The sequence below is a fragment of the Rhizobium sp. BT03 genome (assembly GCF_030053155.1).
Lineage (GTDB): Bacteria > Pseudomonadota > Alphaproteobacteria > Rhizobiales > Rhizobiaceae > Rhizobium.
On sequence record NZ_CP125640.1, the window covers coordinates 3855600 to 3966615 of the forward strand.

The 111016-nt window shown below is 61.7% G+C and carries 111 protein-coding genes and 1 pseudogene (2 of these 112 only partly in view); 56 read left to right on the plus strand and 56 right to left on the minus strand.

Going from position 1 to position 111016, the window contains the following annotated elements; translation table 11 throughout:
- The 6 genes in view from puuE to QMO80_RS18730 are tightly spaced (at most 4 nt apart) and all read left to right on the plus strand, a layout consistent with a single transcriptional unit that may run on beyond the window.
- Positions 1–415 carry the 3' end of an allantoinase PuuE gene (puuE, locus tag QMO80_RS18705; protein ID WP_283197847.1) on the plus strand. The gene continues 509 nt to the left of window position 1, outside the view, so the window shows 415 of its 924 coding nt (coding positions 510–924); the start codon falls outside the window, past its left edge; its stop codon occupies positions 413–415.
- Positions 415–915 carry a 2-oxo-4-hydroxy-4-carboxy-5-ureidoimidazoline decarboxylase gene (gene uraD / locus QMO80_RS18710; RefSeq protein ID WP_283197848.1) on the plus strand — a complete coding sequence of 167 codons (501 nt, stop codon included), beginning with the start codon at positions 415–417 and terminating at the stop codon, positions 913–915. The genes puuE and uraD overlap by 1 nt, the downstream gene beginning before the upstream one ends.
- Complete coding sequence (locus QMO80_RS18715; RefSeq protein WP_003592892.1) at positions 912–1274, plus strand: DUF86 domain-containing protein; 363 nt, start codon at positions 912–914, stop codon at positions 1272–1274. Before uraD ends, QMO80_RS18715 begins: the two co-directional genes overlap by 4 nt.
- Positions 1275–1278: 4 nt before the next feature.
- The gene (locus QMO80_RS18720; protein WP_283197849.1) at positions 1279–1779 is read left to right on the plus strand and encodes an ureidoglycolate lyase; all 501 of its coding nucleotides are present in this window, start codon (positions 1279–1281) and stop codon (positions 1777–1779) included.
- The gene (gene uraH, locus QMO80_RS18725; protein WP_097626531.1) at positions 1776–2132 is read left to right on the plus strand and encodes a hydroxyisourate hydrolase; all 357 of its coding nucleotides are present in this window, start codon (positions 1776–1778) and stop codon (positions 2130–2132) included. Before QMO80_RS18720 ends, uraH begins: the two co-directional genes overlap by 4 nt.
- Before the next feature lie 2 nt (positions 2133–2134).
- Positions 2135–2875, plus strand: coding sequence for a metallophosphoesterase (locus tag QMO80_RS18730; protein WP_283197850.1), 741 nt, complete (start codon positions 2135–2137; stop codon positions 2873–2875).
- Positions 2876–3076: 201 nt separating this feature from the next.
- Here the strand turns inward: QMO80_RS18730 and QMO80_RS18735 are convergent, their stop codons facing one another.
- The 4 genes from QMO80_RS18735 to QMO80_RS18750 all read right to left on the minus strand — a co-directional run bounded on the left by QMO80_RS18735 (position 3077) and on the right by QMO80_RS18750 (position 7438).
- Entirely contained in the window at positions 3077–4843 is a 1767-nt protein-coding gene (locus QMO80_RS18735; RefSeq protein ID WP_283197851.1) for a flotillin family protein, read from the minus strand.
- Positions 4840–5487, minus strand: a complete 648-nt coding sequence (locus QMO80_RS18740) for an OB-fold-containig protein (protein ID WP_283197852.1) — start codon at positions 5485–5487, stop codon at positions 4840–4842. Before QMO80_RS18740 ends, QMO80_RS18735 begins: the two co-directional genes overlap by 4 nt.
- Positions 5488–5492: 5 nt before the next feature.
- Positions 5493–6632 carry a PspA/IM30 family protein gene (locus QMO80_RS18745; protein WP_283197853.1) on the minus strand — a complete coding sequence of 380 codons (1140 nt, stop codon included), beginning with the start codon at positions 6630–6632 and terminating at the stop codon, positions 5493–5495.
- A 194-nt stretch (positions 6633–6826) separates the two neighbouring features.
- Positions 6827–7438, minus strand: a complete 612-nt coding sequence (locus tag QMO80_RS18750) for a CDP-alcohol phosphatidyltransferase family protein (RefSeq protein ID WP_283200226.1) — start codon at positions 7436–7438, stop codon at positions 6827–6829.
- A 199-nt stretch (positions 7439–7637) separates the two neighbouring features.
- Here QMO80_RS18750 and QMO80_RS18755 point away from each other — a divergent pair, with 199 nt between their 5' ends.
- The 3 genes from QMO80_RS18755 to QMO80_RS18765 are packed head-to-tail and all read left to right on the plus strand — an operon-like array spanning position 7638 to position 11198.
- Positions 7638–9422: a bifunctional alpha/beta hydrolase/class I SAM-dependent methyltransferase gene (locus QMO80_RS18755; RefSeq protein WP_283197854.1), complete on the plus strand. Its 1785-nt coding sequence runs from the start codon at positions 7638–7640 to the stop codon at positions 9420–9422.
- 10 nt (positions 9423–9432) lie between these two features.
- A complete protein-coding gene (locus QMO80_RS18760; RefSeq protein WP_283197855.1) occupies positions 9433–10761 on the plus strand; it encodes a phosphatase PAP2/dual specificity phosphatase family protein in 1329 nt (442 codons plus the stop codon).
- Complete coding sequence (locus QMO80_RS18765) at positions 10758–11198, plus strand: hypothetical protein (protein WP_283197856.1); 441 nt, start codon at positions 10758–10760, stop codon at positions 11196–11198. Before QMO80_RS18760 ends, QMO80_RS18765 begins: the two co-directional genes overlap by 4 nt.
- A gap of 71 nt (positions 11199–11269) precedes the next feature.
- Here the strand turns inward: QMO80_RS18765 and QMO80_RS18770 are convergent, their stop codons facing one another.
- The 5 genes from QMO80_RS18770 to puuD form a co-directional block, all read right to left on the minus strand.
- Positions 11270–12412 carry an alpha-hydroxy acid oxidase gene (locus tag QMO80_RS18770; protein ID WP_283197857.1) on the minus strand — a complete coding sequence of 381 codons (1143 nt, stop codon included), beginning with the start codon at positions 12410–12412 and terminating at the stop codon, positions 11270–11272.
- A gap of 196 nt (positions 12413–12608) precedes the next feature.
- Positions 12609–13025 carry a DUF1508 domain-containing protein gene (locus QMO80_RS18775; protein WP_283197858.1) on the minus strand — a complete coding sequence of 139 codons (417 nt, stop codon included), beginning with the start codon at positions 13023–13025 and terminating at the stop codon, positions 12609–12611.
- A 54-nt stretch (positions 13026–13079) separates the two neighbouring features.
- On the minus strand, positions 13080–13337 hold the full coding sequence (locus QMO80_RS18780) for a type II toxin-antitoxin system HigB family toxin (RefSeq protein ID WP_283197859.1): 258 nt from the start codon (positions 13335–13337) through the stop codon (positions 13080–13082).
- Between the two features lie 29 nt (positions 13338–13366).
- Positions 13367–14677, minus strand: coding sequence for a guanine deaminase (gene guaD, locus QMO80_RS18785; protein WP_283197860.1), 1311 nt, complete (start codon positions 14675–14677; stop codon positions 13367–13369).
- The gene (puuD, locus tag QMO80_RS18790; RefSeq protein ID WP_283197861.1) at positions 14674–15912 is read right to left on the minus strand and encodes a urate hydroxylase PuuD; all 1239 of its coding nucleotides are present in this window, start codon (positions 15910–15912) and stop codon (positions 14674–14676) included. The genes guaD and puuD overlap by 4 nt, the downstream gene beginning before the upstream one ends.
- 115 nt (positions 15913–16027) lie before the next feature.
- On the opposite strand from puuD, the gene QMO80_RS18795 reads away from it, so the two are divergent.
- Complete coding sequence (locus QMO80_RS18795) at positions 16028–16714, plus strand: Type 1 glutamine amidotransferase-like domain-containing protein (protein WP_283197862.1); 687 nt, start codon at positions 16028–16030, stop codon at positions 16712–16714.
- A 163-nt stretch (positions 16715–16877) separates the two neighbouring features.
- The gene (locus tag QMO80_RS18800) at positions 16878–17210 is read left to right on the plus strand and encodes a hypothetical protein (RefSeq protein WP_003565666.1); all 333 of its coding nucleotides are present in this window, start codon (positions 16878–16880) and stop codon (positions 17208–17210) included.
- 24 nt (positions 17211–17234) lie between these two features.
- Here the strand turns inward: QMO80_RS18800 and QMO80_RS18805 are convergent, their stop codons facing one another.
- Complete coding sequence (locus QMO80_RS18805; RefSeq protein WP_283197863.1) at positions 17235–18131, minus strand: LysR substrate-binding domain-containing protein; 897 nt, start codon at positions 18129–18131, stop codon at positions 17235–17237.
- A 101-nt stretch (positions 18132–18232) separates the two neighbouring features.
- Between QMO80_RS18805 and QMO80_RS18810 the strand changes: the two genes are divergently transcribed.
- Positions 18233–18427 (plus strand): hypothetical protein, encoded by a 195-nt coding sequence (locus QMO80_RS18810; protein WP_283197864.1) that lies wholly within the window; start codon positions 18233–18235, stop codon positions 18425–18427.
- Here QMO80_RS18810 and xdhC read toward each other — a convergent pair.
- From xdhC to QMO80_RS18835, 5 genes and pseudogenes are all read right to left on the minus strand, one after another.
- Complete coding sequence (gene xdhC, locus QMO80_RS18815; RefSeq protein ID WP_283197865.1) at positions 18403–19215, minus strand: xanthine dehydrogenase accessory protein XdhC; 813 nt, start codon at positions 19213–19215, stop codon at positions 18403–18405. The genes QMO80_RS18810 and xdhC overlap by 25 nt on opposite strands.
- Before the next feature lie 247 nt (positions 19216–19462).
- A pseudogene (locus tag QMO80_RS18820) lies at positions 19463–19882 on the minus strand (endonuclease domain-containing protein); the annotation flags it as partial.
- Positions 19883–19908: 26 nt separating this feature from the next.
- The gene (gene xdhB, locus QMO80_RS18825) at positions 19909–22248 is read right to left on the minus strand and encodes a xanthine dehydrogenase molybdopterin binding subunit (protein WP_283197866.1); all 2340 of its coding nucleotides are present in this window, start codon (positions 22246–22248) and stop codon (positions 19909–19911) included.
- A gap of 214 nt (positions 22249–22462) precedes the next feature.
- Complete coding sequence (xdhA, locus tag QMO80_RS18830; protein WP_283197867.1) at positions 22463–23929, minus strand: xanthine dehydrogenase small subunit; 1467 nt, start codon at positions 23927–23929, stop codon at positions 22463–22465.
- 28 nt (positions 23930–23957) lie between these two features.
- Positions 23958–24734 (minus strand): 3-hydroxybutyrate dehydrogenase, encoded by a 777-nt coding sequence (locus QMO80_RS18835; protein ID WP_283197868.1) that lies wholly within the window; start codon positions 24732–24734, stop codon positions 23958–23960.
- A gap of 157 nt (positions 24735–24891) precedes the next feature.
- Between QMO80_RS18835 and glpK the strand changes: the two genes are divergently transcribed.
- From glpK to sbmA, 9 genes are all read left to right on the plus strand, one after another.
- Positions 24892–26385 carry a glycerol kinase GlpK gene (glpK, locus tag QMO80_RS18840; protein ID WP_283197869.1) on the plus strand — a complete coding sequence of 498 codons (1494 nt, stop codon included), beginning with the start codon at positions 24892–24894 and terminating at the stop codon, positions 26383–26385.
- A 138-nt stretch (positions 26386–26523) separates the two neighbouring features.
- The gene (locus tag QMO80_RS18845; RefSeq protein ID WP_064840153.1) at positions 26524–26898 is read left to right on the plus strand and encodes a YciI family protein; all 375 of its coding nucleotides are present in this window, start codon (positions 26524–26526) and stop codon (positions 26896–26898) included.
- Positions 26895–28154: an RNA polymerase sigma factor gene (locus QMO80_RS18850; protein WP_283197870.1), complete on the plus strand. Its 1260-nt coding sequence runs from the start codon at positions 26895–26897 to the stop codon at positions 28152–28154. The genes QMO80_RS18845 and QMO80_RS18850 overlap by 4 nt, the downstream gene beginning before the upstream one ends.
- Before the next feature lie 99 nt (positions 28155–28253).
- The gene (locus tag QMO80_RS18855) at positions 28254–28721 is read left to right on the plus strand and encodes an SRPBCC family protein (protein ID WP_283197871.1); all 468 of its coding nucleotides are present in this window, start codon (positions 28254–28256) and stop codon (positions 28719–28721) included.
- A 180-nt stretch (positions 28722–28901) separates the two neighbouring features.
- On the plus strand, positions 28902–29192 hold the full coding sequence (locus tag QMO80_RS18860) for a GIY-YIG nuclease family protein (protein WP_283197872.1): 291 nt from the start codon (positions 28902–28904) through the stop codon (positions 29190–29192).
- Between the two features lie 335 nt (positions 29193–29527).
- The gene (locus QMO80_RS18865; protein WP_283197873.1) at positions 29528–30589 is read left to right on the plus strand and encodes an LLM class flavin-dependent oxidoreductase; all 1062 of its coding nucleotides are present in this window, start codon (positions 29528–29530) and stop codon (positions 30587–30589) included.
- A 43-nt stretch (positions 30590–30632) separates the two neighbouring features.
- Positions 30633–31391 carry a type I methionyl aminopeptidase gene (gene map, locus QMO80_RS18870; protein WP_064840145.1) on the plus strand — a complete coding sequence of 253 codons (759 nt, stop codon included), beginning with the start codon at positions 30633–30635 and terminating at the stop codon, positions 31389–31391.
- 277 nt (positions 31392–31668) lie between these two features.
- A complete protein-coding gene (locus QMO80_RS18875; RefSeq protein WP_283197874.1) occupies positions 31669–32853 on the plus strand; it encodes a YbfB/YjiJ family MFS transporter in 1185 nt (394 codons plus the stop codon).
- 125 nt (positions 32854–32978) lie between these two features.
- Positions 32979–34244 (plus strand): peptide antibiotic transporter SbmA, encoded by a 1266-nt coding sequence (sbmA, locus tag QMO80_RS18880; RefSeq protein ID WP_283197875.1) that lies wholly within the window; start codon positions 32979–32981, stop codon positions 34242–34244.
- A gap of 233 nt (positions 34245–34477) precedes the next feature.
- Here the strand turns inward: sbmA and QMO80_RS18885 are convergent, their stop codons facing one another.
- Entirely contained in the window at positions 34478–35467 is a 990-nt protein-coding gene (locus tag QMO80_RS18885) for a polysaccharide deacetylase (RefSeq protein WP_283197876.1), read from the minus strand.
- Positions 35468–35588: 121 nt separating this feature from the next.
- Between QMO80_RS18885 and QMO80_RS18890 the strand changes: the two genes are divergently transcribed.
- From QMO80_RS18890 to der, 3 genes are all read left to right on the plus strand, one after another.
- Positions 35589–36173, plus strand: coding sequence for an NnrU family protein (locus QMO80_RS18890; RefSeq protein WP_283197877.1), 585 nt, complete (start codon positions 35589–35591; stop codon positions 36171–36173).
- 101 nt (positions 36174–36274) lie between these two features.
- On the plus strand, positions 36275–36958 hold the full coding sequence (locus QMO80_RS18895; protein ID WP_283197878.1) for a tetratricopeptide repeat protein: 684 nt from the start codon (positions 36275–36277) through the stop codon (positions 36956–36958).
- Positions 36959–36974: 16 nt separating this feature from the next.
- On the plus strand, positions 36975–38396 hold the full coding sequence (der, locus tag QMO80_RS18900) for a ribosome biogenesis GTPase Der (RefSeq protein WP_283197879.1): 1422 nt from the start codon (positions 36975–36977) through the stop codon (positions 38394–38396).
- A 213-nt stretch (positions 38397–38609) separates the two neighbouring features.
- Here der and QMO80_RS18905 read toward each other — a convergent pair whose 3' ends face one another.
- Positions 38610–39047 carry a MarR family winged helix-turn-helix transcriptional regulator gene (locus QMO80_RS18905; RefSeq protein WP_283200227.1) on the minus strand — a complete coding sequence of 146 codons (438 nt, stop codon included), beginning with the start codon at positions 39045–39047 and terminating at the stop codon, positions 38610–38612.
- A 161-nt stretch (positions 39048–39208) separates the two neighbouring features.
- On the opposite strand from QMO80_RS18905, the gene QMO80_RS18910 reads away from it, so the two are divergent.
- The gene (locus QMO80_RS18910; RefSeq protein WP_283197880.1) at positions 39209–40222 is read left to right on the plus strand and encodes an alpha/beta hydrolase; all 1014 of its coding nucleotides are present in this window, start codon (positions 39209–39211) and stop codon (positions 40220–40222) included.
- A gap of 5 nt (positions 40223–40227) precedes the next feature.
- On the opposite strand, the gene QMO80_RS18915 is transcribed toward QMO80_RS18910, so the two are convergent.
- Positions 40228–41409: a glycosyltransferase family 1 protein gene (locus tag QMO80_RS18915; RefSeq protein WP_283197881.1), complete on the minus strand. Its 1182-nt coding sequence runs from the start codon at positions 41407–41409 to the stop codon at positions 40228–40230.
- 240 nt (positions 41410–41649) lie between these two features.
- Entirely contained in the window at positions 41650–42690 is a 1041-nt protein-coding gene (locus QMO80_RS18920; RefSeq protein WP_283197882.1) for a glutamine synthetase beta-grasp domain-containing protein, read from the minus strand.
- Between the two features lie 429 nt (positions 42691–43119).
- Between QMO80_RS18920 and gstI the strand changes: the two genes are divergently transcribed.
- Positions 43120–43311, plus strand: coding sequence for a glutamine synthetase translation inhibitor GstI (gene gstI / locus QMO80_RS18925; RefSeq protein ID WP_097626596.1), 192 nt, complete (start codon positions 43120–43122; stop codon positions 43309–43311).
- Between the two features lie 84 nt (positions 43312–43395).
- Here gstI and QMO80_RS18930 read toward each other — a convergent pair whose 3' ends face one another.
- The 7 genes from QMO80_RS18930 to QMO80_RS18960 all read right to left on the minus strand — a co-directional run bounded on the left by QMO80_RS18930 (position 43396) and on the right by QMO80_RS18960 (position 50584).
- Positions 43396–44316, minus strand: a complete 921-nt coding sequence (locus tag QMO80_RS18930; protein WP_097626598.1) for a sugar kinase — start codon at positions 44314–44316, stop codon at positions 43396–43398.
- Between the two features lie 140 nt (positions 44317–44456).
- The gene (locus tag QMO80_RS18935; RefSeq protein ID WP_283197883.1) at positions 44457–44798 is read right to left on the minus strand and encodes a hypothetical protein; all 342 of its coding nucleotides are present in this window, start codon (positions 44796–44798) and stop codon (positions 44457–44459) included.
- A gap of 337 nt (positions 44799–45135) precedes the next feature.
- Positions 45136–46122: an ABC transporter ATP-binding protein gene (locus tag QMO80_RS18940; protein ID WP_283197884.1), complete on the minus strand. Its 987-nt coding sequence runs from the start codon at positions 46120–46122 to the stop codon at positions 45136–45138.
- Positions 46115–47116: an ABC transporter ATP-binding protein gene (locus tag QMO80_RS18945; protein ID WP_283197885.1), complete on the minus strand. Its 1002-nt coding sequence runs from the start codon at positions 47114–47116 to the stop codon at positions 46115–46117. The genes QMO80_RS18940 and QMO80_RS18945 overlap by 8 nt, the downstream gene beginning before the upstream one ends.
- A 1-nt stretch (position 47117) precedes the next feature.
- Positions 47118–48035, minus strand: a complete 918-nt coding sequence (locus QMO80_RS18950; protein WP_283197886.1) for an ABC transporter permease — start codon at positions 48033–48035, stop codon at positions 47118–47120.
- The gene (locus QMO80_RS18955) at positions 48032–48955 is read right to left on the minus strand and encodes an ABC transporter permease subunit (RefSeq protein WP_049736129.1); all 924 of its coding nucleotides are present in this window, start codon (positions 48953–48955) and stop codon (positions 48032–48034) included. Before QMO80_RS18955 ends, QMO80_RS18950 begins: the two co-directional genes overlap by 4 nt.
- A 48-nt stretch (positions 48956–49003) precedes the next feature.
- Entirely contained in the window at positions 49004–50584 is a 1581-nt protein-coding gene (locus QMO80_RS18960; protein ID WP_283197887.1) for a peptide ABC transporter substrate-binding protein, read from the minus strand.
- 283 nt (positions 50585–50867) lie between these two features.
- Between QMO80_RS18960 and QMO80_RS18965 the strand changes: the two genes are divergently transcribed.
- From QMO80_RS18965 to QMO80_RS18975, 3 genes are read left to right on the plus strand one after another with little or no spacing between them, the layout of a single operon-like run.
- Positions 50868–52529: an alpha-glucosidase gene (locus QMO80_RS18965; protein WP_283197888.1), complete on the plus strand. Its 1662-nt coding sequence runs from the start codon at positions 50868–50870 to the stop codon at positions 52527–52529.
- A 31-nt stretch (positions 52530–52560) separates the two neighbouring features.
- Entirely contained in the window at positions 52561–52986 is a 426-nt protein-coding gene (locus QMO80_RS18970; RefSeq protein WP_283197889.1) for a putative toxin-antitoxin system toxin component, PIN family, read from the plus strand.
- A complete protein-coding gene (locus QMO80_RS18975; protein ID WP_283197890.1) occupies positions 52983–53243 on the plus strand; it encodes a toxin-antitoxin system HicB family antitoxin in 261 nt (86 codons plus the stop codon). Before QMO80_RS18970 ends, QMO80_RS18975 begins: the two co-directional genes overlap by 4 nt.
- Positions 53244–53284: 41 nt before the next feature.
- Here the strand turns inward: QMO80_RS18975 and ade are convergent, their stop codons facing one another.
- A complete protein-coding gene (ade, locus tag QMO80_RS18980; RefSeq protein WP_283197891.1) occupies positions 53285–54982 on the minus strand; it encodes an adenine deaminase in 1698 nt (565 codons plus the stop codon).
- Between the two features lie 140 nt (positions 54983–55122).
- On the opposite strand from ade, the gene QMO80_RS18985 reads away from it, so the two are divergent.
- Complete coding sequence (locus QMO80_RS18985) at positions 55123–55410, plus strand: TonB C-terminal domain-containing protein (protein ID WP_283197892.1); 288 nt, start codon at positions 55123–55125, stop codon at positions 55408–55410.
- 74 nt (positions 55411–55484) lie between these two features.
- On the opposite strand, the gene QMO80_RS18990 is transcribed toward QMO80_RS18985, so the two are convergent.
- Entirely contained in the window at positions 55485–56588 is a 1104-nt protein-coding gene (locus QMO80_RS18990; RefSeq protein ID WP_283197893.1) for a branched-chain amino acid ABC transporter substrate-binding protein, read from the minus strand.
- A gap of 465 nt (positions 56589–57053) precedes the next feature.
- On the opposite strand from QMO80_RS18990, the gene QMO80_RS18995 reads away from it, so the two are divergent.
- Positions 57054–57968, plus strand: a complete 915-nt coding sequence (locus tag QMO80_RS18995; RefSeq protein WP_283200228.1) for an HD-GYP domain-containing protein — start codon at positions 57054–57056, stop codon at positions 57966–57968.
- A gap of 82 nt (positions 57969–58050) precedes the next feature.
- Here QMO80_RS18995 and QMO80_RS19000 read toward each other — a convergent pair whose 3' ends face one another.
- The 6 genes from QMO80_RS19000 to QMO80_RS19025 form a co-directional block, all read right to left on the minus strand.
- Positions 58051–59376, minus strand: coding sequence for an aspartate aminotransferase family protein (locus QMO80_RS19000; protein ID WP_018243099.1), 1326 nt, complete (start codon positions 59374–59376; stop codon positions 58051–58053).
- 303 nt (positions 59377–59679) lie between these two features.
- Positions 59680–59997 carry a helix-turn-helix transcriptional regulator gene (locus QMO80_RS19005; protein WP_049736138.1) on the minus strand — a complete coding sequence of 106 codons (318 nt, stop codon included), beginning with the start codon at positions 59995–59997 and terminating at the stop codon, positions 59680–59682.
- Between the two features lie 116 nt (positions 59998–60113).
- Positions 60114–60863, minus strand: a complete 750-nt coding sequence (locus QMO80_RS19010) for a HugZ family protein (protein ID WP_283197894.1) — start codon at positions 60861–60863, stop codon at positions 60114–60116.
- Positions 60864–60894: 31 nt separating this feature from the next.
- Positions 60895–61947 carry a choline ABC transporter ATP-binding protein gene (gene choV, locus QMO80_RS19015; protein WP_283197895.1) on the minus strand — a complete coding sequence of 351 codons (1053 nt, stop codon included), beginning with the start codon at positions 61945–61947 and terminating at the stop codon, positions 60895–60897.
- A complete protein-coding gene (gene choW, locus QMO80_RS19020) occupies positions 61944–62789 on the minus strand; it encodes a choline ABC transporter permease subunit (protein WP_283197896.1) in 846 nt (281 codons plus the stop codon). The genes choV and choW overlap by 4 nt, the downstream gene beginning before the upstream one ends.
- Before the next feature lie 74 nt (positions 62790–62863).
- Entirely contained in the window at positions 62864–63820 is a 957-nt protein-coding gene (locus tag QMO80_RS19025) for a choline ABC transporter substrate-binding protein (RefSeq protein WP_283197897.1), read from the minus strand.
- A 236-nt stretch (positions 63821–64056) separates the two neighbouring features.
- Here QMO80_RS19025 and QMO80_RS19030 point away from each other — a divergent pair, with 236 nt between their 5' ends.
- From QMO80_RS19030 to QMO80_RS19040, 3 genes are all read left to right on the plus strand, one after another.
- The gene (locus QMO80_RS19030; protein ID WP_283197898.1) at positions 64057–64659 is read left to right on the plus strand and encodes a thymidine kinase; all 603 of its coding nucleotides are present in this window, start codon (positions 64057–64059) and stop codon (positions 64657–64659) included.
- A 136-nt stretch (positions 64660–64795) separates the two neighbouring features.
- Positions 64796–65869: a hypothetical protein gene (locus QMO80_RS19035; protein ID WP_283197899.1), complete on the plus strand. Its 1074-nt coding sequence runs from the start codon at positions 64796–64798 to the stop codon at positions 65867–65869.
- Between the two features lie 238 nt (positions 65870–66107).
- Positions 66108–67238: a DUF2333 family protein gene (locus tag QMO80_RS19040; protein WP_283197900.1), complete on the plus strand. Its 1131-nt coding sequence runs from the start codon at positions 66108–66110 to the stop codon at positions 67236–67238.
- 11 nt (positions 67239–67249) lie between these two features.
- On the opposite strand, the gene QMO80_RS19045 is transcribed toward QMO80_RS19040, so the two are convergent.
- Complete coding sequence (locus QMO80_RS19045; RefSeq protein ID WP_283197901.1) at positions 67250–67711, minus strand: PAS domain-containing protein; 462 nt, start codon at positions 67709–67711, stop codon at positions 67250–67252.
- 34 nt (positions 67712–67745) lie between these two features.
- Complete coding sequence (locus QMO80_RS19050) at positions 67746–68471, minus strand: LuxR C-terminal-related transcriptional regulator (RefSeq protein ID WP_283197902.1); 726 nt, start codon at positions 68469–68471, stop codon at positions 67746–67748.
- Between the two features lie 328 nt (positions 68472–68799).
- Here QMO80_RS19050 and QMO80_RS19055 point away from each other — a divergent pair, with 328 nt between their 5' ends.
- Positions 68800–70437 carry a hypothetical protein gene (locus QMO80_RS19055; protein ID WP_283197903.1) on the plus strand — a complete coding sequence of 546 codons (1638 nt, stop codon included), beginning with the start codon at positions 68800–68802 and terminating at the stop codon, positions 70435–70437.
- A gap of 62 nt (positions 70438–70499) precedes the next feature.
- Here the strand turns inward: QMO80_RS19055 and QMO80_RS19060 are convergent, their stop codons facing one another.
- The gene (locus tag QMO80_RS19060; protein WP_283197904.1) at positions 70500–71030 is read right to left on the minus strand and encodes a TIGR00645 family protein; all 531 of its coding nucleotides are present in this window, start codon (positions 71028–71030) and stop codon (positions 70500–70502) included.
- A 160-nt stretch (positions 71031–71190) separates the two neighbouring features.
- On the opposite strand from QMO80_RS19060, the gene QMO80_RS19065 reads away from it, so the two are divergent.
- Positions 71191–72870, plus strand: coding sequence for a formate--tetrahydrofolate ligase (locus QMO80_RS19065; protein WP_283197905.1), 1680 nt, complete (start codon positions 71191–71193; stop codon positions 72868–72870).
- Here QMO80_RS19065 and QMO80_RS19070 read toward each other — a convergent pair.
- The gene (locus QMO80_RS19070) at positions 72849–73076 is read right to left on the minus strand and encodes a hypothetical protein (RefSeq protein WP_283200229.1); all 228 of its coding nucleotides are present in this window, start codon (positions 73074–73076) and stop codon (positions 72849–72851) included. The two genes, QMO80_RS19065 and QMO80_RS19070, sit on opposite strands and share 22 nt — an antisense overlap.
- 86 nt (positions 73077–73162) lie before the next feature.
- Positions 73163–74155: an extensin family protein gene (locus QMO80_RS19075; protein WP_283200230.1), complete on the minus strand. Its 993-nt coding sequence runs from the start codon at positions 74153–74155 to the stop codon at positions 73163–73165.
- 253 nt (positions 74156–74408) lie between these two features.
- Here QMO80_RS19075 and QMO80_RS19080 point away from each other — a divergent pair, with 253 nt between their 5' ends.
- The 6 genes from QMO80_RS19080 to queF all read left to right on the plus strand — a co-directional run bounded on the left by QMO80_RS19080 (position 74409) and on the right by queF (position 81756).
- The gene (locus QMO80_RS19080) at positions 74409–76667 is read left to right on the plus strand and encodes a TonB-dependent hemoglobin/transferrin/lactoferrin family receptor (protein WP_283197906.1); all 2259 of its coding nucleotides are present in this window, start codon (positions 74409–74411) and stop codon (positions 76665–76667) included.
- Positions 76668–76935: 268 nt separating this feature from the next.
- The gene (locus tag QMO80_RS19085) at positions 76936–79125 is read left to right on the plus strand and encodes an anthranilate synthase (RefSeq protein ID WP_283197907.1); all 2190 of its coding nucleotides are present in this window, start codon (positions 76936–76938) and stop codon (positions 79123–79125) included.
- 118 nt (positions 79126–79243) lie between these two features.
- Complete coding sequence (locus tag QMO80_RS19090) at positions 79244–79483, plus strand: hypothetical protein (protein ID WP_283197908.1); 240 nt, start codon at positions 79244–79246, stop codon at positions 79481–79483.
- Positions 79484–79497: 14 nt separating this feature from the next.
- Positions 79498–80169, plus strand: a complete 672-nt coding sequence (locus QMO80_RS19095) for a DUF2161 domain-containing phosphodiesterase (RefSeq protein WP_283197909.1) — start codon at positions 79498–79500, stop codon at positions 80167–80169.
- Between the two features lie 208 nt (positions 80170–80377).
- The gene (gene emfA / locus QMO80_RS19100; protein ID WP_283197910.1) at positions 80378–81292 is read left to right on the plus strand and encodes a CDF family cation efflux transporter EmfA; all 915 of its coding nucleotides are present in this window, start codon (positions 80378–80380) and stop codon (positions 81290–81292) included.
- Complete coding sequence (gene queF, locus QMO80_RS19105) at positions 81292–81756, plus strand: preQ(1) synthase (RefSeq protein ID WP_049736156.1); 465 nt, start codon at positions 81292–81294, stop codon at positions 81754–81756. Before emfA ends, queF begins: the two co-directional genes overlap by 1 nt.
- A gap of 145 nt (positions 81757–81901) precedes the next feature.
- Here the strand turns inward: queF and QMO80_RS19110 are convergent, their stop codons facing one another.
- Positions 81902–82666 carry a DUF2076 domain-containing protein gene (locus QMO80_RS19110; RefSeq protein WP_283197911.1) on the minus strand — a complete coding sequence of 255 codons (765 nt, stop codon included), beginning with the start codon at positions 82664–82666 and terminating at the stop codon, positions 81902–81904.
- Positions 82667–82945: 279 nt separating this feature from the next.
- Between QMO80_RS19110 and QMO80_RS19115 the strand changes: the two genes are divergently transcribed.
- The 4 genes from QMO80_RS19115 (at position 82946) to leuA (ending at position 87021) form a co-directional block, all read left to right on the plus strand.
- The gene (locus tag QMO80_RS19115) at positions 82946–83530 is read left to right on the plus strand and encodes an ATP-dependent Clp protease proteolytic subunit (protein ID WP_049736158.1); all 585 of its coding nucleotides are present in this window, start codon (positions 82946–82948) and stop codon (positions 83528–83530) included.
- A gap of 193 nt (positions 83531–83723) precedes the next feature.
- Positions 83724–84923, plus strand: a complete 1200-nt coding sequence (locus tag QMO80_RS19120) for a benzoate/H(+) symporter BenE family transporter (protein ID WP_283197912.1) — start codon at positions 83724–83726, stop codon at positions 84921–84923.
- Positions 84924–85005: 82 nt separating this feature from the next.
- Positions 85006–85131: a hypothetical protein gene (locus tag QMO80_RS19125; RefSeq protein ID WP_283197913.1), complete on the plus strand. Its 126-nt coding sequence runs from the start codon at positions 85006–85008 to the stop codon at positions 85129–85131.
- A gap of 156 nt (positions 85132–85287) precedes the next feature.
- On the plus strand, positions 85288–87021 hold the full coding sequence (gene leuA / locus QMO80_RS19130; RefSeq protein WP_283200231.1) for a 2-isopropylmalate synthase: 1734 nt from the start codon (positions 85288–85290) through the stop codon (positions 87019–87021).
- A gap of 268 nt (positions 87022–87289) precedes the next feature.
- Here the strand turns inward: leuA and QMO80_RS19135 are convergent, their stop codons facing one another.
- The 4 genes from QMO80_RS19135 to QMO80_RS19150 all read right to left on the minus strand — a co-directional run bounded on the left by QMO80_RS19135 (position 87290) and on the right by QMO80_RS19150 (position 90459).
- The gene (locus QMO80_RS19135) at positions 87290–88132 is read right to left on the minus strand and encodes an anti-sigma factor (protein ID WP_283197914.1); all 843 of its coding nucleotides are present in this window, start codon (positions 88130–88132) and stop codon (positions 87290–87292) included.
- A gap of 1 nt (position 88133) precedes the next feature.
- Positions 88134–88643 (minus strand): RNA polymerase sigma factor, encoded by a 510-nt coding sequence (locus tag QMO80_RS19140; protein ID WP_184344658.1) that lies wholly within the window; start codon positions 88641–88643, stop codon positions 88134–88136.
- Positions 88644–88830: 187 nt separating this feature from the next.
- Positions 88831–89391 (minus strand): hypothetical protein, encoded by a 561-nt coding sequence (locus QMO80_RS19145; RefSeq protein ID WP_283197915.1) that lies wholly within the window; start codon positions 89389–89391, stop codon positions 88831–88833.
- Positions 89392–89550: 159 nt separating this feature from the next.
- Positions 89551–90459, minus strand: coding sequence for a metallophosphoesterase (locus QMO80_RS19150; RefSeq protein ID WP_283200232.1), 909 nt, complete (start codon positions 90457–90459; stop codon positions 89551–89553).
- A 70-nt stretch (positions 90460–90529) separates the two neighbouring features.
- On the opposite strand from QMO80_RS19150, the gene QMO80_RS19155 reads away from it, so the two are divergent.
- Positions 90530–91009: an NUDIX domain-containing protein gene (locus QMO80_RS19155; protein ID WP_283197916.1), complete on the plus strand. Its 480-nt coding sequence runs from the start codon at positions 90530–90532 to the stop codon at positions 91007–91009.
- Between the two features lie 42 nt (positions 91010–91051).
- Here the strand turns inward: QMO80_RS19155 and QMO80_RS19160 are convergent, their stop codons facing one another.
- Positions 91052–92062 (minus strand): glutathione S-transferase family protein, encoded by a 1011-nt coding sequence (locus QMO80_RS19160; protein WP_283197917.1) that lies wholly within the window; start codon positions 92060–92062, stop codon positions 91052–91054.
- Between the two features lie 227 nt (positions 92063–92289).
- On the opposite strand from QMO80_RS19160, the gene QMO80_RS19165 reads away from it, so the two are divergent.
- Positions 92290–92853 (plus strand): GNAT family N-acetyltransferase, encoded by a 564-nt coding sequence (locus tag QMO80_RS19165; protein WP_283197918.1) that lies wholly within the window; start codon positions 92290–92292, stop codon positions 92851–92853.
- Here the strand turns inward: QMO80_RS19165 and QMO80_RS19170 are convergent, their stop codons facing one another.
- From QMO80_RS19170 to QMO80_RS19190, 5 genes are read right to left on the minus strand one after another with little or no spacing between them, the layout of a single operon-like run.
- Positions 92854–93270 (minus strand): N-acetyltransferase, encoded by a 417-nt coding sequence (locus tag QMO80_RS19170; RefSeq protein WP_283197919.1) that lies wholly within the window; start codon positions 93268–93270, stop codon positions 92854–92856.
- 4 nt (positions 93271–93274) lie between these two features.
- Positions 93275–95344, minus strand: a complete 2070-nt coding sequence (locus tag QMO80_RS19175; protein WP_283197920.1) for a hypothetical protein — start codon at positions 95342–95344, stop codon at positions 93275–93277.
- A gap of 1 nt (position 95345) precedes the next feature.
- Complete coding sequence (locus QMO80_RS19180; RefSeq protein WP_283197921.1) at positions 95346–98159, minus strand: DUF4159 domain-containing protein; 2814 nt, start codon at positions 98157–98159, stop codon at positions 95346–95348.
- Positions 98156–99076 carry a DUF58 domain-containing protein gene (locus tag QMO80_RS19185; RefSeq protein ID WP_283197922.1) on the minus strand — a complete coding sequence of 307 codons (921 nt, stop codon included), beginning with the start codon at positions 99074–99076 and terminating at the stop codon, positions 98156–98158. The genes QMO80_RS19180 and QMO80_RS19185 overlap by 4 nt, the downstream gene beginning before the upstream one ends.
- 13 nt (positions 99077–99089) lie before the next feature.
- Complete coding sequence (locus QMO80_RS19190) at positions 99090–100100, minus strand: MoxR family ATPase (RefSeq protein ID WP_088936445.1); 1011 nt, start codon at positions 100098–100100, stop codon at positions 99090–99092.
- A gap of 158 nt (positions 100101–100258) precedes the next feature.
- On the opposite strand from QMO80_RS19190, the gene QMO80_RS19195 reads away from it, so the two are divergent.
- The 3 genes from QMO80_RS19195 to QMO80_RS19205 are packed head-to-tail and all read left to right on the plus strand — an operon-like array spanning position 100259 to position 102779.
- Positions 100259–100882 carry a DUF1285 domain-containing protein gene (locus QMO80_RS19195; RefSeq protein WP_283197923.1) on the plus strand — a complete coding sequence of 208 codons (624 nt, stop codon included), beginning with the start codon at positions 100259–100261 and terminating at the stop codon, positions 100880–100882.
- A complete protein-coding gene (locus QMO80_RS19200; RefSeq protein ID WP_283197924.1) occupies positions 100879–101529 on the plus strand; it encodes a CoA pyrophosphatase in 651 nt (216 codons plus the stop codon). Before QMO80_RS19195 ends, QMO80_RS19200 begins: the two co-directional genes overlap by 4 nt.
- The gene (locus QMO80_RS19205) at positions 101526–102779 is read left to right on the plus strand and encodes a CCA tRNA nucleotidyltransferase (protein ID WP_283197925.1); all 1254 of its coding nucleotides are present in this window, start codon (positions 101526–101528) and stop codon (positions 102777–102779) included. The genes QMO80_RS19200 and QMO80_RS19205 overlap by 4 nt, the downstream gene beginning before the upstream one ends.
- On the opposite strand, the gene QMO80_RS19210 is transcribed toward QMO80_RS19205, so the two are convergent.
- The 3 genes from QMO80_RS19210 to hemF all read right to left on the minus strand — a co-directional run bounded on the left by QMO80_RS19210 (position 102780) and on the right by hemF (position 104364).
- Positions 102780–102965, minus strand: a complete 186-nt coding sequence (locus QMO80_RS19210) for a DUF1059 domain-containing protein (RefSeq protein WP_003565542.1) — start codon at positions 102963–102965, stop codon at positions 102780–102782.
- 114 nt (positions 102966–103079) lie between these two features.
- Positions 103080–103349: a hypothetical protein gene (locus tag QMO80_RS19215; RefSeq protein WP_003565540.1), complete on the minus strand. Its 270-nt coding sequence runs from the start codon at positions 103347–103349 to the stop codon at positions 103080–103082.
- Between the two features lie 103 nt (positions 103350–103452).
- Positions 103453–104364: an oxygen-dependent coproporphyrinogen oxidase gene (gene hemF, locus QMO80_RS19220; RefSeq protein ID WP_283197926.1), complete on the minus strand. Its 912-nt coding sequence runs from the start codon at positions 104362–104364 to the stop codon at positions 103453–103455.
- Positions 104365–104542: 178 nt separating this feature from the next.
- On the opposite strand from hemF, the gene QMO80_RS19225 reads away from it, so the two are divergent.
- Complete coding sequence (locus QMO80_RS19225) at positions 104543–104803, plus strand: hypothetical protein (RefSeq protein ID WP_003565536.1); 261 nt, start codon at positions 104543–104545, stop codon at positions 104801–104803.
- A gap of 3 nt (positions 104804–104806) precedes the next feature.
- Here QMO80_RS19225 and QMO80_RS19230 read toward each other — a convergent pair whose 3' ends face one another.
- Both QMO80_RS19230 and QMO80_RS19235 read right to left on the minus strand, forming a co-directional pair.
- On the minus strand, positions 104807–106453 hold the full coding sequence (locus QMO80_RS19230; protein ID WP_283197927.1) for a Na/Pi cotransporter family protein: 1647 nt from the start codon (positions 106451–106453) through the stop codon (positions 104807–104809).
- Between the two features lie 214 nt (positions 106454–106667).
- Positions 106668–107129 carry a tRNA (cytidine(34)-2'-O)-methyltransferase gene (locus QMO80_RS19235; RefSeq protein WP_283197928.1) on the minus strand — a complete coding sequence of 154 codons (462 nt, stop codon included), beginning with the start codon at positions 107127–107129 and terminating at the stop codon, positions 106668–106670.
- Positions 107130–107516: 387 nt separating this feature from the next.
- On the opposite strand from QMO80_RS19235, the gene QMO80_RS19240 reads away from it, so the two are divergent.
- The 3 genes from QMO80_RS19240 (at position 107517) to QMO80_RS19250 (ending at position 110054) form a co-directional block, all read left to right on the plus strand.
- Positions 107517–109373 carry an ABC transporter ATP-binding protein gene (locus QMO80_RS19240; RefSeq protein WP_283197929.1) on the plus strand — a complete coding sequence of 619 codons (1857 nt, stop codon included), beginning with the start codon at positions 107517–107519 and terminating at the stop codon, positions 109371–109373.
- Positions 109374–109473: 100 nt separating this feature from the next.
- Positions 109474–109743, plus strand: a complete 270-nt coding sequence (locus QMO80_RS19245; RefSeq protein WP_283197930.1) for a ribbon-helix-helix domain-containing protein — start codon at positions 109474–109476, stop codon at positions 109741–109743.
- A complete protein-coding gene (locus tag QMO80_RS19250; protein ID WP_283197931.1) occupies positions 109740–110054 on the plus strand; it encodes a type II toxin-antitoxin system RelE/ParE family toxin in 315 nt (104 codons plus the stop codon). The genes QMO80_RS19245 and QMO80_RS19250 overlap by 4 nt, the downstream gene beginning before the upstream one ends.
- A 24-nt stretch (positions 110055–110078) precedes the next feature.
- Here the strand turns inward: QMO80_RS19250 and QMO80_RS19255 are convergent, their stop codons facing one another.
- A complete protein-coding gene (locus QMO80_RS19255) occupies positions 110079–110309 on the minus strand; it encodes a CopG family transcriptional regulator (RefSeq protein WP_283197932.1) in 231 nt (76 codons plus the stop codon).
- A 162-nt stretch (positions 110310–110471) separates the two neighbouring features.
- Here QMO80_RS19255 and QMO80_RS19260 point away from each other — a divergent pair, with 162 nt between their 5' ends.
- Positions 110472–111016, plus strand: partial view of an ABC transporter ATP-binding protein gene (locus QMO80_RS19260; RefSeq protein WP_283197933.1) — the 5' end (the start) only. It continues 1369 nt past the right edge of the window; 545 of the gene's 1914 nt are visible here — the first part of the coding sequence; it begins with the start codon at positions 110472–110474; its stop codon lies off the right edge, out of view.

Here is a 111016-nt window from a genome sequence, read left to right on the forward strand (position 1 = left end):
CGACAATACGCTGCGGCTGGTGCAGGAGGAGGGCGGCTTCCTCTATTCCTCCGATTCCTATGCCGACGACCTGCCTTTCTGGGTGAAGGGCGTCGACGGGAAACCTTTCCTGATCATTCCCTACACGCTCGAAACCAACGACATGCGTTTTGCGACGCCGCAGGGCTTCAACACCGGCGACCAGTTCTTCACCTATCTCAAGGATGCCTTCGATACGCTCTATGAGGAAGGCAAGGCGGGCAGCCCCAAGATGATGTCGGTCGGCCTGCATTGCCGTCTCGTCGGGCGCCCGGGCAGGGCGGCGGCGCTGAAGCGCTTCATCGAATATGTGCTGAAGCACGACAAGGTCTGGATCCCGCGCCGCATCGAGATCGCCGAGCATTGGCACAAGCACCATCTGCCGGACGCGCTCTGATGCTATCGCGCGAGGATTTCGTTTCCCGCTTCGGCGGCGTCTTCGAACATTCGCCTTTCATCGCCGAGCGTGCCTATGACGCCGGCAGCGTGACCGAGCCGCTGACGGCATCAGGCGTGCATGCGGCGCTTACCGCGGTCTTCCGCGCGGCAAGCCCGGAGGAACGTCTCGGTGTGCTCCGCGCCCATCCCGACCTTGCCGGGCGCCTCGCCATATCCGGCGAACTTACCGAAGACAGCCGCAGGGAGCAGGCCGGCGCCGGTCTCGACCGCCTGAGCCCTGCCGAGCACGCCCGCTTTACCGAACTCAATTCGGCCTATGTCGAAAAATATGGCTTTCCCTTCATCATCGCCGTCAAAGGACTCGGCAAGGAGGATATTCTGGAAGCTTTCGAAACACGGATCGGCAATGGCCGGGACGAAGAATTTGCGACCGCGACTGCGCAGGTCGAAAAGATCGCGCTGCTGCGTCTGACCTCGATGCTGCCGGAGGCGGAATGAAGGAGAGGCGTGCCATCGACTATCTCAACGACATGCAAAAGGCGGCATCCGAAGCGCTGTCCTTCATCGGCGGAATGGATGAGGCGGCTTTCGCCGAGGATCAGCTCACTTTCAAGGCCGTTGCCTTCTGCCACTTCACCATCGGTGCCGCGGCATCCCGTCTGCTGGTGACGCATCCGGAATTTGCCACCGAGCATCCCGGCCTGCCGTGGACGAAGATCTGCGGCACGGGCAATCGCATCCTCGACGATGTCTTCGATCTCGATCCCTCGGACATCTGGGAGGCGACCTATCGGACGCTGCCGGAGCTTCTTCGCGAGATCGATGCCGTCCGCAACTGGCATGCCCAAGGTGAGTGAGGCGATGCCCGAATTTCTCGACATTCGCCCGCTCACCAGCGCTGCCTTCACTGCCTTCGGCGAGGTCATCGAAGCCGATCCGGCCTCGATGCGGCTCATCAATGGCGGCACGACGGAACGTTTTCATGCGCTGGCCGCGGCGGAAGCGGCGGGCGAGGGCGCGCGGGTCATCATCAATCTGTTTCGCGGCCAGCCGCGCAGTTTCCCCTATGATATCGACATGATGGAGCGCCATCCTTTCGGCAGCCAGAGCTTCTCACCGGTTTCCGGCCGTCCTTTTCTGGTTGTCGTCGCCGAGGACGAGAGCGGACGCCCGGGCAGGCCGCAGGTGTTTTACGCGCGGGGCGACCAGGGTGTGAACTACCGCCGCAATGTCTGGCATCATCCGCTGATGGCGCTTGGCCAAGTCTCCGATTTCCTGGTCGTCGATCGTGACGGGCCAGGCAACAATCTGGAGGAATTCTTCTTCGAAACCCCCTTCGTCATCAGAGAGCCAGCCCCATGACCGGACTGACCACACATGTTCTCGATACCGCCTTGGGCAAGCCAGCCGAGCGGCTCAGGATCGATCTTTTCCAGCTCGATGGCGAAATCCGCAGACATCTGAAGACGGTCGAGACCAATGCCGACGGCCGGGTCGACGGCGGCCCGATCCTTGCCGGCGAAAATTTTCGGGCCGGCACTTATGAACTGGTCTTCCACGCCGGTGATTATCTGAGGGGGAGCGGCACCCCGCTGCCGCATCCGGCCTTCCTCGATCTCGTGCCGATCCGTTTCGGCATCGCCGATATCACGGCGCACTACCATGTGCCGCTGCTGATCTCGCCCTACGGCTATTCCACCTATCGAGGCAGTTAATTATGAAATTCGCCGCGATCGCCGACATTCACGGCAACCATCTGGCGCTTGAAGCCGTGCTGGCGGATATTCGCGCTGAAGGTATCGAGGAAATCGTCAATCTCGGCGATTTTTTCAGCGGTCCGCTCGATGCCGGCCGGACGGCGGAGCTGCTGATGACGCTCGGCCTGACCTCGGTTTGCGGCAATCATGACCGTTATCTGATCGAGCAGGATCCGGCGGCGATGCATGCCTCGGATGCCTCGGCCTATCGGCAACTGACGCCGGCCCATCTCGACTGGATCCGCAGCCTGCCGTTCGATACCGTCTATCGCGGCGAGGCCTATCTTTGCCACGCGACCCCGAAGGACGACAATCTCTATTGGCTGGAATCGGTCTCGCCCGAAGGATTCGTCTTCCTGAAGCCGATCGAGGCGATCGAGGCGCTGGCTGAGGGTATCGACCTGCCGCTGATCCTCTGCGGCCACAGCCATCTTCCCCGCGCCGTCCGGCTCTCCGACGGCCGCCTGATCGTCAATCCCGGCAGCGTCGGCTGCCCCGCCTATGACGATGTGCTGCCCTATTACCACACAGTCGAAGCCGGCCACCCGCTGGCGAGCTATGCCATTCTGGAAAAGACGGCAGCCGGATGGATATGGCAATTCCGAACCGTCGCCTACGACCATATGGCGATGTCGGTACTGGCCACCGAAAGCGGTCGTGCCGACTGGGCGAGTGCGCTGGCGGCGGGTTGGGTGAGATAGCCCAGACCCGTCTAAAGCGCGTCGCGATCCTTAAGATTCGCTCCTCGCGCTTTAGCTCTTTATTTTCTCGCATGTCGTTGCGGCAAAAGTGCTTCGCGCTTTGCCAGGCAAAACCGCTTCGCGCTTTGCCAGGCAAAACCGCTCCGCGCTTTGCCTGGGAAAACCGCGGCACAGTTTTGCGCGGCATGCTTTAGGCTGCCATCAATCCTTCTTCGGCGCCGAAGGGGCGATCGGCTTTGCCGGGGCTGCGGCCGATGTTGCCGGCGGTGTTGGAGGCGCGGCCGGTATTGCCGGCTTTACCGGAGCCGCAACCGGCTTTGCCGGTTTTGCGCCATCGAGATTCCCAAGGAGGGATGAGATGGCGTTGTCGCCTTCGAAACCGGCCTCCTTCAGCAATCTGTCGAGGATCGGCTTGTTGGCCTGATAGGAGAGGAGCTGGCCGGCCAAGCCTTCGCCGAGACCGATGCCGCTGTCGCCGTTCGCGCCGTTTCCGCGGCCGAGCATGCCGCCAGTATCGAAGATCCGGATATCGGAGATCTTTTCGATCGGCTTGACCGCCTCGGCAAGCGCCTCGGGAATGATGCGGATACGCTCGCGGGTGATTTCGAATTCGATGATGGTCTGGCTCAGCTTGTTGCGGGCTTCGTTGAGCAAAGCCTCGCTTTCGGCTTGAGCCCGGCCGGTTTCGAGGATACCCTTGGCCTTGATGATCGCGGCATCGGCTTCGGCGTTCGCCAGCGTCTTGATGGCTTCGGCCTGATCGATCGCCGCCTGTTTTTCGGCCTCGGCGCCGACGGTGACGGCGGTCGCTTCGGTTTCGGCTTTCTTACGGGCGTCGATCACGGCGATCTGCTTTTCGCGCTCGGCAATCTCGATCGCCTTGGCCGTGCCGACCTTTTCCTCTGCCGCGATCGCGAGCGCCCGGGCGGTTTCGGCGGTGGCCTTCGCCTCGGATTCCTCGCGGCTCTTGTTGGCGACGGCGATCGCGCTTTCCTGGGCGACGATCTGAAGGTCGCGCTTGGCTTCGGTTTCGCGCTGCTGGACAGCGCGGGCGGCATCAATGTTGGCGCTTTCGCGGGCCTGCTTGGCGGATGCCTCGCGTTCGGCAATCGCCTGTTCGGAGGCGATGCGGGCTTCTTCCTCGGCACGTTTTGCCGCCTGCTCCTGCTGGGCGGTTTCGGCGCGTGTCGCCGCGGATTTGTTGGCGATGTCGCGCTCCTGGCTGAGCTCGGCTTCGCGCTTGGTCCGCTCGATGGTCAGCGATTGCTGGCGGGCCTCGAGATCCTTCTGGGCGATGGCGACTTCGGTATCGCGAACGATCTCGTTTCGCTCCTTCTTGCGGCCCTCGGTTATGCGGGTCAATGCTGCAAGACCTTGCGCATCGAAGAAGTTGTTGGCGTTGAAGTGCTTGATATCGGTCTGGTCGAGGCGCGTCAGCGACACGGATTCGAGCTCGAGGCCGTTCGACTGGAGATCGGCGCCGACGGCTTCCTGCACGGCCTTGACGAAGTCCATGCGCTGTTCCTGCAGCGCGTCGAGATTCATCGTCGCAGCCACCGAGCGAAGGCCGTCGACGAATTTTGCTTCGATCAGGATACGAAGCGCCTCGGCATCGTTGGTGCGGCTGCCGAGTGTCTGGGCGGCCAGTGCGATCGAGGAGGCGTCGGGTTTGACGCGTACATAGAACTCGGCGCCGATATCGACGCGCATGCGGTCCTTGGTGATCAGCGCATCGCCTTCGCCGCGGCGAACCTCGAGCCGCAGCGTCTTCAGGTTGACCCGGGCGATCGAGTGGAAAATCGGCAGGACAACCGAACCGCCGTCGAGCACGACTTTCTGGCCGCCGAGACCGGTGCGCACATAGGCCTCGTCGCGGCTGGAGCGCGTGTAGAGAGAGGCGAGGACAAAACCGATGCCGAAGATCAGAACGATCGCGATAGCGGCCGGTAGAATAATGTCATACATCATGACTGCTCCCTGAAAGATTGATTGTCCGAGCCGGTGGGATCCACCAGGGCGGGAATGGCGATAAATACATCTGCGTTGCGATCGACGAGGAGAACCTGCGTGCCGATCCCGAGAGGTTCCTGATCCTTGGCGGCTCTGGCTCTCAGCACATGCCAGTTTCCATGCTGGTCCTTGACACGGACGCGTCCCGGCAAACCCTGATCGAGCGGGCCGAGGGAAACTTCCGCAGTCCGGCCGACGAAGGTGTCGAGATCGACCGCATAGGTCTCGTCGTGCGGCACGATCCGCGCCACGGTTCTGCTCGATGCCCTGACCATGGGGAAGGTGATCAAAAGGGCTGGAATGACGGCGATGACGGAGGGCAGCGGCGCCCAGAAGGTGTTGGCGACGGCCTGGATGGCAAAGCCTGCGATGGCAAAGAAGCCGAGCGTCATCATCAGCAGAATGAGCAGGGGAACGCCGCCGAGATTAAGCCAGGAGAGGTAGCCGGCAATGCCGTCATGGCCATGGAAATCCGGTTTTCCGAGAAGCTCGGTGATCGAAAAACCCATGACGGTCGCCAGCATCTCGATCGCCGTCAGGCCCGCGAGCACGGCGGCGGCAATGGCAAAGGGAGCACATTCGGGCGCGAAGAAAAGTGCCATCGGCGTTACCGGTTATCCGTCTTGAAGCGTGCGAGGCGCGCCTCGATCGCGCGTTCGCGATGCAACCGGTCGAGTTCGTCCAACTCGGAACTATTCGTATGCTCGGCTGATGGCACGCCGGTCAGCCGCGAGACCGCTGCGGCGGCGCGGGCGGCACCTGCGCCTGGCGTCGGTCTGTTGTGGCCGGCCGCGGCCTCTTCGGGATGCTTGGCGATGCTGCGCTTGAAATCGGCAAGGCGGGCGTCGGCCTCGCGGCGGGTGGCGAGAACGGCCTGGAGGGCTTTCTGGCCTTCGTCCAGCTGCTCCCGGGCATCGGCCAGCGCCTTGTCGAGCGCTGCGATCTGGGATTCGAGATCGATCTGACGGGCGACGCCGGCCTTTGCGAGATCATCCCGTCCGGAGGAGACGGCAAGGCGGATCTTTGCGTCGAGCGCGTCCATGTCTTCGACGATTTCGTCCTTGCGGCTCTGGATGCGGTATTCCTCAGCGCGCGCCTTGCCGAGGTCGGTGCGGGCTTCTTCGGCGGCCGCATCGATCTCGCGGATCGCCTGTTCGATGACGGCGATCTTGTTGACGCCTTCCGCCTTGTCGATCGCCGCATTGGCGATGCCGGCGATCAGACGGCCCATTCGTGAGAGAATGCCTTCGTTCGTCATGTTTTCCTCCATCCGAGCGGAATTCGGCGTGACGCCGATGTTAATCTCGTAGCGATCATGGTCCGCTACAAGGTATGCGGGAAAAATACTCTCCCATCCCCTGGAGTAGCCGGCGACATCGAAGGGCACGGCAACGCGTCCGTGCACCGTGGCGATCGTCAGGTCCGAGGGGCCTTTGATGGCGAAGAGCTTATCGTCGAGCGGCAGCTGCAGCGGCTCGGGGATGATGCCCCGATTGGCGGCGAAATCGCGAAGGCCGAGCGTCACCAGCCGCGCCGGCAGGCCCGTCTGCTCGCGTACGGTTTCATAGGCGAGATCATGCAGGACGACGAGATTGGCGCCCGCTTTGTCATCGACGAGTTCGGTCAGGATGCCGATCATCCTGCGATAGGCGGCAATAGTGTCATCAAGCGCCTGGCGGGCGTGATCGTCAGGCGCCAGCATGTAGCGCAGCAGCGATGGATGCGGTGTCTTGCTCGTGGATACCATGGATAAAAACATAAAGCACCGCTTTTGTGCTTTCAAGAGGAGGCGTACGAAAAATACAACCTTTGTTGAACTTGTCGTTGGAAGAAGGAGGGATCACAAGATGCGTTTACTGAGCAATTCGCAGAAGCAGCGTTCGACACCGTTTTCGGATCACATTGCCCGCGGACGAACCGCCGGCGGATCGGCTCCGCTTCCTATCGGCCCGCCGTGCGCGCCTCGCGAATACCGGCGCTGATACGGTTGATAGTAGTCCAAACGAGAAGGAGAGCCACCACGGCCCAAAGCCACACAGTCCATGCTGCAAATGTACCGCCAACCGCGACAAAGACGCCAAGCGCGCCGAAAAGCACCGCGCGGTCGCTCTTGCCCAGCGGTCCGTCGTAACGCCGGCTGGCGCCGACCGTTTGACTGAGAATGCCGGCAAATTCCGTCAGCACCGAGAGGAAAATGACAGCCATGGCCGGCATCAGGCCGTTCGGATCGATCAGTGCAAATGGCAAATACAGGGCGATATCCGAGACGACATCACCGATCTCGTTGAGATAGGCGCCCAGAATGCTCTTTTGCCCATGTTCGCGCGCGAGCATGCCGTCAATCGCATTGAGGCCCATGCGCAAGAGAAACCAGACAGGCACCAGCAGAAACAACTGCGGAAGCGGAACGATGCTGAGAAAAAGGCCAAGTGCAACAGAGACGGCGGCAGCAACCGATGTCACCTGATTGGCGGTGACGCCTCGCGCCGCCAGCGAGCGCACCAGAGGGCGAAGAATATTCTGAAACCGGGACTTCAATTGATAAACAGACATGCGACCTCGATCGAATTTCGTGGCATCAGAAAAATCTATCCCAGCTCCGGCGGTGCAGATCGTCGTACTTGCGGGGAGCCGATACTTCATGTCGGTTCTCGTATAGGGCTTACATTTGCGACTAGACTTTTGCAATGAATGCAAATCAGTGTTCCGCCAATGGTTGCAACTCATCCACCGATCAGAACTGGAGAAGACCGTGCTGCAAACTGCCGATAGTGGGCAATCGTCATCGACGGCGAGACCGATGCATGAATCCGAATTCGTATCGCACGATGGGACGCGACTCTTTTATCGGATGTGGCCTGCGACCGGTGCTGCACTGAAGGGCGCAATCATTCTTCTCCATCGCGGCCACGAGCATAGCGGCCGCGTCGCCCATCTCGCCACCGAGCTCGGCCTCGATGATTTTGCCTTCTACGCCTGGGACGCACGCGGCCACGGGCGTTCACCGGGGGAGCGCGGCTATTCGCCGTCCTTTGCTGCCTCGGCGCATGACCTCGATTGCTTTGTGCGCCATGTCAGCGAGACGAGCGGTACTCCAGTCGAAGAGATCGCCGTCATTGCGCAGAGCGTCGGCGCGGTTCTCGCCACTACCTGGGTGCACGACTATGCGCCGCCGATCCGAGCGCTCGTGCTGGCCTCGCCGGCCTTCAGCGTCAAGCTCTACGTGCCTTTTGCCAGGGAAGGCATTGCGCTCTGGGAAAAGCTCAAGGGGACATTCTTCGTCAATTCCTATGTCAAGGCGAGGTTTCTGACGCATGATCCCGAGCGCATTGCCTCCTTTGAGGCCGACCCGTTGATCACCCGGCCGATCGCCTCCAACATTCTGTTGCAGCTCTATGAAGCGGCAGCCCGCGTCGTCGGCGACGCCCGCGCCATCACCGTTCCGACCCAGTTGCTGATCTCCGGCAGCGACTGGGTGGTGCGACACGCGCCGCAGCACCGGTTCTACGAAAACCTCGGCAGCCGCATCAAGGAGCGGCATGTGCTTGCCGGCTTCTACCATGACACGCTTGGCGAAAAGGACCGCGCAATCGCGCTCGCCGAGATCCGCCGTTTCATCGATGCGCGTTTTGCCGAGCCCCGGGCGCCCGCCGATCTTCGCACCGCTGATATCCAGGGTTATACCAAGGACGAGGCCGACCGGCTCGCGAGCCCTCTGGACGCCATGTCCCTGCGCGGCATCTACTGGGCGCTCAGCCGTCTCAACATCAGGCTCGGCGCGCTGGTGTCGGAAGGCATAAAGACTGGGGTCAAGACCGGCTTCGATTCCGGCTCGACGCTCGATTACGTCTATGAGAACCAGCCGCGGGGGCTCGGTCCCGGCGGGCGGTTGATCGACAAGGTGTTCCTCGAGGCGATCGGCTGGCGCGGCATCAGGCAGCGCAAGCTGCATTTGCAGGAGCTGATCGACCGCGCGCTGCAGCGCCTGAAAGCCGCCGGCCGCAGCACCCATGTGCTCGATATTGCGGCCGGACACGGCCGTTATGTCCTCGACGCCATCGAGGCGGCTGCCGTGCGTCCCGAGAGTGTGCGCCTGCAGGATTATTCCCCCATCAACGTCGATGCCGGCCGCAACAGCATTGCCGCGCGTGGACTGAGCGATTTCGCGAGCTTCCGCCAGCAGGATGCCTTTGACGGCGAGGGGCTGGCTGCGATCACGCCGGCTCCGGATCTGGCGATCGTCTCCGGCCTTTACGAGCTTTTCTCCGACAATGCGATGATCGCCACTTCGCTCGATGGGATCGCCCGCGCGATGCAGCCCGGCGGTCTGCTCATCTACACCAACCAGCCATGGCATCCACAGCTGGAGATGATCGCCCGCGCCCTGACCTCCCACCGCGGCGGCCAAGCGTGGGTTATGCGGCGGCGGACGCAAGAAGAAATGGACCAACTGGTCGCCGCAGCCGGTTTCCGCAAGATCGAACAGCGCATCGACCAGTGGGGCATTTTCACCGTCTCGCTGGCGGAAAGAATGTGAGGGCAAGCCGTTGGGGCAGGCACGTTCTCCTTTTTCCCAGGCCGCGCCGGTCTTGAAGCGGGCGGCGATGTGGCTCGTCTTCCTGGCGCCGTTCTTCTATCTGACCTATGGCGGCGCCAATTGGCTGGCTTCGCAACGCGCTCACGTGCCGAACATCGCCTTCGCATGGGAAAGCGCCATTCCGTTCCTGGCGTGGACGATCGTTCCATACTGGTCGATCAACCTGTTCTACGCACTCTGCCTGTTCATCAACACGACGCCGCGCGATGTGGATATGCTCGCAAGGCGTTATCTGACGATCCAGATCATCGCGATCGTCTGCTTCATCGCGTTTCCGCTCGAAGCAACCTTCATACGGCCGGCCACCAGCGGCCTGCCCGGTTTCATGTTCACCGTCCTCGGTGGTTTCGATAAACCGTTCAACCAGGCGCCGTCGCTGCATGTCGCGCTGCTGGTGGTGATCTGGGACCATCTGCGCGGCCGCTTGCCGCGCAGGGCGCGGCTTCTCTGGCACTTCTGGTGTTTCCTGATCGGCGCTTCCGTGCTGACGACGTGGCAGCATCACGTCATGGACATTCCGACCGGTATTTTGCTCGGCCTGTTCGCCGCCTGGCTTTTTCCGCGGGATGGTGCTTCCCCTCTTGCGAATTTCACTTTGAACGGCGATCCAAAGTCGCGCCGACTTGGCATCTGCTATCTCGGTGGTGCCGTCGCATTTCTCGTCCTTGCAGCGCTCTGCATCCCTCTGACGGCCGCGGCACTTCTGTTGCTCTGGCCGGCCGTTGCGCTGGCGATCGTCGCAGTCGGATATTTCGGCGCCGGCCCGCAGATATTCCTGAAACGCGGCGATGGCAGTGCCGCGTTTGCCAGCCGCTGGCTACTGGCACCCTACCGGCTCGGCGCGATCATCAACGTTTGGCTCTGGACACGCAAAATGCCGGCATCCGTGGTGATTGCTGATGGCGTCCATCTCGGTCGTTTTCCGCGTCGCCACGAGGCCGACCGTTTTGCCACGGTGATCGACATCACCGGCGAATTTCAGCGCCCGAGCGGGGCGCTTGCACGCTGGTGCAGCTTTCCCGCCCTTGATCTCACAGGTCTCGACAAGATCCAGGCGCGAGCCGCGGCTGATCTCATCGAGGCTGCGCGCCACCAGGGACCGGTCCTCGTCTGCTGCGCGCTCGGTTTCCAGCGAAGCGCCTGCGTCATCGTTCGTTGGCTAGTGACCAGCCGACGCTGCGAAAACCCAGCCGAGGCGCTGCAGTTGATCGAACGCGCGGGGCGGCGTGTTTATCTGCCCGTGGAAAGTGTCCGTGCTGCGAACGAGGGCGTGCAATGACGCAGTGGAAAACCTTGGCCGCCGCGGCGGCGCGAAATCTCGGCCGCAACTCAATGTTCTGCGGGCTGACAGCGCTGTTGCCACTGATTGCCGGCCCGATCACCGCGGGATATCGAGGTTTCGCCCCAGCGCTCGGCTGGCTGCTATTGCTTGTTTTCTGCGGGATTGTCCTTGCGCTGGCGGTCCATTTGCTTTTCGACGCGCTGTTGTTTCGCCTCGCGTCGAGCCACGAGACGGAGGCCGCCGGCCTTGCCGCCGTCGACGACCTGCTGTCCCGAATGCAGCTTCGCAAGCTTGACGGGGCACCACCTGGCCTCGAGAAGCGGATTGCCGGATCGCGCCGCATCGTCTGGCGGCAGCGTCTTGCACTCGCCCTCTATCTCGTGATTTTCGCGATCCTTCAGCTCAACGCGAGCGCCGGCCAGCCGCCCAGCTGATTGGTATGCCGTTGCGAATCTGGCGGGTCTTACGGCCATCGGCGCGTTCAGCCGGTGCCGACTTCTCGGCTTCAGCCTTGCCCCGATATGATCGACGCGTTCACATCGTTGATATCGCGCTTGCCGCAGAGCGCCATGGTGATGTCCATCTCCTTGCGGAGGATGCCGAGCGCCAGCGTGACGCCCTCCTTGCCCATGGCGCCGAGCCCGTAGAGGAAGGGGCGGCCGATATAGGTGCCTTTGGCCCCGAGTGCCATGGCCTTCAGCACGTCCTGGCCGGAGCGGATGCCGCCGTCGAGATGGATCTCGATGCGATCACCGACAGCATCGACGATCGAAGGCAGCATGCTGATCGAGGAGGGGGCGCCGTCAAGCTGGCGGCCGCCGTGATTGGAGACGACGATCGCGTCGGCGCCGGTGTCAGCGGCGGCCCTCGCATCCTCCGGATCGAGCACGCCCTTGATGATCAGCGGGCCGCCCCATTGCTCCTTGATCCAGGCGACATCGGCCCAGGAGAGCCGCGGATCGAACTGCTCGTGCGTCCATGCGGCGAGCGAGGTGATATTGGAGACGTTTTTGGCGTGGCCGATGATGTTGCCGAATGTGCGTCTTTTGGTCTTGAGCATGTCCAGGCACCAGAACGGCCGGATGGCCATCTGCCAGACGTGTTTCGGTGTGAACCTCGGCGGCGCCGATAGGCCGTTGCGCAGGTCCTTGTGCCGCTGGCCGAGGATCTGCAGATCGGCCGTCAGCACCAATGCCGAGCATTTGGCGGCCTTGGCGCGGTTGATGAGGCCGAGCACGAAATCCTTGTCCCGCATCACGTAGAGCTGGAACCAGAAGGGCCGCGTCGTCACCGAAGCGACGTCCTCGATCGAGCAGATGCTCATCGTCGACAGGGTGAAGGGAACGCCGAATTCTTCCGCCGCGCGCGCCGCCAGCATCTCGCCATCGGCATGCTGCATGCCGGTCAGGCCGGTCGGCGCCAAGGCCACCGGCATCGACACTTTCTGGCCGATCATCGTCGTTTCCAGCGTACGGTCGCTCATGTCGACCATCACCCGTTGGCGCAGCTTGATCTGGCTGAAATCGCTCTCATTCGCCTGATATGTGGATTCCGTCCAGGCGCCCGAATCCGCATAATCGAAAAACATCTTCGGCACACGGCGCTGTGCGAGCTTTTTCAGATCGGCGATGGTAAGCGGGGTGGCCATGAATTGAACCTTCACATCTGAATGCACCTATCGGCCGTACCATGAATTCGATGGAAATGTTATGCGGAAATTCGGAGGGAATGACCCTGATCTGGCAGCATTCAAAGTGCCACGGCATCCTTTGCGCGTCTCAAAGGACGCGGGGCGCTGCAGCCGATAGCTGCTGCAGGCGATTTCCCCGCTAGCGGTTCAGATATTAGGCGGCGTGCTCGTTAATCCGAGAATTGGAGGCGCTCTCTTGAAGGAGCTTTATAGCGCTCAAAGCTTCCGCTTTTGATGAAAAGGCGTCTGAATGAAATATAATCTCCGCTGTACCGGTCACGAGCCGAAATAGAAAACTGCCCTTTCCGTCCTTGTAAATCTCAAAGACCGTTCTAGCTGCTTGCCGTGCGTGATTATCATCGGGTTCCTCTTCGGCCATAAAAAGGGCAACTGCTTCGGGCGTCGGTACGTCCATCGAAAAATGTTCATTTTCATAAACATCGATCAATGTTGCAAGAATATCGAGTTTATCGCCATCGGGCGTGCCGCTTTTTGCGCCCCACAATTCTGCAACGACTTGGAGAGCTTCATTGTAGTCTTGCTCTGAATGAATGGGTTTTAAGTCAGTCATGCTGCACCTTAGCGACGTCGATACGGTCATAGTCTCTGTGCGTACCGATCCATTTTATCCAATGATGGATTTTTCAAAGTCGGCTGCGACCACCAAACGAAAATCGTTTCCTTTGATGTTAAATACAATACGCTCTGCGTTTATGATGCTGGCTGAGGCAAACGTTCTCTTGATATCCGCGGCATTTTTCCAGGTCGCTTTGCTTGTCAGCGAAAACCAAACATCCACGGCCTCTTTAACCGCCGATTGATCGTGTCTGGCCGCCAAGGTAGCGACAAATTTCGTAAGCGTACTCCGTGCGATGATCCTCATTTACAACACTACCAATCGCTCCCTGCGCTTCAGCCCAAAAATGATTTCGCCGCCACACCAGCCACATAGGTTTCGGCGATTGCCCTGTCATCGCCCATCGTCTGCAGCAGGAAAAGTTCCTCGGGCAGCGTCTTCACCGCTTCCATCTTCAACGCCATGGCCGGGGTCGCCGCCGCGTCGAGGACGACGAAATCGGCCTCGGTGCCGGGGTCCAGCGTGCCGATCCGGTCGGCCAGCGACAGCGCCTCGGCATTGCCGCGAGTCATCAGGTAATAGCTTTCCAGGGGGTTCAGCCGTTCGCCGAGCAATTGCTGGATCTTGTAGGCCTCGTCCATCGTCTTCAGCATCGAATAGCTGGAGCCGCCTCCGATATCGGTCGCGACACCGATGCGGACCGGCTTTTCGCGCCGCGCCAGCGCCTTCAGCGGAAACAGGCCGGAGCCGAGGAAGAGGTTCGAGGTCGGGCAGTGGACGGCGACCGCACCGGTCTCGCTCATCACATCGGCTTCACGCTCGGAGAGATGGATGGCATGGCCGAAGAGGCTCTTCGGCCCGAGCAGGCCGTAACGGGCGTAGATGTCGGTATAGTCGATCGCCTCGGGATAGAGCTCGCAGGTGAATTTGATCTCGTCGTGGTTTTCCGAAAGATGCGTCTGGATGTGCAGGTCGGGAAATTCGCGGGCAAGCGCGGCCGTTGCTTCCATCTGCGCCGGCGTCGAAGTGATGGCGAAGCGCGGAGTGATGGCGACGTGGTTGCGGCCCTTGCCGTGCCAGTCCGCGATCACCTGACGGGTCTCGTCATAGCCCATTTCGGGCGTGTCGAGCAGGCCTTGGGGGGCGTTACGGTCCATCATCACCTTGCCGCCGACCATGCGCATGTTGCGCTTCATCGCCTCGGCGAAGAAGGCGTCGGCCGAGGTCTTATGCACGGAGCAATAGGCGACCGCCGTTGTGGTGCCGTGGCGGATCAGTTCGTCGTAGAAATGCGTGGCGATCCTCTCAGCATGCGCGCTTTCGACGAAGCGGCATTCCTCGGGAAAGGTATAGGTGTTCAGCCATTCGAGCAGGTTGGCGGCATAGGAGGCGATTACCTGCATCTGCGGAAAATGCAGATGCATGTCGATGAGGCCGGGCAGGATCAGATGCGGGCGGTGGTCGATTTCGGTTACATCAACGGCTGCTTTTGCCTTGATGTCGGCATAGGGGCCGACGGCCGCGATCAGCCCGTCTTCGATCAGCAGGCCGCCGTCTTCCTCGTAGAGATAGCTCTGGCTGTCGGCCAGACTCAGCGGCGCCCGATGAAAAGACAGCAGGCGGCCGCGCAGGAGTGTCGTCGTCATTGTTTTTTGCCTTCGACTGCACTTTCGAACCAGGCGACGAGCAGCTTGCGTTCGTCCGGCGTGATATCGGTGATGTTGCCGGGCGGCATGGCATGGCTGCGGCCCGCCTGTATATAGATCTCGCGGGCATGAGCGGCGATATCAGCGTCGTTTTCGAGCATCACCTCCTTCGGCGGCCGCACGATGCCTTCATAGACGGGCTCGGCCGCATGGCACATGGAACAGCGCGTCGAGATCAGCTGCTTGACGGCGGGGAAATGCGGATCGCCGGCAAATTGCTGGAAGGCGGGCGCCACCTCCGCCGCATCCGTTTCGCCGGTCAGCAGTTTCGGCACTGTGGAAAGCCACATGATCAGGATGAAAAGGATGACAGTGACGATCCAGGTCCAGGTCGGCCGGCCCTTCCTGGCATGGGTGGTGTTGAACCAGTGGCGGATGGTGACGCCCATCAGAAAGACCAAAGCGGCGATCACCCAGTTGAACTGTGTTCCGAAGGAGAGCGGATAGTGGTTCGACAGCATGAAAAAGATGACGGGCAGGGTCAGGTAGTTGTTGTGCAGCGAACGCTGCTTGGCGACCTGGCCGTATTTCGGGTCGGGCGTGCGACCGGCGATGAGATCGGCGACGACGATCTTCTGGTTCGGGATGATGATCATGAAGACGTTGGCCGACATGATCGTCGCGGTGAAGGCGCCGAGATGCAGGAAGGCGGCGCGGCCGCTGAAAAGCTGCGTGTAACCCCAGGCCATGAAGACCAGCACGACGTAAAGGACCACCATCAGGCCCCAGGTATTTTTGCCGAGCGGGGATTTGCAGAGCAAGTCGTAGATGATCCAGCCGCCGGCGAGTGATGCCAGCGAGATCAGGATCGCCACCGGCTTCGAAATATCGAGCACGTGGCGATCGATGAGGAACAGGTCGGCGCCGCCGTAATAGACGATGCACAGCATCAGGAAGCCGGAAATCCAGGTGAAATAACTCTCATATTTGAACCAGGTCAGGTGCTCCGGCATTTGCGCGGGCGCCACCAGATATTTCTGGATATGATAGAAACCGCCGCCATGGACCTGCCATTCCTCGCCATAGGCGCCGGGCGGCAGATGCGGGCGTTTCACCAGTCCGAGATCGAGCGCGATGAAATAGAAGGACGATCCGATCCAGGCGATCGCGGTGACGACATGGAACCAGCGCGCCGCGAAAGCGAGCCATTCCCATGCTATGGCATATTCATACATCGAGTTCCCCTATCTTCCTCCGACTCGTGACATTGCGGAAATTTTGGCGGGGAGGGAAGAGGAGATTGAAAGATGGCGCCCGCATAGCGGCCGGCGCGGCCAAAGGAGCAATGGAATGATCACCGCGCTCTACAGCGATCAGCTCATCGCCGAAAACGCGCCGATGGACCGCCGGCTTGCGGCGCTCATTCTGTCGCGCGGGAGCAGCATCGGCTATATCGCCTCCGCCCCGGAGCCGCAGCGGGAGTTCTTCGATGAGAAACGACAGTATTATCTCAGATACGGGCTCTCTCTCGATCTCTTCGTCGATCTCGACGCGCTTTCCAGCGACGAGGAGATCGGCCGGCTGTTTGCCTGTAACGCCATCCATCTGACTGGCGGCCACACCGGCGATTTTCTGAGGCGGCTGCGCCGAAGCGGCATGCTGGAGAGGCTGCGCGCATGGGCGCTGGATGACGGCATTCTCGTCGGAACCAGCGCCGGGGCGATTTTGATAACGCCGACGATCGCCGTTGACGCACTCTTTTCCGGCGGTTCGCCGGATGCGGTGCGGGACGGCGCAGCTCTCGATCTGGCGCCCTTCGAGTTCTTTCCGCATCTGAACGACGATCCCGGCGATCTCCCGGCGCTGCTGCGCTACAGCGAGACGACGGCAACGCCCATTCTCGCGTGCCGGGACGGCGAAGGTGTCATCCTCGGCGAGGGACTTGTCGAGATCTTCGGCGCCCCGTTGATGATTTCCGGCGGTTTTGCCGAAGCCGCCGAGCGCGGCCGCATCGCAGATCTGCTGTCTCGTGCCTAAAAGCTGCCGAGATGACTGTGCATTATCTCCGGCTTATACATGATGTGCTAATTCGGCACGCCTTGAACTATGGCAAGTGGATTACAGTTACTTTGCAGGCCGCCGGCATAAAATAAGAACCTTTAGATCATCGGCGGCGCATTCATCGACGGAGAAGATGCCCATGCGCAGCATTCTGACGTGTGTGATGATTGCGTACGCGTCGCTGGCGACGGCTCACGACGCACCCTCGGGGTGGAGTTATGATCCCTATTGTTGCAACGGCGACAGTCACAATGGCGACTGCCAGATGATCCCTTCGAAAAGCGTGGCGGTGACGCCGGGCGGATATCGTGTGACGCTCTTGCCGGGCGACCATCGGCTGGTCACGCATGCGCATGTCTTCCTGCTGCCGATGACGAAGGCGATGCAATCCGGCGACAACGATTATCATCTCTGTCTGTTCCCGAACGAGGATACGCCGCGCTGTTTCTATGCGCCGGAGATGGGATACTGAGGCTACCCACCTGCATCAGGTGCTTCAGTTTTCGGCCGCCTTCATCTCTTCGAGGATCCAGTTGCGGAAGGCCTTGATCTTCGGCACGTTGCGGCGGTTTTCGGGATAGGCGAGCCAGTAAGCCTTGCCATCGCTGCGGGTCAGTTCGAAGGGCTGATAGAGCCGGCCCATGGCGATCTCGGCCGCATAGAAGGCCGGGTTGAGGATGGCGACGCCATGTCCCGACATCGCCGCATCGGCTTCCACCGCCTGGGAGCCGAGCTGGTTGCGCGGGCGGCGATCGAGATCCGTGTCGGTGACGCCGGCTGCCTCGAACCATTGTTTCCACCAGATGTCGCCGGCGTCGAAGAGATCGAACTTCAGGAGATCGCGCGGCTCCCTGATGCCGCCTGCCGATTCCGCCAGCTTCGGGCTCAGCATCGGGGTGAACTCCAGCCCCATCAGCCGATGCAGGGCCAGCCCCGGCCAGTTGCCGTCGCCCCAGCGGATGCCGACATCGATCTGCTCGCGGGAGAAGTCGATAATGTCGGAGGTCGCCTGAAAGCGCACCGCGATCGCCGGATGCTTCAAATGGAAAGAGCCGAGGCGCGGCGCCAGCCATTTCGAGGCGAAAGTATGAGTCGAGCTGATAGCGAGCGTGCCTTCGACACTGTCGCGCGCCGTCGCCATTGCATCGTGCAGCATGGCAAAGGCTTCGGTCACCTTCGGCGCCAGCCGCTCGCCGGTGTCCGTCAGCGCGATCTGGCGGGGACGGCGCAGGAAAAGCGGCTCGCCGACATTCTCCTCCAGCAGTTTGATCTGGTAGCTGACGGCCGTCTGCGTCATGCCGAGTTCGTCGCCCGCCTTGGTGAAACTGCCGAGCCGGGCGGCGGCCTCGAAGACGCGCAGCGCATTCAGCGGGAATTGCTTCGACAGTTTCATGGATAAGTTCTCTTGATGCAGGCAGACGGTCGTTCGATTGGAATTGCAGCATTTTCGGCAGCAAACTGCAACTCATACCATCAATCTGACGAGGTGATGTCATGGATTGCTTTGCTATCGAAGAGAAGCGCCCTCAGCCGCGCATGGGTGTGTTCAAGCGTCTTGCCGGACGGCTGGTCGGCCGTTTCTGCCGGCTGCCCCGCCTCGATCTCGATGCGGCGCCTGACCGCGTCAAGCGCGATCTTGGTTTCCTCGATGGACGCGATCCGTTTTACGAGGACGCCTGCAGGCGATAGGCTGCCAGCGCCGTCAGGATTTCGGCGGCGGTCATTGCGGCGATCACCTCGGGGCGTTTGTCCCTGACCGCCGTGCCGCCGATCGGCAGCGTCAATCGCTCCATCCAGGCGCGTTCGCCGCCTTCGCGGGAAAGCCAGCTTGCCAAGGTGGCGCGTTTGGTCGCTGAACCGATCATGCCGGTATAGGCGAGATCCTCCCTTGCCAGCGCTTCACGGGCGATGAGAAAGTCCAGCGCGTGGTCGTGTGTCAGGATGACGACCGCGCCGCCGGCCGGAATATCCTTCACCAGCGCCTCCGGCATCGGCACGAGCCGGGTCTTCGTCGCCGCCGGCAGATTGGTGAGTTCTTCCTGACGGGTTTCGACCACCGTGACCAACAGCGGCAGCGGCGCAAGAGCAGCCGCCAGTGCCCGGCCGACATGGCCGGCGCCGAAGAGAAGCACCTCGGGCAGGCGCTCGATCTCGCTGGCACGTGTGGCTTCGAGTTCGTCTTGCAACGCCGGCGTCAGCCGGCGAAACCGCAACTGCGTGCGCCCACCACAGCACTGGCCGATCTCGGGGCCGAGCGGGATGTCCATGGTGGCGGTTCCGCCGGTTCCCGCCAGCATCTCCCGGGCATTCGCGATCGCCATGAACTCGAATTGCCCGCCGCCGATCGTGCCCCAGAGGGCGGTCGGCGAGACGAGCATATAGGCGCCGGCCTCGCGCGGGGTGGAGCCTTGCGTGCCTGTTATGTCGACGAGGATGCTGTCGGGGTGGGCGGCGAGGAAGGTCAGGAGGTCGGTCATGCGATAGCCCCGTGGCCTATGGAGTATGTCGCGAAGACCCCCTCATCCGACCCTTCGGGCCACCTTCTCCCCGTTGGGGAGAAGAGGGAGAATGCCGCGCTCTCGGTGATCCCATCTGCGTTTTTACATGTGGTTCCCGCAGGTTCAGCGATTTGTTTGAACGATGCCCGAACGTCTTGCTCCCTCTTCTCCCCAGCGGGGAGAAGGTGGCCCGAAGGGTCGGATGAGGGGGCTTGGTTCAAACGCATTACGTTCTCAAATTCTCCGTACGAACGATCGCAGGATAGAAGCGAAGGATATCATCGCGCTGGAATATTCGCCTTTCAAGTGCGGCTAGGATCGTCTCGAGGACTGCTCTTCGCTCCCGGGTTATTTCATGATTCCAAAATCGGAGGATTGAATATCCAGCCTGGTTTAGCCACAAAGTCCGAGTCATGTCGGACATGTTGTCGGCGTGTTGAAATCCATCGATTTCGATTGTCAGTCGCTCTTCGCGGCATAGAAAGTCGGCGATGTAGGCCCCCACTGGCACTTGTCGCGTAAACTTATAGCCATTTAGCTGTCGATTTCGCAGATCGCCCCAAAGCCGATATTCCTCTTCAGTTTCGGTTTGGCGTAATTTGCGAGCTTGCTGAGTTTTGCCGGGAAGTCTTTTCCTAATGTCTTCGGGATCGGACATTTTTCGCCGCCATCCTACATCCGCTTCATCCGCTCCACCGCCATCAGCACCCGTTCCGGCGTTGCCGGCGCGTCGAGCCGCGGGCAGACCCTGTAGTCCGCCACGCTTGCCACCGCCATCGACAGGGCTTCCAGCACCGAGATCGCCAGCATGAAGGGCGGTTCGCCGACGGCTTTGGAGCGGCCGATGGTGGCTTCCGCGTTCTCCGACCATTCCGCAAGGCGGACGTTGAAGATCTTCGGCCGGTCGGAGGCGAGCGGGATCTTGTAGGTCGACGGCGCGTGAGTGCGCAGCCGGCCCTTGTCGTCCCACCAGAGTTCCTCCGTCGTCAGCCAGCCCATGCCCTGGACGAAGGCGCCCTCGACCTGGCCGAGGTCGATCGCCGGGTTCAGCGACCGGCCGACATCGTGGAGGATATCGGTGCGGTCGATCAGATATTCGCCGGTCAGCGTGTCGATCGAGACTTCGGTGCAGGCAGCGCCATAGGCGAAATAATAGAAGGGCGTGCCGCGGCCGGCCTTGCGGTCCCAGTGGATCTTCGGCGTCTTGTAGAAGCCGGCGGCGGACAGCTGGACGCGGGCGAAATAGGCCTGCTTGATGAAATCGGGGAAGGGAATCTCGTTCTCGCCGACACGCACGCGGTTCGGCAGGAAGACGACGTCGGAGGGCGCCACATCCCATTTCTCGGCGGCAAAAGCCGTGAGCCGTTCCTTGATCTGGCGGGCGGCATCATAGGCTGCCATGCCGTTCAGATCCGAGCCGGAGGAGGCGGCGGTGGCCGAGGTGTTCGGGACCTTGGCCGTGGTGGTCGCGGTGATCTTCACCCTAGAGATATCGACCTGGAAGCTGTCTGCCAGCACCTGCGCGACCTTGGTATAGAGGCCCTGGCCCATTTCGGTGCCGCCATGGTTCAGGTGGATCGAGCCGTCCTGATAGATATGGACGAGCGCGCCGGCCTGGTTGAAGGCGGTCATGGTGAAGGAAATGCCGAATTTCACCGGCGTCAGGGCAATGCCCTTCTTGATATAGCGGCTGTCGCGGTTGAAGCCGATGATGGCGTTGCGCCGCGCCCGGTAGTCTGACGTATCCTCCAACTCGTCGACGACACGGGCGATGATATTGTCCTCGACCTCCTGATGATAGGGCGTCAGCGTGCGCCCGGAACCCGGCTGGCCGTAGAAATTCAGCTTGCGAATGTCGAGCGGATCCTTGCCGAGGGCGTAAGCGATCTCCTCGATGAGGCGCTCGGCGCCGAGCATGCCCTGCGGCCCGCCGAAGCCGCGGAAGGCGGTGTTGGAAACGGTGTGGGTTTTCAGCGGCTTCGACTGGAGATGCACATGCGGATAGAAATAGCTGGAATCGGCGTGGAAGAGGGCGCGGTCGGTCACCGGTCCCGACAGATCCGAGGAGAAGCCGCAACGTGCCGCATAGGTTGCGTCGACCGCGTGGATGCGGCCTTCGGCATCGAAACCCACTTCGTAATCAACCAGGAAATCATGGCGCTTGCCGGTGGCGCTCATATCCTCGTCGCGGTCCGGGCGGAATTTAATCGCACGGCCGAGCTTCTTGGCGGCGATCGCCGCAAGGGCTGCGAACTGGTTGCCCTGCGTTTCCTTGCCGCCGAAGCCGCCGCCCATGCGGCGCACATTGACGGTGACCGCGTTCGACGGGATATCGAGCACGTGGCCGACAATATGCTGGATCTCGCTCGGATGCTGCGTCGAGGACCAGACGGTGACCTCGTCGTCCTCGCCGGGAATGGCCACGGCGATATGGCCTTCAAGGTAGAAATGCTCCTGACCGCCGATGCGCATCTGCCCCTTCAGCCGTATGGCGGCATTCGGCATTTCCGTTTCCGGCTCGCCGCGCTGGAGCGTCATCGGAGTGATCACCAGCGGGCCGCCATTGGCGAGCGCGCCGTCGATATCGTGCCAGTGCGTGAGGTCGCGATAGTCGATCTTCGCCAGCCGCGCAGCCCGGCGGGCAGCGTCGCGCGTTTCGGCGATGACGGCAAAGATCGGCTGGCCGTGGAACTGAACCAAGGTTTCGGCCAGCAGCGGCTCGTCATGGCTGCCGTTGGAGCTGGTGTCGTTGACGCCGGGCACGTCCTTGCCGGTGAAAACCCAGACGACGCCGGGATAGGCGGCGACCGCGGAAAGATCGATGCTGATGATTTCGGCATGCGCCCGGTCGGAAAGGCCGAGCGCACCGTGCAGCAGGCCTGATGGTTCGGGAATATCGTCGATATAATCGGCGCTTCCGGTGACGTGCTTATGCGCTGAATCATGCCGCAGCGAACCGTGCATGGGGCCGGAGATGACGACTTTGGGATCTTCGAAGGTGGACTTGTCCATTAGATGTGTCCTCCATGGCAGGCACCGTTTTGAGGGCGGCCCCTCATCCGGCTGCCGCCACCTTCTCCCCGCTTGCGGGGAGAAGGGACATGCCGCGCCGTCTCCGTTCCTCGCCACCTCTCGCAGGGCACGTCCCCTCTCCCCGCAGGCGGGGAGAGGGTTAGGGTGAGGGGCAAAGTGGTGACTGCCGGAGGCCGGCTAGCGAAACAATCCATCACGCCACCTCCTCGAACCGCTTCAGCTCGGCCGGCGCGCCAACAGTTTCCAGGTAGAAGCGCGTCAGCAGGTTCTTCGCCGTCAGTTGGCGGTATTCCGCCGTGGCGCGCCAGTCGGTCAGCGGCTGGTAGTCGGCATCGAACGCAGGGCGGGCCGCGTCGATCGTTGCTTCCGTCCATGGTTTGCCGATCAGTGCGGCCTCGACAGCTTGAGCGCGCTTCGGCGTTGCCGCCATGCCGCCGAAGGCGATGCGGATGTCGATGACCGTTTCGGTATCGTCGAGTGTCAGCAGGAAGGCGCCGAGTACGGCGGTGATGTCCTCGTCGCGGCGCTTGGTGATCTTGTAGGCGGCAAAGCGGCTGGTTGTCTTGGGATAGGGCACGAAGACGCTCTCGACGAATTCACCGGGCTTCCGATCCTGCTTGCCATAGTCGATGAAGAAGTCCTCGAGCGGCATTCTTCGCTGACCTGCCAGGGAGCGCAGCGTCAGCGTTGCGCCCAGCGCGATCAGTGGCGGCGGGCTGTCGCCGATCGGCGAGCCGTTGGCGATATTGCCGCCGATCGTGCCCATGTTGCGCACCTGCTCGCCGCCGATGCGGTCGATCAGCCGGCCAAGCGCCGGGATCTTTTTCGAGATCGCGGCAAATGCGCTGGTGTAGCTGACGCCGGCACCGATAGTGAGGCCATCCTCGCTCTCGGTGATCGACTGCAATTCACTCAGGTGATTGATGAAGACGACAGGGCTCAGCCGCCGCATCTGCTTCGTGACCCAGAGGCCGACATCGGTCGAGCCGGCGACCACGACTGCGTCAGGCTCCTGCGAGAGGATTTCGGCCAGCGCCTGGAGCGATGCCGGCACGATCAGCCGGTCTTCGTCCTTGCCAATCCGGATGGTGCCGCTCGCCTGCATGGCCCAGAGCCGCGCGATGATTTCCGAGCGCGTCCGCTCCAGCGGGTCGAAGAGCGCGCTCGGCCGCATCTGGCTCACCTGCTCGGCTGCCTTGACGATAGGCTCGTAGCCCGTGCAGCGACAGAGATTGCCTTGCAGGGCCTTTTCGATCTCGCGGCGGGTCGGTTTCTCCTTCGTCAGCCACAACCCGTAGAGCGACATGACGAAGCCGGGCGTGCAGAAGCCGCATTGCGAGCCATGGCAATCGACCAGCGCCTGCTGCACCGGATGCAGGGCGCCGTCCCTGCCGGCGAGATGCTCGACCGTCACCACATGGGTGGCGTGCAGCGAGCCGATGAAACGGATGCAGGCATTGACGGATTCATAGGTGAGCTTGCCGTCGGCGAGCCGGCCGACGAGCACGGTGCAGGCGCCGCAATCGCCTTCCGCGCATCCTTCCTTGGTGCCCGTCAGCCGTCGCTTCAACCGCAGAAAATCGAGAAGCGTCTCGGTCGGCCCGACATCGGTGAGCGCGATGTCCTCGCCATTCAGGATGAAGCGGATGCTGTCGTTCATGATATTCCCGGTTGTTTTTTCCAAATGGTTAAGCCGCCGTCCAGCCACCGTCAATCGAGATGTGGGTTCCGGTCACCTGCCGGGCGGCGTCGCTGGCGAGGTAGAGCGACAAGGCCCCGATCTCTTCGGCCTTGACGAATTCACGCGTCGGCTGCGCCTTGAGGATGACTTCGCTCTTCACCTGTTCCTCGGTCATGCCGCGGGCCTTGGCGGTATCGGGTATCTGCTTTTCGACGAGCGGCGTCAGCACATAGCCGGGGCAGATGGCGTTGACCGTCACGCCGAATTCGGCAAGTTCCAGCGCTGCCGTTTTCGTCAGGCCTAATATACCATGCTTTGCCGCGACATAGGCGGATTTGAAGGGGGAGGCGACGAGGCCGTGCGCCGAGGCGATATTGATGATGCGGCCATGCTTCCTAGCCTTCATCAGCGGGATGGCGGCGCGCATGGTGTGAAAGGAGCTCGACAGATTGATGGCGATGATCTGGTCCCATTTCTCGATCGGGAAATCCTCGATCTTCTCGACATGCTGGATGCCGGCATTGTTGACGAGGACATCGACGGTGCCGAAGGTCTTTGCCGCCGTTTCGATCAGGCCGGCGATCTCGGCGGGCTTCGTCATGTCGGCCGGATGATAGATCGCACGGCCTTTCGACATCGATTCAAGCCGTGCGACGATCGCCTTGATTTCATCGGCATTTCCGAAACCGTTGATGACGACGTTGTCGCCGGTTTCGGCAAAGGCGATGGCGATCGCAAGGCCGATGCCGCTGGTGGAGCCGGTGACGACGACTGATCTGCTCATATTTTTCTCCTGACAGGCCGATGTTGCGTTGCAACGTTGGTGGCGAGGTTATGCCCAAAGCCGGCAGGCTGGCAATTCCGCTTTATTCGCTTTTCTCACCCGCATCCGTGTCCTATTGATTTGTCACGATAATCGACATGCTAGAGGAGGGAATTGCATGAGTGGATATGTTCTGGCGATCGATCAGGGAACGACATCGACGCGGGCGATCGTCTTCGATGGCGATATGCATGTCGCCGGCAAGGGCCAGAAGGAATTCACCCAGATCTATCCGCGATCCGGCTGGGTCGAGCACGATCCCGAGGAAATCTGGGATTCGGTCGTCTCCACCGTCAACATGGCGCTGCGCGATGCCGGGATCGCGGCCAAGGATATTGCAGCGCTCGGCATTACCAACCAGCGCGAGACGGTCGTCGTCTGGGAGCGCGACACCGGCCGGCCGATCCAGAATGCCATCGTCTGGCAGGACCGGCGCACGGCAAGTTATTGCGACAATCTGAAACGGCAGGATCTGGAGCGGCTGTTCACCAAGAAGACCGGCCTGATCCTCGACCCGTATTTTTCCGGCACCAAGCTTTCCTGGATGCTGGCCAACGTCAAGGGCGCCCGGGCGCGTGCCGCCAGGGGCGATCTCTGCTTCGGCACGATCGATACCTTTCTGATCTGGCGGCTGACCGGCGGCAAGAGCTTCGTCACCGATGCTACCAACGCCTCGCGCACGCTGATGTACAACATCGCTGAAAACGCCTGGGACGAGGATCTGCTCGATATTCTGCGCGTGCCTGCCGCCATGCTGCCTGAAGTCAAGGATTGTGCCGCCGATTTCGGCACGGTCGATGCTGAGATCTTCGGTGCCGAAATTCCGATTCTCGGTGTTGCCGGCGACCAGCAGGCGGCGACCATCGGCCAGGCCTGTTTTCAGCCGGGCATGCTGAAATCGACCTACGGCACCGGCTGTTTCGCGCTGCTCAACACCGGCGCCGACATGGTGCGTTCGAAAAACCGGCTGCTGACCACCATCGCTTATCGGCTGAACGGTGAGACGACCTATGCGCTCGAGGGGTCGATCTTCATCGCCGGCGCTGCGGTGCAATGGCTGCGGGACGGGCTGCGGATCATCGGCAGCGCCGCCGAGACCAATGCGCTTGCCGAAGAGGCCGATCCGACGCAGGAGGTCTATCTGGTCCCCGCCTTCACCGGCCTCGGTGCGCCGCATTGGGATGCCAAGGCGCGTGGCGCGATCTTCGGGCTGACGCGCAACAGCGGCCCGGCAGAGCTTTCGCGCGCCGCGCTCGAAGCCGTCTGCTATCAGACCCGCGACCTGCTCGACGCCATGCAGAAGGACTGGAAGAACGGCGGCGACGACACGGTGCTGCGCGTCGACGGCGGCATGGTCGCGTCCGACTGGACGATGCAGCGCCTCGCCGACCTGCTTGACGCCCCGGTCGACCGGCCGGTGATCCTGGAGACGACAGCGCTGGGGGCTGCCTGGCTTGCCGGCAGCCGGGCAGGGGTCTGGCCGGACAGGGAGGGTTTCTCGGCAACGTGGAAACGGGACCGGCGCTTCGAGCCCGATATGGACGAGAAGGTGCGGGCTGCTAAGCTCAAGGGCTGGAAGAGCGCGGTCCGGCGGACGCTGAGCGAGGGTTAAGGCGCGATCAGAACCGCACCATGACGCCGCCTGTTTCCGTGGGCGGCCAGGCTGTCTCAGTCGCTTTTCTCGATAATTTTTAATGCGGCCTGTCGGCTAAGCGGCTACTCCTTCGTCATTCGGAAAGAGGAGTGAGCAATGCTTTATGCAATCCTTTGTTACGCCCATGAGGAAACCGTCTTCGCCTGGACGAAGGAGGAAGAGGCCGCCGTCATGGAGAAGCTCTATGCCGTGCAGGAGCCGCTTGCCGCATCCGGCAAGCTCGGCCCCGTCGGCCGGCTGATGCCGACGACGGCTGCGACCACCGTGCGCAAGGGCAAGGACGAGCCTTTGGTCATCGACGGGCCTTTTGCGGAAACGAAAGAGGCGCTTCTCGGCTTCTACGTGGTCGACTTCGAAACGCTCGACGAGGCGGTCGCCTTCTCGAAACAGCTTTCCTCCGTCAATCCGGGTTCCACCTCTTACGAAATTCGGCCGTTCTACGTCTTCAGGCCGGGAGATGCTTCATCATGACAGACATTGCCTGGATCGACCTTGCCCTTGCCTCGGCCCGCCCGAAGGCGCTCGGTGCGCTGCTGCGCTATTTCCGCAATCTTGATACCGCGGAAGAGGCTTTTCAGGAGGCATGCCTGAGGGCGATCCGGACATGGCCGGAAAAAGGGCCGCCACGCGATCCCACAGCCTGGCTGATCTTCGTCGGCCGAAACAGCGGGATCGACGCGGTGCGCAAGCGGTCGAAGCTCCAGGCCCTGCCGGACGAGGATACGATCTCCGATACCGAGGATGCCGAAAGCGATATTGCCGAGCGGCTGGACGATTCCCACTATCGCGACGATATCCTGCGGCTTCTCTTCATCTGCTGCCATCCCGATCTGCCGGCGACCCAGCAGATCGCACTGGCGCTGCGCATCGTTTCCGGTCTTTCGGTGACGCAGATCGCCCGCGCCTTCCTGGTGTCGGAAAGCGCCATGGAGCAACGCGTCACCCGCGCCAAGGCACGCGTCGCCAAGGCCGGCGTGCCGTTCGAAACGCCGAGCCCTGAGGAAAGGGCCGAGCGTCTTACGATCGTCAGCACGATGATCTATCTCGTCTTCAACGAAGGCTACAGCCAGGCCGACCCGAAGCATGAGGCGGCCGCCTTCAGCGACGAGGCGATCCGGCTGGCACGGCTGATGCTGCATCTCTTTCCGTCCGAGCCGGAGTTGATGGGGCTGCTTGCGCTGATGCTTCTGCAGATCTCGCGCCGGCCGGCGCGCTTCAGCGCCGAAGACGAGATCGTGCTGCTGGAAGATCAGGATCGCTCGCTCTGGAACCAGCCTTTCATCAACGAGGCCCTGGCGCTGCTCGACAAGGCCTTGCGACACCGCCGGCCGGGGGCATATCAGCTGCAGGCGGCGATTGCCGCCATCCATTCCCGGGCGAAGCGCGCCGAAGACACCGACTGGGTGGAAATCGATCTGCTCTACCGCGCGCTGGAGCGTATTCAGCCTTCGCCCGTTGTGACGCTCAATCGCGCGGTCGTGGTTTCCAAGCTGCACGGGCCGCAGCAGGCGCTCGATCTCATCGATCCGCTCGGTGAGAAGCTCGGCGGTTATTTCTACTATCACGGCCTGCGGGGCGGGCTGCTGAAGCAGCTTGGCTTGACCTGCCAGGCGCGCGAAGCCTTCGACCGCGCCATCGCGCTTGCCCATTCGGCGGCGGAGGCAGCCCATATCCGCCGGCAGATCGACAAGATGCAGGAAGAGGCGACGCAGCCGATCGCAAAATAATCAAGAAAAAATCGGCGCTTTGTCGGAACGACGAACTTCGGCACGTCCTTGCAACAACCTGACAGGAAACAGGTTTCACTCAAATGGAGAGATGTTGAAATGACCGCCAGCACGCAACATGAACTCACCCTCATTCGCGAATTCGACGCGCCGCGCGAGACGATCTACAAGGCGTGGACCGATCCCGATCTCATGAAGCAGTGGTTCGTGCCGCGTCCCTGGGGTGTTGCGGAAGCGACGCTCGACGTCCGCCCCGGCGGTTCCAGCGTCATCGTCATGCAGGATCCCGAGGGCAACCGGTATCCGAACCGCGGCGTCTATCTGGAGATCGTCGAGAACGAGAAGATCGTCTTCACCGATGCCTATACCAGCGCCTGGGTGCCCGCCGAAAAACCCTTCTTCACCGGCGTCATCCTGCTCGAAGATCTCGGCAATGGCCGCACGAAATATACCGCCAAGGCGCTGCACTGGCGCGCCGAGGACAAGGAAGCGCATGAGAAAATGGGTTTCCATGAGGGATGGGGCAAGGCCGCCGATCAGTTGGCGGAACTGCTGGCGACGATGTGAGTGTCGGGTGAGGCTGGCGCGGTGGAGACCGCGCCAGCCTCATGCTTAAAGTGCGGCGCGAGGCCGCTTGGAAGATGATTCCGCCGATGCTTGTAGGTTGTTGAATTCCGATTCGAATTGGTGATTGGACACATTCGTGCCTCTGTCGACGCAGGATGCGTCCTGTGCCAATCCAAGGGCATGAAGGGTTATGTCTACATCCTTGCGTCGGCACGCAATGGCACACTCTATACCGGCGTGACACGTGACCTTGCCGGGCGACTATACGAGCACCAGAATGAACTGACACCGGGCTTCACATCGAAATATGGTGTGAAGACACTGGTCTGGTTCGAAGAGCATGATTTGCTGACGACAGCGATCACGCGGGAGAAGACGATCAAGAAGTGGCCGCGGCAGTGGAAGCTCAATCTGATCGAGCGGGATAATCCCGAATGGGCGGATATCTCGTTTCATCTGTTGGGTCTCTGATGGGATGAGTCTCTCGTCGCGCGGGCGCGCGACTGCTGGATTCCTGTGACAGGCACAGGAATGAGGGAGCAAGGGTGTGCACCTCGCCACTCCTATCCCATGTTATTCAAAGCGCGATCATTTCTTGTTGAACTCGACGAACGCCAAGAGTTCCCTCATTCCTGTGCCTGTCACAGGAATCCAGCAGCGCCGTGTCTACGGCGCAAAGACTCTTCACGGTGCTGCCATAAGCCCCGCGCCACTATCGAAATTCTCGAACATTCCGTTCCAGAGTTTGTATTTGCTCTCCATCCTCGCCATCCTTATCTCAGCCGGGAGTTAAAAGGATGCCGACGATGGAACTGGGTCTTTATACGTTTGCGGATGTCAATCCCAATCCCTCCCGCAGCAAGGGTGCGGAAGGGGCTGAACGGCTGAAACATCTGATCGAGGAGATCGAGCTTGCCGATCAGGTGGGGCTCGATGTCTTCGGGCTCGGCGAACATCACCGGCCGGATTATGCAGTGTCGGCGCCTGCCGTCGCGCTGGCGGCGGCGGCCGTCAAGACGAAAAACATCGGGCTGACCAGCGCCGTCACTGTGCTTTCCTCCGATGATCCGGTGCGCGTCTTCCAGCAGTTTTCGACGCTGGATCTGATTTCGAACGGCCGGGCCGAGATCATGGCGGGGCGCGGCTCCTTCATCGAGTCCTTCCCGCTGTTCGGCTACAATCTCGAGGACTACGACCAGCTTTTCGAAGAGAAGCTCGATCTGCTGCTGGCGTTGCGCGATGGCGAGACGGTCGACTGGAGCGGCGAGCTTCGCGCGCCGATCCGCGGGCGAGGCGTTTATCCCAGGCCACTGCAGGATCCGCTGCCGCTGTGGATCGCGGTCGGCGGCACGCCGCAGTCCGTGGCGCGCGCCGGTGCGCTCGGCCTGCCGGTGGCGCTGGCGATCATCGGCGGCGAGCCGCGCCGTTTCGCGCCGCTTTTCGATCTCTACCGCGAGGCGGCACGCCGGGCAGGGCAGGATCAGGCGAAGCTGAAGACCAGCATCAATGTTCACGGCTTCATCGCCGATACGACGGCGGTCGCGGCCGAGCAGTTCTACGGGCCGCAGGCCGAAGTGATGAACCGCATCGGCCGCGAGCGTGGCTGGGGGCCGACGAGCCGGGCGCAGTTCGACATGTCGCGCGGACCGAACGGTGCGCTCTTCGTCGGCGACCCCGAGGTGGTGGCCGAAAAGATCATCGCCCATCACGCGCTTTTCCGGAACGACCGCTTCCTGCTGCAGATGGCGATCGGCCTGATGCCGCATGCCGAGATCATGCGCGGCATCGAGCTCTACGGGACGAAAGTCGCGCCGATCGTCAGAAAGGCATTGACTGAAACGGACGGAGGGGCGAAAGCCACCGCTTAACCAAGGCGGCCGTGGCCGCCCTGCGCAAGGCCGGAACAGACGAATGGTTATCGCAAACGACGACGAACTGGCGAAACTCAAGGAGATCGGCCGGATCTGCGCCAATGCTATCCAGGTGATGGCGGCGGCGATGGAGCCGGGCATGACAACGCTGGAGCTTGACGGCATCGGCCGCAAGGTGCTCGAAGAGGCGGGCGCGCGCTCAGCGCCGGAGTTCTGCTATCAGTTTCCGGGTGCGACCTGCATCAGCGTCAACGAGGAAATCGCCCACGGTATTCCCGGGCCGCGTGTCATCCGCGCCGGCGATCTCATCAATATCGACGTCTCGGCCGAGAAGGATGGTTTCTTCGCCGATACCGGCGCTTCCTTCGCGATGCCGCCGGTCAAGCCGAAGATCGAGCGGCTTTGCCGCGACGGCAAGCGGGCGCTCTGGGTCGGGCTCAATCAGGTGAAATCCGGCGAGCCGCTTGCCAAGATCGGCACCGCCGTCGGTGCCTTCGCACAGAAGAACCGCTATACGCTGGTCGCCAATCTGGCGAGCCACGGCGTCGGCCGTTCGCTGCACGAGGAGCCGGCCGAGCTCTCGACCTGGCCGGATCCTTCGGAAAAACGCGTCATGACGGATGGCCTCGTCTTCACCGTCGAGCCCTTTCTGTCGCTTGGCGCCACCTGGGCGGAAGGCGGCGACGATGCATGGACGCTTTATGCCGATCCGAAGGCGCCGACCGTGCAATATGAGCATACGGTGGTCGCCACGCGCAACGGGCCGGTGATCCTGACATTGCCGGATGGGCGGGCGTAAGGGCGGCCTGCGGAGCTTTCATCCTGCGTGCGGCATTCTCCAAGGCCCCTCATGCTGAGGCGCGCAGCCCGCAGGGCGCAGCCTCGAAGCGCGCCGCAACGTTGCTTCTCATCCAGCATCACCGCACCCGCCCCCTCCTTCGAGGCCCCTGCGGGACATCCCAGGATGAGCTCGCTTGGAGGCTGTGCCCATCCTCCTGCGCCTACTTTCGCAGAATTGATCGATTGATCAGAAATACTCGTTTGCGGTGCAGCGACTGCGGCGCGATAAGCGCTGCATGCTTGAGCGCATCCGTCATTCCCCGCCGAACCTTGTTTCCACTGCCGCTGCCGGCGCCGTTGCGATGGCGGCGGCCATGGGCTTCGGGCGTTTCTCCTACACGCCGATCCTGCCCGGCATGATGAGTGGCGTGCCGCTTTCGGCGGCGGATGCCGGTTTTATCGCTTCGGCGAATTTCGTCGGTTATCTCGTCGGCGCCGTGCTTGCTGCCTATGGCTGGGCGGCGGGGCGCGAACGGCTGGTGGCGCTCTCGGCGCTGCTTGCGACCGCAATCCTGCTCGCCGCCATGGCCGCCACAAATTCCGTCGCAGTCTTTGCCGTCATCCGGTTCCTGGCCGGCCTCGCCAGCGCCTTTGCGATGGTCTTCACCTCATCGATCGTGCTCAGCCACGGGGCTTCCGCCGGCAACGACCATGTGCAGGCAGCGCATTTCGGCGGGCCGGGAGCGGGGATCGCGCTGTCCTCGATCATGGTGTTTCTCATCGGCCTCGGCTTTCACGGCCGCCCGGACAGCTGGCGCGCCGACTGGATCGGCGGCGCGCTCTACTGCGCGGCAAGCCTCGTCATCGTCTTCCTGCTCTTGCCGTCGGCCCCGGCGCAATCGGCGCGCGCGGGCAAGGAGCCGGCTCTCGTCTGGAGCCGGCCGATGGTGCTGATCACACTGTCCTACGGCCTGTTCGGCTTCGGTTACGTCATTACCGCGACCTTCCTCGTCACCATCGCACGTCTTTCCGCAACAGGCCCCCTGGTCGAATTCCTTTGCTGGTTCATTGCCGGGCTGACGGCGGCGGTGGCGCTGTTTGCCTGGAAGCCGCTGGTGAAGCCGCTCGGGCTCGGCGGCGTCTATGTCGCAGCACTTCTGGTCGAGGCGGCCGGCGTGCTCGCGACCGTGATGCTGCCGCACTCTGCCGCACCGCTGATCGGCGGTGCCCTGTTCGGGTCGACGTTCCTGGCGATCACGGCTTACGGGCTGCAGATCGGCCGCAGGCTTTCGCCTGACAGCCCGCGGCGGATCCTGGCGATGATGACGGCCGCCTTCGGCCTCGGTCAGATCGTCGGGCCTGTCGTTGCCGGCTGGATTGCCGAACGCAGCGGCAATTTCACCGCCCCGACGGCGATCGCCGCCGTCGCCCTTGTTGCCTGCGCCGCGCTGGTGATGCCGGTGATCAAGAAAATCGCGTAAGCGGTTACATCTACGTAACAATCGGCTAAACCCATTGCTGCTTCCTTCGAACTGCCTTAGTTTCCGGCACAATCAGTGTTCGACGACACTCCCGAGACTCACAGTTCAGGAAAGCAAAGCTCCCCGTGTTTCATTCCTTTTTTCCCCAGCCGAAGGCGTTTTTTACTTCGCTCGTCATTTGGACCCTGATTTGCATCGCCGGCTGGTATCTCTTCGCCGCTCATCTCGGTGTATCGCTCGGTTATGGACCTGTTCCGGAAGACCAGCAGCCGATCGATCTTTCGTTCTTCCTGCTGCCCGAAAACCTCTGGTTCTACAGCTATTTCTTTCTCTCGGCGGTGATCTTCTGCGGCGCATGGCATCTGAAGGCGCTGCACCATCCCTGGAAGCTGTGGTCGATCTGGGGTTCGGCACTGATAATCTTCGTGACCTATTTCGGCGTCCAAATTACCGTCGTGATCAACAACTGGCGCCGGCCGTTCGGCGATCTTTTGCAGAATGCATTGTCGAAGCAGCCGGGCATTACCGTCGACAATTTCTACGACCTGATGTGGGTCTTCTGTCAGATCGCATTTCTCAGCATGTTCGTGTCGATCATGACCGACTTCTTCACCAGCCACTACATCTTCCGCTGGCGCACGGCGATGAACAATTTCTACATGTCGAAGTGGGAAAAGCTGCGCCATATCGAGGGCGCCTCGCAGCGCGTTCAGGAAGATACGATGCGTTTTGCAAGCACGCTGGAAGTGCTCGGCATCAGCCTCATCAACTCGGTGATGACGCTCGTCGTCTTCCTCCCGATCCTGCTGGCGCTCTCGCATTACGTGACCGCGCTGCCGGTCATCGGACCGGTGGCGAATTCGCTCTTCTGGCTGGCGCTCTTCTGGTCGGCATTCGGCACCGTGCTGCTGGCGGTTGTCGGCATCAAGCTTCCGGGTCTGAACTTCCGCAATCAGCGCGTTGAAGCGGCCTATCGCAAGGAGCTCGTCTACGGCGAAGATCATGCGGAAAGGGCCCAGCCACTGACGGTGCGCGAGCTCTTCGACAATGTTCGCCGCAACTATTACCGTATGTATTTTCACTACATGTATTTTAACGTCGCCCGCAATTTCTACAGTCAGGCGGACGCGCTCTTCGTCATCTTCATGCTGGTGCCGACGATCGTGGCCGGCGCCATCACCTATGGCATCTTCCAGCAGATTTCGACCGCCTTCGGTCAGGTCAGCAACTCGTTCCAGTATCTCGTCAACGCCTGGACGACGATCATCGAGCTACTTTCCATCCACAAACGCCTGAAGGCCTTCGAGGCGGCAATCGATGATGAGCCGTTGCCGGAGATCGATCAGCGCTATCTGGAGCGTGAGGCCGGCGCCGTACAAGCGGATGGCTGATGGGTGAGGCTGGCTGGATGAGGGGGGTGTGCCGTGTGGCCCCCTCATCCGGCTGCTGCCACCTTCTCCCCGCTGGGGAGAAGAGACTCGTGGCAGCGTCTCGCGTTTATCCATCGCTTGAGAATATGTTCGCCGACTTTGCGATTCCCTCTTCTCCCCATCGGGGAGAGGGTGCCCGTTAGGGCGGATGAGGGGGCTGCGCGGCACCACCTCTCGTTTTCAAAAGGTTTTCGTCAGAGCCCCGATGCCCGCTCCAGCTTCCCGCGCGCCTCGATCATCGGGATCGCTTCGGAATAGCTGACGCAGGCGACGTCCGCTCGATGGCAGACGTCGCCGACCAGGCGGTCGAGGGCGCGCCAGTAGGCGCCGCCGTTCATCTCGACGAAGTGGAAGCCGAGTTGGAGAGGGATTCGGCTGCCGGCATATTGCTTGTCGAAAGCCTCTTTGAAGGCTGAATAGGCGCGCTCCTCGAAGGCCGCGCTGTCCGCCGTGTCTTCTTCGCCCTTGGAGTGGCGCACGAAGAGATTGTAGTCCATGCCGATGATCGGCTTTTCGCCGGGCCCCTCGGGGATTAGCGGCAGGCCGAAGCGGATAATGCCGTCCTCCTCGACAGGCATGGCCGGGCCCTTGGTGACGAGGCTCGCATCATAGCTGAAGCCCGCCTTCTTTTCGGCGGCGATCATGTCGGTGCCCGCCGTGGCGGAGAGGTAAGGTGCGCGGAAACCCTTGATGCCGTGATCGACCAGATCCTGCCAGCCGGCCGGCTCCTCAAGGCCGACGCTCTTCCAGGCGTTTTTCAGAGTCGTGTGAAAGGTGGCGTATTCGGCCGACCAGTCGGCCTCGCTCCATTCGCGACCGTCGAAATGGCCGCAGGCGTGGCTCGATATGTCGTGGCCTTCGAGATGGGCATGCCAGATATTGCCGAGGCGCTCGCGGATCTCGTCGTCGCTCTGGGCGAAGCCGACATTGGATTTTCCGCGCTTCTGATGCGGCGCCTGATAGGCCTTCTTCGCCGCCTCGTTCATCAGGAAGGTGCAGGAGAGAAAATAGGTGAAGTGGGCGCCGTTCTTTGCGGCCATCTCGCGGCTCTTCAGCCAGAGCGCATTGTCGTGGGCGCCATCGAAGGAAATGATGACCAGCTGTTTCGGCTGGTCGGCCGCCCCTGCCATGACGGGAAGAAGGAACGAGGCAGCCAGACAAGTGGCGAGGAGAGGACGAGACATGGGCACCGCGACAATTTGTTCGCGGTTTCCCTCCAATAGAATTGCGGCGAAGCTGCGGTCTTGCTGGCATTTTTTCCCGCCAAACGCTAAGCCATGACAAACGGCACGGAAGGGACCAGCCATGACTTTGCTTATCGTCGGCATCGTACTTTTTCTCGGGGTGCATCTGGTGCGGGTGGTGGCTCCCGGCTTCCGCCGCTCGATGATCGCAAGCCTCGGCGAGAAGGGCTGGCGGGCCGGTTATTCGATTGCGAGCATCCTCACGCTGATCCTGTTGATCTATGGTTTCGGGCAGGCTCGTGCCGTGACCGGCATGCTCTACAATCCGCCGGTCTGGACGGCGCATATCGCGATTACGCTGATGCTGGTCGCGATGATCTGTCTCGTCGCCTCGCTGCTGCCGGCGGGGCATATCGCGACCAAGACGAAACATCCGATGGTGCTGTCGGTGAAGATCTGGGCGCTGGCGCATCTGCTCGCCAATGGCGAGACGTCGTCGGTGCTGCTGTTTGCGGCCTTCCTCGCCTGGGGCGTGATCCTGCGCATTTCGCTGAAACGGCGGCAGCGGGCGGGCGAGATCGTGCTCCGGCCTTTTGTCTCAGCGAAATACGATCTCTATGCCGTCGTCATCGGCATCGTCGCCTGGGCGCTGATCATCTGGAAGCTGCACGAATGGCTGATCGGGGTTTCGCCGCTGGTTATGTAACGAATCTTTCACATCCCCCTTACAACGGCGGCAAAATGGGGTAGAAGGCCCGACAATATGCATTATGCATAGTGTGAGTATTTCCGCGGCCGGAGACGAGAATGGCATTCAACGACGACAGCTTCATTCGTGAAGTCAATGAGGAATTGCGGTCCGACCAGATGAAGGGCGTGTGGCGCCGCTTCGGCCGCTATATCATTGTCGTCGCCATCCTGATCGTCGTCGGCACCGCCGGCAAGGTTCTCTACGAATATTGGGACGACAACCGCTCCTCCGGGGCCGGCGACCAGTTCCTGGCGGCGATGAAGCTTGCCGACGAGAACAAGAACGACGAGGCGCTGGCCGCGCTCGACAAGCTCGAGAAGGAAGGCCATGGCGCCTATCCGGTGCTGGCGCGCATGCGAGCCGCGACCGTCCAGGCACAGAAGGGCGATGCCGGCGCGGCGATCGCTGCCTTCAACGAGATCGGCAAGGACAACGCCGTCCCGGCCGCCGTGCGCGATGCCGCCAAGATGCGCGCCGGCTGGCTGCTGATTGAAAACGGTTCTTACGAGCAGGTTTCGGCGGCGATCGAGGAAATGGCCGTGCCGGGCAACGCCTTCCGCCATTCGGCACGCGAAGCGCTCGGCCTTGCCTCCTATAAGGCCGGCAACATGGCGCAGGCCCGGCAATGGTTCCAGTCGATCGTCGACGATACCGACAGCCCGCGCAATATTGTCAATCGTGCCCACATGATGCTTGATCTCATTACCGCATCCGGCAAGGCGCCCGCCGCGCAGGGCTGAGTTTTAAGGAAAAAGAATGAGTTTCACGGTCGCGATCGTCGGTCGTCCGAATGTCGGCAAGTCGACGCTTTTCAACCGCCTGGTGGGAAAGAAGCTGGCGCTCGTCGACGACACGCCAGGTGTGACCCGTGACCGCCGGCCGGGCGATGCGCGGCTGATGGGCCTGACCTTCACGATCATCGATACCGCCGGCCTGGAAGAGGCGGACGAGGAAAGCCTGCAGGGCCGAATGCGCGCCCAGACGGAGGCGGCGATCGACGAGGCCGATCTTTCGCTTTTCGTCGTCGACGCCAAGAACGGGCTGACGCCGGTCGACACCGCGCTTGCCGAAATGCTGCGCCGGCGCGGCAAGCCGGTGGTGCTCGTCGCCAATAAATCCGAGGCGCGCGGCTCCGACAGCGGCTTCTACGACGCCTATACGCTGGGTCTCGGTGAGCCGACGCCGATTTCGGCCGAACACGGGCAGGGCATGCTCGATCTTCGCGACGCGATCGTCGAGGCGATCGGCAAGGACCGGGCCTATGCCAAGGAGGATGTTGCGGTCACCGACGTCGATATCCCTCACGCGGCTGATGAGGGTGAGGACGAGGACGAAGAGTCCGTCTATGACGACACCAAGCCGCTCAGGGTGGCGATCGTCGGCCGGCCGAATGCCGGCAAATCAACGCTGATCAACCGCTTCCTCGGCGAGGACCGGCTGCTGACCGGGCCGGAAGCCGGCATCACCCGCGATTCCATCTCGGTCGAATGGGATTGGCGCGGCCGCACCATCAAAATGTTCGACACCGCAGGCATGCGCCGCAAGGCGCGGGTGACCGAGAAGCTGGAAAAGCTCTCCGTCGCCGACGCGCTGCGCGCTATCCGTTTTGCCGAAACCGTCGTCATCGTCTTCGACGCGACGATCCCCTTCGAAAAGCAGGACCTGCAGATCGTCGATCTGGTGCTGCGCGAGGGGCGCGCCGCCGTTCTTGCCTTCAACAAATGGGACATGATCGAAGACCGGCAGGCAGTGCTTGCCGACCTGCGCGAAAAGACCGACCGGCTGCTGCCGCAGGCGCGCGGCATCCGCGCCGTGCCGATCTCCGGCCAGACCGGTTGGGGGCTCGACAAGCTGATGCAGTCGATCATCGACACCGACAGGGTCTGGAACAAGCGTATCTCGACGGCAAGGCTCAACCGCTGGCTGGAGACACAGCAGATCCAGCATCCGCCACCGGCCGTGTCCGGCAGGCGCATCAAGCTGAAATACATGACTCAGGTCAAGGCTCGCCCGCCCGCCTTCATGATCTCCTGCACTCGCTCCGACGCGCTGCCGGAATCCTATACGCGCTATCTGATCAACGGGCTGCGCGCCGATTTCGACATGCCGAGCGTGCCGATCCGTATTCATTTCCGCTCAGCTGAGAATCCGTTCGAAGGCAAGAAGAGGCGGACGTAGGAGTTCTTGAGGCGCCGGTGCCTGAGGCGCGCCCCTCTGCCCTGCCGGGCATCTCCCCCACAGGTGGGGAGATTGGCTGGTCGGGCCCGCTCGTTCCAACATCAATTGTTTGGGGAGATTCGATCTACGAGTCGATCTCCCTCCTTGTGGGGGAGATGCCCGGCAGGGCAGAGGGGAGTGCCTCAGGCACGACCTATCTCGCTCGTCTTGAACCTAAGCCACGCTTCCATTCAACGCCTCGCGCAACCCCACGATCTCGGCCTGGAGCCTGGTCAGATCCGTTGCATCACGTCCGCTCGCTTCCACGATGCAGCCAGGGATGCCGATCGCCTTTTCCTTCAAGCGAATACCCGCCTCGCTCAAGCGGATAACGACGACGCGTTCGTCCTCGCTGCTGCGCTCGCGCCTGATATAGCCGGCGCTTTCCAGGCGTTTGAGCAGGGGCGTCAGCGTGCTCGATTCCAGGAAGAGCTTTTCGCCGAGGCTGCCGACGCTCTGGCCGTCCTGCTCCCATAGGGCGACCATGGCCAGATATTGCGGATAGGTGAGAGCGAGGGCGTCGAGCAGCGGCTTGTAAACCCGGTTTAGGGCATGGCTTGCCGTATAGACGGCAAAACAGATGAAATTATCGAGCTTCAGCTGATCCTGCATGGTCATCTCCAGAGCTGAGCAAAAATATATCGTGCGATAAATAATCGCAAGCGTTTTTTCCGCATGGCAGGTATGCTGAAATTTAAATTGTCCGATAAATAATCGTGCGCGATATAAAGCCGTGTTCAGAACGAACATCGAAAAACCGAGAGGACAGGACAATGTCGACCATCAAGACCGCAGTTTCCGCAGCAGCACTCCTGGCAGCTTCCGCCGTCGGCGCGCTGGCCGATCCGGTGCTCGAGCCGACAACGCAGAAGTTCATCGATAGCCTTGCCGGCGGCAAGCCGATCTACACGCTGTCGCCGGCCGATGCCCGCAATGTTCTGGCCGGCGCGCAGAAGGGCGACGTCAAGAAGCTTGCCGCTGAGGTCGAGGATAAGGTCATCAAGACAGGCCCGACCGGCAGCATCAAGCTGCGCATCGTCCGCCCTGAGCATGCCAAGGGCACACTGCCGGTTATTCTCTATTTCCATGGCGGCGGCTGGGTGCTGGGCGATGCGGACACGCATGACCGGCTGGTGCGCGAAATCGCCAATGGCGCCAATGCCGCCGTCGTCTTCGTCGACTACGAACGCTCGCCTGAAGCCCGTTATCCCGTGGCTATCGAGCAGGCCTATGCCGCGACCAAATATGTCGCAGAGCATGCCAAGGAATTCAACGTCGACGCCGGCAGGCTGGCGGTCGCGGGCGATAGCGTCGGCGGCAATATGGCGGCGGTGGTGACGCTGCTTGCCAAGGAGCGCGGCGGTCCTGCCATCGACCAGCAGGTGCTGTTCTACCCGGTCACCGACGCCAATTTCGACAATGGCTCCTATAATGAGTTCGCCAATGGTCCGTGGCTGACCAAGGAAGCGATGAAGTGGTTCTGGAACGCCTACCTGCCCGATGAGGCCAAGCGCAAGGAGCCGACAGCTTCGCCGCTGCAGGCATCGCTCGAGCAGCTCAACGGCCTGCCGCCGGCTCTCATCATCACCGATGAAAACGACGTGCTGCGCGACGAAGGCGACGCCTATGGCCGCAAGCTCAGCCAGGCCGGCGTCAAAGTCACCTCGATCCGCTACAACGGTACGATCCACGACTTCGTGCTGCTGAATGCGATTACCGAAACGCCGGCGGTCCGCAGTGCGATCAAGGTAGCCAACGACACGCTTCGCAGCGCGCTGCACAAGTAAAACGATTAGTCCGAGGACGGCAAAGGCCCGGCGGTTTCGCCGGGTTTTCTGCTTCTCGGAAGCGACTTGGCGAACTGCCAGGCCTTCTTCCATTTCGGCGTGATGACGCCGTTGGCGGCGCGGATGTTGTTGATGAACTGCGTCGTCGCCGCTTCCCAGGAATATTGCATGGCAAGCGCGCGCGCCTTGGCGCGCGAGGCGGAGAGGGCGGCAAGGCAGGCGGTGCGCAGGTCCGCATCGAGGGCGCCGACCTCGCTGTCCTCGCCGATGATGTCGAGCGGGCCGGTGACCGGATAGGCTGCGACCGGCACGCCCGATGCCAGCGCTTCAAGGATCGTGTTGCCGAAAGTGTCGGTGAGCGAGGGAAAGACGAAGACGTCGGCCTGGGCATAGGCTTTCGCCAGATCCTCGCCGAACTTCACGCCGGTAAAATGCACATCGGGATAGCGCTGCTCCAGTTCGGCGCGTGCCGGGCCGTCGCCGACGACAACCTTCGAACCGGGCAGGTCGAGATCGAGAAAGGCCGGCAGGTTCTTTTCCAGCGCCACGCGGCCGACCGTCATGAAGATCGGGCGAGGGAGGCCGAATGGCTGCTCCTCAAGCGGCATGGGATGGAATTGCGTGGCGTCGATGCCCCGGGTCCAGGGCATCAGATTTTTGATGCCGCGGGCCGAAAGCTCGCGAGCAAGGCTCGGTGTCGCGACCATGCAGCCGGCGCCGCCATTGTGGAACCAGCGTACGAAGGCATAGAGCCAACTTTGCGGAATCGGCAGGCGGGCCGAAACATATTCGGGAAAGCGCGTGTGATAGCTGGTGGAGAAGGGCATGCCCTTGCGCAGGCACCAGCGGCGGGCGGTCAGCCCCAGCGGTCCTTCGGTGGCGATATGCACATAGGAAGGATTGTGTTTTTCGATTTCACCGGCGATGCGGCGGTAATTGGCGATCGACAGGCGGATCTCGGGATAGGTCGGGCAGGGGATGCTGTTGAAGCGCTCAGGCGTCACCATCGAAACAGCCACGCCCATCTTCGCCAGCTCGCGATTGGTGTTCTCGATCGAGCGCACGACGCCGTTGACCTGCGGATGCCAGGCGTCGGTGACGATCACCAAGCGTTCCGGCAGGTTGCCGGCGGCTGTAGCATTGGCCCAGCTCTCGCTGTGATGAGTGTTTGCCGGACGTTGCAGCATGTCACGATTTCCATCCGCGTTGCATGGGTAATGCCAACGCTTAGCCCCAAAGCGGGGTTCCGGAACGGCGATTCCCGCTTGCCTATTCTGAGGCATGACCATGATGGAAATATTACAGCCGCATGCCAGCGTTTGCAGGCCTTGCAGCGGCCCGATCCCGGCGAATATGTCAGCGGCCGATCGCGGGTTTCATGCGGGAAGAAGGACGGCGCCGGTCCTGGACCGGCGCCGTTTGGGAGGTTAAGCGGCAGCGGAAGCCGAGCTTGCAGTCGGAACTTCCGAAATCGTCTTCAGAACCTGCGAAGCGATCTGGTAGGGGCAGCCCTGCGAGTTCGGGCGGCGATCTTCCAGATAGCCCTTGTAGTCGTTCTTGACGAAGGAGTGCGGGACGCGGATCGAGGCGCCACGGTCGGCAACGCCGTAGGAGAACTTGTTCCACGGAGCCGTTTCGTGCTTGCCGGTCAGGCGCTTGTCGTTGTCAGGACCGTAAACGTTGATATGGTCCATCAGGTTCTTTTCGAACTGCGCCATCAGCGCTTCGAAATAGGCCTTGCCGCCGACTTCGCGCATGTACTTGGTCGAGAAGTTGCAATGCATGCCCGAACCGTTCCAGTCGGTGTCGCCGAGCGGCTTGCAGTGATACTCGATGTCGATGCCGTATTTTTCGGTCAGGCGCTGCAGCAGGTAACGCGCCATCCAGATCTGGTCGGCGGCCTTCTTGGAGCCCTTGCCGAAAATCTGGAATTCCCACTGGCCCTTGGCCACTTCGGCATTGATGCCTTCGTGGTTGATGCCGGCAGCGAGGCAGAGGTCGAGATGCTCTTCGACGATTTCGCGGGCGACGTCGCCGACGTTCGAGTAGCCGACGCCGGTGTAGTAGGGGCCCTGCGGAGCCGGGTAGCCCTGCTCGGGGAAGCCGAGCGGGCGGCCGTTCTGGTAGAAGAAATATTCCTGTTCGAAGCCGAACCAGGCATCTTCGTCGTCGAGGATGGTCGCGCGAGCGTTGCTCGGGTGCGGCGTGACGCCATCGGGCATCATGACTTCGCACATGACGAGCGCGCCGTTGGTGCGGGCCGGGTCGGGATAGATGGCGACGGGCTTCAGCACGCAATCGGAGCTGCGGCCTTCGGCCTGCATGGTCGACGAACCGTCGAAGCCCCAGAGCGGAAGCTGTTCCAGCGTCGGGAATACGTCGAATTCCTTGATCTGCGTCTTGCCACGCAGGTTCGGTACCGGAGTGTACCCATCGAGCCAAATATACTCGAGCTTATATTTTGTCATCGTGACTCTCTCAATGCTACGAAGGTGAGCAAATCCGGAGACGATCTCGGCGCGCAAGCGCACCCAACCGCCAGGGGATGCACCTTCAAAAGCACGTAGCGTGCCAGTTCGGCCGCCGGGACAAGAAAAATCGCAGGTCAGCCGGTCGGGATGAATTTTGCTTTTGCAAAAACCACCCCGTTTTGACGGCTGAAGGCCGTATCATCAGCAGGAAACTGAGTTTTCCGCTTGGAACCGGATGAAAATTTCGGCGTTAGCCTGGCGTGATGAAGTGTTGAACAAATAGGCGGGCGCTTTCGCTGTAGACAGCATATCGATCAATCATAATATGGATATGCATATAATTTGTGCAATTTGCATAAACTATGTGCATCGTGTTATGGTCCTGGCGTTAAATGTCGATGCGCCGAACTGAATGGAGGCGATCTCATGCCCACCGGTTTCCATCGTGAATCCGCAACGATCTATCAGTTTCCTGTCAAGCCGCCGCGGGCCGCCAGCCGGTTCGAACGCGCCAAGCTGATGGAGCGCGAGGCCGCCGATATTTGCGACGCGGCGCTTGACAGTTGCTGGTACCATGACGAGGCGGTTCGCGAGACCGATCGGCCGACGAAGTCCTGAGGTCCTACCCATTTTAACGGGTCAGCCGAGGAGGCGGGGGAGCGCCTCGTACATGGCATTCGTACCGAATTTCTATGCGCGGGCTTAGCCGCCATCCAATCCGAGTTTTTCCTTTGCCACCAATGCGCCGTGTTCGCTGACGACACGGGCTGCGACGCCTGCGGCGAAGCGGGCGGCGGCGGTCGCATCCGCTGTTTCCAGATAGTGCGCAAGGAAGGCGCCGTTGAAGCTGTCGCCGGCACTGGTGGTATCGACCACTTGCTCGACCTTCTCGGCCGGAACGAAGCTCTCCTCGCCGGCGAAATTCAGCCTGACCCCGTCCGCGCCATTCTTGACGACGATATGGACAGCGCCCAGCGCGCGATAGCGGTGGACCGTCGCTTCAATGGAATCGTCACCGAAATGGGCGGCTTCGTCGTCGAAGCTCGGCATGATGAGGACGGAGGAGCGTGCGCCCTCGCTGATCGTCGCGTGCATGATGTCATAGCTCGACCACAGGCGGGGCCGGATGTTCGGGTCGAACACCACAAGCTTGCCGGCGGCCTTGGCGCGGCGGATTTCGGCGAGCAGCGTTGCCGCGTCCTCCTGCGGCAGGATGGCAAGGGTGATGCCGGAGAAATAGACGAGGTCAGCGCTCTCCACCGCCTCGCGCAGGCTGTCGGGATCGGCGGCCAGGCTGCGGGCGGCCGAACTGTCGCGCCAGTAGCTGAAGGAGCGTTCGCCGTTCTTCAGATTGATCATGTAAAGGCCGGGCGTTTTACCCCTGATGCGGCGGATGAGGCTTGTGCCGATGCCCGCCTTGTCGATGAAGGCCACCATTTCATCCGACATGGCGTCGTCGCCAAGCGCCGTAAAATAATCGACCGACCAGTCGGGGCCAAGGCAGGCGCGGGCATACCAGGCGGTGTTGAAAGTATCGCCGGCGAAACCTTTGCGCAGCAGGCCGTCGCCTGCCTGCGAGAGTTCCACCATGCATTCACCGATCGATAGAAACCGTCTGCTCACCTTGTCCTCCCGCACTGCTCTTAATCGCTGATACGCGGAGCCAGGCGGAGTGACAAGCGTTGATATATGGATGCCGATATCGCAGGAGGTAAAAGCCCGCCTTCGCGAACATGGCGAAGGCGGGCGGCGGCGGGGGCTGCTTATTCGTGGATGGTGTAGCTGCCCATCTGGCAAAGATCCTGCGTATCTTCGGTCGTGTCGAGATCCGAGTTTTCGTCGAACTCGAAGCGCATGTCGTATTTGCAGACGGTGCGGCCATCGGCGATGGTGATGTTCACGGTCTCGCCTGGATTGAGCACATTGTCGCCGAAGACGTCTTCTTCCCAGCTGTTGACGCCCGTCGGCGAGCTGTAGAAGCGCGTCAGGACGGAATTGGTTCCGTTGGTGAGCTGGAATTTCAGATCTTCGGCAAGCGACGGCACGGCGGAAGCGGCGACGACTGCGGCGGCAAGCGCGATCAATCCAGAGACTTTCAATTTCATATATGCGTTCCCCTCGCCCATGATCGGGCGAAGACAGGGATAGCATAGTGGCATCTAAATCTTTGTTATCGGAGACTATAGATTCCGAGATAAGTCTGTTTTCGGAACAGTTCACCCCAAAGATGGATGGCAGATCTTCTGCAAAGAGCGGAGGTGCTGCACTCGACTTTCAGACGACTTAGAAAACTCGCCAACCCCTCCCTCGTCATGCTCGGCCTTGTGCCGAGCATCTGCCTCCGGTCGATAGGTTCGCAGATCCTCGGCACAAGGCCGAGGATGACGTGCTAAGGTGATTTGTCATCAAACTGAAGGCCGCTTCATGCGGCTGTCGCTTCATTCATGGCCTGTCCATATGATAACAGGCGGCCTTCTGGCCGGGGCGGACGTCCTCTGTCGGCGGCATTTCGGTGCGACAGATATCGGTCGCCTTCCAGCAGCGCGGCGAGAAGACACAGCCTTTCGGCGGGTTGAGCGGCGAGGGCGGATCGCCCTGCAGGCGGATGCGGGTGCGCAGGCGCGCGAGCTTCGGATCCGGGATGGGGGCTGCGGAAAAGAGCGCCTGCGTGTAGGGATGGGCCGGATGATCGAAGACGGTGGCGCAGTCGCCCGCCTCCACCACCCTGCCGAGATAGAGCACCAGCACATCGTCCGAAATCAGCCGCACGACGGACAGGTCGTGGCTGATGAAGATCAGTGTCAGGCCGAATTCCTTGCGCAGCTTGCGCAGAAGCGTGATCACCTGGCCCTGGATCGAAACGTCGAGGGCCGAAACCGGCTCATCGCAGATAATCAGCTTCGGTTTGGTGATGACGGCGCGGGCGATGCCGATGCGTTGCGCCTGGCCGCCGGAGAATTCGTGGGGATAGCGGTTGATCATCTCCGGCACCAGCCCGACGGCGGTCATGATCTCGCGGACACGTTCGGTGCGCCCGGCCTTCGAAAGCTTCGGCTCGAAAACGGTCAGCGGTTCGGCGATGATATCTCCAACAGTCATGCGCGGATCAAGCGAGGCGATCGGATCCTGGAAGATGATCTGCATGTCGCGGCGGGCGGCGCGCATTTCCTCCTCCGAGAGGTCGAGAAGATTGCGGCCCTGCCAGAGGATGCGGCCCTTCTGCGATTTCAACAGCCGCAGGATGGAGCGGCCGAGCGTGGACTTACCGCAGCCGGATTCACCGACGACGCCGAGGGTGCGGCCTTCGGCGAGATCGAAGCTGACATTGTTGACGGCGGTGAGGAAAATCGGCGGCTTGAACAAGCCCTTCGCCGGCAATTCGAACTGGGTCGTCAGGTTCTCGACCCTTAGAAGCGACCGGTCAGCCATGGTTCAGCAACTCCTCACGACGCGGGAACGGGTGGTAGCAGGCGGCGCAATGGCGCGGCGCCAATGTTTCGAGCGGCGGCGGACGGTCGATGCAATCGTCCTGAACCTGCGAACAGCGCGGCGAGAAATTGCAGCCTTTCGGTAGGTGCTGCAGGTTCGGCGGGCGCCCGGGGATGACGACCAACTCGTCGACATCCTGATCCGGGCGCGGGATCGAGGCATGCAGCGCCGCCGTATAGGGATGGGCGGGATTGTCGAAGAGCTCGTCGACCGGCGCTTCCTCGACGATACGGCCGGCATACATGACGGCGACGCGGTCGGCGAGGCCGGCGACGACGCCGAGATCGTGGGTGATCATGATCAGCGCCGTGTTCATCTCCGCTGTCAGGTCGTTGAAGAGATCGAGGATCTGCGCCTGGATGGTGACGTCGAGGGCAGTCGTCGGCTCGTCGGCGATGAGCAGCTTCGGCTTGGTGAGCAGCGCCATGGCGATGACGATGCGCTGGCGCATGCCGCCGGAAAGCTCGTGCGGATAGAGGTGGAAGCGCCGCGTCGGGTCGGGGATGCCGACGCGTTTCAGCATGTCGAGGGCAGCGTCCGATGCGGCGCGCGCCGTCAGGCCGCGATGAACCTCCAGCTGTTCCGTCAACTGCCAGGAAATCTTCAGCGACGGGTTGAGCGCGGTCATCGGATCCTGGAAGACCATGGCCATGTCCTTGCCGCGGATCTGGTCGAGCTCGCGCGGCTTCAGCGACAGCACGTCCTTGCCTTCGAGCAGCGCCTGTCCCGTCGTTTTGCCGTTCTTGGCGAGAAGGCCCATGATGCCGAGGAAGGTCTGGCTCTTGCCGGAGCCGGACTCACCGACGATGGCGATGCGTTCGCCACGCCGGACGGTGAGATTCATGTTCGAGACCGCTTTCACCTCGCCGTCGGGCGTCGCGAAAGTGATCGAGTAATCCTTGAGTTCGAGGAGGATGTCTTTTTCCTGGGGCATTCTATCGATCCTTCGGGTCGAACGCGTCACGCAGGCCGTCGCCGATGAAGAGCAGGCTGAGCAGCAGGGCCACGAGGAAGCTTGCCGGGAAGATCAGCAGCCAGGGCATGCTTTCCATGGCATCGGTTCCCTCGGCGATCAGCGTGCCGAGCGAGGTCAGCGGTTCCTGGACGCCGAAGCCGAGATAGGAGAGGAAGCTTTCGGTGGCGATGATTTCAGGCACGGTCAGCGCCGCGAAGATGACCACGGGGCCGACGAGGTTCGGGATGATGTGCTTGACGATGATCTTCAACGGCCGCTGCCCTGATGCGCGTGCCGCCTCGATGAATTCACGATGTTTGATCGACAGCGTCTGGCCGCGCACGATGCGGGCCATGGTCAGCCATTCCAGCGCGCCGATCGCGGCAAAGAGCAGGTAGACGTTGCGACCGAAGATCACCATCAGCAGGATGACGAAGAGGATGTAAGGTAGCGCGTACATGATGTCGACGAAGCGCATCATGATCGCATCCAGCCTGCCCCCGATATAGCCCGATATCGCGCCGTAGAGCACGCCGATGACGACGGAGACGACGGTCGCCGTCAGCGCCACGGCAAGCGAGATGCGGGTGCCGTAGAGCACGCGGGCAAGGAGGTCGCGGCCGTTCGGGTCGGTGCCGAAATAATGGCCGGTCTCGATCGACGGCGGGATGCGAAAGGCCGCCCAATCAGGATCCTCGTAGTTGAAGGGAATGAACCAGGGGCCGAGGAAGGCGGCGAGGATCAAGAGCGACAGGACGACGATCGAGAGCACGGCCGCCTTGTTGCGCGCCAGGCGGCGCAGCGCATCCCTGGTGAGAGAGCGGCCTTCGGGCGCCAGCCCTTCGGCCTCCAGAAGCTCCTGGGCGAGCAGTTCGCGTTTAGCGGGGTTGAGGATCATCGGTTTCTCACTTTCGGGTCCAGCCAGGCATAGGCGATGTCGACCAGAAGGTTCAGGAACACGATCAGCACCATGTAGAAGATGACCGTGCCGAGAACCATGCCGTAATCGCGGTTCAGCGCCGCGTTGACGAAGTAGCGGCCGATGCCGGGCAATCCGAAGATGCTTTCGACCACCAGCGAACCGGTGAGAAGGTAGCTTGCCGCCGGTCCCAGATAGGAAACGACAGGCATCAGGGCCGGTTTTAGCGCGTGGCGCATGACGGTCAGCCGCGGGCCGATGCCCTTGGCCTTGGCGGTGCGGATGAAGTTCTGGTTCATCACCTCGATCATCGAGCCGCGGGTGATGCGCGAGATGCGGCCTGCATGCGGCAGCGCCAGAACGACGATCGGCAGGATCAGGTATTTGATCGAGCCGTCACCCCAGCCGCCGACCGGAAACCAGGCGAGGTGGATGCCGAAGATCAATTGCAGGATGGGCGCGATCAGGAAGTTCGGCAGTACGACGCCGACCAGGATGAGGGCGCCGAGAATATAGTCCGGCGTCTTGTTCTGATAGAGCGCCCCAAGACAGCCGACGGCGACGCCGACGATGATGGCGATCAGGAAGGCGGCGGTACCGATGGTGAAGGTATAGGGCAGACCGATCATGATCTGCTGGGCGACGGAAAAATCCTCGCTGGCGAAGGAGGGGCCGAGATCGCCCCGGAGCAGGTCGCCGACATAGATCAGGTACTGCTGGATCAGCGGCTTGTCGAGATTGTAGTGGACCGCGAGGTTTTTCAGGATCACCGGCGGCAATGGCCTTTCGCCATCGAACGGGCCGCCGGGGGCAAGGCGCAAAACGAAAAAACAGGCTGTGACGGCGATCCACAAAACGGGGATCGTCGATAGCAGGCGACGGAGGGCGTATTTGATCATGATCGTGGGCCGGTCCTTCCCGCGCGCGGCGGGAAGGACCGTTTTCCCTTACTCTTTCATCGACAGCCAGCGGGTGCGGTGGATGTCCTGGATGTTGTCGACGAAGCCTTCGACCTTCGGTGAGACGACGTTCTTCGAGACATAGTAGTAGAGCGGAATTGCAGCGCTGTCGTCGAGAGCCAACTGTTCGGCCTTCTTGAAGATTTCAGCGCGCTTGCCGATGTCCGTTTCGGCATTTCCTTCTTTGATCAGCTTGTCGTAGTCGGGATTGCTCCAGCGGCCGTAATTCATCGCGACACCTGTTGTCAGCAGGTTTAGAAAGTTATCTGGATCGTTGTAGTCGGCAATCCAGCCGGCTCGACCGATTTCCACCTGACCGCGCTGCATTTCGTCGTAATGCACTTTGGTTTCTGCATTATAGAGTTCGACTTGGACGCCGAGCGGCTTCCACATAGAGGCGATCGCGACGGCGACGCGTTTGTGGTTGTCATTGGTGTTGTAACGGAGCTGCGCCTTTAGCGGATGGTCCGGTCCGAAACCGGCCTCCTTCAACAGCTTCTTTGCTTCTTCGACCTTGTCCTTGTAGGGCAGGTCCTTCCAGCTGACATAGGCAGGTTCGCCATAATTGGCTGTGCCCGGTGGAACCCAGGAGTAGGCGGGCGGTTCTTGGGTGCCGAGGATTTGCGGGCCGATCACTTCACGGTTGACCGCCATCGAAAGAGCCTGGCGCACGCGCTTATCGTTGAAGGGCGGTTTCTGGGCGTTTAGGACATAGTAATAGCTGGCAAGAAACGGCGCGACGTGGGCTTGGCCCGGCAGGTTTTTCTTCATCCATTCATACTGGTCGGTTGGGAAGTCGGTCATTATGTCGAATTCGCCGGCGCGGTAACGTTTCAGTGCCGCTTCCTGATCCTCCAGCACGAAGAACTTGGCGCCGTCGATCTTCAGGTCCTTGGCGCCATACCACTGGTCGTTCTTGACAGTCGTTACATGCGAGCCCGGAACCCATTCGGTCGGCTTGTAGGGGCCGTTGGTGACGATGTTGCCGATCTTGACCCAGTCCTGGCCCTTGGCCTCGACGACGTGCTTCGGCAACGGATAGGCCGTGTAGTGCATCAGCGCGTTGATGAAATAGGGGGTGGCGTTTTCGAGCGTGATTTCGAGCGTCTTGTCGTCGATTGCCTTGACGCCGAGCTGGTTGAGGTCGGTGATCTCGCCCTTGTTGATCTTTTCGGCGTTCTTGATGGTGAACTGCAGATAGGCATACTCGGCGGCGTTCTTCGGGTCGACGAGGCGCTGGAAGGCGAAGACGAAGTCTCCTGCCGTTACCGGCTGGCCATCGGACCATTTGATGCCGTCGCGAAGTTTGAAGGTATAGACTTTGCCGTCAGGTGAAATCGTCCAGCTTTCGGCCTGGCCGGGGACAGGATTGTCCTTGGCGTCTTCAGTGACGAGACCTTCGAAAATGTCGCCGGCGATACGGTTCTCCCAGTCGCCTGAAAGTTTCTGCGGATCGAGCGATTGCGGGTCGCCACCATTGTGAATGTTGAGCGTGGCCGCATGCGCCGAAAACGCCAGCAATGTGCCAAACATTGCGGAGGCGAGAAATTTTTTCGTGAACTGGTTCATCGTGGGTCCACCTTTCTAGGCTTTGCGCCTTTATTAGACATCTGTTCCCGACTTTTGACCTCTTACGTGCAGGTCAGTGCGCACCTTATCGCAAAGGAATCGCGTTGCAACCCCAAATCCGGAGGCTGGAAACGGGTTGTGGACAAGCCTATATACGTCTCCCCCTTGTTGGATCGCGACGACACATTGCGACATTTCCAGCACCTCCATGACGGTCTCACATGTTGTCTTTTGTTTCGTCCGCTTTAGTGTGGCGGGCGCAAACGAGGCAGGAGATTAGCCGATGGCATTGCAGGCAGGCGGGAATGCGGACTGGTGGCGCGGCGCGGTGATCTATCAGGTCTATCCGCGCTCGTTTCAGGACACCAACAGCGACGGTCTCGGCGACCTCAAGGGGATCACCCGCCGGCTGCCGCATATCGCCAGTCTCGGTGTCGACGCGATCTGGCTTTCGCCCTTCTTCAAGTCGCCGATGGCCGATATGGGCTATGACGTTTCCGACTATTGCGACGTCGACCCGATCTTCGGGACGCTCGCCGATTTCGACGAGATGATGACCGAGGCGCACCGGCTCGGCATCAAGGTCGTGATCGACCAAGTGATCTCGCACACATCAGACCGGCATCCCTGGTTCGTCGAGAGCCGGACGAGCCGGACCAATCCGAAAGCCGATTGGTATGTCTGGGCCGATCCGCAGCCCGATGGCACGGCGCCGAACAACTGGCTGTCGATCTTCGGCGGGCCGGGCTGGGAGTGGGACGGCGTGCGTCGGCAATATTACCAGCACAATTTTCTGACCTCGCAGCCGGACCTCAATTTCCACAGCAGGCAAGTGCAGGATGCGGTGCTGGAGACGGTGAAGTTCTGGCTCGACCGCGGCGTCGACGGCTTTCGGCTGGACACGGTCAACTATTATTTCTGCGACAAGCAGCTCAGAAGCAATCCGCCGCACGAGCCCGATGAGGATGACGCCGGCCTCGATGCGCCCGACAGCAATCCCTATGGCATGCAGAACCACCTCTACGACAAGACGCAGCCTGAGAACGTCGATTTCCTCAAGCGCTTCCGGGTGCTGCTCGACCAGTATGAGGATCGCACCACCGTCGGCGAGGTCGGCGACGGGGCGCGGTCGCTGAAGACGGTTGGCGCCTATACGAGTGGCGGCGACAAGCTGCATATGTGCTACACATTCGACCTGCTCGGACCGGAGTTCACCGCCGAACATATTCGCGGCTGCGTCGAGGCATTCCAGAAGGTTGTGACCGACGGCTGGGTCTGCTGGGCTTTCTCAAACCATGACGTTATGCGCCATGTCAGCCGTTTTGCGCTGACGGCGGAAGAGCGTCCTGTCATCGCCAAGCTGGCGATCTCGGTGCTTGCGGCGCTGCGCGGCTCGATCTGCCTCTATCAGGGCGAGGAACTCGGCCTGCCGGAGGCGGAACTCGCCTTCGAGGATCTTCGCGATCCCTACGGCATCCGCTTCTGGCCGGCCTTCAAGGGCCGCGACGGATGCCGCACGCCTATGCCCTGGGAAGCCGGCAAGGCGCATGCGGGCTTCACCTCCGCCGAAAAGAGCTGGCTGCCGGTGCCTTATGAGCAGGCGGCACTTTCCGTGGATACGCAGGAGGGAAGCGATAGCTCGGTGCTCAATCATTACCGGAGGACGCTCGCCTTCCGAAAGAGCCACCCGGCGCTGATCGATGGCGAGATGAGCTTCATCGGCACCAACCAGGATCTGCTGGCCTTCACCCGCGAAAAGGACGGTGAGAAGCTGCTCTTCGTTTTCAACCTGACCCGTAAACCGGCGGAATTCCGCCTGCCTGAGGACATGGTGCTCAGGCAATCGCTCGAAATGCCGGGCTTCGAAGCGATGGTCGGCGAGGGCTCGGTGAAGATGGCGGCGCTGGATGGATTCTGTGCGCGGATAGAAAATTCAATTCGTTGAAACATCCCATGGGATGTATTATGTTGTTTGAATGAAGCGTGTCGTGCTTGATACGAACATCCTGACCGCCGCTCTTCGCAGCCGAACCGGTGCGTCGTTCGCGATATTGCAACTGACAGCGAAGAAGGTGATCAGGCCGCTTGTCACGACCGCGCTTTTTCTGGAGTACGAGGCGGTATTGAAGCGTCCGGAGCATATTGCCGTTTACGGGTTTACGCCGCCGGATATCGACAGGCTGATGGCAGAAATGGCCGCATTGGCCGAGGCGGTCGACGTCCATTTCCGTTGGCGGCCTCAGCTTTCGGATCCGCAGGACGAACTGGTATTCGAGGCGGCGGTCAACGGGCGGGCGGATGCGCTGGTGACGCACAATATCAGGGATTTCGAAGCGGTGAAGGACCGGTTCGGGCTCCGTGTCATTCGGCCCGCGGAATTGCTGGAGGAGATCAGGAAATGAGCACGAACACCTACCCGCTCAAACTTCCAAGCTCGATCAAGGCGGCTGCGGCTCGTCTCGCAAAGGAAGACGGCGTCTCCCTCAATCAGTGGATTGCATCGGCGGTTGCACAGAAGGTCGGCGCGGTCGAGACAGCCGAGGAGTTCCTCAAGCGACGGGCAGGCGGCGCGACCGGGGATGGCCTTTCGACGCTACTCGACAAGGTGCCGGATGCGGAACCCGCCACGGGTGATGAATTGCCGGAAGGTTGGCGATAGCCTGAATTCCTGTCGTCCTTCCGCCCATTTCGCAGGCTGCATCATCCAATCAGCGCGAACTTGTCCACATCCACCATGCCACGGTCGGATATCTTCAGGTGCGGGATAACAGGCAGCGGCAGGAAGGCCAATTGGAGGAAGGGTTCTTCCAGCGTGGCGCCGAGCGCGAAGGCGGCCTTGCGCAGATGGTGCAGCGTATCGCGGACCGTCTCGTAGGGCTCGAGGCTCATCAGGCCGGCGATGGGCAGGGCGATTTCGCCGGTGACCATGCCGTCCTCGACGACGACGAAGCCGCCCTTGATCTCGCCGAGGCGGTTTGCGGCGCGGGCCATATCGTCCTCGCTGACGCCGACGACGCAGATATTGTGGCTGTCATGGCCGACGGTGGAGGCGATCGCGCCCTTCTTCAGGCCGAAGCCCTGGACGAAGCCGTTGGCATGATTGCCGTTCTTGCCGTGGCGCTCGATGACGGCGACCTTGATGATGTCGTTGGCAAGGTCGACTGATGTTTCGTTGCCTCTGACGGGCAGGCGGTAGCGGCGATGCTCGGTGATGATCTTGCCCGGCATGACGCCGATGACCGATGTTTCGCCTTCTCTGGCCGGCACGCCGAAATGGGCTGCATTGACCGGGCGGGCCTTGACGCTGTCGAGGCCAATCGGCGCGACCGGTTTGCGCGTGGAAAAGAGCGTATCGGTGACGCGGCGGCCGGCGGAGAAGACCATGTCGGCGCGGCAACCTTCCAGACTGTCCAGAACCACCAGATCGGCGCGCCAGCCGGGCGCCACCAGGCCGCGGTCCCTGAGGCCGAAGGCGCGGGCGGCCGAAATCGAGGCGGCGCGGTAGATCGCCAGGGGCTCGACGCCGCTTGCGATCGCCGTGCGGATCATGTGATCGAGATGGCCCTGTTCGGCGATGTCGAGCGGATTGCGGTCGTCGGTGCAGAGCGCGAGGTAAGGCGAAAGCCGTTCGGTGATGATGGGCGTCAGCGCGGCGAGATCCTTCGATACCGAGCCCTCGCGCACCAGGATATGCATGCCCTTGCGGATCTTTTCGAGCGCCTCGGTGGCGGTCGTGCATTCATGCTCGGTGCGGATGCCGGCTGCGAGGTAGCCATTGAGGTCGTTGCCGGTCAGCAGCGGTGCGTGACCGTCGATATGGCCGCCCTGGAAGGCGTCGAGCTTGGCCATGCAGACGGGATCCTTGTGGATCACGCCGGGGAAATTCATGAATTCGGCAAGGCCGATGACCTTCGGATGGTGGCGGAAGGGCAGGAGGCGCTCGATCGGCAGATCGGCGCCGGAGGTTTCGAGATGTGTCGCCGGAACGCAGGAGGAGAGCTGGACGCGGATGTCCATGATCGTCTCGAGCGCGGATTGGAGAAAGAATTCGATGCCGGCGGTGCCGAGCACATTGGCGATCTCGTGCGGATCGCAGATCGCGGTGGTAACGCCATAGGGCAGGACGCAGCGGTCGAATTCATGCGGTGTGACGAGCGAGGATTCGATGTGCAGATGTGTGTCGATGAAGCCCGGAACGACTATTTTTCCCGATATATCGATCTCGGTTTCACCCTGATAATTGCCCGAGGTGCCGACGATACGATCGCCGCCGATGGCGATGTCGGATTGAACGAGTTCGCCGGTGACGAGATCGAAGAAGCCGCCGCCCTTCAGCACGATATCGGCGGGGATACGGCCCACACCCTGGTCGACGAGACGTTCGAGCTTGGCGGTCATGGTCTGGCTATCCTCTTTGGATTTCTACAGGCGATGCTGAGCGAGTATCGAAATCAAGTTCCTTGGCTACTTTCGCTGTAACATCGCCAATGCTAGTGGAGCGAGGATACAGATGCCGATTTCTAACTCAAGGTCATGATATGAAAGCGATTATTTCAGCTGCTTGTGTGGCTTTTCTCCTGAGCGGCTGTGCCACGGTGAATGCAGTCAAGCTTGTAACTGATAAGCATGGTCGATTAGTGGATGTCAGCCTCAAGAGTTCAAGTGGAAATGCATCTTATGACGGATATCTGAAGCGCCTCGCGATCGACAAATTCCATAATAGAGTTCCACGACCCGCTTCCAACAAAACCTATGTTCAGCCGATAATTATCGAATACAACAAGCTTGAAGACTATTTCGGTGGTGGTCCAAGGATGCCGAACTAACCGGTCTATCAGCCTTCACAAATGCAAACCGGGCGCCGTGGGGCGCCCGATCCTGCTTCCGTCAATACTGGTAATCACTCGGCGGCGACGATCTTGCCGGCTTCCCACTTGTAGAGCGAGAAGCTCTGCGAGGTCAGGTCGCCGGTCTCGCCATAGGTGACCTTGCCGATAGCGGTCGGGATTTCCTGGCCGCCCTTCAGCGCGGTTGCGACGGCTTCCGCATCCTCGGCGCTGCCGGCCTTCTCGATGCCGGCTTTCAGCACTTCGACGGCGGCATAGGCGTTCAGCGTGAAGGCTTCGGCCGGGATGTTCTTGGCAGCGAGCGCATCGGCTGCGGCCTTCGAATCCGGGTTCTTGGTGGCGTCCGAGGCGTTGGTGAAGACGGTGCCGGCGGCGGCATCGGTGCCGATCGCCCAGAATTCGGTGTTGGAGAGGCCGTCGCCGCCGATGATCGTCGCGTTGGCGGCGAGGTCATGCAGCTGGCGGGCGAGCAGGCCGCCTTCCGGGTGGTAGCCGCCGAAATAGACCAGGTCGACCTTCTCGGACTTGATGCGGGTGGTGAGCGCGCTGAAATCCTTGTCGCCAGGGGTGATCGCGTCGTTGACGACTTCGGTGATGCCGCCGGCATTCAGCGTCGCCTTGAACGCGTCGGCAAGGCCCTTGCCGTAGGCGCCCTTGTCGTTGACGATGGCGACGCGTTTGTCCTTGAAATTCTTCAGCACGTATTTGGCGGCGACCTCGGCCTGCTGGTCGTCGCGGCCGCAGGTGCGCAGCACATTGGTGAGGCCGCGCTTGGTGAGGTCGGGGGCCGTTGCGGTCGGAGTGACCATCAGCACGCCGTTTTCAGCCAGCACGTCCGAAACCGGAATGGCGACACCCGAGGTCACCGGACCGACGACGAAGCGGATGCCGTCGCCGACGACCTTGTTGGCGGCGGAAACGCCCTGTTTCGGCTCGCCGGCATCGTCGGCCAGTTCGAGGACGACCTTCTCGCCGAGAATGCCGCCCTTCTTGTTGATCTCGTCGACGGCCGCCTGAGCGCCGTTTTTCACCTGGTCGCCATAGGCGGCGACGGGGCCGGTCAGCGGCGCAATCAGGCCGATGGTGATATCGGCATGGGCAAGCGGCGCAAAGGCGAGCGACGCGACCAGGGTCGCCGTCAATGTCTTGAGGGTCATAGTCTGTCTCCTTGGATGGGGTCATGCGACCCGCGATGAGATGCCGCGCCGGTTCTGCCGGATCGTTCAACAGCCCGTTGGGCCGTGCCAAGGACGATCGACAAGGGCGCGATCAGTGAGCCTGCCGGCCATATTTGACTCGGGAAGGCTCATGACGAGATTTCTAGGAATTTTGACGGGATTGCGCAAGTTCATAACAAAATGGAAGGAAAATCGGATCTATCCGGCCGAAAACTCGCTCGAAGGCGATCATTTTCTTCGGTTTTCGGTGATTTCTCATAAGGGGAGTTGCAAAGGGCAGGCCGTTGCCCAGGCGAAACCGCCTCCGTATGGTTGTCTTTATCTTTCCCATTAACCGTTAGTTTGGCTGGTGGCAGTAGTATCCCGCGATACCCAAAATACCGCAGCATTGAAAAAGAGACCCATACAAATAATTAGATAGACATAGCAGGAAACAGAGACTTGATGCTCAAGCGTATCGACGCCAGCCAGGTGCGTATCGGAATGTTTGTGGAGGCCGTCGAGGGCCTGTGGCAGGATCCGCTTTTGTCCAAGCGCAGATTCTCCCTGCGGCGCGAGGTCGATGCGGCAAACATTCGCAAATGCGGCACCGCCAGCGTGGTCATCAACACCAGCAAGGGTCTCGATATCGGCGGCCTGCCGGGCCGTGATATCGAGATCGATATCCAGGCCGCGCGCGAGACCGTCCAGAAATCCGTGCAGGTGCTGGAAGAGGCTTTCGCGAGGCTGCGGAATGGCGATGCGATCAGCGTCGCTCATGTGGCGCCGGTGATCTCTTCCGTCTCCAAGTCGATGGAGGAAAATCCCTCGGTTTTCCTGAACGTCACGCGTTTGAAATCAAAAGACGAGGTGACCTTCCTCCATTCCATTTCGGTAAGCGCGCTGATGATTCTGTTCAGCCGCCATCTCGCACTCGACGAGCCTACGGTACAGATGCTCGGCACCGCCGGCTTGCTGCACGATGTCGGCAAGCTTGAAATTCCGCTTGAGGTGCTCAACAAGGCCGGGCCTCTGGAAAAGGATGAGATCAGCCTGATCCGGGGCCATCCGGAGAAGGGACACGCTTTCCTGTCGCGGCAGGAGGGCATGTCGGAGATCGTTCTCGATGTCTGCCTCAATCACCATGAGCGCATCGACGGCAAGGGCTATCCGCGCAGGCTGTCCGGCAGAGAGTTGAGCCTCCACGCGCGTATTGCCACGATCTGCGACGTCTATGACGCGATCACCTCGGTACGGTCATACAAGGCGGCATGGAGCGCGAGCGATGCTCTGAAATGGATGTTCGGGAATGAAGGGCACTTCGACCGCCGGCTCTTGAAAAAATTCGCCCTCTGCCTTTCCGTCGCCTCTGTGACCTGAGGTCGATCCCTTGCGGCGACAAAAAGGCCTGCGTGGGCTTGCACCCGCCGCAGGCCGTGATTTGGAAAGCTCGGGGGCTCTCTCAGATATTGTTCTGCAGGATGGTCCGCAGTTTGCCGAAGAGTTCGTCGATGTGATGCTTTTCGATGATCAGCGGCGGCGAGAGCGCGATGATATCGCCGGTGGTGCGGATCAGCAGGCCGCTTTCATAGGCTTTCAGGAAAGCGGTGAAGGCGCGCTTGGTCGGTTCGCCGGCGATCGGATCGAGTTCGATCGCGCCGATCAGGCCGGTGTTCCTGATGTCGATGACATTGGGGCAGTCCTTGAGCGAATGCAGCGCGTCGGCCCAGTAGTCGGACAGCTCGGCGGCGCGGGTGAGCAGGCCTTCTTCCTTATAGGTGTCGAGCGTGGCGAGGGCTGCGGCCGAGGCGATCGGGTTGCCGGAATAGGTATAGCCGTGGAAGAACTCGATCATGTGCTCCGGGCCGTTCATGAAGGCATCATGGATCTCGGAGGTGACGAAGACGGCGCCCATCGGAATGACGCCGTTGGTCAGTCCCTTGGCGGCGGTGATCATGTCGGGCTTGACGTCGTAATATTGTGCGGCGAAGGGGGCGCCGAGGCGGCCGAAGCCGGTGATGACCTCGTCGAAGATCAGCAGGATGCCGTGCTTGGTGCAGATCTCGCGCAACTTCTGCAGGTAGCCCTTCGGCGGAATGAGCACGCCGGTGGAGCCGGCCACCGGTTCGACGATGACGGCCGCGACCGTCGAGGCGTCATGCAGGGTGACAATGCGCTCCAGTTCGGTGGCGATGTCGCCGCCATGTTCGGGCTCGCCGCGGGTGAAGTTGTTCTTGCCGGGCTGGTGGGTGTGCGGCATGTGATCGACGCCGGTCAGCAGCGTGCCGAACATCTTGCGGTTGGTGACGATGCCGCCGACGGAGATGCCGCCGAAATTGACGCCATGATAGCCGCGCTCGCGGCCGATCAGGCGGAAGCGTGAACCATTGCCCTTCACGCGGTGATAAGCGAGCGCCACCTTGAGCGCCGTCTCAACGGATTCGGATCCGGAATTGGTGTAGAGAACGTGGTTCAGGCCTTCGGGGGCGATGTCGACCAGGCGGTTCGCCAGTTCGAAGGCCTTGGGATGGCCGAGCTGGAAGGCCGGAGCGTAATCGAGCTCGCCGGCCTGCTCGCGGATCGCCTCGGTGATCTTCGGGCGGCAGTGGCCGGCATTGACGCACCAGAGGCCGGCCGTGCCGTCCAGCACCTGACGGCCGTCATGGGTCGTATAATACATGTCCTTGGCGCCGACGAACAGACGCGGCTCCTTCTTGAACTGGCGATTTGCCGTAAACGGCATCCAGAAGGCGCGAAGATCATTCGGTGCGTTGAGGCGATTGGACATGCTGTTCTCCTGGCCGCTGACGGCCCTTTCCCGGGGCTTCACGCCCATATTTTGACTGCCCGGTCAAATTATCAGGGCTTCCTCAAGCGTCAACGGTAAAACGCCTGGGAGCCGCTCGTGACAGGAAGGCTTGAGTTTCGACCGGATCGATCCTGGGATATTCCGGGGACAGGCAAAAAGGGCACGACCGGCAAATCGCAAGATCTGCCGGTCGTGCCATAAGGTTCAGGTGCTGAAATATCGTTGCCGCGCTTCCGGGAACATCCCCTTGCGGCACGGCCGACAGTCATGTCAGCGCTATCATCAAGCGGCAGATCTGTTCCTGTTCTGCACGAGGTAGATGTCTTCGAGCGTTGCCAGGATCTTCATCACCGGCTCGGAGGTGCTGGAATAGTAGATAGTCTGTGCGTCACGGCGAGTCTTGACCAGTTTCTGCGCGCGCAGTTTCGACAGGTGCTGAGACAGTGCCGACTGGCTGAGGCCGACCTGCGTTGCAAGCACGCCGACGGCCACTTCGCCCTTCACGAGGCTGCACAGGATCAGCAATCTCTTGGGATTGGCCATGGCCGACAATAAAGCTGCCGCCACATTGGTGTGATCGGCCAAATCAGTGGTTTCCATATTGTTATCTTCCTAATGCGAAACGTACATCATGCGTGTTGGCACAGGCCGCCAGTCGAATTTCGACCGACGCCCCAAAACTAGCAAGTGGGGTCGAAGATTGTATATACCTAAATTTAAGGTATCGAGTATGCTATTTTAGATATGTTTGAACAAACGTGATCGGCATCCCCGGCGAGGGTTTCGAATTCATACCGAAGCAGAAAATCACCGGAAATCATGTCGAAACCTGAGGGATCGATACCACAAATGCGCCAGGAAGCCGATTCCGGCGCCTTTAGCCGGGCAGCGAGGGTCTCTGCCACATCGGGGTGGCGTGCTACTAAATCTCGCACTGTTTCCGCCGCGCCGGCGGCAATCTCCTCATTCGCGGCGGACTGGATGATAAGATCCTTGCCATCGAGCTGGTAGGCGCGGCCGAAGCCGCCGTTGAGGCTGGCCTGCTCCGGCTTGAGGCGGAAGAAGAGGAAATCGGGAAAGTCGATATAGAGCTTCGCCTTGCTGTGGCGGGCGAGAAAACGCGTGCGCAGACGCTCGTGCAAGGCGTTGCCGCGCTCGACGGGTTCCGCCAGGCATTGGGTCGTCAGGCGAGGGTGGGCGAGCGGATCGCCCTTGCCGGGCTCGCCGGTCAGGAGCGAGGCGCGCGTGTCATGGCCTAGCGCTTTGGTATGGGCCGAGAGTTTCGAAACGAGAATGACAGGGGTGCCGTCAATATCGGTTGCGACGAGCACGCGGCTGGTGAAGGGGAAGCCGGTCTCGGGGTCGAGAACGGCGATCGCCGCGTGCCGCGCGGAGCGCAGCAGCACGCGGGCGAGTTTGCGGGCGTCGTCGTCGGTTTCGCGTATGGGCGAGGGCTGATCCTTCATATCCGCTTTGTGGCAAAGCGGACTGAAAACATCAAGCGTCCTGCTTGCGGCGATGGCGGGTGAGGCCGGCGACGATATCCTGGGCCGAGATGGTGCCGATGATCGTGCCGTTCTCGACGATGCCGATACTACCCGGCTGGCGGGCAAGGGCATCGAGGATATCGACGAGCGGGGTCTCGGCGCGGGCCGTGGCGCTGACACTCATGCCCGCGGCCGTCTGACCGAGGCCGGGCTGCATCACATCGGCCGCCGTCAGCATGCTGATCGGGTTGAGATGCTGCACGAAGTCGGCGACATACTGGTCGGCGGGGTTCTTGACGATGTCATGCGGCGTTCCGCACTGGATAATGCGGCCGCCCTCCATGATGGCGATGCGGTTGCCGATGCGGAAGGCCTCGTCGAGATCGTGGCTGACGAAGAGGATGGTCTTCTTCAGCCGCCTCTGGAACTCCAGAAGCTCGTCCTGCAGACGGGTGCGGATCAACGGGTCAAGCGCCGAGAACGGCTCGTCCATCAGCAGGATCGGGGCGCCGGTGGCAAAGGCGCGGGCAAGCCCGACGCGCTGTTGCATGCCGCCTGAGAGTTCGTTGACCTTGCGGTCGGCCCATTTCGTCAGGTTGACGAGTTCGAGCTGCTCGCCGATGCGGACCTTGCGCTCGGCCTCCGGCATGCCGGCGAGCTCGAGGCCAAAGCCGACATTCTCGGCGACGGTGCGCCAGGGCAGGAGGGCGAACTGCTGGAACACCATGGAGACGGTGTGGGTGCGCAGTTCCCGCAGAGCCTTGGCATTGCATTTGTAGGGGTTGACGGAGCCGGTGGTGGTGGAGACCGCGACATCGCCGCGCACCACGGGAGCGAGTCCGTTGACGGCGCGCAGCAGTGTCGACTTGCCTGAGCCCGAAAGGCCCATCAGCACCAGGATCTCGCCTTCCTCGATCGTCAGCGAGGCATTGGCGACGCCGAGCACCAGGCCGGTGGCGGCGCCGATTTCATCGCGCGTTTTGCCCTGGTCGGCCATGGCAAGGGCTGCTTGCGGCCGATCGCCGAAGATGATGCTGACATTCTTGAAATCTATCGCCGTCATGCGCCGTCTCCTTCGTCCCCTGCGCGGAATATGCGGTCGAGAATGATCGCCAGGATGACGATGCAGAAACCGGCGTCGAAGCCTTTCGCGATATTGACGGTGTTCAGCGCACGCACGACCGGCACGCCAAGCCCGGGAGCGCCGACGAGAGCGGCAATAACCACCATCGACAGCGACAGCATGATGGTCTGGGTGAGGCCCGCCATGATCTGCGGCGCGGCGAAGGGAAGTTCGACCTTGCGCAGCACCTGCATCGGCCGCGCGCCGAAGGCGACGGCGGCTTCAACAAGCGACGGAGGCGTCGAGATGATGCCGAGGCGCGTCAGCCGGATGGGGGCGGGGATCGCGAAGATGACCGTTGCGATCAGGCCCGGCACCATGCCGAGGCCGAACAGGATGAGCGCCGGGATCAGATAGACAAATGTCGGGATGGTCTGCATGAGATCGAGCACCGGGCGCATTGCGGCGTAGACCCAAGGACGGCGGGCGGCGGCAATGCCGAGCGGAATGCCGATCACCATACAGACGAAGGTGGCGGCCAGCACGAGGGCGAGCGTCTCCGTCGTCTCCTTCCAATAGTCCTGGTTCACGATGAGCAGCAGCCCAAGACAGGTGAAGAGGGCGATCGCAACCGACCGGCGCAGCCAGAAGGCGATGGCGGTGATGGCAGCGATGACGATCAGCGGGTGAGGCTTCTGCAGCACGAAGAGCAGGCCGTCTATGGCGCTGGACAGGAGGAAGGCGAGCTGGTCGAAGAACCATGCGCCGTTCGAGGTCAGCCAGTCGACAAAGGATTTGGCCCCTAGGCCGATGGGAATTTTAAATTCGGTGATCCAATTCAAGGGAGCGCCTATCCAAAAAAAATCAACAATCGGACAAAAATGAAACGGGGCGGCGAGCCGCCCCGTTCACATTATCAAAGACCGAGACCGGTTTTGGCGGCCGCCAGCGCGTCGCCCTTGCCGTCGCGGGTCTTGACGCCGGCGAGCCAGGGCTCGAGGGCGGCAGGATTCGCCTTCAGCCATTCGGTAGCCGCAGCTTCCGGCTCTTTGCCGTCGTTGAGGATCTTGCCCATGACCTGGTTCTCCATGTCGAGAGAGAATATCAGGTTCTTCAGCATCGCGCCGACGTTCGGGCACTCGCCGAGATAGCCGGCGCGAACGTTGGTATAGACCTTGGCGCCACCGAAATCGGGGCCGAAGACGTCGTCACCGCCGGTGAGGTAGGTCAGCTTGAAGTTGGTGTTCATCGGATGCGGCTCCCAACCGAGGAAGACGACGGGCTTGCCAGCCTTGTCGGCACGGGCGACCTGGGCGAGCATGCCCTGTTCGGAGGATTCGACGACCTCCAGATCCTTCATGCCGAAAGTGTTCTTTTCGATCAGGTCCATGACGAGGCGGTTGCCGTCATTGCCCGGCTCGATGCCGTAGATCTTGCCGTCGAGATCGTCCTTGTGGGCGGCGATGTCCTTGAAGTCCTTGATGCCGAGTTCTGCACCCTTGGCGTTGGTGGCGAGCGTGTACTTGGCGCCGACGAGGTTGGGGCCGAAGGATTCGACCGACTTGTCGTCGAGATAGGGGCGGACGTCCTTTTCCTGCGTCGGCATCCAGTTGCCGAGGAAGATGTCGATGTCCTTGTTCTTCAGCGAGGTATAGGTGACCGGCACCGAGAGAACCTTGACGTCGGTCTGATAGCCGATGCTTTTCAGGACGACGGATGCGGTGGCGGTTGTGGCGGTAATATCCGTCCAGCCGACATCCGAGAAGCGGACGGTGGAGCAGCTGTCGGGATCGGCGGCGAAGGCGGCGGTCGCAACGAAGAGGGCGGCGACGGCAGTTGTAGTAACGAGTTTGAACGTGCTTGTTGTTTTCATTTTAGACTCCCAGTCTTTAAGTTCCCAAGCCAACCACCAATAGCCGAGTTTGACAAGCGACCTCAGTGCGTTTGCGTCGTATCGACCCATGCGATTGCGACGTCGGCGGATTTTTCGCGGCAGTTGGTTTTCAGGCGACTTGGCGATTTTCGGGCTGGGATTCCTGTGATTATCGCTCCCAGGGGGCTTTTCTTTGCCATTCTTAGCTCTCAATAAACCGATCAAGGAGAGATCGGATGGCAAAACTCTATTTCAACTACTCGACGATGAACGCCGGCAAGTCGACGATGCTGCTGCAGGCCTCCTATAACTATCAGGAGCGCGGCATGCGCACGGTGCAGCTGATCGCCGCCTTCGACGAGCGCACCGGCCGGGGCGTCATCGGCTCGCGGATCGGGCTGGAGGCGAGCGCCATTCCCTTCGAGCCGCACGAGGACCTGTTCCGGCTGATCGAGACGCTGAGCGGAGCAGGGGCGCCGATTGCCTGTGTCTTCGTCGACGAGGCGCATTTCATGACGCCTGCCCATGTCTGGCAGCTTGCCCGCGTCGTCGACAGGCTCGACATTCCTGTGATGGTCTATGGCCTCCGAACCGATTTCCAGGGCAAATTGTTTCCGGCCTCGCAGGAACTGCTGGCGATCGCCGACGAAATGCGCGAGGTGCGGACGATCTGCCATTGCGGGCGCAAGGCGACGATGGTGGTGCGGCTCGACGCGGAGGGGAAAGTGCTGCACGAAGGCGCGCAGATCGATGTCGGCGGCAATGAGAAATATGTCTCGCTTTGCCGCAGGCATTGGGACGAAGCGATGAACGGGGCCTGGATCGCCGAGCCGGTCTGAAGCCGCGATGCCGCCTGTCTTTTCAGCGGCGCAAGCGAGCTGCTTTGCATTTTACGCCATTCCGGGCGGAAAACCGCTTCACACTTTTCGGCATGATGCTCTAGCTTGGGCAATATGAGATTCCCTGGAGAGGCCTGTGCGCAAACCTCCGCCATTCGACAGCCAATACGAAGCTGCCGGCAGCCTTGCCGAGAGGGTTGCGGCCGACGGAGCCTATTGCGTGGCCGCGATCAGCGCCTTCAGCGGCGATGAAGGACGGTCGGCCGACGAGGTTTTCCTCGAGCAGAATGTTCGCTTCCAGGCCCATATCGCCGATGCTGCGGCACTCGACGCCCTGCAGGCCGAGCTGGTCTTTTCCCTCGACCGGCTGACCGCCGAGGTTTCGGCCGATCTCGACAGCTTCCGGGGGCTGACGCTGCGCGAGAAGATGGCCGGCTGGACGTCGCGCCAGCGGATGTGGCGCATGTATACCGAACGCGTGCGCGAGGCCCCGGTCATCGAACGGCTGCTCGAACTTCTGACGAAATCGGATGCGCTCGCCAGGTTGATCGGCGGCCAGCGCGCTTCGATCATCGAACGGCACAGGGCCGCCGAACGCGGTCTGGTCGACATCGTCGAGCAACGGCGCCGGCTGGTCGATTCCATCGATATCGCCCGCCTCAAGATGAAGGAGCTCAACGCCAAGGCGCTGACGACGCAGGGCCGTATCGGCGTCTACGGCAACAGGGCGCATTGGGAGCAGATGGAGGCGGAGCGGCGGGCGCTGAAGGCGGAGGCCGAGCAGATTTCCGCCGGGGAGCACGAGATGCGCGACGACAGCCAGCGGCGCGAGCGTTTCATCGGCCTGTTCCAGAGCTTTGTCGATTCGCTGAACGGTCGGATCGCAGCCTGCAATGTGCTGCTGCGCAAGCTGATGATCGACGTCGAGGAGCGGCTGATCATCTACCAGGCGCAGGTCGATACGGACAGGCCGGGCATGAAGATGCGGATCAAGCCGGAACTCTTTCCCGATATCGCCGCGCCGATCGGGCTGTTCGAGAAGGGCATGCTCGTCGCCCAGGATCTGGAGCGGCGCAAGAGCCGCGCCGATCTGGAATTTATCGGCAGGTTTCCGACATATGCCGAACCGCTGCCGGAGACATCGGGAGCGCCTCTGATCGACACGGCGCGCAGGTCTTTCCGTTTCAGCCTGCCTTTTCTGCGTTCCTGACCCGCAGGGCCTGATTCGCGCGCCCTGCGGCGAGGCCTTCAATCCGAAAAAACGAAGGGCTCGTGTTGTGCTCGGCCCGTCGAGCACATATGTGGGAATGGCAATATCGCACTGCATAATTCCCTAAATCGGAATCGATTTAAGGAATTATGCAGTAATTGAAAGTGTTACAGCGTCCTTAGCGCGTCTGAAAAGACGCGCGGCGCTGTGTGTTCGCCGCGCCTGACAGGAGACGACGATGCTTGACCGGATAGCCGGTTTTTTCAGGCTGATCGGCCAGACGATCGGTCGCTGGGCCCGCCTGTTTTTCGCCTGGGCCTTCTGGCCCTTTCTCGCCGCGCATGGCTGGTATCAGCGCCGGAGCTGGATGATCCGCTTGCCGATCATCGCATTCATAGCGCTCTTCGTCGTGCTCTACGGCTATTTCTTCTGGCAGACGCAGGTCTGGACGAATTTCAACACCGCCTTCGTCGATCAATACCGGCTTTCCGAACGCAAGGTTGCCGCCGGGCAGGAGCTGCCGGCCGCCGAAGCGAGCGGTGCTGCTGCCGCCAAGACCTGCCAGCGCTCGGCGATCGTCGACGTCACGGCCGATCTGACCGACTTCAACGTCAACCAGAACGCATGGATCTCTTCCATGCTGCTCTACAAGATGGGCTTTTTCGGCATCGACTGGGATCACACGCCCTTCCTCGACAACAAGGCGTCGTTCCAGCGCGGCATCAATCAGGCGGTCCGGCGGACGTCGGCGGAGCTTGTCGATACGCTCGGGCGCGTGCGCGGCACGTCGGGCATCAACAACGATCTGCAAAGCGCCCGGGGCAACCTGCAGTTCGACGAATACAGCTGGTATTTCGGGCTCAATCCCTTCGGGCCGAAAACGCCGACACCCTCCTATTACCGCTCGGCGATCGGCAGCCTGCGCAAGTTCAACACCGATCTTTCCGCGTGCAATGTCATTTTCGACGGCCGCGCCGACAATCTGATGCAGTTCATCGACCGCATCGCCAACGATCTCGGCAGCACCTCCGATATGCTTGCCGAGCGCTCGGAACACCATAATCGCGGCTGGTTCGACACGCGTGCCGACGACCGGTTCTGGTTTGCCTATGGCCAGCTCTACGCCTATTACGCCATCCTGACCGCGGCGCAGGCGGATTTCTCGCAGGTGGTGCAGGAGCGTAACCTTGGTGCGATCTGGGGCGGTACGACGCGGCAATTCCAGGCAGCGCTGCGCATCCAGCCGGCGATCATTTCGAACGGGCGCGAGGACGGCTGGATCATGCCGAGCCATCTCGCCACCATGGGCTTCTATATTCTGAGGGTGCGCTCGAACCTCGTGGAGATCCGCTCGGTGCTCGACCGGTAAATTTCTCGGGGTCAGCGCGGTCTCGTATCGTCCTCGAAGCCGACGACGCGCAGATTCTCGACGAACTCATAGGTGACGCCGACGATGCCGCCGCCGCTTTCACCGTCCCGGAAGCGGCCGACGCTGCGCACCAGCTTGTGGCCGCCAAGCCGGTTGTCGACGCGGTATACGAAATGGAAGCCGACGCCGTGACGGCTCGCCTCTTCGAAGGTCTGGGCGATCAGGCTGCGGTCATCCTCGTGGATACGCGACATCAGCTCGGTCAGATTGACGGGACCGTCGCTGTAGGGGAGGTCGAAGATTGCGTGCACATCCTCGCTTGCAAAGAAATGTCCTGTCCCGATGTCGATGCGCCAGACGCCGAAAAGGCGATAGGCAGCAAGCATCTGGACGATTTCCGCATCGGTGATGCCAATGTGGCCGCGGGATTGCTCCATCTTGTCGATGGCGGGCTGTTCGAAGAGAAGAGACACGATTCCCTCAGATCACGGGGCGACGTCCTGACTCTCAGTTGATCAGCTTCAATCGAATTGCCTTGGCAACCAGCTGGGTGCGGTTGACGCAATCGAGTTTTTTGATCGCATTCGTCATATAGGCATTCACCGTATGGTCCGAGAGCGTCAGGATCTGGCCGATTTCGATCGAGGTCTTGCCCTGAGCAGTCCAGCGCACAACTTCCAGTTCTCTGATCGATAGCGCGTTATGCGTGCATTCCTCATTCCGCTTGACTGCATTATAGGCATCGAGGGCATGCAGAATAATCATTGCCAGCTCGTTGACCTCACTCTGGCCGAGCGCGGCGCGCTCGCCGCAGAACCAGAAGACCAAGCGCTGGCCATTGGCTGCAATGGTCGGCATGGCAACGCCCGCCGGTATGGCATGGCGCAGCATCAGGGCACGCAGTTCGGCCGGGAAGGCCTGACCATTGACGGCGTCGTTGAGGTGCCAGGCCGGCGGGACAGCGGATTCCCTCAGTCGTAAGCCGAAAGGACAGCCACGCATCATATGGGCGCGGTCGAACTCCCTGATATAGGCGGCCGGAAGCGAGCTTTCGATCAGCAGGGGTTTCAACAGCAGGTCTTCCGGAGAGGGAGCGTGCATCAGCGTCGCATGCGACAATCCGAAAGCTGCGGAGACCCTGCCGAGCGCCTGCGCAAACAGACCGCGTGTTCGGGCAGTGGCGAGCTCTGCCGAAAGCAATGACTGTCTTTCAGAGGTGGTCATGTAAGACATCTGTACGCCCCCGGCAGCCCAATGTTAACGCTATCAAACACAGAAAGGTGCCCGGATGCTAGTCCCAATTGACGCAGCATCAGCTGATTTACTCATATTGTGTAAAATTATCGACGGGAGATCGCGCTTTGGTTGAGTTTCGACTTGCGGATATAGCGTTGTGGTATCTTTGGGTTCCTTCATGCGCATAGTCATGGGTCTGGCGCAGTGATGCAGGAAGAGAATCACCTTGGAAAGAGCCAGGCGGCAACACTTGTCGAAAACCGGCTTGCTGGTGATCAATGCAATTGCTAAGCGTCTTACCATGTATAATTGAGGCAATTTAATCGTGCGCTCTGCGATTTCTTTTTTCGTGAAGTCCCTATTTTCCCTGATATTACTTGTTTTATTATTTCTGACCCTGCCGATCGGAGCTGCAACCTCGCAGGCTGCCGGGCAGAAGAAGCAGGCAGGGCAGCCGCCGATGCGATTCATCCTCGTGCGCAGTCTCCTCTGCATGGAAGACTGTCCGGAATGGATATCGGCAGAGGGACGCATAACCTCCGATACGCCGGCTCAGCTCCGAAAAATTCTGAAGAAGATCGGTGACCGGAAATTGCCGATTGTCCTGCTCTCGGAGGGGGGCGAAGTAAACGCGGCCTATGCAATGGGCCGAATGATCCGCAAGGCCGGACTGGAAACAGCGGTCGGCGGCACCCGGTTGAAGGATTGCCCGGCGGAAGACATGCGTTGCGATGCTGCTGTCGCAAAGGACGGGGCCTCGCGTGGTGACACCTATTCCTATGGTGCATATTGCTTTTCCGCTTGTCCGCTGGTGTTCGCCGGCGGAACCGTGCGTGCGGCGCCGCAATGGGCTTTCATCGGCGTCCACCAGATCACGACCATCTATAGCAGGGTGCGCGTGTCCTATCGCATCGAATACAAGATCGTGAATGGCAAGAAGACGGAAATCTCCCGCAAGGAGGTCGGACGCAAGTCAGCGGGGCAAAGCAGTTCGACCAAACTTGGAAAGAAGGCAGCCGCTGCCCTCACAGCCTATCTGAAAGAAATGGGCGTCAGCGCCGATCTGATCGGTGTGATGATGAGTGTCACGCCTGACAAAATCAACGTCGTACCGCCCGAAGACGCCATTCGAATGGGGCTCGCGACCGACGTGCTGGCGTACAACGAATGGCCCGGCATGCCGCTTTGCGCGTCGGACGCGGCGGCTGAGGCTGTTTGTCACCGCCGTCCGGCGGCCGAGGCGCGGGATGCGGTGGCGGTCACCAGCGAGCCGGAAACCCGGCCGATGGATTTTCTGCTGATGTATGACGGCAATTGCCAGGACGAGTGCACGCAGTGGATTTCTGCGGAAGGAGACATCACGCCGGAGACACCGGCTCGGCTGAAGACGATCTTGAAAACGCTCGGCAAAAGAAAGCTGCCGGTCGTCCTTCAGTCCAATGGCGGAGACATGGATGCGACTTTCGCGATGGGGCGTATGATCCGGGCTGCCGGCCTGGAGACCTCGATTGGCAGAACGCGGTTGCCCAACTGCCCGACGCTGGATCCGCGTTGCAAGGCGAGCATGGCCAAAAGCGGGCCGACCAAGGGCGAGGTCTCTGCCGGCGGTGCATACTGCCTTTCGACCTGCACTCTCGTCTTGATGAGCGGAACGCCGCGGCTCGTCGGATATTCCGATATCGGCCTCGTCAGACCCACGACGGCTGAATATCCAAAATTCTTCGCCTATTTCGACGAGATGGGCGTCAATGCCGGCGCATTCGAGACGATGATGCTCGCGACATCGATCGAGCGAAAGACCATACCTCGTTCTCAGGCGCTCGAGCTCGGCATCATCAACGGTATCATTCCTTATGGTGACGAACCCGGTTCTCACCTGTGCGGACCCGACGCCAAGGAAAGTCTTCGATGCCCCAGAAAAGCTGAGGCAGGGATCGCTCCTGCTGCCGCTTCGCTAAATTGATATCGGAATGCGAAAGAGAGTAACTCGTCGTTCCCGCTTTCGAAGCGCCTCTCTTCCCTTCTCTAACCCTTATCCTTCAAATCATTCTTCGCCGTCGCGCTCATCAGCTTCTCCAGGAAGCCGAGCATGACGGCGGAGGCGACGAAGGCGAGGTGCATGAAGGTCAGCCACATGATCTTGCCATCCGCATATTTGTCGGCGTTGAGGAAGACCTGCAGCAGATGGATGGAGGAGATGGCGACGATCGAGGAGGCGACCTTGATCTTCAGGCTGCCCGAATCGAGCTTGCCGAGAAAGGAGACTTCGTTGTCGGCTTCGCTGGCTTCATCGAAGCGGCTGACGAAATTTTCATAACCGGAGATCATCACCATGACGATCAGGCTTGCGACGAGGGCCGCATCGATCAGGCTGAGCATGGCAAGGATCATCTCCGCCTCGTCGAGGGCGAAGACGCCGGCGGCGATCTTCAGAAGCTTGTAGCCGAAGGAAACGGCATAGACGGCGAGCGCTGCGACCAGGCCGATATAGAAGGCGACGAGGATCCAGCGGCTCGACAGGATGATGCGCTCGATGATGAGTTCCAGTGCTTTCATGTCTTCACCTCGGGGAAATCGCGATCGTTGATCGCCACATAAACATCCAGCGTGGCGGCCGCAAGGCGCAGCACTATTCACACCTCACCGATATTTCGCTATCCCCATGAGGAGAGAGCAACGCCTCCGCGCCCGCGGAAGGCAGGGACGGGGAACATCCATGCCAGGGATCAAATCCGATATCGAAATCGCGCGTGCTGCCGCCAAAAAGCCGATCTTCGAAATCGGGGCGAAGCTCGGCATTCCGGTCGAGCATCTCGTCCCCTACGGTCACGACAAGGCAAAGGTCAGCGCCGAGTTCATCGCCGGGCAAGCGGGCAAGAAGGACGGCAGGCTGATTCTCGTCACCGCGATCAACCCGACGCCGGCGGGCGAGGGCAAGACGACGACCACCGTCGGGCTCGGCGACGGGCTGAACCGGATCGGTAGGAAAGCCATCGTCTGCATCCGCGAGGCCTCGCTTGGCCCCTGCTTCGGCGTCAAGGGCGGAGCGGCCGGCGGCGGTTATGCGCAGGTCGTGCCGATGGAAGACATCAACCTGCATTTCACCGGCGATTTTCATGCGATCACCTCGGCGCACAATCTCTTGGCGGCGATGATCGACAATCACATTTACTGGGGCAACGAAGAGAATATCGATATCCGCCGCATCACCTGGCGGCGGGTCATGGATATGAACGACCGGGCGCTCAGAAGCATGGTCTCCTCGCTCGGCGGCGTTGCCAACGGCTTCCCGCGCCAGGGCGGGTTCGACATCACCGTCGCCTCCGAAGTGATGGCGATCCTCTGCCTTGCCATCGATCTCAAGGATCTGGAACGGCGGCTCGGCGATATCATCATCGGCTATCGCTTCGACAGGACGCCGGTGCATGCGCGCGACCTGAAAGCCGACGGCGCCATGGCGGTGCTCCTGAAAGATGCGATGCAGCCGAACCTCGTGCAGACGCTGGAGAATAATCCGGCCTTCGTGCATGGCGGGCCCTTCGCCAACATCGCCCATGGCTGCAATTCGGTGACGGCGACGAAGACGGCGCTGAAGCTCGGCGACTATGTGGTGACGGAAGCGGGTTTCGGGGCCGATCTCGGCGCCGAGAAGTTTTTCGACATCAAGTGCCGCAAGGCAGGGCTGAAGCCGGATGCGGCGGTCATCGTCGCGACCGTCCGGGCGCTGAAGATGAATGGCGGGGTGAAGAAGGAAGATCTCGGCACGGAGGATGTCGCGGCGCTGAAGAAGGGCTGCGCCAATCTTGGCCGGCATGTCGCCAATGTGCGCCGCTTCGGCGTGCCGGTCGTCGTGGCGATCAACCATTTCGTCTCCGATACCGACGCCGAGATCGCGGCGGTGAAGGAATTTGTGTCGCGGCTCGGCGCCGAGGCGATCCTTTGCCGCCACTGGGCGCTGGGCTCGGCCGGCATCGAGGAACTGGCGCACAAGGTGGTGGAACTGGCCGAATCGGGCCAGGCGAAATTCCAGCCGCTCTACGGCGACGACATTTCGCTGTTCGAGAAGATCGAGATCGTCGCCTCGAAGATCTACCATGCCGGCGAGGTGACGGCCGACAAGGCGGTGCGCGACCAGTTGCAGACATGGGAGGAGCAGGGCTACGGCAAGCTGCCGGTCTGTATGGCGAAGACGCAATATTCCTTCTCCATCGATCCGAACCTGCGCGGCGCGCCGGAAGGCCACATCGTCACCGTGCGCGAGGTGCGGCTTTCGGCGGGCGCCGGCTTCGTCGTCGCCATCACCGGCGAGATCATGACGATGCCCGGCTTGCCGAAATCGCCGTCGGCGGAGCGGATTTTCCTGAACGATCAGGGTTATATCGAGGGCTTGTTCTGATCCGGTGACGGTTTACCGAAGCGCTCGAGCAGGCGGCGCTCGCGGCGCTTTTCGAAGTCCGGATCGATAAACAGCCAGATGAAAAGGCTTTGCAGCGCCCCGAGGAACAGCGTTCCGATGGCAAGGAGCCAATGCAATTCACCAGTAAAGATGAAGCCGACAGCGACGATCAGGAAAACCAGTATGACGTTCGCTATGATCTTCATTTGCCGCTGCCCCACCCCACCCATTTGCAGCTTCTATTTGGTTATTTCGCTGCACGATTCAAGCGAGGATCGCAGCCCCTGAATGATCAGTGGCAGTAGCGATAGCTGCCCTTTCTCTCGATCACGTCGAGGTGGAAATGGGTTTCGTGGGCGGCATCGCTTTCGGGGTCGAGGACGGTGGTGAAATAGAGGCAGCCGGCGGCGCTGACGGTGCGCTGGAAGGCGCCGGTCAGCGTCGGGTCCTCGCGGCGGGAGCGGACCGCGACATCTTCGCCTTTTTCGAAATGGAAGCTTGCAATATCGATGGCATTGCCGCGGGCATGTTCGGAGATCTTGCCCGTTCCGGCGCCGTTGCGCAGACGGCACATATAGGACGTTGCCTGATTGACCGTCATGAGGCGGCCCTGCTCCGGCAGGGCGGCGGAGGCTGCCGGAATGACGCTCTCCTTCATCCAGCGGGCAAGGGCGAGAGCGGCCGGGCAGCGGATCGTCGCCTCCGGCTTCAGCGTGATGCCGGGCAGGGCTTCGGAAACGATGATCGGCTTGTCGATGCCGCAGCCGTTGCCGTCGTCGATGCGCGGCGCGTCCTTGAAGACGACGCCCAAGGCCTTGAGCGCAGCGCTGCATTCCGCGTGCTCGGCATCGCTTTCGGGTTCGATCGTCAGATGCTGCTCTTCGAGCGTCTGCTCGGCGGGTGGCTTGTTGTCCTCCTCCGGCGTCTGCGGGCCTTTGCCCGGCGGCAGCGGCGGGCCCTGCATCGGTTCTGCCGGCGCGGGCTTTGGCTGTTCGGGTTTTGCCGGTTCGGGCTTTCCTGGTTCGGTTTGCGGCGCCGGCGGCTGGTCTGGCGCCGGTGTCTCCGGCTGCTTCGCATCAGGCTTTGGCTGAGGTGCGGGCACATCATCCGGTGCCGGCGGTTCAACCTTGTCAGGCAGCGGGGCAGGGCTCGTCGTATCGACGCTATCCGGTCGAGGTTGGGGTAAGGGGCCGTGCGGGGGCAGGCGGGCACCGGCAAGAAAGGTGGCTGCGGCGAGAAGGATCGCCAGTATCGAAAGTTTTCTCAACGCATCCGTTTCCGTCATGTCGATCGCGTAGGGGTAACGCATTATGGCGGTTTTCGTTGCAATTGCGCAACGTCAGGAAAGATCGTTAAAACTTGATAGATTTATTCAACATAATTTCCCGGCATATGTTGACAGAACTCCTCATGTTTTTTATGCGGCAAAAAGAAGGCGGAATTCTGCATCGTCTTCATCCGCAAAAGCCCAGCCAGCCCCTCGAGCGTTCGACGCGCCACGACCAGCCAGCCCGGTAATCATCATGAGAGGGTAGGTTATGATCGTCCGGTATTGGCGCTCGGTTCTATTGGTCTGCACGGCAGCCGCAGTTGTTCTTCCTGTTTCGCAGTCTTTCGCGCAAAGCGCTGCGGCAACCACGCCGCAAGCGACGACGGATGACAGCACCGTCCTGCAGAAGATCGTCGTCAAGGGCAAGCGCGTGGCGCCGGGCAGCGTCGCCGATACGCCGCTGGCGACGGAGATCACCCAGAAGCAACTGGAAGAGAAGCAGGTCACCAATTTCGACGATATCGGCCGCAGCGTCGATGCGGGCGTGAACTATTCGCGGGGCGACGCAGGCTTCAACCTGCGCGGCCTTTCCGGTGCTCGCATCCTGACCACCATCGACGGCATTCCGATCCCTTATATTTCGAACAGCTCGCGCCAGGGTGCTTTTGCGCCTGCCAACGCCAATGGCGGCGGCGACACCTTCGATTTCGACTCATTGTCCTCGCTCGATATCGTGCGCGGCGCGGATTCGAGCAAGGGCGGTTCGGGCATGCTCGGCGGCGCCATTGTTCTCAATACCTTGGAGCCTGAGGATCTCATTCCTGAAGGCCGCGATTGGGGCGCGATCGTCAAGTCAACCTATGACAGCGAAGACAGGAGCCTTTCCGGCTCAGCCGCCGCTGCCAAGAAGATCGGCGGTACCTCGATCCTGTTCCAGGGCGGCTACCGCAAAGGCCATGAACGCGACAATATGGGCGACAACGACAGCTACGGTGCTCTTCGCACCGAGGCGAATCCGGCTGACTTCGATCAGAACAACCTGCTCTTCAAACTGCGCCAGGAGTTGGAAGGCGGCCATCGCATCGGCTTGACAGCGGAACGGTTCCGCCGGGATCTAAAAACCGACCTGCGCCAACTTCAGGGGGGCACCAGCCCTCGTAACTTCATGATCGACAATTATGACGGTCGCGAACTGCGCGACCGCGATCGCGTGTCGCTCGATTACGATTATGAAGCGCAGTCCTCCGACGCCTTCTTCAGCAGTGCGCGCGCCACGCTTTATTGGCTGGATTTGAAGAAAGAAGCGGGCAGCAAGGGCCGCACGACCGCCAACGTGGCCTATGGCCGTAACAACGAGATCGAAAACGAAACCTGGGGCTTCAGCGGCACCGCGACGAAGGATTTCGAATATTCCGGTCTCAACCACTCCATGCGCGTCGGTCTCGATGTCGGCGTCTCCAGCTGGAGCCAATATAGCTGGGCTCTTTGCCCCACATCGACAACATGCCCGGCATTGAACAACCAGGCGGAAGTGCCCGATGTCGACAGCCAAAACCTTGGTCTTGTTGTCGAAGACAAGATCGAAATCGGCAATACCGGCTTCACGCTGACACCCGGTTTCCGCTTCGACTGGTTCAACTACAATCCCTCGACCGGCGGCGATTTTGCCAATAATACCGGCCTTACTCGTTTCGGCGATCTTCGCAACCGGACGGAAGCCGCCCTGTCGCCGAAGATCCTTGCAACATACGACCTGACGCCTGATGTAGAGCTCTACATGCAATTGGCGGTCGGCTTCCGCGCGCCAACCGTCGATGAACTCTACAGCCGCTTCTACAACCCCACCAGCCGCTACGCCCAGCTCGGCAATCCTGATCTGGAACCGGAAATCGGTCGCGGCATCGAAGTCGGCGCCAATTTCGACACGGGCGATTTTACCGGCAGGGTCGCGGCTTTCCATACCCGTTATCAGAACTTCATCGAGACGGTGACGAGCGTCGACTCGACCGGCTTTACTGAGTTCAATTACACGAACGTGGCTGCAGCCACGATCTCCGGCATTGAAGTCAGTGCAGCAAAGACCTTCAGCAACGGTATCAATCTGCATACTTCGCTTGCCTATGCCTATGGCAGGAACGAAGAGACCACCCAGCGCCTGCGCTCGGTGGCGCCGTTCAAGGCGATCGTCGGCGGTGGCTGGAGCAATGAGACCTTCGGCTTCGATCTTTCCTCGACGCTTTCAGCCGGTATGCTGACCGACCACCTCGATACACCAATCACCAACACCGCCGACACGACCTTCGATGCGCCCGGCTATGCCATCGTCGACCTGACCGGTTGGTGGACGCCGGAACAGCTGCCGGGGCTGCGCGTTCAAGCGGGTGTCTACAACATCTTCGACCAGGAGCACTACAACGCGCTCGCCGTGCGCGACGTCAATCTCAGCTCGGCGACGGCGTCGCAGCCGCGGGAGTGGTATTCAGAGCCTGGCCGTACCTTCAAGGTCTCGCTCACCAAGACCTTCTGAGTCGGCCATGCCTTCAAGGCTGGGGGCAGGGGCGGCTTTCGGGCCGCCCCTTTCATTCGCGCAATCGCCTCTTGCGCGGCGGCTGATCTCAGGCTAACAATTTTTCCATGATCAAGTCCTTGAACATTGCTGTTTGGTGGTGGGCTCGCTGAGGCGGCCTCGACCAATCGTGTCCAAAGACGACGACGAGTGAGCCGCCCGAAACTTCGAGGCGGCTTTTTTGTTTTATCGCCGCCTGTCGTCCGGGCCCCGATAACGGAGTGAAACTATGGTAACGATCCTGCGGGATGATGGTGCGGAAATCTACGAGACCAAGGGCGGCATATCAGTCACGCGGCAGCGGCGGGCGATCCCCTACGGCGACGCGGTCTCTTCTTATATCGACAAGCTCGACGAGCGCCGCGGCGCGGTGTTCTCGTCGAACTACGAATATCCTGGACGTTATACACGCTGGGATACCGCCGTCGTCGATCCGCCGCTCGGCATCTCCTCCTTCGGGCGCAACGTCTGGATCGAAGCCTATAACGAACGTGGCGAGGTGCTGCTCGGCTTCGTGACCGAGCGGTTGAAAACGGTGCCCGACCTCGTGCTCGGGGCTTCCTCGGCGCGCCGTCTCGACCTGTCGGTCAAGGCACCGGACCGGGTGTTCACCGAGGAAGAGCGTTCGAAGATGCCGACGGTCTTCACCGTGCTGCGCGCCGTCACCGATCTGTTCTATTCGCAGGCGGATGCGAGCCTCGGGCTTTACGGCGCCTTCGGCTACGACATCGCCTTCCAGTTCGACGCGATCGAGCTGAAGCTGACGCGGCCCTCCGACCAGCGCGACATGGTGCTTTACCTGCCCGACGAGATTCTCGTCGTCGACAACTACGCCGCCAAGGCCTGGATCGACCGTTACGATTTCGAAAAGGGCGGCGTCACGACGGACGGCAAGGCTCAAGATATCGCGCCGGAGCCTTTCAAGCACACGGATGCCATTCCCCCGAAGAGCGATCACCGGCCGGGCGAATATGCCGAGCTCGTCGTCAAGGCGAAGGAAAGTTTCCGCAAGGGCGACCTCTTCGAAGTCGTGCCCGGGCAGAAATTCATGGAGCGCTGCGAAAGCAAGCCTTCCGACATTTCCAAGCGGCTGAAGGCGATCAATCCGTCGCCCTATTCCTTTTTCATCAATCTCGGCCATCAGGAATATCTGGTCGGCGCCTCGCCCGAGATGTTCGTGCGCGTTTCCGGCCGGCGGATCGAGACCTGCCCGATCTCGGGCACGATCAAGCGCGGTGACGACCCGATCGCCGACAGCGAGCAGATATTGAAGCTCTTGAATTCGAAGAAGGACGAGTCGGAGCTGACCATGTGCTCCGATGTCGACCGCAACGACAAGAGCCGCGTCTGCGAGCCTGGCTCGGTCAAGGTGATCGGCCGCCGGCAGATCGAGATGTATTCGCGCCTCATCCACACGGTCGATCATATCGAGGGGCGACTGCGCGACGACATGGACGCCTTCGATGGTTTCCTCAGCCACGCCTGGGCCGTCACCGTCACCGGCGCCCCGAAGCTCTGGGCGATGCGCTTCATCGAGAGCCGTGAAAAAAGCCCGCGCGCATGGTATGGTGGGGCGATCGGCATGGTCGGCTTCAACGGCGACATGAACACCGGCCTGACGCTGCGCACCGTGCGCATCAAGGACGGTATCGCCGAGGTGCGCGCCGGTGCGACGCTGCTCAACGATTCCGATCCGCACGAAGAAGAAGCCGAAACAGAACTGAAGGCCTCTGCCATGCTTTCCGCCATCCGCGACGCCAAGACCGGCAATTCCGGCAAGACCCAGCGCGATGTCGCAAGCGTCGGCAAGGGCGTCAGCATCCTGCTCGTCGACCATGAGGACAGCTTCGTCCACACGCTTGCCAATTATTTCCGCCAGACGGGGGCGACCGTTTCGACGGTGCGCACGCCGGTGCCGGAGGAAATCTTCGACCGGCTGAACCCGGATCTCGTCGTGCTGTCGCCGGGACCCGGAACGCCCAAGGATTTCGATTGCAAGGCGACGATCAAGAAGGCCCGGGCGCGGAACCTGCCGATCTTCGGCGTCTGCCTCGGCCTGCAGGCGCTCGCCGAAGCCTATGGCGGGGAGTTGCGCCATCTGGCGCTGCCGATGCACGGCAAGCCCTCGCGCATCCGCGTGCTGGAGCCGGGCATCGTCTTCTCCGGCCTTTCCAGGGAAGTGACGGTCGGCCGCTATCACTCGATCTTCGCCGATCCCTCGACGCTGCCGCGCGAGTTCATCATCACGGCGGAAAGCGAGGACGGCACGATCATGGGCATCGAGCACGCCAAGGAGCCGATCGCCGCGGTGCAGTTCCACCCGGAATCGATCATGACGCTCGGCGGCGATGCCGGCATGCGGATGATCGAAAATGTCGTGGCGCATCTGGCCCGCAAGGCGAAGACGAAGGCTGCCTGAGCGCAATTCCTTCGCCCTTCCTGCTTTTGCGGGAAGGGCGGGCGTCTGCCGAAAAGTTCGGTTGACTTTATCAGTCAAATCAGAACATTTCAGGAACGATCAACCGGAGCCCGTTGCCGTGGCCAATGCTGAAAAGTTCATCGTTCTCCCTTACCGCAAGAACCGCGGCAATCTCGTGCCCGGTGAAATGCGCCAGGCATCCAACTCCGTCAGCGCGGAAAAGATCGCCTCGGCGATGGCTGCGCGTTTCGTCGGCGTGGCGGCCTATGCTGTGATCGTCGACGAGGAAACCGGCGATATGTCCTCGCCGCGGCTGCTGGCGCGCTATGGCGAGATTGCCGATCTCAACGCCGCCTGAGGCATCGTTCTGCCATGGAGACGTCGCTTTACCTGCCCGTCAAAGCCTTCCTGGAGGCGGCCGGTTATGTCGTGAAGGGTGAGGTCGGAAAATGCGATCTCGTCGGCTTGAGCGATGGCGAGCCGCCGGTCGTGGTGGTCTGCGAACTGAAACTCTCCTTCAACCTTGAGCTCCTTCTCCAGGCGGTCGACCGGGCGGCCATGAGCGATGAAGTCTGGATCGCGGCGCGCGTTTCGGCCAAGGGACGCGGGCGGGAGGCCGACAGGCGCTACCGCGACCTCTGCCGGCGGCTGGGCATCGGCATGCTCGGCGTTTCCGACGGCGGCGAGGTCAGCATCATCGTCAGTTCCGTCTCGCCGATGCCGCGCACCAATCCGAAGCGGCGCACGCGCCTTGTCAAGGAGCACCAGCGCCGTCGCGGCGATCCCGCCGTCGGCGGCGGCTCACGTGCGCCGATCATGACCGCCTATCGCCAACAGGCGCTGCTCTGCGCAGCGGCGCTCGATAAGGGCGTGGCGCGGCCGCGGGAGATGAAGGCGCTTACGCCCAATGCAGGCCGGATCCTGCTCGACAATGTCTACGGATGGTTCGAGCGCAAGGAGAAGGGCGTCTACGCGCTGACGCCGGAAGGGCAGGCCGCTCTTCTGCGCTGGCCGCAGCCTGTCCTCTCAGACCCGGCTCACTGAGCGCCGCAGCGCGATCGCGAACGTTTGCCGCCGCTGCTTTCCAGTTGCGGGCTGCAGCAGCTGTGAAGGAAGTGTCATTGTCTTTGACAAATCCTGCTTCATCGCCCATATCACCCTTAACTGGACCGCCTGCGCGACATTCGCGTGGGCGGTTTTGCATTTCAATGGCTTGGACCCTGCAATTCATTCGCAACCGCAGGAGGACGATATGAGTGACAACGGCGATCTTACGGTTCGGACGCTGGCAATGTGGGGGATTCCGCTGTCGCTCGGCGTCATGGGCCTGAAGATGGTGGCCTGGTGGGTCACCGGATCGGTGGCGCTGCTGTCGGACGGGCTCGAATCAACGGTCAACGTCGTTGCCGCCTTCATCGCCTTTTTCGTCATTCGCTATGCGCAGAAGCCGGCCGATCACGACCATCCTTTCGGCCATCACAAGGCGGAATATCTGTCCGCGGTCACCGAAGGCGTGCTGATCGTCGTCGCCGCACTCCTGATCGTCAACGAGGCTGTCGGTTACCTCGCCGAGCCGCGCATGCTCGATGCGCCGGCGCTCGGCCTTGCGATCAATGTCGCAGCCGGCGTCATCAATGCGGTCTGGGCGCGGCTGTTGATCCGGACCGGGCGCAAACACCGCTCGGCCGCACTTGCCGCTGACGGGCAGCATATCATGTCCGATGTGGTGACCTCCGCCGGTGTGCTCGTCGGCCTGCTGCTGGCGCTGGCGACGGGCTATGCGATTTTCGATCCCGTGCTTGCCATCTTGGTTGCCGTCAACATCCTCTATCAGGGCTGGAAAGTGATCTCGCAATCGATCGGCGGGCTGATGGACCAGGCCGTCGATCCGCTGGATGAGGAGGCGATCAAGCAGGCAATCGCCACCCATGCAGCGGGCTCGATCGGTGTGCACGACCTGAAGACCAGGCGGGCGGGCGCTGTCACTTTCATCGATTTTCATATGGTGGTGCCCGGCACTATGTCCGTGCGTCAGGCGCATGATATATGCGACCGCCTTGAGGATGCCATCAGTGCGGTGCACGAGGGCGCCAAAATAGCCATTCACGTGGAGCCGGAGGGCGAAAAGGCCCATGGCATCCGCGTCAAAGTCGTCAAGGAGGCATGATGCCGAATACCGATACCTCCAGCCTATCGATGCTGGGCCAGCAAACCGAAACCGCGCAATCGCCGGAGGCGGCGGTGCTTGAAAAAGTGCCGTCCAACCATGCCGGCACCGATTATGTCGTGCGCTTCACCGCGCCGGAGTTCACCTCGCTCTGCCCGATGACCGGGCAGCCGGATTTCGCCCATATCGTCATCGATTACATTCCGGGCGAATGGCTGGTGGAATCGAAGTCGCTGAAGCTCTTCCTGCATTCTTTCCGCAACCATGGCGCTTTCCACGAGGATTGCTCGATCTACATCGCCAAGCGCATCGTCGAGCTGCTCGATCCCAAGTGGCTCAGGATCGGCGCCTACTGGTATCCGCGCGGCGGCATCCCGATCGACGTGTTCTGGCAGACGGGCAAGCCGCCGGAAGGCGTGTGGCTGCCGGAGCAGGGCGTCGCCACCTATCGCGGGCGTGGGTGAGCCGCGGTCGGGCGCAGCCCGAGCAATCGATCCAGTGAATCGATTGCAGCAGCGAACGCCCTGAGCTTAAGCGAAGGGCCGGGCGAGGGTGCGGCAACCGGGTGTCCCTTGTCCGACCGCTGGCCGAAGGCTTCAGCGCTGGTTCTCAAACATCGGTAACGTCGGACGAGTCATCGCTGTAATCATCGCCGTCGTCGTAATCGGCCTGCTGCACATTGGCATCGCCGTTGTCATCGGCAGCGTTGTCCGACGCCTGGCGGGTGTCGTCATTGCCGTAATAGTTGTTGATGACGGTTTCCTCGGTGGGCGCGCTTGCATTACCGAAGGGGTTGGCGCCGAAGGGCGAGCCCCAGCCGAGCGAGGACATGTGATTGCCGAAGATGCCGCTCAGCGAATTGGCAAGCAGCATGCCGCCGGCAACGCCGGCTGCCGTGCCGAGCGCGCCGCGCAGGAAGCTGCCGCCGGCCGATGGCGCAGAGGCCTGCTGGCTCCAGGGGCCTGTCGGCTGCTGCTGCGGCTGGCGGCCATCGCGGTCGTAACCGCGCGAATCGTCATAGGCGCGGGACTGGCCCCAGGGACCGGGATTGGAGGGAACGGGTGCAGGCTGCTGCGTCTGGGTGTTGCCGAAGATCGAGCTCAGGAAGCCGCCGCCTTGTTCGGCTTGCCGGTGTTCGCTCGCGCCGGCTTCCAGCTGACGGACATGCTCCTCGAGTTCCTTGATATGGTTGGCGGCCGCCTCCAGCCCCTTTTCCTGAACGATGACGGCCTGGGCGAGGTAATAGGTGGCGGAGGGCTGTTCGCGCGTCGCCTGATCGATCAGGGTCTCGGCGTCGCGGTCGCGCGGCTGGGCCGCTGCGGTGCGCACGCGGTCGAAGAGGGCGGTCAGCAATTGGCGTTCTTCGGGTGACATGTCCTGCCTCCTGTTGGTCCGGAGCGCTCCCGTATCCGACCGGACGCGTAAGGCGCTCCACGATTTTTCGGTGCAGCTATCGCTGCGTGAGGTTGAGGTAGGAACCGATTCAGGCTTTTCAAAGCCTTTCACCGTTACATTTCAGTAAGGCTTGCAGAACGGTGCGCGGCTTCTTAAGGATATCTCCATCGCTTCGATGCCTTGTGTTTTTCCCGCATTGTTTTAGGCATTGAGTCGCACTATGTGCGGGGAAGCCGAATTCATCTCCAAGAGGTTCGAATGAACGACGAAGACCAGGACGACAAGACGAAGGAACTGCCGCTCGGCAAGGAAACGGAGGCGAATCTTTTCAAGTCGCGTTCGATCTTCATCTACGGACCGATCAATCAGGAATTGGCGCAGAAGGTCTGCTCGCAGCTCGTGGCGCTTGCCGCGGCCAGCGACGAGGACATCCGCATCTATGTGAACTCGCCCGGCGGCCACGTCGAGTCCGGCGATTCCATCCATGACATGATCAAGTTCATCAAGCCGAAAGTCTGGATGATCGGCACGGGCTGGGTCGCCTCCGCCGGTGCGCTGATCTATGTCGCCGCTCCGAAGGAGCAGCGCCTGTGCCTGCCGAACACCCGCTTCCTGCTGCACCAGCCCTCGGGCGGCACGCGCGGCATGGCATCGGACATCGAGATCCAGGCACGCGAAATCATCAAGATGAACGAGCGCCTGAACAAGATCATGGCGGCGGCCACCGGCCAGCCGCTCGAAAAGATCGCCAGGGATACGGATCGCGACTACTGGCTGTCGGCCGAAGAGGCGAAGGACTATGGCCTCGTCTCGCGGATCGTGACGTCACAGGCCGATATCTGAGTTCTCTCGTTCAACGCTGCTAAAAAACCGCCCTCGCCCTGCAGATCGCAGGCGAGGGCGGTTTGTTTTTGGCGATGCTTGAACGGAGATAGGGCCTATCGGCGGGGACTGAACGGAAAGGGCTGAATTCGGACTTGCGCCTGCCGCAACCGTCATGCTCCATGCGCCATTCCCGCAGATCGCGAGTCCCGCCATGCTCAAAGATTTTTCCGTCCAGGCCCTGTTCATGGGGCTGCTGACCGCCTTCGTCGGTTCCGCCAGCTCGTTTGCCGTCGTGCTGCACGGGCTCGAGGCGGTCGGTGCTACGGATGCGCAGGCAGCTTCGGGGCTGATGGCCTTGTCGATCTCCATGGGCGTCTGCGCGATCGTGCTCTGTGCCGCCACACGATTGCCGATCAGCATCGCCTGGTCGACGCCGGGCGCGGCGCTGCTGGCCAGCACCGGGCCGATCGAGGGCGGCTTCAATGCGGCGGTCGGCGCATTCCTGATCTGCGGCGCGCTGATAGTCGTCGCCGGCCTGTTCAAGCCGCTTGGCCGGGCGGTCGCCGCCATTCCCGCACCGCTTGCCAATGCGATGCTCTCCGGCGTGCTGATCGGCCTCTGCTTCGCGCCGGTGAAGGCGATCGGCTTCAACCCGTTCCTCGGCCTGCCGATCGTCGTCGCCTGGATCGTCGTCGGCGCCTTCAAGCGGCTCTGGGCGGTACCGGCGGCACTCGCAGCCTTCGTGCTGGTGCTCACCTTCGGCGTCGATATTCCTGATGGTGCGCTCGGTTCGCTCGAACAATCGCTGGTGCCCGCGGCGGAAATCATCCGGCCGGTGTTCAATCTTGCCGGCCTCGTCTCGATCGCATTGCCGCTGTTCATCGTCACCATGGCCTCGCAGAACATTCCGGGTATCGCCGTCCTGAAGGTCAATCACTACGATCCGAAGCCCGGTCCGCTGTTTGCCGTCACGGGTTTCTTCTCGCTGCTGTCGGCGCCGTTCGGCGGCCACGCCGTCAATCTGGCGGCCATCACCGCGGCGATGTGCGCCGGGCAGGATGCCCACGCCGATCCGAAGAGGCGCTATTGGGCCGCGCTGATCGCCGGCGTCGGTTATGTCATCCTCGGGTTGCTCGCCGGCGCGGTGACGGCTTTCGTCGCGCTTGCGCCACCCATCCTGATCGAGGCGGTGGCCGGGCTGGCACTGGTCGGGGCTTTCTCCTCCTCGGCGATGTCGGCCTTCCAGGGGCCGGAGTCGCGCGAGGCGGCGGCGATCACCTTCCTCGTCACCGCCTCAGGCGTTTCCTTCGGCGGCATTTCCGGCGCTTTCTGGGGGCTGATCGCCGGCGGGCTGATGCTGGCGCTGTCGCGGCTGGTGAGTGTTTGGAAAGACCGAGGCCAGCCGCGGTAGCGGAGTGTCGTTTGCGCCGTCGGCGGCCAAAAGGCCGGGCAAGGGCTTGCCAGTTTCACCGCCCAAGGCTATAAGCGCGGCCATGAAGACCACAGGCGCCAGAATTTCCGACACGATTGCACGCGGCCGCATCGCCCTGCGTGACGTCTCGCGCGCCCTGACCTCGCTTCTTCTCCTCGGCCTTACGCGCGGTTGCCGGGTCCTTTGAGGAGCGCCCGGCGGCCGAAAGCCCGCCCGGCCATCGCTCCTCGCGACTCACTTTCAAAATTGACCTAATGACCGACAAAGGTCCGCATTTGTTTATCGCCAAGCCTGACACGATCGGCTAAGAGCGGGGCAAATGCCGGGACGAGGAGACGATATGATGAATGCAAAGACGCAATTCTCCGAGGGAAAAACGGCCTCCGCCAAAGGCATGCCTGACGCTGCGGTGAAATACCGGGCCTATCCGCAGGTGAACATTCCCGACCGCACCTGGCCGACGAAGACCATCACCAAGGCGCCGGTCTGGTGCTCGGTCGACCTGCGCGACGGCAACCAGGCACTGGTCGACCCGATGGGCCACGACCGCAAGGCGCGCATGTTCCAGCTGCTGCTGGAGATGGGCTTCAAGGAAATCGAGATCGGTTTCCCCTCGGCTTCGCAGACCGATTTCGATTTCGCCCGCTGGTGCGTGGAAGAGGGCAACGTGCCCGCCGACGTCTCGCTGCAGGTGCTGGTGCAATGCCGCCCGGAACTGATCACCCGCACCTTCGAAGCACTGGAAGGCGCAAACCGGCCGATCGTGCATTTCTACAACTCGACCAGCGAGCTGCAGCGCCGCGTCGTCTTCGCCAAGGATGTGCAGGGCATCAAGCAGATCGCCGTCGATGCCGCCAAGATGATAACCGACATGGCCGTCAAGGCAGGCGGCGGCTACCGTTTCGAATATTCGCCCGAGAGCTTTACCGGCACGGAACTCGAAGTGGCGCTGGAAATCTGCAACGGCGTCATCGAGGTGGTCAAGCCGACGCCCGATAACAAGCTGATCATCAACCTGCCGTCCACCGTCGAGATGGCGACGCCGAACGTCTATGCCGACCAGATCGAGTGGATGTGCCGCAATCTCGACAATCGCGAAAACCTGATCATCTCGCTGCACCCGCATAACGACCGCGGCACCGGCATCGCCGCTGCCGAACTGGCCTTGCTGGCAGGCGCCGACCGTGTCGAAGGCACGCTCTTCGGCAATGGCGAGCGCACCGGCAATGTCGACATGGTGACGATGGCGCTGAACATGTTCACGCAAGGCGTCGATCCCGAGATCGACTGCTCCAATATCGAGCGCATCAAGGAAGTGTTCGAATATTCCAACCAGATGGCGATCGGCGAACGTCATCCTTACGTCGGCGAGCTGGTCTATACGGCTTTCTCCGGTTCGCATCAGGATGCGATCAACAAGGGTATGAAGGCGGCGCAGGTCGCCAACCATCCCGTCTGGGAAGTGCCGTATCTGCCGATCGATCCGCGTGACGTCGGCCGTTCCTACGAGGCGATCATCCGCATCAACTCGCAGTCCGGCAAGGGCGGCATCGCCTATATCCTGCAGCAGGATTACGGGCTGAACCTGCCGCGCAACCTGCAGGTGGAATTCCGCGAGGATATCCAGCGCATTACCGACGTCGAGGGCAAGGAGCTTCCTTCAAAGCGGATCTACGACCGTTTCATCGAGCGCTACGTGACGCAGCCCGATGGGCGCCTCAAGTTCGTCGACCACCACACCTATCCCGATACCGAGCACAAGGGCCAACGGATCGTGGCGGCCGAAATTACCGACAATGGCGAGATCAAGCGCATCGAAGGGCGCGGCAACGGCCCGATCGACGGCTTCATCAACGCGCTGTCGCATTATCTCGGCATCGAGATGTCGGTGGAGGACTATTCCGAGCATTCGCTGCAGCACGGCTCGAACGCGGCGGCGATCTCCTATGTCGAGACCTCCTATCCAGGCGGCAAGCTCTTCGGCGCCGGCATCAATACCAACATTGTCGCGGCCTCGCTGGAAGCGATCGTCTCGGCCGCCAACCGGGTGCTCGAGGTGAAGGCCGGCAAGGCCTGATTAATTGGTGAAGTAATCTTGGTGCTTTGATCATTGCCCGTCGCCGATGCTTCGGGCATTCGCTTCTATCAGCGCCAGCGGCCCCCTCATCCGCCTTCTCCCCGCTGGGGAGAAGAGGAGTCGAGACGTCGCCGCGAGTCTCTTCTCCCCAGCGGGGAGAAGGTGCCGGCAGGCGGATGAGGGGGCCGCTGGCGCTGCTGGTCGATTTTGCCATGGTACCGCCTCAGCTTCGCTGGCGGTAACATTCGTCACATACGATAGCCGGCGATCAGATCGCCGTGGCGATTTTCATGGCGAGCTGGCCGAGCGTCGCTTCGGCGGAGGGACCGGCAAGCACATAGGAGGTGCCGGCATTGTGCCAGGTCACGAGGCCGATCTCGTCCTTGATCGTTTCCTTGAAATCGTCGGTCTCCGGCGGCTGCGCGTCCTTGCGGAAGCAGATGGAGATGACGTCGCCGTCGGCGTTGGAATAGACGAGCTGGCCGACAGGGCGGCTGTCGCCGAGAATGACGCGGGCGCCCTGGAAGGTCCAGGATTCGGCGCTGAGATCGGGCACGCGGAAGGGCACGCCGATCGCGGTCGTGAGCCAGCTGGAAATTTCCTCGGCCTGCGAGGCCGGCACTTCGACGAGGTGGCGGGGCTGACGGATCAGCAGGCGCTGATAGGCGGTGACGTCGCCCAGCCAGTCGCTGGTATTGGCCGGCGCCGCTGTCGAGGTCGTGGTGGCGATCTCGTCGGCATCCGGGCTGACGCCGACGAAATAGCCGATGCCGCAGCCGATGACGAAGAGGATGAGGGCGGCGGCCAGCGCCTGTGGGCCGCTTGGTGCCAGCTTCACCGGCGGGCGCGTGGCGCGCTGGGCGATCGGCGTCTTCGGCGGCTGCGTGCTCTTGATCGAGCGGACGAGGGCGAGCGGCACCGGCTCCTTCAGGATGTCGTCGAGGCGGCGGCGGCCGAAATCGGCGCCGTGGCGAAGCTTCTCGTGCAGCCGGCGTGCATTCTCGTCGGTTGCCAGGCGCTGCTCCAGTTCGTGGCGCTGTTCGGGCGAGACCTCGCCATCGAGAAGGGCGGTGAGCTGGGCTTCGAGCGGCAATTTCCTAAGATCGAGCAATTCAGTACCTGTGGATCGGGTGAGTGCCGGCAAGCCCGGCAAAATGCAGCCTTGCGGTCGCGAGCTGTGAGACGACATTTGCCACCGGCGTGCCCATGATGTCGGCCGCCTGCTGATAGCTGTGGCCTTCGACGTCGACGAGCAGGAACATGCTGGAAAGACCTTCCGGCATATCGGCGATCATGTGATGAATGGCGTCGGGATCGACTGCGGTCGAGCGTTCGCGCGCGGCTTCGCGAATATCGGTGACATTGCCGCGGAGGGAGGCCTTCGGCTTGCGCTTGCGGCTGTCGTCGGTCCATTGCTGGCGGGCAAGCGTGTAAATCCAGCTTTCCAACCGGCCTTCACCGCTCCATTGATGACCCTTGGCGATGGCACGCTGACAGACGGCCTGGACGAGTTCATCGGCCAGAGCAGCCTCGCCCGCGAGCGTGATCGCGAAGCGGCGAAGACGGGGCAGAAGGCCGACGAGATCACGCCGGAGATCGATGGTCGTTGCGGGTTGACGCATTGTTTATCCAAGAAGCATTCACAATGGTTTCGCGGACGAAGGGTTCGCCGTCGGGCGCGAAACCGGCTTTGTCGACGCCGACGATGCATGTGCTTTATGAAACAAGTCTCCTGCACTTCGCAAGCATCCGGCCGTCTTCATCCCCTTTTCTCAAGGGATTTTCGTATTGTAGACCACAAAACTTGCGTCAATATGTCTTGTAGCCATTCAAGCTTTGCAGCAGAGCGCGATAGGCCCATGTGCCTTCGCCGCCGCGATCGCGGATTTCCACGAGCTGGACGCGGGCGCCCTGGATGTCTCCCTGTTCCACCAGCGCCATACCCATGTAGGAGCGGGCGAGGATGTAGTTCTCATCCGCCTGCAGCGCCTTGCGGTAGTAGGACATGCCGAGCTCCATGCGGCCGGCCTTGCGATTGGCGTAGCCGAGATAGTTCAGGATGCGCGGGTCGTTCTGGTTGCGGGCGAGGTTGAGCACGGTGATGGCGTTGTCATACTGACCGGCATAGGCAAACTCGCGGGCGAACTTATAGAGATCGTCGTCGTTGAAGCTGCTCTTCTTCGGATTGACGCATTCCTTCTTGGCCTTGTCCCAGACCTTGCCGCCGGTGCAGGTCTTGGTCGTTTCGGTCTTCGGCGGCGGATTGGTGTCATCGTTGCCGCCGCCGACCGCGAAAGCGGCGGTGGCGATGCCGAAGGCAAAGCCGGCGGCGAGCGAAAGTCTGGACAGGTGACGGAAAGAAGACGTCATTGGCGGGGCTCCGTTCTGAGGCGATGCAGTTGGCCGGATTGTACGCCTACCGCTAAAAATACCAAGAGGGTAAGCGGCCGCCACGGCAATTGTTGCGGCGATGGCCCGACCTCCTCTCAGATCGGGTCAAGTGCCGAATAAAAGAGTCCGGAGCCGGCGCTAACGCGCGAAAATATCAACGCTTTCCGCCATCACCGCGTCGCCGGACCGGTTGACGCTGAAGCGCTCGCCGCTGAGCTCCCAGGCGCCGGGAGAGCCGTCGATGGAGAAGAGGTTGTAGGCGGCGGGCGGCTTGATGCTGCCCGGTCCTTGCGAGGCCGAGGCGATGCCGACGACGGGCACCGGCTGTACCTGGCCGCGCAGCCAGTGCAGCGTGTTCAGGTGCGTGTGCCCGTGCAGCACGAGCTCGGCGCCGCCGGTCGAAATCACCGCGGCGAAGCGGCGGATGCCGATCATGCGCTTGTGGAAGGCGGTGGCGCCGCGGATCGGCGGATGATGGATCATGACGACCCGGAAGAGGCCGGCTTCGCCGGCCGCCCGCAGCATATTCACCGTGTCGCGCGCCTGGCGCGCGCCGAAAAAACCGGAGGCGGCAAAGGGAGGGGTGGCGACTGCCGTCGAGCAGCCGACGATCGCGACTTTGCCGCGGATGCGCAGATAAGGAAAAATATGGCGATCTTCCAGCCATTGCGGCGGGGCAAGATCGCCGCGGACATACTCGTACCAGGCGCGCATCGACTTCTCGTAGGCACCGGGCACATAGGCGTCGTGATTGCCGGGAACGACGGAGGTGTCGGCGGGATCGCCGAGCGCGCGCAGCCAGGCGGCGGCGGCGCGGATCTCGATGCCGCTCGCCAGATTGACGAGATCGCCGGTGACGGCCAGATGATCCGCCTGATGGGCGCGGATGTCGTCGAGCAACAGATCCAGCGTGCTGCCGAAAAGGTGCTTGCGTCGGTTGCGATGCCAGTTCACAAAGCCCGTTATGCGTTTTGAAAACAGCTCCTGGATGGAAAGACGGGGCAGCGGCCCGAGGTGGACGTCGGAAATATGCGCGAGCTTGAACATGCTACGAGACATAGACCAGCTTATTGACAAATCAAACACATCTGGCGCGATGAAGGGCTGAAACGGAACGATGGTGGATAAAGAAAAGCGGCCTCTTCATATCAGGACGGCCCTGCGCCTTCTGCATGTCTATTTCTCTTTCGCCCGCGGCATGACGATGGGGGTACGAGCCGCCTGCTTCGATGCGGAGGGGCGGATTTTCCTGGTGCGCCACAGCTATATCGGCGGCTGGCATATGCCGGGCGGCGGACTGGAGCGCAACGAGACGGTCGAAGAAGCACTGGCCAAGGAATTGCGGGAGGAGGGCAACCTCAGGATCATCGGCAAGCCGCAATTGGTTCAGGTCTATTTCAACACCACGACCACAAGCCGGGACCATGTCGTGTTCTACCGGGCGAGTGTCGAGCAGACGGCGCCGCGCCCGCCCGATTGGGAGATCTCCGACAGCGGCTTCTTTTCCCTCGACAACCTGCCCGAAGGCACGACCGAGGCGACGCATCGCCGCTTAGCCGAGCTTCGTGGCGAGCAGGAGCCCGACCACTGCTGGTGAGGGCTGCGCAGTTTTTTAGGCCGCGGCAAGCAATTTAAAGTTCTACAGCGTCCTTTGCGCGTCTAAAAAGACGCGCGGCGCTGTAGCACGGCCATGCGGGCTGTCGAGATCGAGCGCCGGGCCGACGGGAACGATGCCCGTCGGATTGATCGTCTTGTGGCTACGGTAGTAGTGTTCCTTGATGTGTTTCAGGTTCACCGTTTCGGCAACGCCCGCGGTCTGGTAGAGGTCGCGCAAATATCCAGGCAGGTTGCGGTAATCGGCGATCCGGCGGATGTTGCATTTGAAATGGCCGACGTAGACGGGATCGAATCGCACCAGTGTCGTAAACAGGCGCCAGTCGGCTTCGGTCTGCCGGTTGCCTAGGAGATAGCGGCCCTTGCCCAAGCGTTCGTCGAGCATGTCGAGCGTTTCGAACAGCTTGCCGACATTTTCCTCATAGGCTTCCTGGGTGGTGGCAAAGCCCGCCTTGTAGACGCCGTTGTTGACGGTGTCGTAGACGGTGGCGTTCAGCGCATCGATTTCGGCGCGGAGATCTTCGGGATAAAAATCGGCCTTTGCGCCGGTCAGCTCGTCGAAGGCGCTGTTGAACATGCGGATGATCTCGGCGGATTCATTGCTGACGATCGTGCCGGTTTTCTTGTCCCAGAGGACGGGAACGGTGACGCGGCCCGAATAGTGCGGATCGGCCTTCACGTAAATCTGCCAGAGGGTGGTGGCGCCGAAGAGCTGGTCACCGGTGGCGCCATCGCCGACCTTGAATTCCCAGCCGTTGTCGAGCATCAACGGATCGACGACCGAGACCGAGATCAGCTCCTCCAGCTTCTTCAGCTTGCGGAAGATCAGTGTGCGGTGCGCCCAGGGGCAGGCAAGCGAGACATAGAGATGGTAACGTCCGGCCTCGGCCTTGAAGCCGCCGCTGCCGGAAGGGCCGGCCTCGCCGTCCGATGTCACCCAGTTGCGGAACTGCGAAGGCTGCCGCTTGAACTGGCCCTTGCTCTCCTCCGTGTCGTACCAGACATCATGCCAGACGCCGTCCACCAGCATTCCCATGATCTTCATTCCTTTGGTTGCGTGTCGGGAGCGAACTTAGCTGAGATAGCGGGGCTTTGCAGGCGGTAAAGGTTGAACAGTGTGTCGCGCCGTTCCGGCACTGCATGGTTTCCAGTGCCGTCGTGTGCATTTTGCGTTGGACGGCGGAAATTTTTCCTGCTATCGGCCTTCCCACGATTTTAGGATCCCTGCGTGATGTTCATTTCCAGAAACCCGCGACGACGCTGATGCTCCCGAACGCCGAAGGCGTGTTCGAGACCCATCAATCTGTCCATCCGGTTTCTGTCATCATGTACAAGCACGATCTCGTCTACCTCACCGAAGACGCGTCCCACGACGCCGCCATCGAACACATCAACGAAGAAGCCTTCGGTCCGGGCCGCTTCACGCGGGCGGCGGCTCGCATCCGCGAGCAGGGGCCGCACGACCTGTCGCTCTCCTTCATCTGCGCTGACGACGGCGAGACGATCGCTTCGGTGCGCATGACGCCGGTGCTGGCCGGCACGGTAAAAGGCCATCTGCTCGGCCCGCTTGCCGTCCGGCCCTCGCATAAGAATATAGGCATCGGCCGGGAGCTGGTGCGGATCGCCGTGGAGGCGGCAAGACGCAAGGGTTCGGAAGCCGTCATCCTCGTCGGCGATCCGCCCTATTACGGCCCGCTCGGCTTCGAGAAGGTCGCCTACAACGCGCTTTCCTTTCCCGGCCCCGTCGATCCCGGCCGCGTGCTCGTCGTTCCGATCGGCGAGGGCGTGCACGAGCGATTGAAGGGCATCATCGCCTGGCACGGATGATTAGAGATTTTTCCGGAGGAAACTGCGCGAGCGGCCCTCCGGGAAATCCTCGAGTTCCCCGAAGACCTCATAACCCTGACGCCGATAGGCGCTGAGAGCCTGTGGGCTGAAGGTGTCGATCCAGGCGCCGCGGCAGCCGCGCGCCTTGGCCTCTTCTTCCGCCTTTGCGAGGATCCTGCCGGCGAGGCCGGTGCCGCGCAGCGTGTCGGGAATATAGAGCATCTGGGTGAAGAGCCAGCCCCAGGCGGTAAAACCAGACAGGCCGCCGGTCACCTTGCCGTCGGTGTCGCGAATGAGAACGGCGAGCGGCCGGCGGTCGGCGGGGCCGACATCACCGGCGTTGAAGGCCGAGAGCGCATCGGTGATAACAGCCAGTTCCTCCGGCGAGGGCGAGGCGGTCAACTCGAATTCCGGCATGCGATTATCGTCCTTCGCGCCACCACATGGTTCCGAAGGCGAGCAGCAGGATGCCGACGCCGGCGAAACCGGCAAAGAGCGGCAGCGTGTTGATGCCCTTCAAGACCGTCTCGCTGGTCATGCGGATCATCATCCGATCGTTGTCGGAGACGCGGACCTGGCCGCGGACCGGCAGGATCGGCGGCACGGTGATCCTGCCGCTTTCGTTGGCGACGCGGGTGACGAGACCCTTGCTTCTGTCGGCGACCGGTTTCAGCACATCGGTCGTCGAGATCATCGCCTTGAACTCAGGCGCGTCGACGGCGCCGATATGGACGAGCGTCGACAGCTTGCCGTTGTGGATTTCGAAGAGGCCGATCTCGTCCATCCGCTTCTCGGCCTTATAGAGCCCGGGTTCGGATTGGATGAGCGGCAGGGTTTCGGTCTTGCCGGAGGGGTAACGCACGGTGGCGTTGCCGGGATTGTCGCCGATCGTCTGGCGCGTGACTTCAAGCGTCCGGCCGGAGGCGCGCGCCGTCAGTGCTTCTTCCTCGAGCGCCGGCTCTTTCATCAGCCAATGGGCGATGCGGCGATAAAGCGAAACGTTCGGGCCGCCGCCTTCGAAGCCGCGCGCCCAGAGCCAGCCCTGATCGGAAAGCAGCATGGCGACCCGGCCCTGGCCGGCGCGGTTCAGCACCAGCAGCGGGTGGTTGTCGGCGCCCAGCATGATCGTCTCACCCTGCGGCCGGTCGACATCGACGCTGCGGAACCAACGGCCCCAATGCGGCGGATCCTCGCCCGAACCATCAAGGCCGCGGGTGACGGGATGTTTGCGGCCTTCCTCGGAGAGGCGCGGGTAGAAAGCCTTTTCGATCATCTCCCCGGTGGGGGTTGCCGGCAGCACCGAGGAAAGCGGTGTCAGTGCGATGGAATCGGGCCCGGCATGCTCGGGACCGGCGGCGATCAGCAGCGCGCCGCCGTTGTCGACATATTGGGCGATGTAATCGTAATAGAGCAGCGGCAGCACGCCGCGGTGCTGGTAGCGGTCGAAGATGATCAGGTCGAAATCCTTGATCTTGTCGACGAAAAGCTCGCGGGTCGGGAAGGCGATCAGCGACAGCTCGTTGATCGGCGTGCCATCCTGCTTTTCCGGCGGCCGCAGGATAGTGAAATGCACAAGATCGACCGAGGCATCGGATTTCAAAAGGTTGCGCCAGGCGCGTTCGCCGGCATGCGGCTCGCCGGAAACGAGCAGGACGCGGAGATTCTGGCGGATGCCGTCGATGACGTGAACGGCGCGGTTGTTGGCGGTGGTGACTTCGCCCGGAAGCGCGGCGACCGAGAATTCGAGCACGTTGCTGCCGCCGGCCGGCACCTTGAAGGAGAAGGGCGTGTCCTGGCCGGGCGTCGCCTGCAGCGTGGCGATCTCGTCTCCGTTCAGCTTCACGGTGACATTGGCGGTGCCGCCGGGGCTCGGGCCGTCGTCGAAGACGCGCAGAACGACCTGCTGCTCCTCGTTGACGATGCCGAAGCGCGGCCCCTTGATGACTTCGATGCGGCGATCGAATTCATTGGCCTTGCCGGTGATGAGGCCATGGATCGGCGCATCGAAACCGAGCGCCTGATTGGCGGCCGGAACATCATGGACTTCACCGTCGGTCAGCATGATGGCGCCGCCGATGCGTGCAGGCGGGACATCGGCGATATTGGCCGACAGCGCGTCGAACAGGCGCGTCGACGGCACGTCGGAATTGGGATCGCCTTCGACATCGACGAAGCGGGGCTCTATCTGGGGGAAGCGGGCGAGCTGGCCCTTCAGGGCCGCCAGCGCATCGTCGGTTATCTTGACGCGATCGGGCGTCTGCTGGCTCTGGCTTCGGTCGACGAGAACCGGGACGATAGTTGACAACTGATCCCGGTCCTCCTGCAGCAGCACAGGATTGGCAAGGGCGGTCAGCATGGCGAGCGCCGCCAGCGTTCTGATCCAGGCGCCGCGAATGCCGCGCCAGATCGCGAAAGCGGCGATGAGGACGCTGACGGCGGCCAGTGCGGCCAGAACCGGCCAGGGCAGGAAGGGTGAAAAATCGAAGGTCATCTCACTGTCCTAACCGTTCGAGAAGGTCGGGAACATGGACCTGGTCGGTCTTGTAGTTGCCGGTCAGCATATACATCATGATGTTGACGCCGGCACGGTAGGCATATTCGCGCTGCGCTTCATCGGACGGCACGGTCGGCAGCATCGGCACGCCGTTGTCGTCGACTGCCCAGGCACCGGCGAAATCATTGCCGGTGATCAGGATCGGCGAAACGCCGTCGGCCGTCGCAGCCGATTTTTCGGTCGCTTCGCGGCCGCCCTGCCGAGCCTCGATCCAAAGTGGGCTGCCGGTATAACGGCCGGGAAAGCTCGACAGGAGATAGAAGGATTTCGTCAGCACGTGGTCTGATGGCACGGGTTCCAGCGGCGGAATGTCGAGATTGGCAAGGATAGCCTGCAGCCTCTGGCCGTTGGCGCTGACATTGCCGCCATTGTCCAATGCGCTGATCTGATCGCGCGTGTCGAAAAGCACGGTGCCGCCATTGCGCATATAGGCGTCGATGCGGCTGATCGCTGCCGACGACGGCATCGGCGCCGTTGCCGAAACCGGCCAGTAGATGATCGGATAGAAGGCAAGCTCGTCTTTGGTCAGGTCGATGCCGACGGGGGGCGCCGGCTCCAGCGTCGTGCGAAACGTCAGGAACTGGGTAAGGCCCTCGAGGCCGCGCTCGGATATATCGTCCACTTCCCGCTCCCCGGTGACGACATAGGCGAGATGCGTGTTGTCGAGCCTCTGGAGGATGAGGTCGTCGCCGGGCTGGGAGTCGTTGGCGTGAAGCGTGCCGGGTTGCATGAGAAAGCCGGCACTGAGCGCAATGGCGATCATTGCCGCTGTGCGGACAGCCGGGCGCAATCGTGAGAACGCGCCGTTCATGAAGAGGACGACCAGGCTATCGGCCAGCAGCAGCAGAAAGGCCGCCAGAAAAAGCGCTGGCTTTGCCGACCAGCTTTCGCCGCCGATCAGGCCTTCGCGCACGGCATTGGTTCCCGCTGTGTCGAGCGGCGCCAGTTCGGCGTCCTCAGGCAGTACGTTCAGGGAGGCGAAACCGTCTTCCGAACCGTAAAGTCCGGGCGGGTTGTCGAAATTCGCGATCGGTTCGGCTCCTGCCTGTGGAATGAGCGGTCGCGCCGAACCCGTCTCGGAGACGAGCGTGCCTTTGGCCGTCAGCATACGGAATGGCGGCAGGGATTCGGAGACACGCGCATTGCCGCGCGCCTCCGATGTCACGCCGCCCGATCGCGATATCTGCAGGAGGTGGCGCAGCATGTCGACGAAAGTGCCCGAGATCGGCAGATCGGACCAGGTCGCTTCCGCCGTGACATGAAACAGGACGATCTGCCCGGATGCGAGCTGCTTCATCGTCACGAGCGGCGTGCCGTCAGCCAGGCTCGCCCAGGTGCGTTCAGCCAGATCGGGCGTCGGTTCGGCCAGCACCTGCCGTTTGACCACGACATCGGCCGGACGCGCTATGCCGGCGAAAGGCCCGAAACTCGGAAATTCGGCCAGCGACTGCGGCTCGCTCCAGGACAAGGTGCCGCCCAGCGCCCGTTCTCCCTGGCGCAGGATAACGGGGATCAGCGGATCGTCCGCGGGGGCCGCGGCCATGCGCGGACCGGCGAAGCGCAACAGCATGCCGCCATTCGATATCCAGCGTGTCAGCGGTTCGTAGGTTTCTTCAGGCAGACGGCCGATATCGGCCATGATGATGATGGAGGGATTGCTGGCGAGAAGTTTCGGTATGGCGACCGAAAGATCGGAATCGCTGGGCTGGATCAGATCAGCATAGGGCTGCAGCGCCCGCTGGATATAATAGAGCGGCGAGAGCAGCGGCTGGAATTCATCCCCGCCTTCACCTGACAGCAGGACGACGCGGCGGCGCTTGAACGCGTCGTCGAGAAGATGGACGGCGCCGGCCGTTGCGCCGTTATCGACGCTGACGCGGGCGAAATCGTTGCGCATCTCGAAGGGTGCGGTGATCGAACTCGTCGCAACGCTCTGGCCGGGGCGGAAATCCACCCTGCCATTGGCGATCGAGCGGCCCTGGGTATCGACGGCGTTGAGCGCCACGGATGCGGCACGCGAAGTGTTGAGCCGCGTGACCTTGACGGTCATGGCGTCAGCCGCATTGTTGGCCGCGGTGATCGCGACCGTCCGCGCGGCATCGCCCTCGATCAGGCGGAGATCGGCGGGCTGGAGTTCCGCGAGCCTTTGCACCGTCGCGTCGTCGGCCTTGGCGGCGGCGCCATCGGTCAGAAAGGCGAGGGTGCCGGGCTTGGTGCCGTTTAGCGCGGCGCGCAGCGCCTGGAAGGCGCGCTCGCGGTCCGGCACCAGCGGTCGCGGCTCGGCGGCGCGCAGCTTGTCGCGGGCGGCAGCGGCTGTGCCCGGAACGGCGTTGTTGCCCGGATCGGCGGTGAAGGCGATCGACACCGGCGTGCCGGCGGATTCGGCATCGTCTATCAACGCATCGGCCGTCTGGATGCGGCGTTCCCAGTCGGGTGCCGCCGCCCAGCTGTTGTCGACGAAGAGGACGAGCGGACCGCCCGATGCGAGCGAACTGGTGCGCGGGTTGAAGACCGGATCGGCGATCGCAAGAATGACGGTGGCGGCGAGCAGCATGCGCAGCAGCGTCAGCCACCACGGGCTCTGCGCCGGCGTCTCCTCGCGCTTCAAGACGGAGGCGAGGATCTTCAGCGGCGGGAAGACCTCGGTCTTCGGACGCGGAGGCGTCAGCCTGAGCAGCCACCAGATGACCGGCAGGGCGATGAGGGCGCCGAGAATGGCAGGATAGGCGAAAGCGAAGGGAAGGGCGTTCACAGCTGCCCTCCATGCGTTGCCTTGGCCGGCATGCCGGACAGATACATGTGCACCGCGACGAGCGCCTCCGAGGCGAGATGATCGGTGCGGTGCGTCGCAAAGGTCCAGCCGAGATGGCGCAGCGATTGGCCGAGGCTCTCCCTGCGGACGAGGTAGGCGTTGCGATAGGCTTCGCGGATGTGTTCGGCGCGGCCGGAGATAAGCTTGGCGCCGCTCTCCGGATCGGTGAATTCGGTGCGGCCGCTATAGGGGAATATTTCCTCGGCGGGATCCGATATTTCGACCACATGGCCGCGCAGGCCGCGACGGGCAAGCGGGCCAAGGCGCTCCATGATAACAGGCGCATCATCGAGGAAATCGCCGATAAGGACGAGATCGCTCCAGCCGCGGATCATTCCCGTTTCCGGCAGGCCGCCGGTCAACGGCGTGTGCATGAGCGCGGCCGCAAGGCGCTCGGCGGCATTGCGGGTGGAGGCGGGTTCCATGATGCCCGGGCAGCCGATGCGCTCGCCGGAGCGAGCAAGAATTTCGGCGAGCGCCAGCATGACGACCAGCGCGCGGCTTTCCTTGGAGACGCTGCCATAGCTCGACTTGTACATCATCGAGGGCGACATGTCGCACCAGAGCCAGATCGTATGGGCCGCTTCCCATTCGCGCTCGCGCACATAGGTATGGTCGTCGCGGGCGGAGCGGCGCCAATCGATGCGCGACAGGCTTTCGCCTTCGGCATAGGGACGGAACTGCCAGAAATTCTCGCCGATGCCGCGTTTGCGGCGGCCATGCCAGCCGGCGATCACCGTATTGGCGATGCGCTTGGCTTCCACCAGGCAATCCGGCACCAGGGCGGCCCGCTGCCTGGCGCGGGAAAGGGCATCGCTGCCTGACGTCGGGTTGACGATCTGTCCAATAGATGCCACGCGTCCGGCTTCCTTATCCCTTTGCCTGCTTGACCAGTCCGGCGATGACGTCGCGCACCGACATGCCTTCGGCGCGGGCAGCGAAAGTCAGCGCCATACGGTGCTGGAGAATGGGTTCGGCGAGCGCGAAGATATCGTCGAGCGACGGCGCCAGGCGACCTTCGTAGAGGGCGCGAGCACGGGCGCAGAGCATCATCGCCTGGCCGGCGCGGGGGCCTGGACCCCAGGCGACGTTCTTGTCGGTCGAGGCATTGCCCTGGCCGGGGCGGGCGGAACGGACCAGCGCCAGGATGGCGTCGACGACCGTGTCGCTCACCGGCATCTGACGCACCAGGGTCTGAATCTCGATCAGCCGCTGCGCGTCGATGACGGCTGCCGGCCGGGTTTCCCCCAAGCCCGTCGTCTCGAGCAGGATCTGGCGTTCGGCGGCGAGCTCCGGATAATTGACGTCGACCTGCAGCAGGAAGCGGTCGAGCTGGGCTTCGGGCAGGGGATAGGTGCCTTCCTGCTCGAGCGGGTTCTGGGTGGCGAGCACATGGAAGGGCGCCGGCAGGTCATAGCGCTGGCCGGCGATGGTGATGTGATATTCCTGCATGGCTTGCAGAAGCGCCGACTGGGTCCGCGGCGAGGCGCGGTTGATTTCGTCAGCCATCAGCAGCTGGGCGAAAACAGGGCCCTTGACGAAGCGGAAAGAGCGGCGTCCACTGTCGTCCTGGTCCATCACCTCGGATCCGAGAATATCCGAGGGCATCAGATCAGGCGTGAATTGGATGCGGTTGGCGGCGAGGCCGAGCACTTCGCCGAGCGTCGTCACCAGTCTGGTCTTGGCAAGACCGGGGACGCCGACGAGCAGAGCATGACCGCCTGACAGCACGGCGAGAATGGTGTTCTCGACGACGCTTTCCTGACCGAAGATCACCTTCGAGACTTCTGTGCGGATGGCGGCGATATCGGAGAGTGCCTTTTCGGCAGCGGCGACGATCGCCTTTTCATCGAGGCTGGCTTCGGTCTTCATCATACCCACGGGCATCTCCAACGGCTGAAATCATTCGGCAGCGAATCGGCGGACTTATACATCTGCCTCATACTCGATAGAGTTATGGAGATGCGACGGGCTGACAAGTTCGTTACGAATGACTATCTCGTGACTTCACTTCGTTAAGGACAAACCGGGACGGAAGAATGGCAGCCGAGGAAATCAGCGGACAGGCGGATGCGGCGGGGCTTGCCGCGCTGATTTCGCGCGCGTCCGAGGAAAGCGGCGGAAAAAAACGCGGTTTACCGCCGGTCGAGCAGTGGAATCCGCCTTTCTGCGGCGATATCGACATGGAGATCAGGGCCGACGGCACCTGGTTCTACATGGGCACGCCGATCGGCCGGCCGGCGCTGGTGCGGCTGTTTTCGACGGTTTTGAGAAAAGACGACGACGAGAAGACCTATCTCGTAACTCCTGTGGAAAAGGTCGGGATCAGGGTCGTCGACGCGCCGTTCATCGCCGTGGAGATGAACGTGACGGAGAGGCAGGGCCAACAGGTGCTGACCTTCCGTACTAATGTCGGCGATGTCGTGGAGGCGGGAGGAGAGCATCGGCTGCGCTTTGCCATTGCGGACGGCAACGCCGAACTGAAACCCTATCTGCATGTGCGCGGGCGGCTGGAGGCGCTGGTGTCGCGTGCGGTGATGTATGAACTGGTCGCGCTTGGCGAAATCCTCGACGTGGAGGGGCGGGCGATGTTTGCGATCCGCTCCGCCGGCGAGGTCTTCCCTGTCATGCCGGCCGACGAACTGGATGCTCTTTGCCGATGAATGATGCGATCACCCACCGTTATCCGCTGTTCTCAGCCGCCGAATTCCGCCGCCGCGCCCTCAACCAGAATGGCGGGCCGGTCGACCATGCCTGGCGCGATCACGGCGACCATATTCTCAATCCCGATATCGTTGCCGAGGTCGAGACCTTCAAGCTGCGTGACGCCGCCGTGCTCGTGCCCGTCGTCGACGACGGCGAGGAGGCGCATGTGATCTTCACCAAGCGCACGGCGACGCTGCGCAAACATTCCGGGCAGATCGCCTTTCCCGGCGGCTCGATCGATCCCGCCGATATCTCACCTGAAATGGCGGCTATCCGCGAGACGGAGGAGGAGATCGGTCTCGCCGGTTCCTTCGTCGAGACCGTCGGGCGACTGCCGAATTATCTTGCCTCGACCGGCTTCCGCATCACGCCGGTGCTCGGCGTCGTCTCGCCGGGCTTTGCGCTCACCCTGAACCCGGCCGAGGTGGCCGACGTGTTCGAGGTGCCGCTTTCCTTCCTGATGAACCCTGCCAATCATGCCCGCGACAGGCGTGTCATCGACGGCATCGACCGGCATTTCTATCGCGTGCCTTATGAAACCAGAATGATCTGGGGCATCACCGCCGGCATCGTCCGCACGCTCTACGAAAGGCTTTATGCATGACCGGTCTTGCCGACCAAGCATGGTTCCGCGACCCGGCGCTCGGCCGGATTCTTGCGCTTCTCAATGTCGATGGCGGGGAAGGGCGGGTGGTCGGCGGCGCGGTGCGCAACGGCCTGATGGGTCTGCCGGTCAGCGATATCGACATCGCCACGACGCTGACGCCGGAGATTGTCATGGAGCGGGCAGCAGTGGCCGGCATCAAGGCGGTACCGACAGGCCTGCAGCACGGCACGGTGACGCTCGTCATCGACGGCAAGCCCTTCGAAGTGACGACGCTTCGCACCGACGTCGAGACCGACGGGCGCCATGCCAAGGTCGCTTTCAGCACCGACTGGAAGGCGGACGCCGAACGGCGGGACCTGACGATCAACGCGCTTTATGCCGATGCCAAGGGCGAGGTGGTGGATCTGGTCGGCGGGCTTGCCGATATCGAGAAGCGCAACATCCGCTTCATCGGCGATGCGGCAAAGCGCATCGCCGAAGATCATCTGCGCATCCTGCGCTTCTTCCGCTTCTTTGCCTATTACGGCTCCGGACGGCCGGATGCCGAGGGGCTGAAGGCGTGTTCTGCGGCGCGTTCGAAGCTGAAGACGCTGTCGGCGGAACGCGTCTGGTCGGAACTGCGGAAGCTACTCGGTGCTGCCGATCCCGGCCGGGCGCTGCTCTGGATGCGGCAGGTGGCGGTGCTGACGGAAATCCTGCCGGAATCGGAACGATGGGGGATCGATGCGATCCCTTCGCTTGTTACCACCGAAAAGGCGCTTGGCTGGACGCCTGATCCGCTGTTGCGGCTTGCGGCGATCGTGCCGCCCGATGCGGCGCGGCTGGAGGCGCTCGCAGCCCGGCTGAAGCTCTCGAATGCGGAGGCGGCCACTCTCAAGGCCTGGGCAATGGCGGCACCTGTCAATGACGACATGTCGTCGGCCGCCTTCGAACGGCTGCTTTACCGCAACGGCGCCGACGGCATCGTGACGCGGCTCAAGCTGGCGCTCGGCGTTGCGCGTGGCAAGGCGGAAGGGGATTTCGACGAGATGGCGCGGTCGGCGCGGCTTACCAAGCTCCTGGATCAGGCCGCGAACTGGAAGAAACCGCAATTTCCGATAAACGGCGGCGATGTGATGTCCGCGGGAATCGCGTCCGGCCCGCGCGTCGGCGAGCTGCTTGCCGGCCTGGAAAACCAGTGGGTGGAGGAAAATTTCGTTTCCGACCGGGCGGCGCTGCTCGCCCGGCTGCAGGAACGGGTGCAATAATCAGGCGGCGTTGACCTCGTCGCGGATGCGAGCCTTGATATTATCCACCATGTTCTCGCGGATCGTGGTTTCGCCGTGAGCGTTTTTCAGGTGCTCGACGGCGCGGCGGACCACCTCGGCGTCGCTATCCGCCCGCGTATGCCAGGCGCAGCCCGGGACGAGAGTGCCGCATTCGAAAAGTCGCATGGTCTTCTCCTCTGTTTAAAACACAAAGACGATCGCGATCTGACGCGATTTATGAATGTGCGGGGGGAGGGAAGGTTCCGGCCGGCATCGATATGCCGGCCAGTAAAGGCCGTGTCAGTCGGGCATCGCCCAGGCTTTGTAGGTATCCGAAAGCTGGCCGGGCATGTTGCTGTTGGCGGCCGCTGCTTCATTCTGCAGCTGTTCCGGCGATTTGCCGCCGGCCAGCTGCAGCTTGACCTGCTCGATGAAACAGGACAGCGGCAGATCCGAGCCGCTCTTGGCCCGCAATTTCTCGGCGATGCGCGTCAGAAACTCGGATGTGTCGATTGCGCGGGATGTTTCCTGGACATCCGTGGACGCAGGCGAACCACTTTGTATCGTCATGACAATCCTCCTCCGATTGTTACGCACATACATATAAAGTTAGGACGCGCTTATTTTTCGTGAAGGTCTATCAACTCGAATTTATCGACGAGTTATCGCAGTCTCATGGCCAGCGGACGACAGGGGGCAGGGACGAAAGAATGGATTCAACGTTGCCGCCCGTCTTCAGGCCGAAGATCGTGCCGCGATCATACAGCAGATTGAATTCGACGTAACGGCCCCGGCGGATCAATTGTTCGTCGCGGTCGGCCTCTGTCCACAGCTTATTGAAGTTGGAGCGGACGATCTTCGGATAGACCATGGCGAAGGCCCGGCCGACATCGCGGGTGAAGGCGAAATCGGCGTCCCAGCCGCCGGCCTCCGCGCTCGAATGCAGCCAGTCATAGAAGATGCCGCCAATGCCGCGGGCCTCGTTGCGATGCTTCAGGAAGAAATATTCGTCGCACCAGGCCTTGTAGGCATCGTAATCGGCGACGGCATGATTGCGGCAGGCGATCTCCATCGCCTTGTGGAAGAGCTGGCTGTCCTCGTCCTCCTGGGTGCGGCGGCGCGACAGCACCGGCGTCAGGTCGGCGCCACCGCCGAACCATCGGCTCGTGGTGACCACCATGCGGGTATTCATATGCACGGCGGGGACGTTGGGGTTCACAGGATGGGCGATCAGTGAAATGCCCGAAGCCCAGAAACGCGGATCGTCCTTGGCGCCCGGTATCTGCGCCCGGAAGTCCGGGGAGAATTCGCCATGGACGGTGGAGGTGTGGACGCCGACCTTCTCGAAGACCCGGCCTTCCATCATCGACATGCGGCCGCCGCCGCCGGCGCCGTTTTCGCGCGACCAGTCCTTGGCGGTGAAGCGGCCTGGCTCCTGATCGGAGAGCGGGCCTTCCAGTTCGTCTTCGAGGGCTTCGAAGGAGGCGCAGATCGTGTCGCGCAGCCCTTCGAACCAGGCGCGGGCGGCAGCCTTCTTCTCTTCGATATCCTCAGGCAAGCCGATCGGCAGTTCCGGTCTTTCCATGTCGCGCCTCCGGCGGTCGGCATCTGCATAGGAAGCGACTCGCTCATTCTCGATTACCCGCCCCGTTTAGCAGGTGGCGCCGCATCTCGCCAAGCCAAGGCGGCACGCCCAAGCGCTTCCAAGATTCGACTCGCAAATCCTGAATTTCGATACTACCTTTTTCGAAGAGGTAGGTTTGATGAAAAAAGTTCCAGGACCTCCGTCCTTCGACGGCCTGAAGCGCAGGATAGCGAGACATCGGGCGGAAACGTCCTCCCGCCGGAAAGACCATTTCGTGCGTGAGACATATTGCCTCGGCCTCCTCGACGCACGCGCCAAGGCGCGCGAATGGTTCGACGAATATCCGAAAGCCGCCTATTGGACAGAGGTGGAGAGTTGGCGTCAGCTCGACGGCGACCAGATTGAATTCACCATGCGCCGCCTGCCTTCGGCCGACTGACCGTCACTCCGCCGCGGGCCGCACGCGGCTTTCGATCAGCAGGCCGCTCTCATCCATGATCGGATGCGCCACCGAGACGATGTGGGCGTTGATGCGCTTCAGGTCGCGCAGCATGTCGAGATGCAGGGAACTCGTCTGCAGGCTGTCGGCGCGGCCATCGCGCAGCCGTTCGAGATGGCGCTCGGCCGACTGCTTCTCCATCCGGCGCACCTCGACCTTTACCTCCATCATCTGCCGCGCGAGATTGAAATCGCGGGTGACGAAGATCGTCTGGGCGACGCGCAGATTGTCGATCGTCAGATCGAACAGCTTGCGCAGTTCCTGATGACCGTCGTCGGAAAATTTCAGGCCGAGCGAGATCTTCTTCGCCACCTGTTCCCGCAAGCCTTTCTCGATGATGTCGCCCATATGTTCGAGATTGATCGCGTAGTCGATGACGACGATCGAGCGGCGGGCGTTCTCGTCGGTGAGACCCTCGCGGCCGAGCTTCGAGAGATAGACCTTCACTGCCTGCTGCAGCCGGTCGACGCGCTCTTCGAGAGCCGGGATTTCGGCAAGCTTGCCGGCATCATTCTGCTCGAAGGCTTCCGAAACCCTGACCAGCATGCGCTCGATGAGGTCGCCGACGCCGAGCACTTCGCGGGTGGCGCTGGTCAGCGCAATCACGGGTGTCGAAAGCTCCTGCGCATCGAGATATTTCGGGGCGTTGTCGGGTTCGGCCTGATCCGGCACCAGCCGGGCCATCAGGGTGGCGAGCGGCCGGGAAAATGGCCAGGCGAGGGCTGCCAGCAGAAGATTGAAGGCGAGATGCGCATCGACCGGCAGCTTGGCCGGGCCGAAGGGCAGCATCTGGATGAGTTCGGCGCCATAGCCCGCCAGCGGCAGGGCGATGAAGCAGCCGAGCGCGCGCACCGCGAGATTGCCGAGGGTGACGCGCCGCGCCGAAACCGGGCCGGACAATGTCGCAATGACAGGCGGGATAGCACCACCGAGGTTGGCGCCGAGCACGAGCACGATGACGAGTTCGGCGGAGACCAGGCCCGCCGAGGCGAGCGACAGGATCAGCACCACCACAGCCAGGCTCGACGAGGAAAGGAACGCAAGAGCTGCCGAGAAGAGCAGCGCCACGGGCAGCGCGCCGTCCAGCAGGCCGATGAAGGCGGCGAGAGCCGGGGAGGCGCGCATCGGTTCCGTCGCGAGGCCGAGAAGATGCAGCGACAGCAGCATCAGCCCGATGCCGATCAGTGCCGCGCCGCCGCCCTGGCGGGCGCTGGAGCGGCCGCGGTAAAGCACGATGCCGGCCAGGATCAGCAACGGAGAGAGCCATTCGATGCCGGTGGCGACGATCCAGGCGGTGATCGCCGTGCCGACATTGGCGCCGAGCAGGACGATCTGCGCCATGCGCGGCTTGATCAGGTCACGTTCGACGAAGGATGCGGTCATCAGCGCGGTTGCCGTCGAACTCTGCAGCGCAATGGTCGCCACCAGTCCCGACAGGAAGGAACGGAAACCGCCGCGCGTGCCGCTCGCCAGACCTGTTCTCAGCCGTGCGCCGAAGGCCCTGGACACGCCGTCCTTCACCTGCGCAAGGCCGAACAGCAGCAAAGCCACGGCGCCGAACAGGTTGATCATGATGACTGTGGAATCCATTTTCTTGCTTTTATTCTTCTTTCATCTGTCTTGGGAGGTGCAGGCTTGAGCGTAACCTTCCAAACTGTTGAAATTATGGAGGCTATACGACATTTTTGTTTGCTCGGCTAATAAATATAGACCGATTTGGCGCGGATTGACAACGTCATTTTCCGACACGGTCCGGAGCTGATCGGCCATTTCGCCGAGGCCGGTGCCGGTCAAGGCCAGACGGTCAACTCCAGACAGTCTGACGCATCGCTTCGCCGACGATCATCGCGGCCGAGACGGCGACGTTGATCGACCGCTGGCCCTCGACCATCGGGATCAGGATGCGGGCATCCGCCTTCTCATGCACCTGATCCGGCACGCCGGCGCTTTCGCGGCCGAAAAGCAGGATGTCGTTGGGGCGGAAGGCAAAATCGGTGTAACGGTCGGCCGCCTTGGTCGAGGCGAGGATCAGGCGGCGGTCGGTCGTAGCGCGCCAGGTCTCGAAGCGGTCCCAGTTGACATGGCGGGTCAGCGCAGCGGCGGCGATATAGTCCATGCCCGAGCGTTTCAGGTTGCGGTCGGATACGTCGAAGCCGGCGGGCTCGATCAAATCGACCGCGAAGCCGAGGCAGGCGGCAAGACGCAGGATCGTGCCGGTATTGCCTGCTATATCCGGCTGGTAGAGTGCCAATCTGAGGTCCGTCATCACATGCCGCTTGTTTCGTTGGGACGCGTGAGACCTAAAGCAACTGCCATTTCGCCGCAACAGGGCGCGGTTTGGCCCAGAAACGTTCAGTTTACGCCATTATAGGGGTGGAAATTTCGCGATTTTCGCGTTATCCATGCACATCTTCAATCGCCAGCAGGGAGGGCCGTCATGAATATTTTGCTCGATATGCGCTTTCCCGCCGTGATGCCGCTTAAGGCGACACGGCACCGCTAAGGCGCATTTCTTCTCTGAATCCCCCTTTTTGATCCATTGTGCGGCTGCTTCAGCCTCGCCCCTTGAACGTTCGGTTCCCATATGTGCATGCAGTGCGCCGGGGATGGCGCGAAGCCGGGAGCCGAAACGCTGACGTTTCGGAGCAATTTCATGTTTGGCTGGTTCGAACAGCGACTCAATCCCTTTCCGAGCGAGGAGCCCGTCGCTCCGCCGAAGGGTCTGTTTGCCTTTTGCTGGCACTACAGCAAACCGGCAGCGCCATGGCTCGGCCTGATGGCGGTGCTGACGGCGCTGATCGCCGTCGGCGAGGTGGCGCTCTTCCAGTTCCTCGGCGATATCGTCGACTGGCTGACCAATGCGGACCGCGCCACCTTCCTTGAGACGGAAGGCCACAAGCTGTTCTGGATGGCGGCGCTGGTGCTGATCGGCCTGCCGCTGACGGCCGGCCTCGATTCCCTCATCATGCACCAGATGCTGCTCGGCAACTATCCGATGAGCGCCCGCTGGCAGATGCATCGCTTCCTGCTGCGCCACAGCATGACGTTCTTCGCCAACGAGTTTGCCGGGCGTGTGGCGACCAAGGTGATGCAGACCTCGCTGGCGGTGCGCGAGACGGTGATGAAGATCCTCGACGTCTTCGTCTATGTCGTGACGTACTTCCTGACGATGATCATCGTCATCGCGGCTGCCGATTGGCGGCTGATGATCCCGATCCTCGTCTGGCTCGCCGTCTATATCAGCATCGTCAGCTATTTTGTGCCGCGGCTTCGCAAGATCGCGGCCGCCCAGGCGGATGCGCGCTCGATGATGACGGGGCGCGTGGTCGACAGCTATACGAATATCGCCACCGTCAAGCTGTTTTCGCATGCCGGCCGCGAGGAGGTCTATGCCAGGGAAGGCATGGACGAGTTCCTGCAGACCGTACACAAGCAGATGCGGAAGGTGACGCTCTTCCACATCAGCGTCTACCTGAACAACTGCATCGCGCTCTTCGTCGTCTCGGGCATGTCGATCTGGTTCTGGCTGAACGGGGCGATCTCGGTCGGCGCGATCGCCATCGCCATCGGTCTTGCCATGCGCGTCAACGGCATGTCGCAATGGATCATGTGGGAAGTCTCGGCGCTGTTCGAGAATATCGGCACGGTCTATGACGGCATGGAGATGATGAGCAAACAGCACGACATCGTCGACAAGCCGGACGCCCCTCCGATGACGGCGAAAAAGGGCGCGATCCACTACGAGCGCATCCGCTTCCACTATGGCAAGAGCAAGGGTGTCATCGACAACCTGTCGCTCGACATCAAGGCGGGCGAGAAGGTCGGTCTCGTCGGCCGCTCCGGCGCCGGCAAGACGACGCTGATGAACCTGCTGCTGCGCTTCTACGATCTGGAGGGCGGCCGCATCACCATCGACGGGCAGGATATATCAGGCGTCTCGCAGGAAAGCCTGCGCTCGCTGATCGGCGTGGTGACGCAGGACACGTCGCTGCTGCATCGCTCGATCCGCGACAACATCGCCTATGGCCGTCCCGACGCCTCGGATGCCGAGATCATCGAGGCTGCCAAACGTGCGAATGCCTGGGAGTTCGTCGAAGGGCTCGTCGACATGCAGGGCCGCCAGGGGCTCGACGCGCAGGTCGGCGAACGCGGCGTCAAGCTGTCCGGCGGCCAGCGGCAGCGCATCGCGATCGCCCGCGTCTTCCTGAAGGACGCGCCGATCCTGGTGCTCGATGAGGCGACTTCGGCGCTCGATTCGGAAGTCGAGGCGGCGATCCAGGAAAACCTCTTCGCCCTGATGGAGGGCAAGACGGTCATCGCGATCGCCCACCGGCTGTCGACGCTGACAGAGATGGACCGGCTGATCGTGCTCGACAAGGGCCGGATCATCGAGGCCGGCTCGCACGGCGAACTGATCGAGAGCGGCGGCATCTACGCCGACCTCTGGAACCGCCAGTCCGGCGGCTTCCTCTCCGATCACGCCGAGGAGGCGGAAGAGGCGGCGGAGTGATAGATGGCCCTCCCGGCACAAGAGCGGGGAGGGCTTCTTAACAGTTGAGAACAGTTAAGAAGCTGTGGTACATTTGCTGATCCCAGCGAGGAATGTGTTTATGGCGACCGTGACGATCTCATTGCCCGACAGCCTCAAGGCTTTTGTCGAAAGCCAGATGGCCAGCAAGGGCTATGGCAATGTCAGCGAATATTTCCGGGGCCTCGTTCGGGATGCGCAGGAGCGCGAAAACGAGGCGCGGCTTGAGGCCTTGCTTCTCGAGGGCCTGGCATCTGGGGACGCCGTTGAGGCAACGCCCGCATTCTGGAGCGATCTGAGGAAAGAAGCCGCGCAGTTGCTGGCAGCGCAGAGCAAGAAGAAGTCGCCATGAAGCTTGCCGTCAAACCGGCAGCTCGCGACGATATGTTGTTGCAGCTTTCCTGTCTTGCGGAGCGTGGCGGAGAGGAACTCGGTCTGCGGTTACTGCATGCCGCCGAACAATCTTTCGTGCGTCTTCTCGAATATCCGAATTCTGGCACGCCGAAGACATTCGGCAATTCAAAACTGGCGGGCATAAGATCGTGGCCCGTTCCGGGTTTCGAGGATATTCGCGCCTATTATACCGTGGAAAATGAATCGGTTACGATCTTGCGCGTTCTGTACGGCCGTCGGGATGTTGTCGGTATTCTCGGCGGGAATTGATGCCGCGCTTGCTCTCCGGCGGTTTCAAAGACTGTCGGCCCAGTCGATGACGCGGTCATGTTCGACGAGGATGATGGTGTTGGCGGCGGCGAGTGTGCGCAGCGCGGCGATGCGGCGGTGCTCCTCCTGGTCGAGCCAGGCGGTAACGGCCTCGGTGACGATTTCGTCGCGCGGCAATGCCAGGTCGAGAGCCAGGGCATCGAGCCTTTCCGCGAGCGGAAGCGGAATATGCGCATCGAGCATTTTCGTTTCCATGGATATTCTCTCCGGTGAAGCGCGATCGTATCGTCAGATTGTGACCGGTTCGGGGGTAATCAATGGTGATGCCGCCGATGTTATCGATCATTACCAAAATATAACATTGCGTCCGCTTTTCATTCCCTTTGCCGCTCCGCCCAATCCGCCTATATCGCTTCCATGTTCCTGCGCCCCATCCTTCGCCTGTTCGAAACCTGGATCGATCCGTTCCGTCCGCGCGCCAATCTTCAGCCGCCGGGCTCGACGCTCGGGTTTGTCTGGTTCTATATCGGCCAGGCGAGGATGCCGTTCATCGCCATGCTTATTCTCGGCGGCACATCGGCGGCAATCGAGGCGGCGCTTTTCTGGTTCGTCGGTCGACTGGTCGATATCCTCGGCAGTATCACGCCCGGCGCTGGTTGGAGCGGTCTTCTGGCAGCCCATGGCGGCGAGCTGTTCGGCATGCTCGCTCTCATCGGGCTCGTGCGTTTTGTCGTCGCCTTCCTGATCGCGCTCGTCGATCAGCAGGTGATCACGCCGGGTTTCTATAATCTAGCACGTTGGCAATCCTATCTCCATGTCTCCAGGCAGTCTTTATCATTCTTCCAGAGCGATTTCTCCGGACGCATCGTTACCAAGGTCTGGTCGGCCGGGCAGGCGACCGGGGATCTCGTCACCTCGCTGATGGAAAGCGTCTGGTTCGTCGGCATTTATGCGGTGACGAC

What these genes read in the sequence shown, in the direction of transcription:
- QMO80_RS18970 (WP_283197889.1), top strand. Translation starts at nt 52,561, where the DNA reads ATGAAGCGTGTCGTGCTTGATACGAACATCCTGACCGCCGCTCTTCGC.
- QMO80_RS18805 (WP_283197863.1), bottom strand. Translation starts at nt 18,131, where the DNA reads ATGAAACTGTCGAAGCAATTCCCGCTGAATGCGCTGCGCGTCTTCGAG.
- QMO80_RS18995 (WP_283200228.1), top strand. Translation starts at nt 57,054, where the DNA reads ATGCTCAAGCGTATCGACGCCAGCCAGGTGCGTATCGGAATGTTTGTG.
- QMO80_RS18915 (WP_283197881.1), bottom strand. Translation starts at nt 41,409, where the DNA reads ATGCTGCAACGTCCGGCAAACACTCATCACAGCGAGAGCTGGGCCAAT.
- QMO80_RS19230 (WP_283197927.1), bottom strand. Translation starts at nt 106,453, where the DNA reads ATGGATTCCACAGTCATCATGATCAACCTGTTCGGCGCCGTGGCTTTG.
- uraH (WP_097626531.1), top strand. Translation starts at nt 1,776, where the DNA reads ATGACCGGACTGACCACACATGTTCTCGATACCGCCTTGGGCAAGCCA.
- QMO80_RS19210 (WP_003565542.1), bottom strand. Translation starts at nt 102,965, where the DNA reads ATGCGACTTTTCGAATGCGGCACTCTCGTCCCGGGCTGCGCCTGGCAT.
- QMO80_RS18865 (WP_283197873.1), top strand. Translation starts at nt 29,528, where the DNA reads ATGGAACTGGGTCTTTATACGTTTGCGGATGTCAATCCCAATCCCTCC.
- QMO80_RS19110 (WP_283197911.1), bottom strand. Translation starts at nt 82,666, where the DNA reads ATGTCACCCGAAGAACGCCAATTGCTGACCGCCCTCTTCGACCGCGTG.
- QMO80_RS18910 (WP_283197880.1), top strand. Translation starts at nt 39,209, where the DNA reads ATGTCGACCATCAAGACCGCAGTTTCCGCAGCAGCACTCCTGGCAGCT.
- QMO80_RS19095 (WP_283197909.1), top strand. Translation starts at nt 79,498, where the DNA reads ATGGAGACGTCGCTTTACCTGCCCGTCAAAGCCTTCCTGGAGGCGGCC.
- xdhB (WP_283197866.1), bottom strand. Translation starts at nt 22,248, where the DNA reads ATGGACAAGTCCACCTTCGAAGATCCCAAAGTCGTCATCTCCGGCCCC.
- gstI (WP_097626596.1), top strand. Translation starts at nt 43,120, where the DNA reads ATGCCCACCGGTTTCCATCGTGAATCCGCAACGATCTATCAGTTTCCT.
- QMO80_RS19245 (WP_283197930.1), top strand. Translation starts at nt 109,474, where the DNA reads ATGGCGACCGTGACGATCTCATTGCCCGACAGCCTCAAGGCTTTTGTC.
- QMO80_RS18935 (WP_283197883.1), bottom strand. Translation starts at nt 44,798, where the DNA reads ATGAAATTGAAAGTCTCTGGATTGATCGCGCTTGCCGCCGCAGTCGTC.
- QMO80_RS19170 (WP_283197919.1), bottom strand. Translation starts at nt 93,270, where the DNA reads ATGCCGGAATTCGAGTTGACCGCCTCGCCCTCGCCGGAGGAACTGGCT.
- QMO80_RS18960 (WP_283197887.1), bottom strand. Translation starts at nt 50,584, where the DNA reads ATGAACCAGTTCACGAAAAAATTTCTCGCCTCCGCAATGTTTGGCACA.
- QMO80_RS19070 (WP_283200229.1), bottom strand. Translation starts at nt 73,076, where the DNA reads ATGAAGATCATAGCGAACGTCATACTGGTTTTCCTGATCGTCGCTGTC.
- puuD (WP_283197861.1), bottom strand. Translation starts at nt 15,912, where the DNA reads ATGTATGAATATGCCATAGCATGGGAATGGCTCGCTTTCGCGGCGCGC.
- QMO80_RS18850 (WP_283197870.1), top strand. Translation starts at nt 26,895, where the DNA reads ATGACAGACATTGCCTGGATCGACCTTGCCCTTGCCTCGGCCCGCCCG.
- QMO80_RS18810 (WP_283197864.1), top strand. Translation starts at nt 18,233, where the DNA reads ATGGATTGCTTTGCTATCGAAGAGAAGCGCCCTCAGCCGCGCATGGGT.
- QMO80_RS19140 (WP_184344658.1), bottom strand. Translation starts at nt 88,643, where the DNA reads ATGCGTCAACCCGCAACGACCATCGATCTCCGGCGTGATCTCGTCGGC.
- QMO80_RS19000 (WP_018243099.1), bottom strand. Translation starts at nt 59,376, where the DNA reads ATGTCCAATCGCCTCAACGCACCGAATGATCTTCGCGCCTTCTGGATG.
- QMO80_RS19080 (WP_283197906.1), top strand. Translation starts at nt 74,409, where the DNA reads ATGATCGTCCGGTATTGGCGCTCGGTTCTATTGGTCTGCACGGCAGCC.
- QMO80_RS18985 (WP_283197892.1), top strand. Translation starts at nt 55,123, where the DNA reads ATGAAAGCGATTATTTCAGCTGCTTGTGTGGCTTTTCTCCTGAGCGGC.
- QMO80_RS18740 (WP_283197852.1), bottom strand. Translation starts at nt 5,487, where the DNA reads ATGGCACTTTTCTTCGCGCCCGAATGTGCTCCCTTTGCCATTGCCGCC.
- QMO80_RS18745 (WP_283197853.1), bottom strand. Translation starts at nt 6,632, where the DNA reads ATGGTATCCACGAGCAAGACACCGCATCCATCGCTGCTGCGCTACATG.
- QMO80_RS18950 (WP_283197886.1), bottom strand. Translation starts at nt 48,035, where the DNA reads ATGATCCTCAACCCCGCTAAACGCGAACTGCTCGCCCAGGAGCTTCTG.
- glpK (WP_283197869.1), top strand. Translation starts at nt 24,892, where the DNA reads ATGAGTGGATATGTTCTGGCGATCGATCAGGGAACGACATCGACGCGG.
- QMO80_RS19200 (WP_283197924.1), top strand. Translation starts at nt 100,879, where the DNA reads ATGAATGATGCGATCACCCACCGTTATCCGCTGTTCTCAGCCGCCGAA.
- QMO80_RS19010 (WP_283197894.1), bottom strand. Translation starts at nt 60,863, where the DNA reads ATGAAGGATCAGCCCTCGCCCATACGCGAAACCGACGACGACGCCCGC.
- QMO80_RS19195 (WP_283197923.1), top strand. Translation starts at nt 100,259, where the DNA reads ATGGCAGCCGAGGAAATCAGCGGACAGGCGGATGCGGCGGGGCTTGCC.
- QMO80_RS18940 (WP_283197884.1), bottom strand. Translation starts at nt 46,122, where the DNA reads ATGGCTGACCGGTCGCTTCTAAGGGTCGAGAACCTGACGACCCAGTTC.
- QMO80_RS18990 (WP_283197893.1), bottom strand. Translation starts at nt 56,588, where the DNA reads ATGACCCTCAAGACATTGACGGCGACCCTGGTCGCGTCGCTCGCCTTT.
- QMO80_RS19030 (WP_283197898.1), top strand. Translation starts at nt 64,057, where the DNA reads ATGGCAAAACTCTATTTCAACTACTCGACGATGAACGCCGGCAAGTCG.
- map (WP_064840145.1), top strand. Translation starts at nt 30,633, where the DNA reads ATGGTTATCGCAAACGACGACGAACTGGCGAAACTCAAGGAGATCGGC.
- QMO80_RS19065 (WP_283197905.1), top strand. Translation starts at nt 71,191, where the DNA reads ATGCCAGGGATCAAATCCGATATCGAAATCGCGCGTGCTGCCGCCAAA.
- QMO80_RS18735 (WP_283197851.1), bottom strand. Translation starts at nt 4,843, where the DNA reads ATGATGTATGACATTATTCTACCGGCCGCTATCGCGATCGTTCTGATC.
- QMO80_RS18795 (WP_283197862.1), top strand. Translation starts at nt 16,028, where the DNA reads ATGATCACCGCGCTCTACAGCGATCAGCTCATCGCCGAAAACGCGCCG.
- QMO80_RS18855 (WP_283197871.1), top strand. Translation starts at nt 28,254, where the DNA reads ATGACCGCCAGCACGCAACATGAACTCACCCTCATTCGCGAATTCGAC.
- QMO80_RS18750 (WP_283200226.1), bottom strand. Translation starts at nt 7,438, where the DNA reads ATGTCTGTTTATCAATTGAAGTCCCGGTTTCAGAATATTCTTCGCCCT.
- leuA (WP_283200231.1), top strand. Translation starts at nt 85,288, where the DNA reads ATGAATGCAAAGACGCAATTCTCCGAGGGAAAAACGGCCTCCGCCAAA.
- QMO80_RS18885 (WP_283197876.1), bottom strand. Translation starts at nt 35,467, where the DNA reads ATGTCTCGTCCTCTCCTCGCCACTTGTCTGGCTGCCTCGTTCCTTCTT.
- xdhC (WP_283197865.1), bottom strand. Translation starts at nt 19,215, where the DNA reads ATGACCGACCTCCTGACCTTCCTCGCCGCCCACCCCGACAGCATCCTC.
- QMO80_RS19255 (WP_283197932.1), bottom strand. Translation starts at nt 110,309, where the DNA reads ATGGAAACGAAAATGCTCGATGCGCATATTCCGCTTCCGCTCGCGGAA.
- QMO80_RS18780 (WP_283197859.1), bottom strand. Translation starts at nt 13,337, where the DNA reads ATGAGGATCATCGCACGGAGTACGCTTACGAAATTTGTCGCTACCTTG.
- QMO80_RS18845 (WP_064840153.1), top strand. Translation starts at nt 26,524, where the DNA reads ATGCTTTATGCAATCCTTTGTTACGCCCATGAGGAAACCGTCTTCGCC.
- QMO80_RS19120 (WP_283197912.1), top strand. Translation starts at nt 83,724, where the DNA reads ATGCTCAAAGATTTTTCCGTCCAGGCCCTGTTCATGGGGCTGCTGACC.
- QMO80_RS19250 (WP_283197931.1), top strand. Translation starts at nt 109,740, where the DNA reads ATGAAGCTTGCCGTCAAACCGGCAGCTCGCGACGATATGTTGTTGCAG.
- QMO80_RS18975 (WP_283197890.1), top strand. Translation starts at nt 52,983, where the DNA reads ATGAGCACGAACACCTACCCGCTCAAACTTCCAAGCTCGATCAAGGCG.
- der (WP_283197879.1), top strand. Translation starts at nt 36,975, where the DNA reads ATGAGTTTCACGGTCGCGATCGTCGGTCGTCCGAATGTCGGCAAGTCG.
- QMO80_RS18920 (WP_283197882.1), bottom strand. Translation starts at nt 42,690, where the DNA reads ATGACAAAATATAAGCTCGAGTATATTTGGCTCGATGGGTACACTCCG.
- QMO80_RS18730 (WP_283197850.1), top strand. Translation starts at nt 2,135, where the DNA reads ATGAAATTCGCCGCGATCGCCGACATTCACGGCAACCATCTGGCGCTT.
- QMO80_RS19050 (WP_283197902.1), bottom strand. Translation starts at nt 68,471, where the DNA reads ATGTCTTACATGACCACCTCTGAAAGACAGTCATTGCTTTCGGCAGAG.
- QMO80_RS18965 (WP_283197888.1), top strand. Translation starts at nt 50,868, where the DNA reads ATGGCATTGCAGGCAGGCGGGAATGCGGACTGGTGGCGCGGCGCGGTG.
- guaD (WP_283197860.1), bottom strand. Translation starts at nt 14,677, where the DNA reads ATGACGACGACACTCCTGCGCGGCCGCCTGCTGTCTTTTCATCGGGCG.
- emfA (WP_283197910.1), top strand. Translation starts at nt 80,378, where the DNA reads ATGAGTGACAACGGCGATCTTACGGTTCGGACGCTGGCAATGTGGGGG.
- QMO80_RS19155 (WP_283197916.1), top strand. Translation starts at nt 90,530, where the DNA reads ATGGTGGATAAAGAAAAGCGGCCTCTTCATATCAGGACGGCCCTGCGC.
- QMO80_RS19115 (WP_049736158.1), top strand. Translation starts at nt 82,946, where the DNA reads ATGAACGACGAAGACCAGGACGACAAGACGAAGGAACTGCCGCTCGGC.
- QMO80_RS18860 (WP_283197872.1), top strand. Translation starts at nt 28,902, where the DNA reads ATGAAGGGTTATGTCTACATCCTTGCGTCGGCACGCAATGGCACACTC.
- hemF (WP_283197926.1), bottom strand. Translation starts at nt 104,364, where the DNA reads ATGGAAAGACCGGAACTGCCGATCGGCTTGCCTGAGGATATCGAAGAG.
- QMO80_RS19175 (WP_283197920.1), bottom strand. Translation starts at nt 95,344, where the DNA reads ATGACCTTCGATTTTTCACCCTTCCTGCCCTGGCCGGTTCTGGCCGCA.
- QMO80_RS19025 (WP_283197897.1), bottom strand. Translation starts at nt 63,820, where the DNA reads ATGAAAACAACAAGCACGTTCAAACTCGTTACTACAACTGCCGTCGCC.
- QMO80_RS19205 (WP_283197925.1), top strand. Translation starts at nt 101,526, where the DNA reads ATGACCGGTCTTGCCGACCAAGCATGGTTCCGCGACCCGGCGCTCGGC.
- QMO80_RS18945 (WP_283197885.1), bottom strand. Translation starts at nt 47,116, where the DNA reads ATGCCCCAGGAAAAAGACATCCTCCTCGAACTCAAGGATTACTCGATC.
- QMO80_RS19240 (WP_283197929.1), top strand. Translation starts at nt 107,517, where the DNA reads ATGTTTGGCTGGTTCGAACAGCGACTCAATCCCTTTCCGAGCGAGGAG.
- QMO80_RS18770 (WP_283197857.1), bottom strand. Translation starts at nt 12,412, where the DNA reads ATGGCCACCCCGCTTACCATCGCCGATCTGAAAAAGCTCGCACAGCGC.
- QMO80_RS19160 (WP_283197917.1), bottom strand. Translation starts at nt 92,062, where the DNA reads ATGGGAATGCTGGTGGACGGCGTCTGGCATGATGTCTGGTACGACACG.
- QMO80_RS18715 (WP_003592892.1), top strand. Translation starts at nt 912, where the DNA reads ATGAAGGAGAGGCGTGCCATCGACTATCTCAACGACATGCAAAAGGCG.
- QMO80_RS18895 (WP_283197878.1), top strand. Translation starts at nt 36,275, where the DNA reads ATGGCATTCAACGACGACAGCTTCATTCGTGAAGTCAATGAGGAATTG.
- queF (WP_049736156.1), top strand. Translation starts at nt 81,292, where the DNA reads ATGCCGAATACCGATACCTCCAGCCTATCGATGCTGGGCCAGCAAACC.
- QMO80_RS19125 (WP_283197913.1), top strand. Translation starts at nt 85,006, where the DNA reads ATGAAGACCACAGGCGCCAGAATTTCCGACACGATTGCACGCGGCCGC.
- QMO80_RS19005 (WP_049736138.1), bottom strand. Translation starts at nt 59,997, where the DNA reads ATGGAAACCACTGATTTGGCCGATCACACCAATGTGGCGGCAGCTTTA.
- QMO80_RS18905 (WP_283200227.1), bottom strand. Translation starts at nt 39,047, where the DNA reads ATGCAGGATCAGCTGAAGCTCGATAATTTCATCTGTTTTGCCGTCTAT.
- QMO80_RS18890 (WP_283197877.1), top strand. Translation starts at nt 35,589, where the DNA reads ATGACTTTGCTTATCGTCGGCATCGTACTTTTTCTCGGGGTGCATCTG.
- QMO80_RS18800 (WP_003565666.1), top strand. Translation starts at nt 16,878, where the DNA reads ATGCGCAGCATTCTGACGTGTGTGATGATTGCGTACGCGTCGCTGGCG.
- QMO80_RS18765 (WP_283197856.1), top strand. Translation starts at nt 10,758, where the DNA reads ATGACGCAGTGGAAAACCTTGGCCGCCGCGGCGGCGCGAAATCTCGGC.
- QMO80_RS19215 (WP_003565540.1), bottom strand. Translation starts at nt 103,349, where the DNA reads ATGACGATACAAAGTGGTTCGCCTGCGTCCACGGATGTCCAGGAAACA.
- xdhA (WP_283197867.1), bottom strand. Translation starts at nt 23,929, where the DNA reads ATGAACGACAGCATCCGCTTCATCCTGAATGGCGAGGACATCGCGCTC.
- QMO80_RS18955 (WP_049736129.1), bottom strand. Translation starts at nt 48,955, where the DNA reads ATGATCAAATACGCCCTCCGTCGCCTGCTATCGACGATCCCCGTTTTG.
- QMO80_RS19145 (WP_283197915.1), bottom strand. Translation starts at nt 89,391, where the DNA reads ATGACGTCTTCTTTCCGTCACCTGTCCAGACTTTCGCTCGCCGCCGGC.
- QMO80_RS18835 (WP_283197868.1), bottom strand. Translation starts at nt 24,734, where the DNA reads ATGAGCAGATCAGTCGTCGTCACCGGCTCCACCAGCGGCATCGGCCTT.
- QMO80_RS19040 (WP_283197900.1), top strand. Translation starts at nt 66,108, where the DNA reads ATGCTTGACCGGATAGCCGGTTTTTTCAGGCTGATCGGCCAGACGATC.
- QMO80_RS19085 (WP_283197907.1), top strand. Translation starts at nt 76,936, where the DNA reads ATGGTAACGATCCTGCGGGATGATGGTGCGGAAATCTACGAGACCAAG.
- uraD (WP_283197848.1), top strand. Translation starts at nt 415, where the DNA reads ATGCTATCGCGCGAGGATTTCGTTTCCCGCTTCGGCGGCGTCTTCGAA.
- QMO80_RS19235 (WP_283197928.1), bottom strand. Translation starts at nt 107,129, where the DNA reads ATGACGGACCTCAGATTGGCACTCTACCAGCCGGATATAGCAGGCAAT.
- QMO80_RS19075 (WP_283200230.1), bottom strand. Translation starts at nt 74,155, where the DNA reads ATGACGGAAACGGATGCGTTGAGAAAACTTTCGATACTGGCGATCCTT.
- QMO80_RS18720 (WP_283197849.1), top strand. Translation starts at nt 1,279, where the DNA reads ATGCCCGAATTTCTCGACATTCGCCCGCTCACCAGCGCTGCCTTCACT.
- QMO80_RS19225 (WP_003565536.1), top strand. Translation starts at nt 104,543, where the DNA reads ATGAAAAAAGTTCCAGGACCTCCGTCCTTCGACGGCCTGAAGCGCAGG.
- QMO80_RS19060 (WP_283197904.1), bottom strand. Translation starts at nt 71,030, where the DNA reads ATGAAAGCACTGGAACTCATCATCGAGCGCATCATCCTGTCGAGCCGC.
- QMO80_RS18875 (WP_283197874.1), top strand. Translation starts at nt 31,669, where the DNA reads ATGCTTGAGCGCATCCGTCATTCCCCGCCGAACCTTGTTTCCACTGCC.
- ade (WP_283197891.1), bottom strand. Translation starts at nt 54,982, where the DNA reads ATGACCGCCAAGCTCGAACGTCTCGTCGACCAGGGTGTGGGCCGTATC.
- QMO80_RS19165 (WP_283197918.1), top strand. Translation starts at nt 92,290, where the DNA reads ATGCTCCCGAACGCCGAAGGCGTGTTCGAGACCCATCAATCTGTCCAT.
- choV (WP_283197895.1), bottom strand. Translation starts at nt 61,947, where the DNA reads ATGACGGCGATAGATTTCAAGAATGTCAGCATCATCTTCGGCGATCGG.
- QMO80_RS18775 (WP_283197858.1), bottom strand. Translation starts at nt 13,025, where the DNA reads ATGACTGACTTAAAACCCATTCATTCAGAGCAAGACTACAATGAAGCT.
- QMO80_RS19150 (WP_283200232.1), bottom strand. Translation starts at nt 90,459, where the DNA reads ATGTTCAAGCTCGCGCATATTTCCGACGTCCACCTCGGGCCGCTGCCC.